This is a genomic window from Sphaerisporangium aureirubrum (assembly GCF_042658925.1).
GTDB lineage: Bacteria > Actinomycetota > Actinomycetes > Streptosporangiales > Streptosporangiaceae > Sphaerisporangium > Sphaerisporangium aureirubrum.
In genome coordinates, this window is record NZ_JBHSRF010000011.1 from 1741 (window position 1) to 117083 (window position 115343).

Genomic DNA, 115343 nt, shown 5'->3' on the forward strand with positions numbered 1-115343 from the left:
CCCAGCACCACAAGCACCTCCGGCAGCTCCAGCACCACAGGCATCCCCGCCGGCACCCTCGGCACCACAGGCACCACCGCTGCCCCCGGCACCCCAGACATCCCCAGCACCACAAGCACCTCCGGCAGCTCCAGCACCACAGGCATCCCCGCCGGCACCCTCGGCACCACAGGCACCACCGCTGCCCCCGGCACCCCAGGGGCGCCGAGGGCGGCTACCGGGCCGCGAGGTCCGATTGCGCCCCGTGACGAGGTCGTGTGGGTGGTGCTCACCGGGGGGCTCGGTCGTGGCGAACTGCTTGAGCTCTTCGGCTCGGGCGACGAGGGTGTGGTGGCGGCTGCGGCGCATCGTCTGCTTCCGGGGGAGGCGAGGGCCGTCGTGGCGTCGGTTGACGCCGGGTCCACGACTGGGCGGCTGCTCGCCGCGGCGGGTGCCGTGACCGAGTTGGACGCCGTGGAGGACGCGGCGGTGCTCGATGCCGTCGGGGAGCTCATCGGGCGCCTTGCCGAGTCGGCGGGGACAGTGCCGCCGGACCGGGGGCAGGGGGGCGTGGACGGGCCGGGGCGTATGGAGGTGCTGGCGGCGCTGGTGGGGGCGGTGTTCGCGATCGATCGGGGGCGGGGGGTGCGGCTGGCGTTGCGGACGGGGCGGGTGCTGGAGCGGGAGGGGGTGCCGGGGCGGCTGACGTGGCCGTGGGCGGTGGCGTTCGGGCGGGCGGCCGGGGCGCTGGGCGATCTGGTGGCGCTGGCGGAGTCGGGCACGGACCTCGAAGCGGCGATCTTCGGGCTGTCGTCGAGTGCCGGGTTCCTGCTCGACGCCGCCCCGGGGCCGGAGCACCGGCTCGGGGAACGGGCCCGTGCGCGTTTCCTCGCGACCCCGGCCCCGGCCGCGGACGGCCCGGACGCGTGGCGGTACGTCATGGCCGCCGCCACGGTCGGCCTGACCGCCGTCCTCCCCTACGCCCGCGAATTGGCGTCCCGGCCCGGCTACGGCACCGTCCCCGTCCTCACCGGCACCGGCTCCTACGGCCTCCTGGAGCAGACCGACCTCGCCGGCGTCCTCGCCGCCATCGGCCACCTCGCACGCCTGACCGCGTCCCAGGGCGCCACCGCCCCCGCGCCGCCCCGCTCCCACCCGGAGGTCGCCGCGGCGCACGCGCTGCTGCGGGACTTCCCGGTGGAGGGGGCTCATCCGGGTGTGGCGGCCGGGCGGCTGGCTGGGCTGGCGTACCTCGGGGACTGGCAAGCCGTGCTGGTGGGTTTCACGCGCGACGACCCCCGCCTCGCGCGGATCGCGGAGCGGGCCGTACACGTCTGGCTTCCCGGGCCCCCGTCCGCCCGCGCGAGCACCCTCCGCGAGGTGGCGCGGTGGATCGCCGCCCATCTGCGTGCCGCGACCGGACTGCCACCCGGCGTGCGGGCGGTCCTGACGGACCTCCAGCGGGACTGCGAGCACGCCGTAGAGGCATTCGTCCCACAGCCGTGATCGGCGAGCCGGACCGCCTGGCGGACCCGTCGGCGAACCGGCCGCAGGAGGTCGGCGAGGCGCGGACCGTGTGAACGTGCCGCCGGAAGCCGTCCGCTCTAGCGGGGTGACGTCTGCATGCGGTGCTGGATATCGGGGCGGAGCGGGGCCGAGGACGAGGAGACCGGGCCGGCGAAATGTGAACGTGCCCCCGGAGGCCGTCCGCTCTAGCGGGGTGACATCTGCGTGCGGTGCTGGATATCGCCAGAATCGGGTGGGCTGTGCTCGACATGGTCGGACTCGACCACGGGGGGGTCCATCCACCCCGGCCGGAGAAGGGTGATCCCTTTACGATGGCTGTCCCTGGCGACCCATGGCAGGTTTCTCGCCCTACGACGGCGCCGTCTTCGCCGTACCATGTCTCGCCGTCGCGGCGCCGGGAAGACACATGGCGAGCCGGGGCGGGGCGGAGCGGGCGGGGCGGAGCGGGCGGGGCCGAGGACGAGGAGACCGGGCCGGCGAAATGTGAACGTGCCCCCGGAGGCCGTCCGCTCTAGCGGGGTGACGTCTACATGCGGTGCTGGATATCCCCGGAATCGGGTGGGCTGTGCTCGACATGGTCGGACTCGACCACGGGGGGGTCCATCCACCCCGGCCGGAGAAGGGTTTGATGGTACTGATCCCTACGATGGCTGTCCCTGGAGACCCAAGCCGGGTTTCCCACCGTACGACGGCGCCGATTTCGCCGTACCACGTCTCGCCGTCGCGGCGCCGGGAAGACACATGGCTAGAGCCGGGTCGGGGCGGGGCGGAGCGGAGCGGGGCCGAGGACGAGGAGACCGGGCCGGCGAAATGTGAACGTGCCCCGGAGGCCGTCCGCTCTAGCGGGGTGACGTCTGCGTGCGGTGCTGGATATCCCCGGAATCGGGTGGGCTGTGCTCGACATGGTCGGAGTCGACCACGGGGGGGTCCATCCACCCCGGCCGGAGAAGGGTTTGATGGTACTGATCCCTACGATGGCTGTACCTGGAGACCCGTGGCGGGTTTCTCGGCTGCGGGTGGTTAGCCTGGGCACTCACGCGATCAAGGTGTCTGCCATCCCCGCGTCGTACGGTCAACGCGGTTGACGGCGGTGAGTGTTCGAGGAGTTTCATGCGATGACCGTTCGGCTCGTCCTGGTCTGCCACGCGGCTACCGCCGCGACTCGTGAGGCGCGGATTCCGTATGACGACGAGCCCTTGGACGCACATGGTGAGGCCGCCGCCGGGGCTGCCCGGGGGGTGCTCCGGCGGGTGGGGACGGCGTACCACGCGCCTGAGGCGCGGTGCCTGCGGACGGCCCTGGCGCTTGGTCTGGATGCCGTCCCGGAGACGGCGCTCGCCGACCTGGATCTCGGCGCCTGGCGGGGACACACCTTGGAAGGCCTCGGCACCGGACGGGCCGACGCGCTGCGGGCCTGGCTGACGGAGCCGGACGCACGGCCGCACGGTGGCGAGACGTTGCGGGAACTGGTCGCCCGCGTCGCGGGGTGGCTGGACTCCCTGCCTGCCACCCCGTCGCGCGTCGCCGCCGTCACCCACCCGGCGGTGGTCCGTGCCGCCGTCCTGCATGTCCTCGGTGCCCCGGTCTCCCGTTTCTGGCGGCTGGACGTCGCGCCGCTCTCGCAGACCCACCTGTCCGGAGGCGCGGACGGGTGGCGCCTGCGGGAGACGGGCCACCCGCTGACGCCCTGAGCCGGTCACGGGGTCAGGCGATGCAGGTCCCGGGGGAACAGGGCGGTGCGGCGGATGTTGTCGGCGCCGATCAGGCGGGCCGTCCAGCGTTCGAGGCCGAGGGCGAATCCGCCGTGCGGGGGCATGCCGTGCCGGAACGCGGCGAGGTACCCGGTGTACGGCTCGGGCGACTCGCCCCGGGCGGCCAGCGCGGCGAGGTAGTCCTCGTGGCGGTGCAGGCGCTGGCCTCCGGTCACCAGTTCCAGGCCGCGGAAGAGCAGGTCGAAGCTGTTGGAGTACTCGGGCCTGCCCGGCTCGGGGTGGGTGTAGAAGGGCCGCTTGACCATGGGGTAGCCGGTGACGAACAGGAACTCGCTGCCGTGCTCGCGCAGCGCCCACTCCGACAGCCACCGCTCGTGGGCGGGAGCGAGGTCGGGCTCACCTCGGGGGTCCTCCCCGGTGTGCGCGGCGATGAGTTCCTGGGCGCGGGCGAAGTGGATCTCGGGGATGCGCTCCGGCACGGCGGGGAGCGCGGCGCCGAGCAGCGCGCACGCGTCGCCGGCCCGCCGCCGCACGGCGTCCGTCATGCCGGCGAGGACCTCGCGCAGCACGGCCATGACGTCCCGATGGTCGGTGACGAACCCCAGCTCGGCGTCCAGCGAGGTGTACTGCGCGAGGTGGCGGGCCGTGTCGTGCGGCTCGGCGCGGAACACCGGGCCCACCTCGTAGACCCGCTCGAACACGCCGACCATGGCCTGCTTGAAGAACTGGGGCGACTGCGCCAGGTAGGCCCGCGTCCCGAACCAGTCGATGGCGAAGACGTTGGCCCCCGACTCGGTGGCCGAGGCCACGACCTTGGGTGTGTGGATCTCGGTGAACGCGAGTCCGTCCAGCGCCTCCCGGAACCCGGCCACCGACGCCGCCGAGATCACGTGCGGCGCCCGCAGCACCGGGTGGCGCAGCGCGACCGGCGCGTGGTCGAGGATCGTCGGCAGCGACGCCGTCACCGCGGGCCGGTACAGGTCGAACGGCGGGGGCTCGGCCGGGCCGGACAGGGCGGTCACCCGTGGCGACGTCAGCTCGGCCCCGCCCGGGGCCTGCGGGGCGGCGGTCACCGTGCCGGTGACCTGCAGGACCGTCTCCTCGGGGTGCCCGGCGACCCCGGCCGTGGCCTCAGGGCCGGTGAGTACGATCTGCGCGAGACCGGACCGGTCGCGCAGCACGAGGAAGACGACGGATTTCAGGGTCCGCCTGCGGTGCAGCCAGCCCTGGACGGTCACCTCCCGCCCGATCAGCGCGGGAAGCTCAGCGGCGAGGACCCGGTGGGTGGGGGCGACGGTCGTGGAAGGGGAGATCATCACAAACCTCTTGCTCAGTGAGTGGTGATCCCTTGGGAGTGCGGGCGAGAAGGGAACTCGCGGTGCCACCGCACTTTCACCGCCGAGCCGAGCCGGCGGCCTCGAAGGCTTGATGACGGGGGCCACCCGGCGGGGCATTGGGCGTGGCGCCGTTCCTCCCCGCGCTCGGGAGTGTCTTCACCACCGGAGGCAGGGCCGCCTTCGCAACTACCGGCGACTCTCTCCGACCTGCCCGGCCCGCTGGCTACTCGTCTCCGTCGACGCGTTGCCGAAACCCTACGCACCGGCCGTCACGCCCGCAACCAGGATTCCCGCGACGCGCCGCGAGGCTCGCCGTGACTCCACGGTGGCCGCCCCGGGCGGGACGTCACACCCGGGGTGGCGGGAACAGCGGGACCCCGGCCGCGACCGCCGCCTCGCGATAGGCCTCCGCCAGGCTGCCGGCGGTCTCGTGTGCGTTCAGGCCGCTCGGGTTGGGGGCGATCCAGAGCGGTACGCCGCCGATGTCCTCGGGCTGCTTGCCGGCGACGGCCTTCGGGCGGCGGAACGCGACGCGGTACGCGGTGACACCGAGAACCGCCACGACGTTCGGGCGGACCAGCCCGACCCGTGCGGCCAGCGCCCGGCCACCCTCCACGAGCTGCTCGGTGGTGAGCTCGTCGGCCCGCGCGGTGGCGAACGGGACGATGTTGGTGATGCCGATGCCCTGCGCCTTCATGTGCGCGGCGTCGGCGGCGGAGAGGCCGTCGGAGACCCCGATCAGCCGGTCGACGATGCCCGCCCGGTACAGCGCGGGATAGAAGCGGTTGCCGGGACGCCCGAAGTGGGTCTGCACGGCGACCGTGCGCAGACCGGGGTTGATGCCGACGAAGAGCAGCCGCACATCGGGGCCGAGGAGGTCGGGCAGGGTACCGCCGCGGAACTTCTCCAGCTCGGTACGGCCGAATCTCACATTCTCCTCCATTCCACCCCCGTGCGACCCGGGACTCAGTGTTCCACAAGAGGTGCTGGCGGGAGCGGCGCCCTTCGTCGGGGGAACACGCGCCGACGGCACCCGGGACGTCCTCCTCGCCGCCCCGGCGCGGTGGCCGGGCACGCCGCTGGAGCCGGCCCGCGGGAAGGCGGGCCGGCTCCAGGTCCTGGGTCACACGCGGGTCAGGTGCGGGTCCAGCGCTGGTTGGTTCCGCCGTTGCAGGTTGCGATCTGTGCCTTGGTGCCGTTGGCGGTGGCGGTGACGTTCAGGCACTTGTTCGCTCCGATGGCGGTGATGCTGCCGTCGGAGTTGAGGCGCCATTTCTGGTTGTTCTGGCCGTTGCAGTCCCAGATGAGCACCGCGGTGCCGTCGGCGGTGCCGGCGCCGTTGACGTCCAGGCACTTGTTGCCGTAGACCCGCAGCTCACTGGAGGAGGTGGTGGTCCACTGCTGGTTGGCCTGCCCGTTGCAGTCCCAGATCTGGGCCAGAGCGCCGTTGGTCTGAGAAGCACCGTTGACGTCCAGGCACCGGTTGGACGCCACGTTCCGCAACGCGCCCGTACCCGCGGACGGGGTGGGCGAGGGGGTGGGAGTGGGGGTGGGGGTGGGAGTGGGGCCGCTACCTTGCGCGACGCCCCTGCCGTTGAACGTGATCGAGTCGAAGTCGAACGCGTTCCCCGACGGCGCCTTGAACACCACGTACAGGTTGCGGGTGCCACCGGGGTTGGTGACCGTCACCGCGGGCATGGACGCGTAGGTGTCCCATCCCCCGGTCGCCGTCACGGAGCTGGAGGCGATGAGCGTCCCGGTCGGCGAGTCGGCGCGCAGCTCGATGGACCCTCCGGTGCTGGACGGCGCCGAGACGCGGAAGGACACCGAGTCGATCCCCGACAGGTTGACCGGCGTGAAGGAGACCCAGTCGTTGTTGGAGATGTCGCCGACGCGCCGGCCGCCCTCGGCTCCGGCCTGGTCGACGATCCGGATCCCGGACGAGCCGGTGAAGTGCTCAGCCTGCTTGTGCTTGGGCTGCAGGGTGATGCCGGCGTTGCCCTTCAGGCCGCCGTTGTCGGTGTAGTCGGCGATCAGGGCGTAGTAGATGTTGGAGGCCTCGTCATGGCCGGACGCGGTGGTCGCGACCGTCCCGGAGCATCCGGTGTACTGACCGGTGTCGTGGGCGTGCTGGTCGTGGCCGAGCGCCGTGATCACGTTGACCCTCGAACAGGTGACGGCGCCGTCCTCGGGGTCGGTGACGTTCATGGTGTAGGCCACCGAGTCGCCGAAGTCGATGAACCCGCCGTCGGGCGGCGCCGAGAAGACGACTCTCGGCCGGGTGTTGCCGACCACGACGGACATCGTGATGCTGCCCGTCTTGCCGGTCGTGTCCCGTACGGTCAGCCTGACGGTGTAGGTGCCGTTGGCGGTGTAGGTGTGGGACGGGTTGGCGCTGGTGGAGGTCCCGCCGTCGCCGAAGTCCCAGCTGTAGGTGATCGCGTCGCCATCGGGGTCGGCGGAGCCGGCCGAGGAGAACGCCACCGTGAGCGGCGCGCTGCCCGAGTCGGGGTTGGCGGTGATCTTGGCGACGGGAGCGCGGCTTCCGACCACGTAGTCGACGCGGTAGATGCTGTCGTCGGTGTTCGCGTGGCCGAAGCCGTTGCCCCAGTCGGCCATGTACAGCGCGCCGTCCGGGCCGAACTTCATGTCGATCGGCGCGTGCGGGGCGATCTGCGCCACGAGAGGGTTGATCTTCAGCAGGTTGCCGGAGGAGTCCAGGCGGAGCTCCTTGACGAAGTTGCGGCTCCATTCGTAGAGGAACGGCGTGCCGTTGTAGTACTCGGGGAACTTGCGGTCGGAGGTGCTCGCCGCGTCGTAGCGGTAGAACGGCCCGCCCATCGGGCCCGCGCCGCCGCAGCAGTTGATCTCGGGGAACTCGGCCGAAGCGTGGTAGTTGTACCACAACGTCGCGGGCTGGGCCGCGGGCAGGCTGGTCAGGCCGGTGTTGTTGGGCGAGTTGTTGGTCGGCGCCGAGCAGTTGAACTTCGACCCCGACGTGTTGGTCGCGAAGTTGAAGTCGTTGAACGCGATGTTGTTGCCGACGCAGTACGGCCAGCCGAAGAAGCCCGGCTGCTTGATCAGGTTCCACTCGACCGTGCCCTCGGGGCCGCGGCTGGAGTTGGCGCTGCCCGCGTCGGGACCGTAGTCGCCCACCGAGATCCAGCCGGTGGTCTTGTCGACGGAGAAGCGGAACGGGTTGCGGAAGCCCATCGCGTAGATCTCCGGCCGCGTCCTCGCGGTACCCGACGCGAACAGGTTGCCGGACGGAATCGTGTAGGTGCCGTCGGACTCGGGGTGGATGCGCAGGATCTTGCCGCGCAGGTCGTTGGTGTTGGCGGCGGACCGCTGGGCGTCGAAGTGCTCCCGGCCCGAGCGCTCGTCGATCGGGGCGTAGCCGCTGGACCCGTTGGGGTTGGTGTCGTCACCGGGGCCGATGTACAGGTTGCCGTTCGGGCCGAACGCGAGGTAGCCACCGGTGTGGCCGGGCTCGTCGACGTTGCGGTACGCCGGAACCTCGATGATCTTCTTCTCGCTCGACAGGTCGAGGCTGGTGCCGTTGAAGGTGAAGCGCGACACACGGTTCACCTCGCCCCCGTTGGACGGCGAGAAGTTGACGTAGATCCAGCCGTTGGTGGCGAAGTTCGGGTCCAGTGCCAGCCCGACCCCGCCGTCCTCGCCGCCGTCGTACACCGACAGGGTGCCGATGACGCGGGTGGCCCCGCCACCCGCGGGGATCAGGTTGACCCTGCCCGAGCGCGAGATGTAGAAGACCCTGCCGTCGGCGGCCACGTCCAGCTCCATCGGCTGGTCCGGCGCACCGTCGAGGGTCACCTTCTGGAAGCGGGTCGCGATCGTGCCGCCGCAGTCACCCTGCGCCGCGCCCGCCGCCCACTGCACGCCGCCCAGCAGGTGCTGCTTGAACAGCGTCTCGGAGTAGGAGGACGCGTTGTGGCCCATCGCGGTCGCCCACACCCGGCCGCCCTCTGGGTTGTGACACCAGGAGATCGGGTGGTCGGCGCCCATCCTGCTCGACCCCGCGTCGTAGGTGGTCTCGTCCGCGGTGACCAGCACGTGCACCGAGCCGCGCATGTTCTTGTCGAAGTTGTACCACTCCTCCGTGCGGGTCCACCGGTCCGGCAGGCCCCGGGTGGAGGGGTGGACCTTGTCGGCAACCTTGGCGGTGCCCTGCACGGTCGCCGAGTGCGCGGTCATGTGCGCGCCGGCCAGCGCGACCTGGTCCCACCAGGAGAACGACGACTCGATGTTCATGTCGACGGCGTTGTGGATCGCCACGACGCCGCGGCCGCTGCGCACATAGGCCTGGAAGGCCGAACGCTGGGAGTCGTTGTCCCACACCATGCCGCTGGTCTGGAACATGATGACCGCGTCGTAGGTGTTCAGGTTCGCCGTGTTGAAGACGGAGGAGTCCTCGCTGCGGTCGAGCTGGAAGTTGTTGTCGGTCGCCATCTGCTGGAACATCGTGATACCGGCGGAGATGGAGTCGTGCCGGTAGGCGCCGCTCGCGGTCTTGCTGAACAGCAGCACCTTGAACAGCGGGGCGGCCGCGCTCGCCACCGGTGGCGTCAGCGACAGCCACAGCCCTGACAGGGCCGCGACGAGGGCGAGGAGCAGGCGTGATCTTCGCATTGGAGGGTCTCCTGGGGACAGTGAGAGTTGGAGGGTGCGAAGGAGATGAGCCGTCAAGGCTCGGACGGTCGGTCAGACATGAGGGTGCGGAGGAAGGCGAGCCCTTCTGTGGCTAGGGCGTCCTGGCTCGAGGCGAGGGGACGCCAGATGGATGCGGCGGTGGCGATGGTCTTGTTGTCCGCGGTGAAGGACTCGATCACGAGCGGGCCGCGGTAGCCCACGTCGCGGACGGCCGAGGCGAAGCCCGGCCAGTCGAAGTGGTCGGCGCCGGGCGCGCCGCGGTCGGTCCCGCACACCTGGAGGTGCGCGATCCTGGCGCCCGCCAGCCGGACGGCCCGGAGGGGATCTTTCTCCTCGATGTTCATGTGGTAGGTGTCGAGGGCGAGTCCGCATTCCTCCGGGAGGGCTTCGAGCGCCTGCTCGACGGTGTTGATGACGCTGGTCTCGTACCGGTTGAGCGGCTCCACGCCGATCCGGACCCCGCGTTCCGCCGCGTATCCGATGACCGGTTTCAGGTTCTCCCGCAGCTCGGCGTAGAGCGCGTGCCGTTCGTCCGGGCTCATACGCCAGGCCCGGCCGACGGAGGCGTAGGCGGGGCCGCTGACCGCCGGCGCGCCGACGGTCACCGCCACGTCCACGCAGTGCCGCAGGTAGTCCTGGGTCTCCTGGACGGTCTGCGGCGAGGCGCCGACGAGCTCGCGGCCCGGAGGCATCGTGAGCACGACCGACGCGCGGAGCCCGAGACCTTCCAGCAGGGCCGCCGCCCTCGCGGGGTCCCAGTCGCCGGGCTGCTCGACCGGCAGCTCGACGACGTCGAATCCCCAGTCCGCGATCCGCGGCGCGAGGGCGGCCAGGGTGTCGTCGGTGAGCGGCGACACCCAGACCCACGTGTTGACGCCGATCACGACGAGCCGCCCCACTTCTCGGGGTAGCCGGGCAGGTTCTCGCAGCCGCACAGGGCGTAGTGCAGCGGCGGCAGGCCGGGCTTGAGATAGGTGGGGAGGTTCTCCTGGGTGATGGTCGGCTGCGGGAGGTTCCAGACCTTCGGCACCTCCTCCCCCTTGAGGATCTTGAGCGCCGCGATGACCGGGGTACGCCACTGGTACGTCGGATAGGTCGGGGCGATCGCGGTGAGCTTCGCGTCGCTCCACTTCTTCAGGAAGTCCTGCTGGTCCTCACCGTTGATCGGCGGTACGGGCTGGCCCGCGTCCTCGAACGCCTCCACGGCCGCGACGGCGGTGGCGCCCGCGTCCATCCAGACTCCGTCGATCTTGCCGTGGCGCTGGATGTAGTCGCTGACGATGCCCTTGGTCTTGGCGGCGTCGCCGTCGGTGAACTCCACGCCGACGACGTCGAGGCCGCTCTTGTCGAACGCGACCTTCGCCGCCGACCACCGGGTCTCCAGCACGTCCACACCGGGCAGGATGCGCAGCGCCAGGATCTTCCCGCCGGACGGCACCTTGTCGATGAGGAACTCGGCCGCCTCGGCGCCGAAGGCGTAGCCGCCGATCGGCTTGATGAAGGTGACCGGGCAGTCGGTCTCGACCCCCCGGTCGAACACGATGACCGGTACCTTCGGGCAGGCGCCGGACACCGCGGGAGTCAGCGTCGCCGTGGTGTTCGGCGAGATGATCAGTACGTCACACTTCTTGCCCTGCAGTTCCGCGATGTCGGAGATCTGCTTGTCGTCCTTGCCTTCCGCGTCCAGCGCGGTGAAGCGCGCGATCTCCTTGTGCTGGGCGACCTCCGCCTGCATGGTCTTCCAGCCGACCTGCCGCCAGGGGTTGTTGACCGCGGCGTTGGAGAAACACAGGTGGTACGGCCCGGCCTTCTTGTACTTGGCGGTGTCGACGGGCTGCGCGTCGATGCTCTGCTCCCACGGCTTGTCCGGCGGGCCCTCCGGCTGTGCCCGGCGCATCGCCATCTGAGCGTCGTAGTCGGCCTGCACGAAGAACTTCGACTGCGCTCCGGTGCCCTTGTCCGTCTCCGCGGACGCGGGGGGCGCGGAGGCGGCCGTGGAGGCGGACGGCGTGGGCTTGTCGCTGGTGCAGGCGGCCGCCGACAGCGTCAGCACGGCCAGTGCGGCGGCGGTTAGGAGCCGTCGCGAATATGAACGCATGGTCTTTCCTTCCATCACGAAGCGGCCGCGGTTCTCCGGCGTGGGAGGCTCACTGCTCCCAGCGCCACCGCGGCGATGATGATCACGCCCTGTACGGCCGGCTCCAGGGCCCCCGAGACGCCGTACAGGTTGAGGAGGGTGAACAGCGCCTCCAGGGTGAAGGCGCCCGCCATGGCGGCGACCACGGAACCGCGGCCGCCGCCGAGGGCCACTCCGCCGAGCACGACAGCGGTGATGGCCTGGAACTCCAGGCCCTGCCCGACCTGCGCGGACACCCCGGCGAAGCCACCGAGCAGGATCGCGGCGACCGCCGCCGACAGCCCGGAGATCATGAATGCCACCGTCCGCACCCGGGCGACGCGGACACCGGACAGCGCCGCGGCCCGGTCGTTGTCACCGGCCGCGATCAGCGTGTGGCCGAAACCGGCGCGCATGGCGTAGACGGCGGCGACCGCCACCGCGACGAGAATCAGGACCGACCAGGGCACCGGGCCCAGACTCCCCCGGCCCAGCTCACGGAACTCCGGGGACAGCGCGCCCCGGGGCGCGCCACCGGTCCAGAGGAAGACGGCTCCCGACAGGATCAGCAGCATCCCGAGTGTCGCGATGAACGAGGGGACGCGGAGCAGCGTGGAGACGATGCCGTTGACCAGCCCGACGAGCAGCCCGAAGACGATCAGCAGGGCCAGCACGGGCCAGGTCGCCTCCGCTGAGCCGTCGATGAGCCGGGCGGCGATCACCACCTCGGCGGTGACGAGGGAGCCGACCGAGAGGTCGAACTCGCCGGACACGATGACGAAGTACTGCCCGGCCGCGAGGATCACCAGCGGCGCGGCCCGTTTGACGAAGGCGAGGAAGGCGGGTGGCTCCAGGAAGTACGGGTTGACGACCGCGATCGCGATCAGCAGCCCGCCCAGCACCACGAAGATCGGCAGTGCGCGTCTCATGCGGTCCGCCTCCTGCGCGCGTAGATCGCCAGGGCCGCCACCAGGACCACGCCCCGCACGACGTCCTTGGCGAAGGAGTTGACCTCCATCTGGTTGAAGATGCTGTCGAGGACGGCCAGGACCAGGACTCCGCCGATGGTCCCGGCGACCCCGCCGCGGCCTCCGGCGAGGGCGGTCCCGCCGAGCACCACCGCGGCGATCGACTCCAGGTCGTACCCGCCGTCGGTCCCGACCGTCGGCGCGCCGGCTCCGAGCCGGGAGGCGAGCAGCAGCCCGGCGATCCCGGCGCAGATCGAGCAGAGCACGTGGGCGGCGACCACGACCCGCTCGGTGCGCACTCCCGACAGCCGCGCGACCTCGGGATCCCCGCCCACCGCGTAGATCCGGTATCCCAGCCGCGTACGGCTGAGCATGAGCGAAGCGGCCACCGCCACCGCGGCCAGCAGCAGCGCCGACACCGGCAGCGGCCCGATGCGGTCGTACCCGAGGTGCTGGAAGGACTCGGGCACGCTGCCCGCCGGCCCGTCGTACCGCTGGTCGAGCGCGCCTTTGATGATCAGCGCGACGCCGAGCGTGGCGATGAAGGCGTGTACCCGGAGCCTGGTGACGATCAGGCCGTTCACCAGCCCGGCCAGCGCGCTCACCGCCAGCACCGCCGCGACCGCGGCCGGGACGCCGGTGTCGGCGCCCGCCATGATCTCGGCCGCGACCAGCGAGGTCAGGCTGATCAGGTAGGCCACCGAGAGGTCCAGGCTGCCGGCCAGGATCACCAGGGTCTGACCGACCGCGACGATGCCCAGTGCCGCCGATCGCTGCTGGATGCCGACGATGTTCTCCTGGCTGAGGAACCGCCCGCCGTCCAGAGCGAACAGCAGCCAGCCCAGCACGACGAGCAGGGCCAGCGCCACATAGATGGCACGCGCGGGCCGGTCGGCCGACAGCCGCCGGAGGAACGAGCCCCCGGCGGGGACGCGCCGGAGCTTCAGCTGCTCGGTCATGACGCGGCCGCCAGGCGCATCACGGCCTCCTCGCTGGAGCCGGCCGGCAGTTCTCCGGCGATGCGGCCGTCCCTCAGCACCACGATGCGATCGCTCATGCCGATGAGCTCGGGAAGCTCGGAGGAGATCATCAGGATGGCCATGCCGTCGCGGGCGAGTTCGCGCATCAGCTCGTGGACGGCGGCCTTGGCGCCGACGTCGACGCCGCGGGTGGGTTCGTCGAACAGCAGGACGCGCGGGGCGACCGTCATCCATTTGGCCAGGACGACCTTCTGCTGGTTGCCCCCGGACAGCAGACGGACCTCCTGGGCGGGGCGGGGCGGGTTGAGCCGCACGCGCTCCAGCAGCCGATCGAGCCCGGGCCGGCGCCGCCCGGTGGCCCGGGCGACGAGCAGGGCGTTGTCGCGCACCCGCTGGTTCAGCAGGAGCCCTTCGGCCTTGCGGTCCTCGGTCACCAGGCCGATCCCCGCGGCTATGCCCTCACGGGCCGAGCGGGGACGGCGGGGCGTCATCTCGCCGCTGGTGAAGGGCTCCGCACCGAACAGCGCCTTGGCGAGGTCGGTGCGGCCCGAGCCCTGCAGCCCGGCCACCCCGGCGATCTCCCCCGCGCGCAGGTCGAGGTCGATATCGTGCAGCCTGGCGTTGCCGCCGCCACGCACGCTCAGCATCACCTCTCCGGGCGGTTCCGCGGCCCTGGCGGGGTAGTAGGAGTCCAGCTCCCGGCCGACCATCAGGCGGACCAGAGTCGAGGTGTCCAGACTCGAAGCCTCCGCGGTGGTGACCCGGGCACCGTCCTTGAGCACGGTGATCCGATCGGCGAGTTCGAAGATCTCGCGGAGCCGGTGCGAGATGTACAGGACCGCGATGCCGCGCGCGGTGAGCCGCCGCACCAGCGTGTAGAGCAGCTCCACCTCGTGGCCGGCCAGGGCCGCGGTCGGCTCGTCCATCACGACGATCCGGGCGTTCAGCGACAGTGCCTTGGCGATCTCGACGACCTGCTGCTGCGCGACCGAGAGCCGCCGGACGAGATCGCGCGGCCCGAACGACTCCTCGCCGAGCGAGCTCAGCAGCTCTCCGGTCGCCGACTCCATCGCCTTCCGGTCGACCAGCCCCCACCGGACGGGTTCCCGGCCGAGGAAGACGTTCTCGGCCACCGTCCGTTCCGGCAGCAGGGTGAGCTCCTGGTAGATGATCGTCACCCCGGCCCGCTGCGCCTCGATCGGATGCCTGAACGTCACGCGCCGGCCGTCGATCTCGATCGTCCCCTCGTCCGGGGTGTGCACTCCGGCGAGGATCTTCATGAGCGTCGACTTGCCCGCGCCGTTCTCCCCCACCACCGCGTGGACCTCGCCGGCGGAGGCCTCCAGGTCGACTCCGCCGAGTACCCGGACGCCCAGAAAGCTCTTGCCGATGCCGGCCATCTTCAGCACGCGGCCCACCCATCGGGCCGCGCGACCTGGGCGGCGGCGGATCGCGCCGCGGCGGTGGGACCGGCTGGGGCGGGTCCCGGCGCCGTACGGTGTGGGGGGTCGTGCACGGGGCTCTCCTAACGGAAGTGGTGCCGGGCCCGGCGCGTGGCCGACCGGGTAGGTCGACGGCGAGGACGCCACCGCCGCTGGACCGGCGTCCGGCCGTCGCAGCCGGCACCGATTCCTCCCCGATGGACGGCGCGTGGCGCGGACGGACGCCAGCCTGACCACATAACAGTCGAATCGATTCGGTGCGAAAATAGGCCCACGCAAGATGACTGTCAAGGCATGCTTATGTGCTGGGATCGGAGGCATCTGGTCCGATACACCGACCGAGCGTCTCGTCGCGCCGACGACGAATCCCAGCTCCAGATGACCCAGATCATGCCGTAGGCCTCTTGCTTTCCCAAGTGGGCGGATATTGGCCGAGATATTTCCGGAGGTCACAGCCAGATGAGTATGAAACTTTCATCGTGCGTACCGTACGGAAGCCGCCGGCGGGGTCCGATACACGCGCTCGTGCGACCGCAGACCGACGACCGGCGGGAGGAGGCACACCTGCCCGGCATCGGGCAAAGGGCCTCTGACATGTGCTGACAGACGACAAGACCTCTCCTGGGCGACGTGTGTTCCCTGCCTGCCTCGCCGTGATCGAATCGATTCGCCATAACCATGGGGGCCACTGAACACGTCTCCTGTACCTCGGCGTTGCCTGCTGGAACGGGGAGGCGTCCGGATCGTGTCCCGCACGGCCCACCCGGCGCGGCCCCGATCGGAGCCGCGCCGGGCGTCACGCCAGGTGCGCAGGTGCGCGAATGAGCAGACCTTCGGTGCTTCGGGCTGCCCGGGGACGGCAGGACGGCCTCAGACGCGGGTCCAGCGCTGGCCGGTTCCGCCGTTGCACGTCCAGATCTGTGCCCTGGTGCCGTTGGCGGTGCCGCCGACGTTAAGGCACTTGTTGGCCCCGATGGCGGTGATGCTGCCGTCGGAGTTGAGGCGCCACTTCTGGTTGTTCTGGCCGTTGCAGCTCCAGATGAGCACCGCGGTGCCGTCCGCGGTGCCGGCGCCGCTGACGTCCAGGCACTTGTTGCCGTAGACCCGCAGCTCGCCGGAGCTGGTGGTGGTCCACTGCTGGTTGGCCTGGCCGTTGCAGTCCCAGAGTTGCGCCAGAGCGCCGTTCGCCTGGGAGGCGCCGCTGACGTCCAGGCACCGGTTCGATCCCACGCCCCGCAGCGCGCTCGTGGTCCCGGGGGACGACGGGGAAGGCGAGGGCGTCGGGGTCGGCGACGCGGTGGTCAGCTCCTTTATCCGGATGTTGCGGAACGACACCACGTCGGGCGATCCGTGGTTCTGGATGCCGATGTAGCCCTGCTGGAGCGAGCGGGCCGAATCGGCGTTGGTGAAGTCGTTGATCTTGGTGCCGTTGAGGAACACCTGGAGCCGTTCCCCCTCCACCAGCAGTTCGTAGGTGTTCCACTGCCCCGGCGGGTTGAGCGCCGCGTTCCGTGCGGTGAGGTCGGCCGACTTGACTCCGTAGATCGCCCCTGTCGTCTTGTCGTCGCTGTCGCTCGCGTCGATCTGCACTTCGTATCCGGTGTTGAGCGCCGTGTTCGGGTCGCTGGTGGCCGGGAACCCGACGATCACCCCCGAGTTGAAGTCGCTGGTCATCCGCCAGTCGAGCTTGAGCGAATAGGAGCGGAACTCCTTCGCGCTGTACCACAGCATGCCCATCCCGCCCTGCGAGCTCAGCGTGGCGTCGCTGTTGGTGAACGACCCCGGCCCGGCCTGCGACCAGCCGGTGGTCGATCCGTTGTACAACGTGGTGTAGCCCGTCTCCGGGCGGCAGTCGGCGTTGGTGGCCTTGGCCGCGTACCGGATCCCGCCGAGCAGCAGCGTCCGGAAGGCCGTGTCGGAGTACGACGCCGCGGTGTGCCCGAGGCCGGTGTAGAACGAGCGCCCGGAGGACTGCGGGTGGCACCAGGTGATGGGGTGGTCACCCATGCTGCCGCCGCTGTAGCTGCTCTCGTCCAGGCTCTGCAGCACCCGCACGTTCGGGCGGGGGTTGGTGCGGTAGTTGTACCACTCGTCGGAACGTGACCAGGTCGCCCCGATGTGCGACGTGGCGGCGTGCGCACGGTCCTCGGTCCGCACGGTGGCCTGCTGGATCGCCGGGTGGCTGTTGAACCAGGCCCCCACGAGCTGCCCGTAGTACGGCCAGTTGTACTCGGTGTCCGCGGCGGAGTGCACCCCCACGTAACCGCCCCCGCCGTCCACGTACGTCTGGAAGGCGGACTGCTGGCTGTCGTTCAGCACGTCACCGGTGGTGCTGAGGAACACCACCGCCTTGTACTGGGCGAGGTTGGAGGTACTGAATGCGGTCGAGTCCTCGGTGGCGTCGACGGTGAAGTCGTTGGCGGATCCCAGATCGCGGATGGCCTGGATGCCGTTGGGGATCGTGTCGTGCCGGAAACCGGCCGTCTTGGAGAACACCAGCACCTTGAAGGCGGCGGCCTGGGCGGGGATGGCGGGGACCAGCGTCGCGGCCGCGGCGGTCAACGCCACCGCGGTCACCGACAGGCGTCGCAGCACAGAGGTCTTCCGGTCGCTCCCCGCGGTGCGCCTGGGCGCGGCGGGGGTCAGTTGTCGCTGCATGGGTTCCTTCCGTCGCGATGCCCGGCGCGGCCCGGCGATGAGGCCGGGCCGCGGGGGCGTCACATCTTGGTGTCGCGGTGCGGTCGAGATCGGGTGGTGTGACGGGTGCCTCAGGCGCGGGTCCAGCGCTGGTTGGTCCCGCCGGTACAGGTGGAGATCTGTGCCTTGGTGCCGTTGGCGGTGGCGGTGACGTTCAGGCACTTGTTCGCGCCGATGGCGGTGATGCTGCCGTCGGAGTTGAGGCGCCACTTCTGGTTGTTCTGGCCGTTGCAGTCCCAGATGAGCACCGCGGTGCCGTCCGCGGTGCCGGCGCCGTTGACGTCCAGGCACTTGCTGCCGTAGACCCGCAGCTCACTGGCACTGGTGGCGGTCCACTGCTGGTTGGCGCCGCCGTTGCAGTCCCACAGCTGCGCCAGAGCACCGTTCGCCTGAGACGCGCCGTTGACGTCCAGGCAGCGGTTCGACGCCACACCCCGCAGCGTCCCCGTGCCACCCGAAGGAGACGGAGAGGGCGACGGCGACGGCGACGTGCCGGTGTCGAAGGTGAAGGCGTCCAGGTCGAACAGGTAGCCCCCTCCGGTTGCCCCGCGGAAGACCAGGTACAGCGTCGTCGTACCTGACGGCGCGCCACTGAGACTCGCGGAGACGTCGGCGAAGGTTTCCCAGCTCCCGGTGCTCGCGACGGTCGCCGTTCCGAGCAGCGTGCCGGTCGCCGACCCGGCCCGCACCTCGATCCGGCCGCCCGCGCCCGCCGAGGACACCCGTGCGGTGAACCTGGTGGCACCGGTCAGCGAGTACGGCTGGAAGGAGATCCAGTCGCCGTCGTCGGTGAAACCGATCGTCTTGCCGCCCTCGGCGGTGGTGTGGTCGGCCGTCTGCACGCCCTGCTGGGCGGAGAAGTGCTCGGCCTGGCGGTGCCGCGGCTGCAGTGTGCGCGTACTGGTGGAGGTCAGCCCGCCGTTGTCGGTGTAGGACGCCACGAACAGGCCGTACAGGTTGGCCGCCGAGTCGTGCTCACCGTCCACCGGCACCGAGATCGACCCGCTGCATCCCGTCTTCCCGGTGATCTGGTGGCTGTGACTGTCGTGCCCGAGGAAGTAGGTCACCGACACCTTCGAACAGTCCAGCGCCCCGTCCTCGGCGTCGCTCCCGGTCACCTGGAACGGGACCGTGTCACCGAAGGCGAACAACTGGCCGTCCCCTGGCAGGGTGAGGGTGAGCGATGGCGCGGTGTTGCCCACCGTCACGGTCACATTCGCGGTCCCGGTGAGACCCTGGGGGTCCCGGACGGTCAGCGTCACGGTGTAGCTGCCGTTGGCGCTGTAGGTCTTGGCCGGGTTGGCGGCGGTGGAGGTGGTGCCGTCGCCGAAGGCCCACGAGTACGACAGCGTCCCGCCCTCGGGGTCGGAGCTGCCCGCCGAGGAGAAGTTCACGGTCAGCGGCGCCGCGCCCGAGGTCTTGTCCGCGGCGGCCCTGGCGATGGGGTTGCGGTTACCCCCGCCGATGTACTCCACCCGGTACAGCGCCTGGTTGTTGCTGCCCGTGCCGTAGTCCAGCACGTACAGCGCGCCGTCCGGGCCGAAGGCCATGTCCATGACCTGCGTCCCGTTCCACGGGAACGCCGAGATCTCACCGTAGCCGCCGTCGCTCTTGACCTCGATGGCCTTGATCCAGCGCCGCCCGTACTCCCCGGCGAAGAACCGCCCGTCCAGTGACTGCGGGAACCTCACCAACGAACTCAGATTCGGATCGAAACGGTAGACCGGGCCACCCATCGGCGACTCCGAACCGCTGCCGAACTCCGGCGGCGAACCCGCGTCACCGGCGTACCTGATCCAGCTCGGCCTCGCCGCCGGCAGCGTGGTGAGGCCCGTGTTCCGGAACGAGTTGTTGGTCGGCCCGCCAGAGCAGTTGTACTTCGGGCCGGTGCTGTTGCTGGCGAAGTTCCACTCGTTGTAGGTCTCGCTGGTGGTGTTGGTCCCGGTGCAGTACGGCCAGCCGTAGTTGCCGGCACTGGTGATGCGGTTGAACTCCACCTGCCCGTTCGGGCCGCGGCTGGAGTTGGTGGATCCCGCGTCCGGGCCGTAGTCGCCGAGGTAGACGATGCCGGTGGCCTTGTCCACGCTCATCCGGAACGCGTTGCGCAACCCCATCGCGTAGATCTCCGGCCGGGTCCCGCTCGTGCCCGGCGCGAACAGGTTGCCGCTCGGGATGGTGTACGTGCCGTCGGCCTGCGGCTTGATGCGCAGCAGCTTGCCCCGCAGGTCGTTGGTGTTGGCGGCCGTGCGCTGCGCGTCGTACTGCGGGTTGCGGTTGGTGCGCTCGTCCAGCGGGGCGTAGCCGGCGGACTCGAACGGGTTGGAGTCGTCGCCGGTGGTCAGGTACAGGTTCCCAGCCGCGTCGAAGTCGATGTCGCCGCCCACGTGGCAGCACATGCCCCGGTCGTTGGCGACCCGCATGACGATCTTCTCACTGGACGTGTCCAGGGTCTCGTCGGACTTCAGGGTGAACCGCGACAGATACAGCTCACCCTTCCACGAGTCGAACTGCGCCTGCGTGCCGGTCGCCGGCGCGTCACCGCTGGGGGTGCTCAGCCGCGGCGAGTAGTACAGCCACACGTACCGGTTGGACGCGAAACCCGGATCCACCGCGACACCTTGCAGCCCCTCCTCGTCGTGGGTGTAGACGTTGAGCCTGGCCGCCACCTTGGTGTTGCCCGCCGCGTCGGTGACCCGCACTGTGCCGTCGCGGGCCGTGTGCAGGACCGAGCGGTTGGGCAGAACGGCCAGCGACATCGCCTCACCGAGCTCCGACCCGCCGGTCGCCAGTGCGACCTGCTGATAGTCGGAGGCCGGGATGACCAGCGCACTGGCCGGGGAGGCGGTGAGCGCCACGACCGCGGAGCTGATGAGCGCCAGCGTGGCCAGCGCATGCAGCCACGGACGTCGAGACATGAACGTTCCTTTCCTGACATATCCAGATCAGTCAGGGCAAGGCGCGCGCCGACGCGCTACTGCCACAGTTCTCGCTTCCGGCCCAGAGGGTGCCCCTCTGTTCCCTCGTCCGGACGCCGATGCGGTGTCCGGACGAGGGAGGCGTCGATCGCCGCCGCTGTCGAGTGAAAGCCGGTTCTGGTGTCGAATCGGTCAATTGGGACGGTGGATCCGCCTGCCGCGCCGACGGCAGGGCGGTGAGGACGCGTCGCCTGACGGTGTCAGGCGCGGGTCCACTTCTGGTTGGTGCCGCCGTGGCAGGTCCAGATGTGGACCTTGGTGCCGTTGGCGGTGCCGGAGCCGGATACGTCCAGGCACTTGTTCGCCCCGATGGCGGTGATGCTGCCGTCGGAGTTGAGGCGCCATTTCTGGTTGTTCTGGCCGTTGCAGTCCCAGATGAGCACCGCGGTGCCGTCCGCGGTACCCGCGCCGTTGACGTCCAGGCACTTGCCGCCGTAGACCCGCAGCTCGCCGGAGCTGGTGGTGGTCCACTGCTGGTTGACCTGGCCGTTGCAGTCCCAGATCTGTGCCAGAGCGCCGTTCGCCTGGGACGCGCCGCTGATGTCCAGGCACCGGTTCGAGGCCACACCCCGCAGCGCGCCACCCGTACCACCCGAAGGCGACGGAGAGGGTGAGGGGGACGTGCCGGTCTGGGGGCCGGCGGACGTCATCACGGCCTGGGCACCGGATGGCCAGTTCCCGTTGGTGACGGTGACGTTGTTGTTGACGACGTTGCCGCGGTCGCCGTTGGTGATGCTGGTGGAGCCGTTGCTGGTCCAGTTGCCGGTGACGGTGAAGTTGCCCATGTTCTCGCCGCCCCACCAGTTGGCGGTGGCCCAGGTGCCGATGGCCGAGAAGACGTTGTTGCGGACGGTGTAGTACTTGGAGCCTTCGTCGAAGTAGACCCCGAAGTAGCCGTTGGTCCGCAGGCAGTAGTTGTCGCTGATCACCGCGCCCGGGTTCCACGACAGCGTGTAGATGCATCCACCGTCGTTCATCTGCTGCATGACGTCGTGCACGTAGTTGCCGACGAGCTGGTTGTTGGACGCGGTGGTGGCCGTGGTGTACCGCGGCTGGTAGTTGTACAGCCCGCGGTTGGCGTAGTTGGTGTTGCCACCGGGCTCGTTGGCACCCCAGCCGTACCCGATCGACATGCCGGTGTAGGGCATGTTGTAGACCTCGTTGTGGGACACGGTCGAAGTGCTGACGTAGGTGGTCAGCACCGACACGATGCCCCGGTACTCGATGCCGAGGTCGTGGATGCGGTTGTTGCTGACGGTGATGTTCCGGTTGGTCATCCGCTGGTCACTGGGGTGGTGCGCGTCGGCGCGCACGCCGCCGACCACGATGCCGCCGGCCGAGCTGCGCGCGATCTCCGACCGGGTGACGGTGATGTTGCTCGCGCCCAGGCCCACACCGCTGGCGTGACCGTTGGCGTCGTTGCCGATCCCGATGGCCGTCTGGCCCAGGTTGACGAACCGCGAGTCGCTGAAGGCGACGTTGTTCGCGGCGGAGACCTGCACGGCGGCGGGCATCTGGTACCAGTTGGGCCGGGCGGCCTCGAACTGCGTGCAGCCGTTGTGGCAGGTGGTGAAGCCGGGCCAGCTCCAGTTGCCCGCGATGTAGGACCCGGTCTGCTGGTCCACGTAGCCCTGGTTGCCGCTGGGGCCGAGCCAGCTGGTACCGGTGAACGTGATCCCGCCGAAGGCGATGTGGTGCGCGGGCGCGTCGTAGGTCCCGCCGACGTTCACCAGCGACTGCAGCACCGGCAACTCCACACTGGCGCTGCTCATGTTCTGCCCCGACAGCGGGATGTAGGACAGCGCACCGCTACCCGGATCGATGTACCACTCACCCGGCGAGTCGAGGAACTCGTAGGCGTTGGCCAGATACAGCGGGCCCGCGCGGTGCGGGCTGGTGAAGGTGTCGTACCCGAAGTTGTTGTTGTTCCATCCCGGCTGCTGCATCGTGATGAGGTTCCCGCTGATGCCTTGCACCGTGGCGTAGCGATCGGTGAACGAACCGACGCTCTCCATCTCCACCCGGCTCTTGTTGCCCAGGTTGTTCAGGTAGTTCAACGCGGAGTTGCTGAACCTCATCCCCGTGCTGGAGGCGGTGAAGTCGGCCCGGTTCACCTGGGTGCGGGCCCGGGTCGCGACGACACCGTCGACGTACAACTGCCGGGACTCGATCCCGGTCCCGACATTGGCCCGCCAGATGTTCTTCCCGGAGTCGGCCAGCGACCAGCCCGTCACCGCCCTGGCGCCGCTGATGACCGGACGCGCGTTCGCCGCGGCCTGCCATCTGACGCTGTAGCCGTTGGTGCCCGAATCGGCGGCGGTCAGCCGCAGCGGCGCGGAGAGGCGGTACACCCCGTCAGCCAGCTCCACCACGATGTCCCCCGACATCCCGCTGTTCAGCGACCGCACCGCCGTCTGCGCCGCGGACAGCGAGCATGGCTGAGCGGAGGTACAGGCGGTACCGGTACCCGAGGGGGACGCGTACAGGGTCGTGGTGGCCGCGATGGCCGACGTGGCCGGCGCGACGAGGGCGAGCGCCGCGGCCATCGCCGCGGCGACGATGCCGGTCAGGGCCGGTCTCAGCGCCATGACGGGTGAAGATGATCGCACAGTGGTTCCTTATCGGGTGGGAGTGTGGTCAGGTCACGCCCCCCTCAGGCAGGTGGCCCTCCTGAGGTGACCGTCGTCGCCGGACGGATGGTCCGCGACGGCGGCCTGCTACGCCGATCCGGGTCCGGGGTCAGCCGGACCATGCCGCCGATCCGGTGACCGGATCGGTGGACAGGCGGAGGTCGTTCGGTCGGTCACGTGCTACTCCAGGGACGGCGGGCCTCGCGGGTACACCACGAAGGGACACATGGTGAAGCGAGGCTTTGGACGGCGTGGCCGGTCACGATGCCGAGAACCGCGAAGCGCCTACACGCCTCGCCTCGTGATCCAGCCGCGGAGGTTCCGGAGGGAGCGTGCCCCCCCGGGACCTCGCTACCAATTACGTTTGGAGCACTGCCGCCCGTCAAGGGCTTAAGCACACTTATTTCGCCATTCGCACATCAGGGTCACGACGACGGTTAAGCCATTTCCCGCCTTGAGCAGCGCAAATGTCCATCCCGGTGCACGGCGCGCCTCGGACGTCCTCCTGCGAACCGTTCAGATGTGTCGTACTGAACAGGGGACGGCCCTCGCCGGGGAGGCATACTTGCGGGCGACGGCAAGGAGGAAGCACGGTGACCGACACCCCTCGGGAGAGCGGATACCGGCCGGGCTACGAGGTGGCCGCCGAGCAGGTACTGGAACTGATCGTCCGGCTCCACCTGCGTCCGGGTGACCGCATGCCGACCGAGAACGAGCTGGCCCGGCGGCTCGGCACCAGCCGTACCGTGGTACGCGAGGCGGTGAAGATACTCTCCGCGCTGGGCCGGGTGCGCGCCCAGAAGGGCCGTGGCCTGTACGTGGCCGACGACGAGGGGATGCTCGGCACCGGCCGCTGGGCGTCCCTCTTCCTCCCGGCCGACCTGGACCACGTCTTCACGCTGTTCGAGTTCCGCCGGGCACAGGAGATGGAGACCAGCCGGTTGGCCGCTCGCCGCGCCTCCCCCGCCGAGCTGAGGGCCATCGAAAAGGCGGCCGGCGTGTGCCGCCACGGCTTCGAGACCGGTCGTGAGGACCTGTTCGACGAGGGCGACGACACCTTCCACACCACCATCGCCACGGCGTCGCACAACATCTTCCTCCAGATCGCGGTACAGGAGGCCCGCAGGCTGCAGGCGCAGTCGAGGCTCATCGGGCTGCGCGGCTCGATGGGCGGGCACGCCGCCAAGGCCGTCGAGGAGCACGACGCCATCTACCAGGCCATTAAGGTGGGCGATTCGGAAGCGGCCGCCGAGGCCGCCGCCACCCACGTCGACAACACCCGCGACGACTACCGGAGAGGGCTCCAGCAGCTCCTCTTCTCATCCCCCTGATCCCGGCCGGCCGTCGACACGGTGCCGAATCGATTCGATCACAAGAGGCGACGAGGCACGGTCAGGCGAGCCGGGTCGATGAACGTTTCATCGGAGCCCGGCGCGACGGACGTGCGAGTATCGCCGATGAGCGCCGCCGGAGGAGACTTTCCGCAGACAGCCGGGGAGTCCGGAGCCTTGACAGGTGGTCCGCCGGTCGTATGTGCTTCGCTGCACACCACCGTCCCCCTCCGTCAGTGGATTCAGTACGTTGGCGAATCGATTCGCTCTCTCGGTATGGACCGGCTTCCGAGCGGCCCTCTCGCGCTGGGCAATGATCGGGCAGTCCGGTCCCGGCGCCCGTCAGACGAGGGCGCGTCGTCTTCCGCCGACTCCGGCGAGGCCCCGCGGCCTTCCAGGCGCGGCCGTCCCCGCCCTCCCCCCAAGGAGTACGACAATGCAGCCTTCCTCCGTCCCCCTATCGGGCCGCGCGGCGCGCGGGTGGCGCTCCCGGGCGGCCTTCGTCGCGAGTGTCGTGGCGGCGGCCGCGTCCCTGCTGGCCACCGGCCTGACATGGTCGGCACCGGCTTCGGCCGCGACCACGCCGCTGGTGGGCACGGGATCGAACCGGTGCCTGGACGTCAGCGGCGCCTCCCAGGCGAACGGCGCCCTGGCACAGATCTGGGACTGCAACGGCCAGGCCAACCAGCAGTGGACCACCACCAGCGCCAGTGAGCTGCGGGTCTACGGCGGCAAGTGCCTGGACGTCAACGGCGCGGGTACCGCGGACGGCACCGCGGTGCTCATCTGGGACTGCAACGGCCAGAACAACCAGAAATGGCGCCTCAACTCCGACGGCAGCATCACCGCCATCGGCGCGAACAAGTGCCTGGACGTGTCCGGCAACGGCACCGCCAACGGCACCAAGGTGCACATCTGGACCTGCCACGGCGGCACCAACCAGAGATGGAGCACCGGAACGCAGCCCAGCCCGACGCCGACCCCGACGCCGACCACCACGCCGACCCCGCCCCCGCCCGGCGCGCTCCCGTGTGACATCTACGCCGCGGGCGGCACGCCCTGCGTCGCCGCGCACAGCACGACGCGGGCGCTGTACAGCGCCTACAACGGGAACCTCTACCAGGTCAGGCGCTCCTCCGACAACACCACCCGGAACATCGCCGTCCTGACCGCCGGCGGCGCGGCCGGCGCCGCGGCCCAGGACTCGTTCTGCTCCGGCACCACCTGCGTCATCACCGTCGTCTACGACCAGTCCGGCAGAGGCAACGACCTGTGGTACCAGGGATCGAGCGTGGTCCCCGGCTCCCCCCAGAGCAGACCCGCCACCGCCACCACCGAATCGCTGACGGTGAACGGCAACAAGGCCTACTCCCTCTACATCAACCCCGGCAACAGCTACTGGCGCGACGGTCACCTGACCGGCATCCCCACCGGAAGCGCACCCGAGGGCATGTACATGGTCACCAGCGGCACCCACGTCAACAGCGGCTGCTGCTTCGACTACGGCAACAGCGAGACCACCAGGAAAGCCGACGCCGCCGGCGCCATGGACGCCATCAACTTCAGCAGGCAATGCTGGTTCGGCGGCTGCTCGGGCACCGGGCCCTGGGTCCAGGCCGACCTTGAATGGGGCCTGTTCCCCGGCGGAAGCCAGGCATGGAACCCCAACCAGAGGGCCTTCACCAGCAAATTCGTCACCGCCACCCTCAAGAACAACGGCACCAGCCGATTCGCCATCAAGGGCAGCAACGCCCAGTCCGGCAGCCTGTACACCCTCTACGACGGCTCCCTGCCCTCGGGCTACAGCCCGATGAAAAAGCAGGGCGCCATCATCCTGGGCAGCGGCGGTGACTGCTGCAAACCCGACGGCGGCGCCAACCTCAGCGCCGGAACCTTCTACGAGGGAGCCATGGTCGCCGGCTACCCCACCGACGCCACCGAGAACGCCGTCCAAGCCAGCATCGTCGCCGCCGGCTACCGCTGACCCCGGCCCCAGGACGGCCCGCGTGCCGTCCTGGGTAGAACAAAGGATTTCGCGTGATGTCAAGGCACAGGTCCCTCCTCACGGCTCTCGCGACCACGGCACTGCTCGTCCTGGCCACGGCGCACACGGCGCTGGGTCAAAGCGCGACCAGGCCGATGGGCAAAGAGAGCGCCCTCGCGCCAACCGCGGGGTGCGGCAAGGCCCCGACGCTGAGAAGCGGTTCGCAGTCGATCACGAGTAACGGCAAGAACCGCAGCTTCATCCTCCGGATCCCCGACAACTACAACAACGCCACTCCATACCGGTTGATCTTCGGATTCCACTGGAACGGCGGCACCGCCAACGACGTCGACTCGGGCGGAACCAGCGGGTACCCCTGGTCCTACTACGGGCTCAGGGCACTGTCGAACAACACCGCGATCTTCGTCGCGCCCCAGGGCCTCGGCAACGGCTGGGCCAACTCCGGCGGCGAGGACCTCACCTTCGTCGACGACATGATGCGGCGGATCGAGGCGGACCTCTGCGTCGACACCGCCCAGCGCTTCTCCCTGGGCTTCAGCTACGGCGGCGGCATGAGCTACGCGCTCGCGTGTGCGCGGCCGACGGTCTTCCGCGCCGTGGCGGTCTACTCCGGCGGGCAGCTCAGCGGGTGCAGTGGCGGCACCGAGCCGATCGCGTACATCGGGCTTCACGGCCTCAGGGACCCGGTGCTCAACATCTCCGCGGGCCGGTCGCTGCGTGACAGGTTCGTCAGGAACAACGGCTGCGCCGCCCAGAACCCACCGGAGCCGGCGCAGGGCAGCCTGACGCACGTCGTCACCTACTACTCGGGATGCCGGGCCGGGTATCCGGTCGCGTGGGCGGCGTTCGACGCGGGTCACACCCCCGGTCCCGTGGACGGGAGGTCCGGCGACTTCGAACCCGGCGAGAACTCCTGGACCAGGCCAGTGGTGTGGAACTTCTTCACCCAGTTCGGAGGCACCACCCCGACGCCGACCCCGACCCCGACGATCACCCCCACGGGTAACCCGCCGGCGACGAGCACGCTGCGGAGTGCGGCCTCGAACCGCTGCCTGGACGTCAACGGCGCGTCCCAGGCGAACGGCGCTCTGGCACAGATCTGGGACTGCAACGGCCAGGCCAACCAGCAGTGGACCACCACCAGCTCCGGCGAGCTGCGGGTCTACGGCGGCAAGTGCCTGGACGTCAACGGCGCCGGCACCGCGGACGGCACCGCGGTGCTCATCTGGGACTGCAACGGCCAGAACAACCAGAAATGGCGCCTCAACTCCGACGGCAGCATCACCGCCATCGGCGCGAACAAGTGCCTGGACGTATCGGGCTCCGGCACCGCCAACGGCACCAAGGTCCACATCTGGACCTGCCACGGCGGCACCAACCAGAGATGGACCCGCGTCTGACACCGCGTGACAGCACCCGCCCCTGTTGATCAGGGATACCGAGAAGCACCGCGCGCCCCTCCACCGGCTCCACCCCGGGTGAGGGGCGCGCGGCTCCGCCCGGCGGAACGAAGGTCACGGACACGATCTTCTCGCCGGCGCCGGAGAAGGCCGGGCTACTCATCCGGTCACTCAGAAGATCAAAAAGGCCGCTTCCGTGAAACGGAGGCGGCCTGTGGGCTGTGTGGGCGATACTGGGATCGAACCAGTGACCTCTTCGGTGTGAAACAAATCGAACCATGGTTTGCGCTCTGGGGATCGCTTCTAGCCTGCTGCCCGGCCGCTTGTGGACGTCCGGCGACGTTCGTGATCGTGTGGCGCGGTTGTCACGCAGTTGGTCACTCAGGAAACTATGTGGCGCCAGTGGCGTCGATCACTTCTACAACCAGCTATCTAGATCCACCGGTGTAAGACTGGCCGGCACGGCAGCCCTGAAAGGGGACGACCCTTTGCTGTCGATGCTATCAAGAAAGCTGTTTAGTGTTGCCGTTATAAGCTGATAGAACCCTCGCACCCCTTCGCGTGGCGTAACATCAGACCTTATCAAAAAGGCTGACCTTGAGGCAATCATCTCGATTGATTCAGGACTTACCTCTCCCATCCCTACCGCTACGATTGAGGGGCGATAGGGAGAATTTCTCAACTTCTCAAGCGCCTTTTGTACTAAATGACTGTCGTCCAGAGGTTCGCCATCGGTGAAAAAGAAGACGAGTGGCCGATAGACACGCGATTTACTGCGCTTGAGGTTGGGGATATCTCGTGCGACAAGCTCTTGCAGCAACCGAAGGGCAGCCCCATAGGAGGTGCCGCGACGAGAAGTTAGTACCGGAAACTCAGATACGTCCCGAGCCGACTGCAATGGGGCCTCTAATCGGGCCTCATCGGCAAAGCTCACTAGTGCTACATATATCGATTCCACAAGCAATGGATCTTGGTGGATCGCATCGAGTATCTCTTGATTGCCGCTGTTAAGTTCAGAGATCAGGGTCGCCATTGATGCAGATACATCGCAGACAATGTATATCGGGATTGCGATGGCCGCCGACAACTCTATACCTCCTCGACCTCGAATTCACCGGTTATGACGTTCGCTTGTTTTATGGGCATCAGATCATTGTCCTTGAAATTAATTCTCTTGAGAATGGTCCGCCCATTACCTAATCCAACCTGGATTACTAACGGGCCTCTTGCATACTGCGCCGGCGGTAACACCCCTCGAAAGATCAATGAGTGAGATGCTCCGCCTTTCAATTGGTAAGGAAGATTAGACACGCTACTACCTAGCCAATTTGCCCAGGCTCCCTCGATAGCCACCTCGGCGCGACCTTGATTGGCAAGCTTAATCTGAAGCCAGCGTTCTTCTCCCCGATAACCCCAGCGATGGGACTGGATTTCTACGCGAGAACCAGAGGCCCTATAGCTTAGATAGCTGATAAACGCCGACACGCAGCTGACGGCCAAAGCTGCACCTGAAATAGCAATGGGTAACCATGCGTCTGGACCTGTCAATCCATGGCTCCTCTACCTTATTGCTCCGCGGGACATGCCCCGACCTCCTGCGCGAACCATCCTCTGTAGTCAAGCCGGACGGCTGAAACACTGGGGTCAGCGTGAAGTGAGCCTGTTACGAAGCGCCTACCCCCCGAGTGTTCCAGCAAATCTACCCGCGACGCGGGTCAGAAGGACGTGCGCAGCTCCCTTCCGGGCACGGAGCCCAACTTGGGGACAGCGGTGACAAGTGTGTCCCTCCGGACGTCCCTCAAGTGGGAGAGTGTATCCGCTGGTGGGATGCGATTCAGTGACATCAGGGACATCGGGGACCATGGCGAGGACGCTCGACGCCGACCCATCGCAAACCGTGGCGTGGGCGGGTTCAGTGCGAGAAGCTCATGTGCGTGACCAAGCTGACCATGACGACACAGCGATGGAACGAACTCACCGAGTTATTGAAGGATGAGCAGCGGCTCCAGGCCGAGTTTCCCAAAGGTGGCCGAGTACCTAGACATCGCCACAAGGTTGTCAGGAACCGGCGACGCGCAAGCCGATACGGCGTTCGACCTGCGCTTCGTGCACTACATGACCGATGGAAGCGCTGTGAGTCCGAACCCATACTGGGACATCAGTGAGCCGTTGGTGTTCGAGCACGAGGGCCGGCGCGTGGTGAACGGCGGTAGAGCGGAAGGAAGCCCGAGGCTCGCCTCCTCGTTGGTGGACGTTGCCTAGCAACTTGGTAGCTTCCCTCCCCGTCCTTGACCTAAGTTAGGTTCATGGATGCAAAAAACGATCACAACCGTGACTTTCGCGATGCCATACGCGGAGCAGCAGAAGCAGTATTTCGATCCTACATAGAGGATGGAAGTATAACGACTACGGGAAAGTCAGGCACGGAGATCGTCGATGAGTACGCCACTCTCATAGATAAACTAATAGACACTTCAGAACTCGATGTCATGGAATTTCATACATCTATTGATCATCGAGATATCCTACTAGAGCGAGCCAGAGTTGAGGCCGAGCATGGCCATGATCAGCTCGCTATTACATTATATTCGACCTGGATCGAGCATTCTGTTAACGGCCTCTTAGCCCTGGCGATGGAGCGTCAAGGGCGATCCAAACAGGTGGTCACTCCCCTGCTCCGCGAACTCCGGATCCCCACAAAAATCACTGCTCTTTGGGAGCTGGTAGGACTTCCCGCTCTCCGCGAGGGTAGCGTGAGGGTCCTGGATCAAGCGCTAAACTTCCGCAATGCATTCGTACATTACAAGTGGTCGGCAACGTCAGACCAAGAGCATAGGACCCACACAGAACGATTGCATGCTATAGTTCCCGAAATCGAGCGGGTGGTCAGCGAGTTCATGGATATTGAGTCTGCCGCCATCTGGGATGGCCGCAAGGCGGAGATAATGGAATGCTACCGTTCAGTTCTTGATGCTCACGAGAAAAAACACGGACCAATCACCCCTGAAAAGCTCAATCTTCTTCTCTCTAGGGAGAACACCTGAGAACAAGGGAGAGGCGACAGCGGGGGACAACGTCTTACGTACGCTGCCCCCGCACGTAGGCCCCTTCATCCACCTCAGAACGCATCCAGAGAGAGGGACAACACCGCACGACATTAGACTGCTGAACGACTTACTCCCCAAGGTAGTGGAATGTCGGTTTGGGGTGCATCAGGAAGTCATGGTGCGAAATGTTCCATGCATAGGCGCCGGCCATGAGGAATTCGACGACGTCGCCTGTTTTCAGGCTCACCGGCACATGCCGCGCCATGGTGTCCTTTGGTGTACAGAGCTGCCCGACAATCGTGGTGGGCTCGCCCGGGTCTTCGATGACCATGGGCTGACTGTGCCCCTTGGTCGCAGGTGTTCGGATGTGGTGCGTCCCACCGGCCACCACCGCGAACAATTCGCCATGAACGCGCTTAACGTCGATGACCCGAGTCACGTACCGCCCGCAGTAGACCGACAGGGACCGACCCGGTTCAATGCGCAGAGTTTCGCCCGGCCACCGGAGAGCAGCTAGTCCCTCGCCGTAGGTCTTCCAGTCGAATCGGGCGCCGGGATCGTCGTAGGACACGGCCATACCGCCACCTAGGTTAATCTCTGTGGCGCCAAGCCCACGGGCGTAGTCCAGGATCGCGGCGACCAGTTCCAGCATGGCCGGCGCGTCCAGACCGCTCGCCAGGTGGGCATGGATACCGCGCATTCGTACCGCATCTTGATCGGCGAGCATCTTGATGCACTCGGAGATACCTGCCGGGTCCATGCCGAACGGCGTGGCGCCGCCCCCCATGGCCAGAGATGCTCCGCTGATCGGGATATCCAGGTTGACCCTCAGCAAGACGTCCGCGGATCGACCCGCCGCGAACAGTCGTCGGATTTCGCTGGGACTCTCGATATGGAGTCTTCTCACGTCAGCGAAGAGTTCCGCGTCAGTCTTGCCAGGTCCACCGAGGGCAATCGGGCTATCGGGGAAAAACTCGCGCACGTGTGCGAGTTCTCCCCCGGAGGCCACTTCGAAGCCATCGACGTATGGGGCGATGACCTGCAACAGCTTGGGGTCGGGGTTGGCCTTGACGGCGTAGTACAGCTCGATGTCGCCGAGAGCTGCCCGCACGGACGCCATGTGAGCGTCTAGGTCGGCAAGGTCGTACACGTACGCCGGCAGCTCACCTGCGTCGGCTAGTTCCAAGGCTCGTGCGCGAATCGGCAATGCGGCTGTCATTCTCGGTCTCCGATCGGTCGTGTCTGGCCGTTGTCAGGTGAGCGGGAACGTGTTCTCTATGACCAGGTAGTGAGCAGGCGTGACCGTTGTGGTCACCTCTACCGGGTTCCCTTCTGCCGTCTTGCCGACGTGGAAGATGTCGATGACGGTTCTTTCAGGGCTGATCTCCAGTGCGTCAGCTTCCGTATCCGTGGGGAGACGGACGATGATGCGCTCTGACGCGTGTGTCTGAGCGTGGCCGAGTTCGGTGAGCGCTGATTTCACGCCGCCTACGATGACCGGCCCCGCTTCCTCCAGAACGGTTCCCTCCGCGATGGACAACGGGAACCACGAGGCGTTCAAGCGGACCGGGATGCCGGAGGCGAGCAGGCGCCGGCGACGAACGAGAGCGTTCTCCTCTCCGCGTGGCAGTCCGAGAGCGTCTGCCACGTCGTCCGGCGGAACGGCCCGCTCGGTGGTGATCTCGTGCTGTGGTTCGAGGCCGATCGCTCGAATCTCCGCGTCGAACGCTCCGCGGGCCTGCCCACCCTCGCGGGCCTCGCGGGAATAGCGCGCCGGTGAGTGCACCATCGGCGGAATGTAGGTGACCATGGTTCCCCTTCCTTGGCGGGGGCGGATCATGCCCTCTGCCGCGAGTACCTGCATTGCCCTGTTGACCAGGCTTCGCGATGCGCCGTACCGCTCGGCGAGGACCGGCTCAGGCGGGAACACCGTGGCCGGCGGGTAGACGCCGCTCACGATCTCCTGCCGGATCTGCGACGCGATCTGACGGAAGCCCAACTTGCTCGGGTGGCTCATCTCTCCCTCTCAACATGGAAACTTCGAAACATCAAACGTTTGATGTTTCTTGACAGATCGCCCGTGGGACCCCATCATCGAGCTACGACAAACGTTTGGCGTTTCAAGTAGACACCATACCGGCCACGCCGAGCCAAGTCGAACGACCACCGAAGGCGCCGGATACGGCCAGTCGCCAGACAGGTCACGCATCCCGGCGCCCCGCAGGAAAGGTGCTCATCATGTCCCACGGGACGATCTACGGCGGAGTCCCAACTCGCGCTTCAACGGTAAGCGCACCGCGCGATGAACCGCCCGGCCCTGCGGGAGCGGCACCTTCCCTGAAGACGGTCATGAGTTCACTGATCACCTTCATTCAGACCCTTACCACTACTTGGACCGGGAGCCCTTCGATGCCCAGCGCCGCCGTTGAGATTGTGTCGTTCGGTTACCTGCATGGGGAGCCGCCGCCCGCGCATCTGATCGTCGATCTGCGTCACCATTTCAAGGACCCGCACGTCTCCCCCGAGCTGCGGTGCATGACCGCGCATGATGAGCCGGTGCGCGCCACGGTGCTGGGCACCCCCGGCATCACGCACCTGGTGCAAGCGACCGCGTCCGCCGTGCTGGCGTTCCTGGCCGGTCCGAACGCCGGAACCGTGACCGTGGCCGATGGATGCGCCGGCGGTCGTCACCGCGCCCCCACCTTCGCCATGGCGCTGGCCGATCTGCTCATGCGCATGGGGGTCGCTGTGGACCTTCATCACCGCGACCTGAGTAAGCCCGTCGTTCAGCGCTGAGGCGCAGCATCTCAGACCGCACACAGCCCTGATGGTCGTAAGGCGGGGTCCGACTCCCCGCCGGGGCACTCCGGCTGAATCGCCGGTAGCCGTCGTAGGGATTCCAAGGAGATCGAGAACATGGACCGTGAGGGACTGTTCCGCCTGGACAAGACCGAGGACATCAAGGACTGGATCATTCGTGGCGCTAAGTCCACGAATGGGACGGCGGACCTGCGCCACGAGGGCATCAACATGGCCCTGGACGAATTGGAGCGGCGCGGAGAGCTGCGCTGAGCCCCTGAACATCTGATGCCGGGGCGGCTCGTATCCGCCAAGACCCGAAGCCGCCCCGGCCCCTCCATCACTGAGAGGTCTTCTCATCATGTCCCATCGGACGACGCGGCCCTACACGGCCGCCGTTCACCCCGCCGTGTTGCTGGCGGGCGCCATCATCACCGAGATGTCCCCGCGTCTGGCGGAGGAGGCGGCGTGCGGGATCGACCCGGAGTTGCACACGGGTCCGGACGCCTACACCGATGAGCCCGACGACCAGCGCGCCGCGCGGGTGCAGGTGGCCACCGAGGTCTGTGCCGAATGCCCGGTTCAATCGCTGTGCCTGAGCCGGACCATGCGTATCCGGCCCGACGCCGGCGTTTGGGCCGGACTCGACGTCGGCACGATCGAATGGCCCAGAGTCCTCGCTGGAGCACTGCTCAACGGCATCGGGTTGGACGCTCGGCGCGAGGTGGCCTGATGACCCGCTTCCAGTGCGCGAACTGCAACCGGCGCCACCGCAGTGGCATCGCATGCCCGAACTGCGGTACCGCCGCCCGCCAGGTACAGCTCTGCCGCGCCCACGGCGCCCGGCACGTCCACCGCTGCCCGGCCTGCCGCACCCTCGCCCGATCACAGTCCGGCATCTGACCAGCCGCAAAGGAGACCTCTGATGGCCACCCGTATCCGTGCCCGCTTCTGGGACCCGACCGGTGACCGGTACGGCATCCCCACCTACCCGTGGCGGATGGCCCCGCCGCACCTGCTCACGCTGCGCCAGTTGGCCACCCATGGGCTTCGCCCCGGCGGGCAGGGCGTTCAGGCACAGATCCTTTGGTGCTCGCGCCGGCACGGGGCACCCGGCACCCGTGCCGCCTACCTGTACGACGTCCGATTCGCCCTGCCCAAGCGCGTCCCGACCGCCGCTCAACTGGCCGCGCTGGACAAGGCCAACGCCGCCCGCCGTCGCTGTTCGGAGTGCGGTACCGACGCCGGTTACGTCATCCCTCGCTGCTACGGCATGTGCCTGGACTGTGCGCTTGGCCCGGCCCCGGCTCGAATGGAGGAAGCCGCATGAGCATCGGGATCCCGACTCCTGAGCCGACGCCCGAGGACATCTCGCGGGGGCTCGCGGAACTGGAGCAGCACCTCGCCGGCGTGGTGCCCGCTTCGGCTCCGGCACCGGTCGAGTACGACGGTATGACCCGGCGGGTACGGCAGTTACGCGCTGAGGTGGCCGAAGCGCACCTGCTGGCCGATCTCCAAGGTGACGACGCCCCGCTACTGCTGGACACCAAGCGGGTCCGCCGTCGCCGCAAAGCCGCCCAGGAGGCCGCCCGACTGCACGCGCTGGGGCAGGACCCGGCCATGCGCGCCTGGCAGGCCGCGCGAATGCGGCGCGTGCTGGTGGTCGTCGCTTTGGTGTCGCTCACGCTGGCGTTGGCGTGGTCGACCGCAGGTGTGCAGCGGTTCGCTGCCGATGGTGCCGCGCCGGGGACACCGGCCTGGTTGTTCGCCTGGCTGGTGGAGCCATTCATGTCCATGGCGCTGCTGGTCGTGGTCGGTGCCCGCGCCTATCTGGGGTCACATGGCGCCCCGCTCAGGAGCCGGACGTTGGTGCGCATCGAGTGGTTGTTCCTGGGGCTGACGCTCGGCATGAACGCCTGGCCCTACCTGCCTGGCGTCGCCGAGTCCTTCAGCTTCTCCCGGCTGGTGCTGCATCTGCTGGGACCGGTCGTCGCGGTAGCCGTCGTCACCGCGCTTCCGATCATCTTGGCCGCGTTCACCCGCCTTGACCACACGGGGTCCGGTATCCCCCCTACCGGCCCGCCGTACAGCACAAACGCCATGATCCGGTACCCCGACGAGCATGGCGACGGCCCCGACCTCACCGCGTTGACCGCGCGGGCACGTCGGCTCATCGCCGCCGGCGAGCTGCCTGCCGACCCCGGGGCCGACAAGATCCGCCGTGCTCTGCGGTGCGGCATGAACACCGCCCGCGCCGTCCGTGACGCCCTGTCCGCCGACCACGCCTAGACCCGAGGAACCGCCATGTTCACCTGTGCCCTCATCATCAGCTTGATCTGCCTGGCCGTCCCGGTGCTGACCTTCCTGCGCATGGTCTTCACCGCCCGGCGCGTCCGCGCGGAGATCCACTACCGCATGTCGATGCACCGCCGGCACTGCTGCGGCCACCAGGCCGACTTCCCCCACGAGGTGTCTTGATGCCCCATCGCGCCGGGACCGGTTCACGGTCCGACCGCGCATCACTCCCGATCCACATGCAGGGCGCGGCCCCAATCCGCCAAGACCAGGCCGCGCCCTGCCACCCCGCCCCCTGCATAGGACACGAGGTGCCCACATCATGACCCAAGAACCGTTCGACCCCAACACCCCCGCAGACCCGCCCGACCAGGCCGACGGGCACCGGGCGGACGTGGTGGACCTGGACGCCATCCGCGACCGCCGCCACACCCCGTCCCTGCCCGACACCGACACAGATCGGGCCACATCGAGTGACACCGCCTATGAGGTCGTGCTCGACGAAGAGCCGTCCACAGAGGCGGTATCGGTGGACACGCCGGACGCCGTCGGCACAGTCGTCGCTCTACGGCGGCCGATCGTGCCGGCCGGTCTGCGGCGCGGCAATCTGAGCCACACTCTCACCACGACCATGGGTGAGGTCGGGTATGTGGCGGGTTTTCATGCGCTTCGTTCGCCGTGGTATCTGCTCAAGGCCGTCTGGTGGTCGCTGGTCGGGCTGATGCGACTGGTGGGCCGTCGTCTGCGCTGGTGGGCAGTCAGTGAGCAGTACGCCCTGCTTCAGCAGGCCGCCACCGACAACGACCCGACCATGTGGCTCAAGCTGAGCCGTGAGGGCCGGACCACCCGCCGGTGGCGCGGTGCGGCCCTGGCCGCTCAGCTTGTCGCGCTGGCCATCGCCGTGTGGCTCGGTGTCGCTGTGCTTCCGGTGTGGGGATGGCTGGTGGTGGGCGTCGTGCTGGTGTCGCTGCTGGCCCGGCAGGGCCGTCCGGCCGGTGGCGCGATCGTGTCACCGGTGGTGGTCAAGCGCCGGTACCGCAAGCTGAACAGCGACATCGTGCTTCGCGCCTACTACGCCGCCGGGCTCGGCCACCCCGACCGGGCCGATCAGCAGGTGGAGTTCGGCACCCAGATGGCCCGGGACGGCAACGGCTCCAAGGTGCTGATCAACCTGCCCTACGGGCGCACGTTCGGCGAGGCGGTCAAGGCACGCGAGAAGATCGCCTCCGGGCTCGATGTGTCGCCGTCACAGGTCACCATCTCCCGCGATGCGGCCAGCAACCGCAGTCACTGGCTGTGGGTGGCCGACGCTGACCCCCTCGCCATCCCCGCCGGCCGCACACCGCTGCTGGCCTGCAAGCAAACCGACATCTGGCAGCCCGCCCCGCTCGGGATGGACGAGCGTGGCCGCCCGGTGTCGCTGCTGATGCTGTGGACCTCCATCCTGGTCGGCGCCCAGCCACGCCAAGGCAAGAGCTTCACCGCGCGCCTGCTGGCCCTGTACGCGGCGCTGGACCCGTACGTGCAGCTCGACGTGTTCGACGGCAAGGGCTCACCCGACTGGCGCAAATTCGGCCTGGTGGCGCACTCGTGCTCATTCGGGTTCACCATGACCCGCGACGGTGACCCCCTGGAAATCTTCCTTCAGACGTTGCGCGACCTCAAAGCCGACGTGCAGGACCGGTACCAGAAGTTGAGCGAACTGCCGGTGGAGGTGTGCCCGGAGGGCAAACTCACGCGGGAGATCGCGCGTGACCCGAGGTACGGGATGCCGGTGCGGCTGGTGGTCATCGACGAGTGCCAAGAGTACTTCGACACCGGCGACAAGGAACTGAACAAAGAGATCGCCGGGCTGATGGTGTACCTGGTCAAGGTCGCCCCCGCCGCCGGCGTGATCGTGCTGGACGCCACGCAGAAGCCCGGCGGGGTCGGCACCGGCGACATCGCCACCGCGTTCACCAGCTTCCGCGACAACCATCAGACCCGCATCGCGCTGCGTACAGGCTCCTACCAGGTCTCCGACATGGTGCTGGGGTCCGGGGCCTACTCCGAAGGGTTCGACTCCTCCGCGCTGCTGCCCGGGTACAAGGGCGTGGGCATCTTGCGCGGCGCGTCCGACGAGACGCCCACCGTGCGGTACCACCTGGCCGACGCCGAAGACGCCGAGAAGATCCTCACCGCCGCCCGCACCCTACGCCAGCGCACCGGCACCCTGTCCGGGCACGCCGCCGGACAGACCACCATCCGCGAAGTACGTGACGTGCTCGCCGACGTGCTCACCGTCTTCCAATCCGGGGAAACCGGCCTGCCCTGGACCCTCACCGCGGTTCGCCTCGCCGAGCGCATCCCCGAGCACTACGCCGACGTAACCCCCGAAGCCATCTCCGCGCAAGTCCGCGCGCTGGGGGTGCCGAGCGTGGACATCAAACGCGACGGCAAGACGCTCAAGGGCGCCAAGAAGGCCGCCGTCGCCGCCGCCCTCTCCCGCCGGGAATCCCCCACCGGATAGAGGCACCGCGCCCGGACGGCACCCCCGACAGGTGCCGTCCGGGGTCGCGGCCCACCCGCGACCGGTCGCGCCGCCGCGACCCGTCCCGCGACCGGCCAAACCTCATCTGACCAGCCCGGATATCCGCAGGTCGCGGGTAGCGGGCTCGGCTCACCACGCCCGATGACCCGCTCTGGAGCTCTGCCATGACCCTCCTGGCCGCGACCGCGACCTCCCACCCCGCGACCGTCCTGCCCATTTCCCTGGCCGCCGTACTGGTCTGGTCGGCCCTCGCCGCTGTCCTGTGGCTGACGGTCTACCTCCTGCGGTGCGCGGTGGCCCCGTTCGGCCCCTGCCGTCGCTGCGAGGGAGAGGGAAAGATCCGTCCCCGTCCCGGCGGCATCCGCCGCAAGGCCCGGTACTGCCGCCGCTGCGAGGGCACCGGTCTGCGCCTGCGCATCGGCCGCCGCGCCATCAACTACGCCCGACGCCACCGAAACGGCACCTGATGGACAGCGAACCGATCCTGACCTACCAGGGCAAGCGGTACCGGCTCTATGAGGGGCGTATCCAGCTCGACTGGTCCAAGCGGCCCTGTCTTCACCACCGCGTCGGCTGTGTCCTGTGCTGCGACGTGCGCGTCACGACCCGTCCGGGCTCACACCCCCGCCACCCCAAAGACTGCGCCAACTGCCTGACCTACACCGGACCACGCCCGGACCCCTGCCGGCACTGCGGCAAGACCGCCCACTTCCGCGCTGACGACGGCCGCCCCACGCACAAGGTCTGCCAGGAAATCGCGATCACTACCGCTCTGCTCGCCGAGACAGAAGGACGTGCCGCATGATGGCCAATCTCACCCGCTACGCCCTGGCCGCCGCCGCACGCGGCTGGCACGTCTTCCCGCTCACCCCCGGGGACAAGCGACCACGCCCCGGGTTCACCAACTGGGAAGGCCGTGCCACAACCGACCCCGACACCATCCGACGCTGGTGGGCACGCCAGCCCTACGGCGTCGGGATCGCGTGCGGACCGTCCCGGCTGGTCGTACTCGACCTGGACACCCCCAAGCCCGACGAGAAGCCGCCGCCGGAATGGGACCTGCCCGGAGTCAGCGACGGCGCTGACGTGCTCGCGCTGGTCTGCGAGCAGGCCAACCAACCCTTCGTGACGCTGGAGACCTTCCAGGTCCGTACCCGGCGGGGAGGGATGCATCTGTACTACGCCGCGCCGGACGGCACCGGGCTCGGCAACACCGTGGGGAAGCTGGGCTGGCTGATCGACACTCGCGCGGCCGGTGGGTACGTCGTCGGCCCCGGGAGTTTCGTCGACCTGCCGGACGGCGCCGGTACCTACGACGTGATCCACCCCGCTCCGCCGGCGCCGTTACCCGGGTGGCTGGTCGACCGGTTGCGTCCGGCACCGCTTCCGCCGCAACGGCCGGTAGCTGTTCCGGTGGCCACCGACCGGCGCGGCGGCTACGTCCGCGCCGCCGTGGTCAGCGAACTGGAGCGGGTGACCGGCTCACCGCCGAAGGCGCACAACGTCGCGCTCTACCGCGCGTCGGTCGCGCTGGGACAGCTCGTGGCCGGTGGTGAGCTGTCCGAGTCCCACGTCACCGCATGGCTCACCGACGCCGCTCACAACGTCGGCCAGCCCTGGGGCGAGGCACAGCGCACCATCGCGTCCGGACTTCGCGCCGGCGCACGAAGGCCCCGAAGGGTCGCCGCGTGAACGGCCCCGAGCGTCCCGCTCACCTGCGTCTGGTCTCCGGCGACGCGGTCCACCCGCCCCGCGACCGTCCGGACGTGCCGTTCCGCACCTCGTGGTCCGCCGACGAACTGATGGCCATGACCTTCCCCGAGACCAAGTGGGCGGTACCCGGGGTCATCGCCGAAGGGCTCAACCTGCTGGCCGGACCGCCGAAGGTCGGTAAATCGTGGTTGTCGCTGAGTACGGCCATCGCCGTCGCCGCCGGTGGCAAGGCTCTGGAGGCCATCGAGGTAGAGCCGGGACCGGTGCTCTACCTCGCGTTGGAGGACACTCCCCGTCGTCTCCAGTCCCGCATGCGCAAGATCTTGAATAGCGCACCCGCGCCGCGTGATTTGACGCTGGCCACCCACTGCCCGACCCTCCCGCAGGGCGGGGAGGAAGCCATCTCGCGCTGGCTGGAGCGCAACCCCGGCGCCCGCATGGTGGTCATCGACGTCTTCGCCAAGGTGCGCGGCCTTACCCCGCCCGGACTGTCCGCCTACGACGCCGACTACGCCGCCATGAGCAGAGCCAAGGGTCTTGCCGACACGTTCGGGGTGGCCGTCGTACTGGTTCACCACGTCCGCAAGATGGCCTCAGACGACTTCCTAGCCGAGGTCTCCGGCACCAATGGACTCGCCGGCGCCGCCGACGCCACGTTGGTACTCAAGCGCGCGAGGGGAACCGCTGACGGCGTGCTTCACGTCACCGGACGCGACGTCGAGGAAGCCGAGTACGCCATGGCGTTCGAACCCACCGCCGGCATCTGGCGCCTACTCGACGGCCCGCCCGAGGATCACACCCTGTCGGCCACCCGCGCGGCCATCCTCCGGCACGTCCGCCAGCATCCCAACACCACGCCGAAGGTCATCGCCGAAGCGATCAGCCTGGCCTACGACAACGTCAAGAAAACCTGCCAGCGCATGACCGCTGACGGGCAGCTCTGCGCCGACCCCGCCGGACGCTACCGGCTTCCCACGGTCGCCACCCCCGGAAGCGTCCCCGCCGTCCCCGCCGTCCCCGACTCGACGTCCAACAGCGCGAACGCCGCCGACCTTCAGGGACAGCCCTCGTTATGGGGTGTCCCCGCCGTCCCCGCCGACAAGGAGAACCCCCTCCCATGACCGCCTTAGCGCCGGACATGATCCGGCTCGACGACAACCAGCTCTACCGGGTGACCGACGCCATGCGGCTGCTGAGCATGAGCCGGACCGTCATCTACGAACAGTTCCGTGCCGGCCGCCTGCGCTCGGTCAAGCAGGGCCGTTCCCGCCTGATCACCGCCGGAGCGATCCGCGACTACATCGCCCTACTGGAGAAGGAAGCGCAGGAGGCCGCCTGATGACCAAACGACGGAGCCGGGGCGACGGCGGATTGCACTGGGACGAACGACGGAACCGCTGGATAGCGTCCGTGACGGTCGGCTATACGCCGGAGGGTAAGCGGATCGTCCGCAGAGCGAGCGGGAAGACCAAGACCGAAGCGAAGGACAAGCTGAAGGAGATTCATCGGGACCACGACGACGGCCTGACCGTGGCCACGGGGAACTACACGGTTGCCGACGCCGTACGGAACTGGTTGGAGTTCGGGTTGACCGGCCGGGACGTCGCCACCGTCGAGAATCGCACGATCCTGGCGAACACTCATGTGATCCCGGCGCTCGGTGCGCGGAAGCTTCGGGAACTCACTGCGGACGACGTGGACCGTTGGCTGGCGAACAAGGCCGAGACGCTCAGCACGCGGACCCTGCTGGACATCCGTTCGATCCTCAAGCGTGCGGTGAGCCGTGCTCAGGCTAGGGACAAGGTGAAGCGGAATGTGGTGCTGCTCTGCGAGGTGCCACGAGGCAAGCCTGGCCGGCCGTCCAAGTCCCTCACACTCAACCAGGCAGAAGCGGTGCTGAACGCAGCGACGGGGAAGCCCTTGCACGCCTACGTCGTGCTCTCTCTGCTCATCGGCGCTCGGACAGAGGAACTTCGCGCGCTCACCTGGTCACATGTGGATCTGGAGGGCAGGCCCGACGCCGAACCGCCTGTTCCGCCGTCCATCATGGTCTGGCGTTCGGTGCGCGCTCATGAGGACACGAAGACGCAGAGGTCTCGGCGCACCCTTGCCATGCCGAAGCGCTGTGTGGACGCTCTACAGGTCCATAGGGAGCGTCAGAATGCCATCCGGCGGACGGCGGGGACAAAGTGGCGGGACATGGATCTGGTGTTCTGCACTCGGTTCGGGACAGCGCTCGCCGCCGGGAACGTCCGGCGGTCGTTCCGGGCCATCGTGCGGGACGCCGGCCTGACGGCTCAGGACTGGACGCCACGGGAGATGCGGCACAGCTTCGTCTCGCTGCTGTCGGACAGCGGGGTGCCTCTGGAGAACATCTCCCGGTTGGTCGGACACCAGGGAACGGCGGTCACGGAGAAGGTCTACCGCAAGCAGATACGGCCGGTGCTGCTGGAGGGAGCGGAGGCCATGGACGTCATCTTCCCGATGAGGCAGGGAGAGGCTTAGTCACTCAGTTGGTCACTCAGAAGATCAAGAAGGCCGCTTCCGTGAAACGGAGGCGGCCTGTGGGCTGTGTGGGCGATACTGGGATCGAACCAGTGACCTCTTCGGTGTGAACGAAGCGCTCTCCCGCTGAGCTAATCGCCCTTGATCGTCGGGGTCGCGGGTGGATCCGCCGACGGGGAAAACCATACCTCACTTCGGGGGGCGGTGGCGAAGCGGTGGAGGAAAGTGATCTCGGGGATGCGAGCGGCAGGGGGACTCATGGGCGGTGGGGAGTTGCGGGGGGCCGGAACGTGGGCGACACGAGGGAAAGGTTCGCCGGAGTGCGGCACGGCAGGGGGGTGTTGTCATAGCATCGTCATGCCCCATACTCATCCGAATCGCACCACTTATGATCTTTACCCACAGTCACCCGTAGATGCCCCGTAGGACGGCCGGATCGACGCGCAAAACACTTGCAAACACGCACCTCTAAGCGATGTTTGACCAGGTAGAAGCAGAAATGTCGCGCTGTGAGATGCGTTACAGAAGGGCCCAGGAGCGGAATCTTTCCTGCAGGTCTCTTCGTTTCGCAGACACAGCTCCGGGCGAAGTCCTTCAGAGCACCACCATCCAAGCCCCGCCAAGGGGACCCACCATGAAAGGTTTGGCTGACGATGAACGCCACCGTCTCTGCCGAGCTGGGCCTTCGACTTGTGGTCCCCGACCGTACCACCGTCCCCCTCCTCGCCGGGCTCAGCTATACGGCCGACGACCCGTACGCCATCAGGATGGCCTTCCACGTGGGGAACGACGAGCCGGTCGAGTGGATCTTCGCGCGTGAACTCCTGACCGTCGGCATCGTCCGGCGGGTGGGCGACGGGGACGTGCAGGTGTGGCCGGCGCGGGCCGACGGCGAGCGCACGCTGAACATCAGCCTGACCTCGCCCTTCGGGCAGGCGCTGTTCGAGGTGCCGCTGCCACCGCTCACCGAGTTCCTGCACCGCACCTACGAGCTGGTGTCGGCCGGTCGCGAGGCCGACTTCATGGACCTGGACGAAGAGCTGTCGAACATGCTCTGGAGCTCCTGAGCCAGGTCAGTTCAGCAGTCTCCGCATCCTGACGATCTCCGCGCGCTGCCCGGAGGCGATGTCACCGGCCATCTTGAGCAGGAGCTGGTCGCCCCCCTGGGCGATCTCCTCCCCCGCCATCCGCAGCGCGCCCTCGTGATGCCTGATCATCAGGTGCAGCAGCAGCGCGTCGAACTCCGTCCCGCGCGCCGCCCGCAGGCGGTTCATCTCCGCGAGGCTCGCCATCCCGTACGCCGGGTCGGGCTCGTGCCCGTGCCCCGCCGGGACCTCCTGCCCCTGGGCCAGCAGCCAGCGCGACATCACCTCGATCTCCGGTCCCTGGCCTGCCGTGATGCGCCGGCACAGGCCGAGCACCGCCGCGGTCGTGGTCCGGTCCGGGGCGAGCCCGGCCATCTCCAGCGCCTGCCGGTGGTGCGGGATCATCCGCTCGGTGAACAGCACGTCGCCCGCGGACGCGCCCGACTCCGGCTCCCCCACCCGCTCGCCCGGCGTGGCGACGCGGCCCCGGTCTCCCGGGGCGCCCGGGACGATCACCGGCGCGCCGGTCCCCGCGACGGGCGCGGCCCCAGGCTGTGGGGCGGCGGCGCCGGTGCAGCCGGTGAGGCCGGATGCCAGCACAACCGTTACCAAAAGCCCTCTCGTGCCCCGCCGCAACGACATAGCTTCCATACTGGGGCAGATTTCCATATCCAGAGCGGACAGGCAGGGGGCGTTGTGGGCGTGCGGCGTATGGGGGCCATCGCGATGATCGCGACGGCGGCGATACTCCTCGGCGCGTGCGCCCCGGACACGCCGCCCCCGGGCCCGGCGGACTCGGTGGTGCCGAAGACGCCAGGGGCGTCGTCGTCCGGCGACGGGGTGCAGCACAGCCCCAACGCGCGGCTGGTGGCCAACGTCCCGCTGTCCGCGCCGTTCGACGGCGACCAGGCCTGGGGCACCGACCTGGCGTTCCGCGGCGACCACGCCTACGTCGGCAACTACGAGGGCTTCACCATCCACGACATCAGCGACCCGGCGCACCCCAAGGTGGTCACCCGGGTGGTCTGCCCCGGCGGCCAGAACGACATCTCGGTCTCCGGGAACCTGGTGTTCCTGTCGGTGGACGAGCCGCGCAGCGACGAGACCTGCGAGAGCGACCGCGGCGACGCCGTCAGCGGCTGGGAGGGCATCCGGATCTTCGACGTCTCCGACCCCGCCAAGCCCCGGTACCTGAAGTCCGTGGAGACCCAGTGCGGCTCGCACACCCACACGCTGGTCCCCGGCAAGGACGCGGCCACGGTCTACCTGTACGTGTCGTCGTTCGGCCCGGCCCCCGACACCGCCAAGTGCAAGCCGCCGCACGACTCGATCGCCATCGTCGAGGTGCCGGTGAACGACCCGGCCAAGGCGAGGATCATCGCCCAGCCCGTGCTGTTCGAGGACGGCGCCGACGAGACCGGGCCCGGCGCCACCAGCGGCTGCCACGACATCACGGTCTACCCGGAGAAGGACCTGGCCGCCGGGGCGTGCCTGGGCAACGGCATCCTGATGGACATCTCCGACCGGACCAAGCCGAAGGTGCTCCAGCAGGTCACCGACGCGGAGAACTTCTCGATCTGGCACTCGGCGACGTTCACCAACGACGCCAGCAAGGTGATCTTCAGCGACGAGCTCGGCGGCGGCATCGCCCCCACCTGCGACCTCAAGGCGGGCGCCGACAGGGGCGCCGACGCGATCTACGAGATCGTGGACGGCCGCGCGCTGCGCCGCACCGGGGCGTACTACAAGATCCCGAGAACCCAGACCGGGGCGGAGAACTGCGTCGCGCACAACGGCTCGCTGCTGCCCGTCCCCGGCAAGACGATCATGGTGCAGGCGTGGTACCAGGGCGGTGTCTCGGTCATCGACTACACCGACCCCGCCAAGCCCAAGGAGATCGCCTACGTCGACCGCGGCCCGCTCTCCGGCACCGAGCCCCGGCTCGGCGGCTCCTGGTCGGCGTACTACTACAACGGGTACGTGTACTCCAGCGACATCACCAAGGGCCTGGACGTCATCTCCGTGGACGACCCGCTGACCAACCCGGCCAAGCAGGTCAAACTGGACGAGTTCAACGCCCAGACCCAGGTGTCCTACCCCGAGTGATCAGGGGTCGAGGTCGGCCGCGCCGCGCTCGGCGAACACCCGCATCGCCTTCGCGGTGACGGGACCGGGCGCGGCGGGCAGCACGGTGTCGTCCACCAGCCTGATCGGCTGGACGTCGCGGGTGGTGGAGGTGAGGAACGCCTCGTCCGCCTCGTACAGCGCCGACATGGGCACGTCGGCCTCGTCGCCGCCGTGCCACTCCAGCACCAGCGCGCGAGTGACGCCCGCCAGGCAGCCGGAGGCCAGCGTGGGTGTGACCAGGTGGCCGTCCTTGACGATGAAGATGTTGCTGCCGGTGCCCTCGCACAGGTGGCCCACGAGGTTCTCGAAGATCGCCTCCTGGCCGCCGCGCTCCTTGGCGTAGGCGAGCGCCTTGGCGTTGTCGCCGTAGGAGGTGCTCTTCACCCCGGCCAGGGCGCCGCGCTCGTTGCGCGGCCACGGCACCACGGTGACCGCGGCGCTGTCCGGGAACGGCGCCTGCGCGCCCACGATCACGACGGACGTGGTGCCCTGGTTGCCGCGGTCGGAGCCGAGCGGGCCGCTGCCGCTGGTGTAGGTGACGCGGATCCGGCCGAGCGGCCAGGCGGGCGCGGCGGCCAGGCAGGCGCGGATGCCGTCGGCGATGGACGCGACGTCGGGCGCGGGCAGGCCGAGGCGCTCCGCGGAGAGCATGAGCCTGTCCAGATGGCGGGTCAGGGCGAACGACTCGCCGTTGACGCACTTGATCGTCTCGAAGACGCCGTCGCCGACCATCAGGCCGTGGTCGAAGACCGAAACGGCGGCCTGCGCGGGGTCGATCAACTCGCCGTTGACCCACACCGGAACGTTCATCTAGTGGTTCTCCAATTCTTCCGGGCTCGGCCGGGCCCGCGTGTCGGCCCCGCCGGACGCGAGCGCGATGAGCCGGGAGGCCTTCAGCTCGGTCTCGCGCCACTCGCGCCCCGGGTCCGAGCCCCAGGTGATGCCTGCGCCGGTGCCGAAACGGATGAGGTCGCGCTCGATCCAGAAGGTGCGGATGCCGACGGCCAGCGCGCCTTCGCGTTTGCCGGCGTCGACCCAGCCCACTGCCCCACAGTACGGCCCTCTTGGCTCTGGTTCGAGCTCATTGATGATTCGAACCGCCGAGGACTTCGGCGCGCCGGTGATCGACCCCGGCGGGAACGTCGCCGAGAACAGCTCCGCCCAGCCCGTACCCGCCGCGAGCCTGGCCCGGACGGTGGAGACGAGGTGCACCAGTCCCGGGTGCTCCTCGACCACGCACAGCTCCGGAACCGTGACGGATCCCACATCGGCGATCCGGCCCAGGTCGTTGCGCACCAGGTCGACGATCATGACGTTCTCGGCGTAGTCCTTCTCCAGCAGGTCGGCGGCGGTCACCCCGGTGCCCTTGATCGGGCGGGACTCCACGACGCCGCCCCGGCGCGACAGGTAGAGCTCCGGGGAGGCGGACACGACGGACAGGCCGGGCAGCTCGACGACGGCGGCGCGCGGCGCGGGGTTGCCGCGGGCCAGCCGGTGGGCCAGCACGAGCGGGTCGGCGTCCCCGGGCAGGGCGGCGGTCAGCACGCGGCACAGGTTGGCCTGGTAGACCTCCCCCTCGCCGATCAGCTCGCGGATGCGCCGGACGCCGTCCTCGTAGCCGGAGCGGTCCAGGGAGGAGGTCCAGGTGAGGGCGGACGGCCAGCGGCCCGTGGGGGCGGGCAGGGGCGCGGGACGTACGTCGTCGAACCGGGCGCAGGTGACCTTGCCCTCGTAGGTCACCACGACGGCCCACCAGCCTTCGCCGTCCAGCGCCCCGAGGTCGGTGGTCACATCCCTCAGGCGCGTGGCCAACCAGCCGTTGATGTGGGCGAAATACACCTATCCATTCTCTCCTGTCCCAGCTCGTGCCCGCTTCCCGCGCTCCGTGCGGTTTCCCGCAGGAGGTCGAGGAGGGCCAGCGCGGCGGGCAGCGGGGCCGTGCGGGGCAGCGCCGCCTGGACCTGACGGCGGGGGGCCTGCCCGCTCAGGGACCGCAGCACCACGTCGCGCCGGACGGCCCTGGCCGCGATGGAGGGCACCAGGGTGATCCCGAGGCCCGCGGCGACGTAGCCGAGCTTGCCGGTCCACTCGTGGATGCGGATGCCCACCTTGGGGGTGAAACCGGCCCTGGCGCAGTACTCGGCGAGCACCGTGGGGCGATCGGGCGGCGCGCCGTTGATCCAGTTCTCCTCCCGCAGGTCGGCGAACCCGATCTCGGGCTTCCCCGCCAGCGGGTGGCCGGGAGGCAGGGCCAGCAGCAGCTCGTCGGTGAGCAGGGGGGTCAGCCGGGCCTCGCCCTCCGGGAGCAGCCCCAGCGGGTAGTCGCTGACCACCGCGATGTCGAGCGCGCCGTCCCCGAGGCGCGTCATCAGCGCGCCGCTGAGGCCCTCCACCAGCGAGATCTCCACCCGCGGCCACTCACGCCTGAACGCGCGCAGCGCCTCGGGCACCAGCACCGCGTTGGCCGACGCGAACGCCCCGACCCGCAGCCGGCCGCCCGTCCCGCCGTGGATCGCGGCCAGCTCCCCCGAGGCCAGGTCGAGCCGCTCCAGCGCCTCCCGGGCGTGCCGGTGCAGCACGGTCCCCGCCGGGGTGAGCCGCACCCCGCGGGCCAGCCGCTCGAACAGCGGGCCGCCCGCCGCGCGCTCCAGGGCGGCGATGCGGCGCGACACCGCGGACTGGGTGTAGTTCAGCTCGGCCGCCGCCGCGGTGAAGGACCCCGTGCGGGCCACCACGTCGAGCAGGCGCAGGGCGTCCAGGTCGAACATCGCTCATCCATTCCCGTGGCGCATGACTCGTATGCAATCTAGTCGGTGGTGACATGGCTCGGGCGCGGCGTAGCGTCGGGCGGGTGATCGCATTTCTCGGACTGGGACGCATGGGCGTCCCCATGGCACGCCGCCTCGCCGCCGCCGGGCACGAGGTGACGGCGTGGAACCGCACGGCCAAGGAAGTCCCCGGCGTGAGGATGGCCGCCACGGCGGCGGAGGCGGCGGCGGACGCCGACCTGGTCGTCACCATGCTGCGGGACCCGGCGGCGGTGCGGGAGGTGCTGGCGGCGGCCCGGCCTCGCGCGGGGGCCCTGGTGGTGGAGATGTCCACCATCGGGCCGGAGGCTGTGGCGCGGCTGCGGGCGTCGCTGCCCGGGGACGTCGGCCTGGTGGACGCGCCAGTGCTCGGCAGCGTCGGGCCCGCCGCGGACGGCACGCTCCTCGTGCTCGCCGGGGGGGCGCCGGCCGACCTGGACCGCTGCCGTGAGGTGCTGCGGGTCTTCGGCACCGTGCGCGAGGCCGGGCCCCTCGGGGCGGGGGCGGCCATGAAGCTCGCCGTGATGAGCGCGGTGGTTCCCGCCCAAGTGCTGCTCGCCGAGACGCTCGCCTACGCCGCCGCCCAGGGGGTCGACCGCGCGGCCCTGCTGGACGTGCTGTCCGCCACGCCGCTCGGCGGCCTGGCCGAGCGCCTGCGCCCGGCCGTGCTCGACGGGCCGCCGCCCGCGCGGTACGCCCTGGGCCTGGCCGCCAAAGACCTCACCCTGGCCGCGCACGACACCCAGACCCTCGCCGCGGCCGCCAGGGACCGGCTGGAGGCCGCCGTCGCCGAGGGCCTGGGGGACGCCGACCTCACCGCCGTCATCCCCTCGGTGGCCGCGTCCCGGCCGTCCCGGCCCGTCAGGCTCAACCCGTCCTCGGTGCCCGCCCCCGCCGGGGCGTACTCCCACGCCGTCCGCTCGGGGGGCCTGCTCTTCGTCTCCGGCCAGGCCGCGCTGGACGAGCACGGCGAGGTGGTCGGCGAGGGGGACATCACGCGGCAGGCGGAGTGCGTCTTCGACTACCTGGAGCGCATCCTCGCCGACCAGGGCTGCACCCTGGACGACGTGGTCAACATCCGCAGTCACCTCACCGACATGGCGGACCTGCCGGGCTACGCCGACGTCCGCCGGCGCCGCATCACCGGGCCGCCGCCGTCCAGCACGACCGTGGAGGTCCCGCGGCTGTTCCGTCCCGGGCTGCTGATCGAGGTGGACGTCGTCGCCGCGCTCCCCGCGCCGGTCAGGCCAGGGGGCCGGTGACCGACTCGGCGGCGGTCAGCAGGGTGCCGGCCTCGACCATCCGGGTCACCGACTCGATCTCGGGGGCCAGGTAGCGGTCGGGGCCGGGGCCGGGGGTCTCCAGGCGGACGGCGGCGACCACGGCGGCAGTGGCGGGGGCCGGGGTCAGGGGCCGCCGCAGGTCCAGGGCGCGGGCGGCGGTGAGGATCTCCACGGCGAGCACGCGGGTCAGGCCGTCGACGGAGCGGCGGAGCTTCCTGGCGGCGGACCAGCCCATGGAGACGTGGTCCTCCTGCATGGCCGAGCTCGGGATCGAGTCGACGCTGGCGGGGACGGCGAGGCGCTTCAGCTCCGACACGATGGCCGCCTGGGTGTACTGGGCGATCATGTGGCCGGAGTCGACGCCGGGGTCGTCGGCGAGGAAGGCCGGGAGGCCGTGGCTGCGGGAGACGTCGAGCATGCGGTCGGTGCGGCGCTCGGACATGGAGGCGACGTCGGCGGCGGCGATGGCCAGGAAGTCCAGGACGTACCCGACGGGGGCGCCGTGGAAGTTGCCGTTGGACTCGACGCGGCCGTCGTCCAGCACGACCGGGTTGTCGATGGCGGCCACCAGCTCGCGGGCCGCCACGGCGGCGGCGTGCGCGACGGTGTCGCGGGCGGCCCCGGCGACCTGGGGGGCGCAGCGCAGGGAATAGGCGTCCTGGACGCGGGTGCAGGTGTCGTCGCGGTGCGAGGCCATGATCGGCGAGTCGCGCAGCAGCGCCATGAGGTTCGCCGCGGACGCGGCCTGCCCCGGGTGCGGGCGCAGCGCCTGCAGCTCGGGGGCGAACACCCGGTCGGTGCCGAGCAGCGCCTCCACGCTCATCGCGGCGGCGAGGTCGGCGGTGCGCAGCAGGCGGGTCAGGTCGTCCAGGGCCAGGATCAGCATGCCGAGCATGCCGTCGGTGCCGTTGATCAAGGCGAGACCCTCCTTGGCGGCCAGTTCCACCGGCTCCAGCCCCGCCTCCTTCAGCGCCTCGCCGGCCGGCACGGGCTCGCCGCCGCGCACCCGCACGGCGCCCTCGCCCATCAGCGCGAGCGCGACGTGGGACAGCGGCGCCAGGTCCCCCGAGCAGCCCAGGCTGCCGTACTCGTGCACCACCGGGGTGATCCCTGCACTGAGCAGGCCGGCGAGCAGCCTGGCGGTCGCGGGCCGCACCCCGGTGTGCCCGGTGGCGAGGGTGCGCAGGCGCAGCAGCATCATCGCCCGGATCACCTCGTCCTCCACCTCGGGCCCCGACCCCGCGGCGTGCGAGCGCACCAGCGAGCGCTGCAACCGCGCGCGCAGCGCCGGGTCGATGTGCCGGGTGGCGAGCGCCCCGAACCCGGTGGAGACGCCGTACGCCGGCGTGGGGCTCTGCGCGAGCTCGTCGATCCTCGTCCGGGCCCGGGTGATCGCGGTGACCGCCTCGTCGCCGAGCCGCACCGCCGCCCCGCGCCGGGCCACCTCGACCACCTGACCGAAGCCGAGTTCCCCCGCTCCGACCTCCACGACCTCGCTGCCCATCCCGCCGCCACTCTCCGCTCGGTAACCAGTGCCAAGCATGGTAGCCCCTTACCCGATCGTCCCCCCGACCCGGGACGCCGCCGCCACCCGGGTTTCGGTTTGGGGACTTGGCCGGGATTCGCTAGAGTTCTCTGCGTGAGGCCGGGTGTTCACCGGCAGATCACGCGGACGTGGCTCAGCTGGTAGAGCATCACCTTGCCAAGGTGAGGGTCGCGGGTTCGAATCCCGTCGTCCGCTCGGAGAGGCCTTGCCTGCCGGGGCCTCGCCCGGTGGAGTGGCCGAGAGGCGAGGCAGCGGCCTGCAAAGCCGCGTACACGGGTTCAAATCCCGTCTCCACCTCAAGTTCCCATCCGGCGAACACCCGGGCGATTAGCTCAGTGGGAGAGCGCTACCTTGACACGGTAGAGGTCACTGGTTCAATCCCAGTATCGCCCACCATAGGTGTCTCACCAGCGGCCAGGGCCGCCGGTGAGGTCACGTGAGCGTGTGTGGCGCCGTACCCGGTTCCGGGTACGGCGCCGCTGTGTTTCCGGGCCACCTCTGAGCCCCACGACGCGTGGACCCGCACCGGCTCCGCCACGTCCCGCCGGGGTGGCGCGGCGGCGGAAAGTGCGTCGCGCTGAATTCTGGGCCCCCCTAGGGGATTTGTTATTCCGCTTCCCCCCTAGGGGGTTTACATGGCTTGAATTAGTTGGTCAAGTGGGAAACTATCTGACTGAGCGGGACCGGGCAAAGAATAGCCCCTCCCGGAGTCGAGACTGTCTGGAGCGTCTCCATGGCGATGTCGCGCTATCACTTCGATGCCGACCATTCCGGCCTCAATGCGCTGAAGGGAGCTATCGAGCCGATTCGGCAAAAGGTCCTGGCGCACGAGATGTATCAGTCGATGGTGGAGATCGACGACGTGAATACATTCATGGCACATCACGTGTTCGCGGTCTGGGACTTCATGTCCCTGCTGAAGAGCCTGCAGCTTCAGCTCACCTGCGTACGGGTGCCGTGGACGCCCGAGGGACCGACGGTCTGCCGGCGGCTGGTCAACGAGATCGTCCTGGTCGAGGAGAGCGACGAGATGGAGGACGGCTACAGCAGCCACTTCGAGCTCTACATGCAGGGGATGCGTCAGGCCGGGACGAGCACGGTGCCCGTGGAGACCTTCATCGACCGGCTGCGCGCCGGGGAAAGCGTGCCCGAGGCGCTGACGACCGAGGGCGTGCCGAAGGCCGCCGCGGACTTCGTCGCCACGACCTGGGGCATCCTGGACATGGCTCCGGCGCACTGCCAGGCCGCCGCCTTCGCCTTCGGCCGCGAGGACCTCATCCCGGAGATGTTCGAGAGAGTCATCCGGATCGACGACCACGGCGGCAAACTCGCGCACTTCAAGGACTACCTGGCCCGGCACATCGAGGTCGACGCCGACGAGCACACCCCCATGGCCATGCAGATGCTCATCGACCTGTGCGGCGACGACAAGGTCAAGTGGGACGAGTGCGCGAACACCGTGAACACCGCGATGAACGCCCGAATCCAACTCTGGGACTCCATCCACGGCGCCATCCTGGCCGGCCGCGTGACCACCTCAGCCGGCCACTGAGCCGGTGGTCGGTGCCCGGCCACGGGTGACGCCGACCATTGCCCGCTCCGGGTCCAGAGGAGACCCGACAACGGTGCGCGAACCACCGACGGCCTGACACAGGTGTCGGGCTGGGGCGGGCCGGGGACCCTGCCGTGCCTGCTCACGGCAGGGTCCCCGGCCCGCCCACCGCACCCGAAGATTTGAAAAGCCGTCATGTAAATTTCACGACACTCCAGAAGACCGGAACAGGCGGAACACGCATATCGGAAGGCGTTATCCCACCGAACGAGCGCCGGCGAACAGATAGCGGCGGCCAGGTAGCACAATGCCTCCCATAGGCCGCAGGCACGCTTCGGCACATCGTTGCCGAATTTGAACACCAGAAGTCCTTGAAGGCAGTAACAGCCAAGGACGCCGGTCAATTGGAATGCCCGTTCCAGGCGCTCGAATACGGGGAGCAGCGGACCCCGGGGCCGCGCGGTGAGCGCAATTCTCACCGGCCTGCCTCAGGACCGCGACGGGTGCGAATTCGCGGAGGCGGCGATGAAGACGCCTCCGCGACTGCCCACCCTCGCCACGGAGACCTCCCCCAGGGCGGCCGGCGAGGCGTGTTCCTAGTGGTTTCCCCAGGCCCGTCCCCGATGTCGCAGCGCGCCGCCACCGTCACCATCGGTGACATGGCACGAGCGACATCGAAGGGGGCTGAGATGCCAGAGAGCGACGAAGTGTTCCTACGGGCGAACGCCGAAGCCGGGGAAGTCTTCGAACGGCTGCGCCGGATCACCGAGGACAGGGCCCGCGACGGAGGAACGTCCGGGCTGTCGGTGCTCGAACTCACCCGCGAGGCCGGCCTGGAGCTGTCCAAGTCCGACCTCACCGAACTGAGGATCCCAGAGATCGTCCCGATCCACCGATTCATCCCATGGGACGTCTGGTTCCCCTGGCGCCCACTGTGGTGCTGGTGGTGGCACCGCTACCAGCCCTGGTACCACTGCTGCCCGTACTGGTGGCACCGCTGCCACTGGTACGCCGAGTAGTCCCGCCCGCCGCGACTGGCCGCCGGGCCCCGCCGACGGGGCATGGCGACCAGGACGCGGCGCGGACCGGCGCAGAGGGCGGCGGCGGGAAGCGCACCCGGCCAGGTAGAGGAGAGCCGTCGCGGCCACAGGCCGCACACCACGGTGAGGGGCAGGGCCAGGCCGAGCACGGCGGCTTCCCTCGGGTGCGGACGCGGCCGGCGCTCGTGGACACATCGGCGCCGTGGGGCAGGGTCTGGGACGGGACGACGGGCGGGCCGGCACGTGCTGTCCGCCGACGCGGAACGCACCTACGAAATCGCCACTTTCGTCACTGCGGTGTCGGCGGGCGGCTCGCCGGTCGGCCTCAGTCGGCTGGCAAGGCTGAAAAATCACTCACGTTCGCGACCTGCGGACCGGCGAACTCCTGCCGACGCTTGCCACCGATGCCGGGCTGACGGCCGATCGAATCTCGGGGACGTGTCGAGTACCGCGCCTTCACCACCGACCACCTCTGTCAGGTGACCGACGTCCGGACGCCGTAGACGAGCCGCCGGCCCCGGTCGACGCGATCTCCTGGCCGCTCACCCTGGCCGCCCTGGGTGACGTCGCTCACCGGTGGCCACGGGCTGGACGCCGTGGTGTGGGATGGGAGGCACCTGGGTCCCGCCACGCCTTCACCACACCGGGGACCTCGTCGCGCTCGCCAGGCCCGGCGGCGAGATCGAGATCCGGCGGCTGAGCGTGCCGGAGCCGCTGCTCAAGCTGACGCTCGAAACCCACGTCCTGGATGTGGCGCTGACCGAGTGCGGTGTCCTGTTCGTCGCCACGTTCAGAGGACTCGCCGCGTTCCGGCTGTTCCTGCCCTGACCGCTTTCCGTCCGAGCCGATCACGCGGGGGTCCGGCGTCGCCGTTCATCGGCGCCTCTCTTGAAACTCTCCGGACCCCGTGGGACCGGGTACTGCTTTTCCTCGCGGCGCCCGGTGTTTCTGGCGTCGTGCGCACGGGAGACGCGTCCCGAAGGTGGCGTCCGGGGGTGTGCCGAGCCGAATAGGAGCAAGAAGCCGGGTGGAACGCAATGGTGCCGCGAAAGGGGGCCCGGTGGGCGGATCAGCGGGTGCACAAGGTATCTTGCGGGGCTGTTTTCCTCTGTCGTATGGTGGTCGGACTTGGTGGGAGCGCTCCCAAGGGCTTGGTCGCCGCCTTGGGGTGGCAATTCTTCGGGGCGCTTCTCGGTTTCGCGTGTGCTCATTCGGTTCGCATTCTTGTTTGGTCGAGCAGGCATGCGTGAAACGGCATGCCGAAAAGGGAAGGCATCGTGACCGTGGCGTCGGTGGAGTCTTCGGGAAACGATTCCGGCGGGCTGGGCGGCACGGGCCGGGGCCGGACCTCCGGCCCCTTCCCCGGCCGGCGGGCGGCGCTCGGCCGGCTCCTGGCGGCGTAGACCGTCACATCGGGGGGCCGGCCGATCACGCGGCGACCGCGGAACGGTGGCATGGGGGGCTGCTAGATCGGGCAGCGGCGGATGTGGCTCGGCTCGCGGCTCGGGCACGGCATGCCCGGCCCCCGACGCCATCCTCGGCTTACGGCTGGACGGTGCAGGCCGCGCGGTAGGGGTCAGCGGAGCAGGGCGCGTTCCAGCAGGTCGGTGACGTGGCGGGTGTACTGGTCGGCGGACCAGCCCTGGCCTAGGACGAGGTCCTCCCACACGCGCTGGGAGGTGAGGGCCCACATGAGGCGGGCGGCGGTGGCGGGGGTCCACTCGGCCGACAGCGCGTCCTCCTCGGCGAGGCGGCGGGTCACGTGCTCGCAGCGGGTGAGGCGGGCCTGCTCGCGTTCCTCCCATGCGGCGCCGGCGGCGTCGTCGGCGCGCCGCAGCGTGTCCAGGGCGGTGGCGACGGCGTGCAGGCGGGGCTTGAGCCGGCACTGCAGCGCGACCGCCTCGGCCAGCGCGTCCCGCGCGGTCGGCGCCTCGTCCACGCGGCGCTGCTCGGCGGGGGTGCGCGCGGTGGCGTCGGCGTCCCTGGTCACCTCGAGGAACAGCGCGGTGCGGTCCGCGAAGTGCAGGTAGAGCGCCTGCCGTGAGGTGCCGGCGCGCTTGGCCACCTCGGCCATCGACGGGCCCGTCCCCCGCTGTTCCTCGATCAGCTCGCGGGCGGCGCGGAGGATTCTGGCCCTGGTCGCCGGATCACCACTTGACACGGTGTAAAGCATAGCCTTAGTGTCACCGCTTGACACCATGTCAAGCACGGCGAGTGGCCGGTGACCGCCCCCGGTTCCCCGCCGCGCGAGCCGTGGCCGTTCCCTGCCGGAACGCTCCGCGCAGCCGGAACACCCCGTCCCATCCACCTGGGACGGCTGCTCCACGCACCCCGGACCCTCCGTCCCATCCACCTCGGACGGCTGCTCCACGCACCCCGGACCCTCCGTTCCGTGCGCCGGAACGGTTCGCGGCATGCGCATGGATCGTTCCATGCGATCCCTTGATCCAGACCCGAAGGAGTCACCATGTCCTCGACCACGCCGCCCGATCCGCTCCAGCCGTCCGGCGCGGAGCCCCGTCCCGCCGCGAACGGCACGCCACGGCCCGCGCGCCGGCGGATCGCCACGCTGGCCACCGTGCTGGCGCTCGCCGCGGGCGCCCTCGTGGCGTTACCCGGCCTGCCCGGCACACCTCCGGCCCTGGCCGCGACCCCGCAGTGCCCGCCGGAGGGCTGCGGGAACCCCGGCGACCCGGACGATCCCCCGCAGCTTCCGAACCCGGACGCCCGCACCACCCGCGTCATGTCGCTCGGCGACTCCTACGCCGCCGGTCAGGGCGCGCCGAACCTCGACCCGGACGCCTACCCGCGCCGTAAGTGGGTGGACGACGCCTGCTACCGCTCCGAGCTGTCGGGCATCAGGCAGGTGCTCAAGCAGCTGCGGACCACGAGCCCCTACGGGGACGACTTCACGCACTACGACTACACCTGCAGCGGCGCCGCGGTGGAGTCGAGCCCGGACGGCGACGGCGGCATCCTCACCCCGCAGCGGTCGGCCGGCACGGCCGGGAAGGACTCGCAGATCGACCAGGCCAACGCGGAGGCCGGTGACCGGATCATCGACGTCCTCACCATCGGCGCGGGCGGCAACGACACCGGCTTCGTGCCGATCATCGAGGCCTGCGCGCAGCCGTTCAACAACTGCGGCATCGAGCAGATCGCGAGCGACCACGCCCAATGGCGTGCCGACCTGCGCGGCAAGCTGGACCGCCTCATCACCGCGATCCAGGGTGACGCCGACGGCAACGGCAAGACGCTGCGAGCGCGCGTGCGGGACGTGTACTGGGCGACCTACCCCGACATGACGAAGACCGTGACCGGGGCCTACTGCTACGAGGGAGGCGGCCTCCCGTACGAATTCATCGACGGCCTGGAGACCCGCTGGATCTCCACCGCCGTGATCGGCGGGCTGAACGACGCCATCCGCGCCGCGGTGACGCGGGCCAACGCCGACGACGGCCGGCCGGGCCCCCGCTGGCACGTGGTGGAGCAGGAGAGCTGGAGCGGCCACGCCTGGTGCGACCCCGCGGACCGCAAGTACGTCAACAACGTGGACGAGAGCCAGGCCAAGCAGGACAACATCTGGGGTGCCGCGCACCCGAACGAGGCGGGCTACCGCTCGCTGGCCGCCGCCTACCTCCGCGAGCTGTCCTACCTCAACCGCCCCTACCCGGCCGCGGACCGGTTCTCGGTGCTGCTCCCCCGCCACACCGGCGCCCCGGCCGTCGTCGCGGGCGCGTCCCGGCAGCCGGGCGCCGAGGTGCGGCAGGGCCCGTCATCCCTCGCCGCCGCGCCGCACGCGGCCTGGCGCGCCGCCCGTCTCCGGTCGTACGGCCGGTTCGCCCTGGTGTCGGCGCTGAACGGCCTGTGCGTCACCACGACGGGCACCGGCGCGGCCGCCGTCACGCAGCCGTGCGCCGAGGCGACCGGGCAGCGCTTCGACCTCAAGCCCGAGCCGGCCGGCACATGGGTGGCCGTGGCGTACGGCGCGCGGGACTGCCTCGGTGTGCGGGACGGCGCCGGGGCCGCGGACGCGCCCTACACGGTGTCGCCCTGCACGTTCGCCGCGCACCAGAGCTTCACGTTCCGGGACGCCTACTCGCAGCTGTCCCGCTACAACAACCAGGCGGGCGACCACCACACCGAGACCGCCACCCCGGGGGTGGGCTGGACACCCGAGGGCGTGCTCGGGTTGCTGCCGGTGAACGCGCAGGCGGGCACCCTCCCGCTGACCTCGTGCCGGATCGGCTCCGACCACTTCACCTCCACCGACCCGGGCTGCGAGGGACACGAGGTGGTGCGGCTGCTCGGCCACATCCACACGGCGCAGCCGTCCGGCACGGCGTCGGTCGCGCTGTACCGGTGCGTCGTGCACGGCGGCGGGGACCACTTCGACTCCACCGACCCGGCCTGTGAGGGCCGGCACGTGGACGGACGGCTCGGCTACCTGCCCGTCTGACCCACCACGGCCATACGGCCCGCCGGGACGGCCTTAGCGATGTCCTGGCGGGCCGGATGGTTTTCCGCACCCGGCCGCCGGGCATTCATGATCTTCGTCGGGGGTTGTGCGCCGGGTCGACCGCGCGCGGGTGAACGGGGGCCGCATGCGGGTAGAGGGGCGGGTGCGCTGGGCGCGATTCGCGCTGGTCTTCGTGCCCGGGGCGGTGGTGATCGCGATGCTGGTGGGGGCGATCATGAACGGCGCGATCGGCGCCGCGTTCGTGGTGTCGAACGACAAGATCAAGGCCGCGGCGGCGGAAGTACGGCAGGGGCCGTTCTCCTCGTACGGCGGCTACGTGGTGAACGCCGAGGGCGACCGCATCCCCGTCCTGGTCAACAACGTCACGCACCTCACGGCCATCGACTTCTGCCAGAGCGTCGTGATGAGCACCCCGGTGGGCCCGGTGACCCTGCGGGTGACCGGCGGCCACGACAGGCCGGTGGTCGTCAAGGACCTGACGACCTACGAGATCATGCTGGCCGGCGACATCACCTACTACGGCCTGGAGGTCGGCAGGGACGCCGCCACCCTGGACAACGTGCCGGGCAAGAGCGGCCCGCCCGGCGTCTTCGGCCAGCAGGGCACCTCCGGCGTCATCAAGAACTTCCGGGAGGTCTCCTGGGCGGTGACCGCCGCCATGTTCAACGTCCCGGACGCCAAGCTCACCGTCCGCAGGGACGGCCCGGAATGCTTCTAGCCCGGCTGCGTCCCGACCGGAGACTCCTGCGGAGGGCCCGGCGGCACGCGCGGTCCTGGCGGCGGAGCAGGCCGTTCTGGGGCGGGGTGTGCACGGTGCTGGCGGGGGCCGAACTGCTCAGCGTCCCGTTCAGCTCGCGGGGGCTGTTCATTGCCATCCACTCGGCGGGCGCCGGGATCGCGTACCTGCTGTCGATCACGCTGATCCTGCTCGGCGTGGTGATCTGGCTGCAGCCCGCCCAGCGGGTGTTCCTCGGCGTGACGGCAGTCCTGCTCTCGGCCACCTCCGTGGTGTACGTCAACGTGGGCGGCTTCCTGCTCGGCGCGTTCCTCGGGCTGCTCGGCGGCGCCACCACCGCCGCGTGGGCGCCGGGTCCCGTCCGCCCGGCGGCGGTACCCGCGGGCGGGCCGGCCGAGGGCGGGCGGGCGGACGAGGAGAAGGTCAGCTCTCGCTGATCGGCAGCACCACCCGGAACCTGGTGTCCCCGGGAGTGGACTCCACCTGGATGTCGCCGTGGTGCTTGTTGACGACGATCCGGTAGGAGATGTCCAGGCCGAGCCCGGTGCCCTCGCCGACCGGCTTGGTGGTGAAGAACGGCTCGAAGATGCGCGGACGGACCTCGGCCGGGATGCCGTGACCGGTGTCCCCGATCTCGACGAAGATCCGGTCTGCCTCGTGGCCGGTGCGCACGGTGAGGGTGCCGCCGTCGGCCTTCATCGCGCAGAGGGCGTTGTCGATCAGGTTGGTCCACACCTGGTTGAGCTCGGCGGCGTACGCCGGGATCGGCGGCAGCGTGTGGTCGAACTCTTTGACGACGCGCACCCCCTGCGGGATCTTGGCCTGCATCATGGTCAGCGTGGCGCCGAGCAGCTCGTGCACGTTCACCGTCTGGTACGGCGCCCGGTCGAGCTGGGAGTACTGCTTGGCCGCCGCCACCAGGGTCGAGACGCGGGTCACCGCGTCGTTGATCTCGTTCATCAGCTGCTCGGTGTCGACGGTGTAGGTCAGCCACCTGATGGCCGCCTCGAGGTTCTCCCCGCCGATCGCGCCCGCGATGCGCTCCAGCCACTCGGGGTCCACTCCCCCGGCGACCAGCGTGGCGGCGATCTCCCAGCCGCCGGTGATGTCGTGGTCGTCCAGCCAGTCGCCGAGCGCGTCCTCGGCGTCGGCGGTGGCGAGCGGCGACAGCGGCGGGGCGCTCGCCACCCGCTTGACGGCCTCCTCCTGCAGCTCGACCAGGCGCCGCAGCCGCGTGCCGTCCAGCCTGCCGTCGGCGATCATGGCGAGCTTGTGCCGCATGCCCGCGACACGCTCGCGCAGCACGGCGGTCGCCCGCACGGCAGCCGCGGCGGGGTTGTTCAGCTCGTGGGTCAGGCCGGCCGACAGCGAGCCGAGCGCGAGCAGCCGCTCCCGCTCGCCGACGATGGTCTGGGTGGCCCGCATGCCGAAGAACAGGCCCTCCAGCATGTGGGTGGCCATGGGGAACCAGTCGCGCAGCGCCCCGCCGAGCACGTCGGCGGGCAGGGTGAACATCTGCACCTCGGTGATGGCGTGCGCGCTGGAGTAGTAGACCTGGTCGATCCGCCCGGCGAGGTACGCCTGCACGGCGCCGGTGTAGACGCCGGGCTGCTCGGTGCGGTTGAACTCGACCTCGTCGCCGTGGACCAGCCTGCTCAAGGCGATGGTGCCGTGCAGCAGCACGTAGAAGCAGGTGGCGGGATCGCCCTCCCGGCAGATGACCGCGCCGCCCTCGTACCGCTCCACCCGGCCGTGCTCGACGAACCTGGCGAGCTGCTCGTCGTTCAGGGACTCGAACAGGAAGAGGGTGCGCAGCTCGGCGGCGGTGAGGCGGTCGCCGGTCACGCCGGTCTCGCCCGTGTCGTCGCTGAGCTCGTCGCGCATGGTCATTGGGCCTCCAGGTAGCGATGGATCAGGGAAACCGCCATCGCGCCCTCCCCCACCGCCGAGGCGACCCGTTTGACCGAGTAGGCGCGCACGTCGCCCGCGGCGAAGACGCCGGGCATGCTGCACTCCAGGTGGTAGGGGTCGCGCGGCAGCGCCCACCCCGGGGGACGGCGGCCGTCCACCACGAGGTCCGAGCCGGTGAGCACGAAGCCGTTCGCGTCTCGGACGACGGCCTTGTCCAGCCAGTCGGTGCGCGGCTCGGCGCCGATGAAGATGAACAGCCACGAGGTGGGGACCTCGCGGACCTGTCCCGAGCGGGGGTCGCACAGGCTGAGCCGTTCCAGGTGGTCGCCGCCCTCCGCGCCGACCACCTGGGTGTGGGAGTGGACCTCGATGTTGTCCCTGGCCGTGATCTGGTCGATCAGGTAGCTCGACATGGACCTGGTGAGGTCGGCACCGCGGATCAGCATGTGCACCTTGTGGGCGTACCTGGAGAAGTACACCGCGGCCTGGCCCGCCGAGTTGGCGCCGCCCACGATGTAGATCTCTTCGCCCGAGCAGCTCGGCGCCTCGGTGGCCGCCGAGCCGTAGAACACGCCGCGGCCGGTGAGCTCGGCGAGGCCCGGCACGTCCAGCAGCCGGTACGACACGCCGGTGGCCAGCACGACGGTGTGCGCGGCCACGGAGGTGCCGTCGGCGAAGCGGATCAGCCGGGTGGAGCCGCAGGAGTCGAGCGCGACGACCTCGCGGGTGGTGAGGATCTCGGCGTTGAAGCGCTGCGCCTGGCGGCGGGCGCGGTCGGTGAGCTGCGCGCCGGACACGCCGTCGGGGAAGCCGAGGTAGTTCTCGATGCGGCTGCTCTGGCCCGCCTGCCCGCCGGTGGCGCGCTGCTCGACCAGGACGGTGCGCAGGCCCTCGGAGGCGCCGTACACCGCGGCGCCGAGGCCGGCCGGGCCCGCGCCGACCACCACCAGGTCGTAGAACTCCGCGGCGGGTGTGGTGGTCAGGCCCACGTGGGCGGCCAGGGCGCCCTCGGTCGGCTTGACCAGGGTGACGCCGTCCGGCGTGATCACCAGCGGCACGTCGTCGGCGTCGGCGCCCGCGGCGGCCAGCAGGCGCATGCCCTCGGCGTCCTCGGTGGTCAGCCAGCGGTACGGCACCAGGTTGCGCGCCAGGAAGTCGCGGACGGCGAACGACGGGGCCGACCAGCGGTGGCCGACGACCTTGGTCTCGGGGATCGACTGGTCGGGGGCGGCGAGCCACGCCTCCAGCAGGTCGTCCACCACCGGGTAGAGCTTCTCCTCCGGCGGGTTCCACGGCTTGAGCAGGTAGTGGTCGAGGTCGACGACGTTGATCGCGTCGATGGCGGCGTCGGTGTCGGCGTACGCGGTGAGCAGGACGCGACGGGCCCTCGGGAAGAGGTCCATCGCGGATTCGAGGAACTGGATGCCGTTCATCTCGGGCATGCGGTAGTCCGCCAGCAGCAGAGCGACCTGTTCGCCGCGCAGCTTGATCTCGCGCAGCGCGTCCAGGGCCGACGGGCCGGAGTCGGCGCGGACCACGCGATACCGGTCCCCGTATCGGCGGCGGACGTCTCTGGCCACGGATCGTGAGACGGCCGGGTCGTCGTCTACGGTCAGAATCGCGGGGTTCGCCATGGCTCAAATCTAAGCGCTGCCAGGACCACCGTGCTTCCCCCCACCCCCTCGCCCGCCCTGGCCGCGACCGGACAGGCGGCGGACCGGGCCGAAGCCCGGAGGGTAGGGGATAATAGTCCCTTATTTAGCAAAACTCAGAGAATGCTGAGAATTCCGAGGATGAGCGGATAGGCCCCGCTCATCGACGTTGGCCCACTGGGTAGAGTCGCAGGCGATGACGAGTCACACGATCACCGCGCAGTGGCAAGAGATCCCCGACGACGCCGACGACGCCGTCCTGGTGCACGGCGGGTTCCGCACCTTCCGGTGCGCGTGCGCGAAGCCGCTCCCCGACCGGGTGGCGGCCGAGTTGCACGCGATGGAGACCGGCCAGTGCTCGGCGTGCCTCGGCTCGGCCGACCAGGAGATCGTGCCGGGGTTCGTCCGGCGCTGCGCCGCGTGCGCCGCCACCGGCAAGCGTGACGTCCAGCTCGTCTGGGAGGTCGCGCACACCGAGGCCGAGCAGCTCATCACCAGCGCGCTGGTCCGCGACATGGTGGAGCGCTTCGAAGGACCGTTCCGGCTGTCGGAGGTCGCCGACATGATCCGCCTGGAGCTGGATCTGCCGGTCGGGCGGCTGCCGGTGGGCCCGCGGGTCCGCGACCTGCTGCGCGAGATGGAGGCGGGCGGCGAGCTGGTCATGCTCTCGGCCCCCGACGAGCTGCTGCGCGGCACCTCGGTGGTGCTGTACCGCGACCCGCAGTGGCAGCGGGTCATCGACTCCTCGTCCTGACCGCTGATCGGCCGCGCGAATTGCTGTTGTCCGAAACATCTGAGCAAGCAACTATCGACTTGGCCCGGAAATACCGTGTTTCACGGTGTTCGAGAGCTACGCTGGCCTTCTGCACGATCTCATCGCGCCGCTGCGAGAAGGGTTAGCCTCCCCTGTGTCCGAAAGTACGCCCCAGCTCGACCCGGAACAGCCCACCAAGATCGACCCCACGGTGGCGCACTCGGCGCGGGTATGGAACTACTGGCTGGGCGGCAAGGACAACTTCGCCGCCGACCGCCAGCTGGGCGACCAGATCCTCAAGGTGATGCCCGCACTGGTGGACGCGGCCCGCGCCGACCGCGCGTTCCTCGGCCGCGCCGTGCGACACCTGGTCGCCGAGGCGGGGATCCGCCAGTTCCTGGACATCGGCACAGGCTTACCGACCGCCGACGGCATCCACGAGGTGGCACAGACCCTGGCCCCCGACACCCGCGTGGTGTACGTCGACAACGACCCCATCGTCCTCACCCACGCCCGCGCCCTGCTGGTGGGCACCCCCGAAGGCCCCACCGACTACATCGAGGCCGACATCCGGGACGTCGACCTGATCCTGGAACACGCCGGCCGCACCCTGGACTTCGACCGCCCCGTGGGCCTGATGCTCCTCGGCGTCCTCAACTTCATCCCCGACGACGCGGAGGCCGTCGGCATCGTCCGCCGCCTCCTGGCCGAGCTTCCCTCCGGCAGCCACCTGGTCGTCGCCCACCCCACCGCCGAGGTCCACACCGACGCCATGCTGGAAGCCGTCCGCCAGTGGAACGAAGCGGGCACCGCCCCCATGGCCCTGCGCTCCCCCAAGGAACTCGGGGACTACTTCGCCGGCCTGGACATCCTGCCCCCCGGCATCGTCTCCTGCTCCCAGTGGCGCGCCGCCCCCGACGACTTCGACGCCCAGGAACAGGTCTCCCAGTTCTGCGCGGTGGCCCGCAAGCCCTGAGGCGCCCCTCCCGGTTCCCGGGCCGGACGCGCCCCGCCGCGGTGTCACCGGCGGCGGTCAGCCGGCGCCGAGGGTCACGGCCCGGCGGGCCTCCGACGGGTCCAGGGCCTTGAGGGCGAGGTCGGCGAGGCGGGCGCACTCGTCCATGGTGTGGGCCCGCAGGGACTCGCGGACGGCGGGGACGCTGGGGGCGGACATCGAGAGGCTGGTCATGCCGAGGCCCGTCAGAACGAGGGCCAGGAGGGGGTCGGCGGCGGCCTCGCCGCAGACTCCCACGGGCTTGCCCGACGCGCGGGCCGCCTCGCCGCAGAGGGCGAGCAGGTGGATGAGGGCGGGCTGCCAGGGGTCGAGGAGGTCGGCGAGGTCGGCGTGCTGGCGGTCGGCGGCGAAGGTGTACTGACCGAGGTCGTTGGTGCCGATGCTGAGGAAGTCGACCTCGCGCAGCAGGTGCCCGGCGTGCAGGGCGGCGGCGGGGACCTCGACCATCACGCCGACGTGGCTCAGGCCGTGCCCGCGGGCGTGCCGGGCGAAGTCCGCGGCCTCGGCGACGGTGCTCACCATCGGGGCCATCACCCAGGTCTCGGCCTCGCACGCCTTGTCCGCCTCGGCGACGGCGCGCAGCTGGGTGTCGAGCACGTCGTGGCGGCGCCGGGCGGTGCGCAGGCCGCGCAGGCCGAGCGCGGGGTTCTCCTCGACGGGCAGGCCGAGGAACGGCAGCGGCTTGTCCGACCCGGCGTCCAGCGTGCGGATCACCACCCGGCGGCCCGGAAGAGCCCGCAGCACCGCGCTGTACGCCTCGACCTGCTCGTCGAAGCCGGGGGCGTCGGCGCGGTCCAGGAACAGGAACTCGGTGCGGAACAGCCCGACGCCCTCGGCGTCCGGCCGGACGTCCTTGGCCGAGCCGATGTTGAGCAGCAGCGGGATCGAGTGCCCGTCCGCCGTCCCCCCGGGACCGGTGCTCGCGGCCATGCGCTCGCGGGCCGCGGCGGCCTCCCGCAGGACCCGCTCGGCGTCCTCCTCGGAGACGCCGATCTCCACCTCGCCCGTGACGCCGTCCACGGACACCCACATGCCGTCCTCGACGGCCGCGGCGTCCTGGCAGGCCACGACGGCGGGCAGGCCGAGCATGCGGGCGAGGATGGCGGTGTGGCTGGTGAGGCCGCCGCGGTGGGTGACCAGCGCGAGCACGACGGAGGTGTCCAGGCCGGCGGTGTCGGCGGGCGCGAGGTCGTCGGCGATCAGTACGTACGGGTGGCCGGGGTCGGGCAGGCCCGGCATGGGCAGGCCGAGCACGGCGGCGACGGCGCGGTCGCGGATGTCGTCCAGGTCGCCCGCGCGTTCGGCGAAGTAGCCCCCCGCCTCCACCAGCGCCGCCCGGTGGTGCGCGCACCCGGCGGCGACGGCGTGCGCGGCGCCGAGCCCCGCGTCGACGCCGTCGCGCACCGACTCCAGCAGCATGGGGTCGGCCGCGATCATGCTCTGCGCCTCCAGGATGGCGCGGGCCTCGGGGCCGGCGGCCTTGGCGGCGTGCCGTTCCAGGTGCTCGGACACCGTGCGCAGCGCCTCGGCGGCGGCCTCGAACTCCGCCGCCGCGTCGGCCACCGGGGCCCGCGCGGGCAGCTCCGGCGGGCGCGCCATGCGGTACGCCCGCCCCGCCGCCCGGCCGGGGCTCGCCCCGATCCCCCGGACCGTCCCCTTCGTCACCGGCTCAGACATCTCCGGCCTCCCTCGCCCCCGGATCACGGTCGTGCGACGGCCGGCCCGGACGGCGGGCGGGCTCACGCATCGGCGGGCTCCTCGGCGTCCAGGTCGCGCGACAGCAGGTCGGCCAGGACCGTGAGCGCCTCCTCGGCGCCGGGCCCCTCGGCCTCCAGGGTCACCTCCGTGCCGTGCCCGGCGCCGAGGGCCAGGACGGCGAGCATGCTGTTGGCGGGTGCGGGCTTGCGCCCGGGGACGCTGATGCGCACCGGCACGGGCTGGCGCGCCGCGGCCTGCACGAAGAGCTTGGCGGGCCGGGCGTGCAGGCCGCTGCTTGAGGCGATGACGACGGTCTTCTGCGGCATGGGGGATTCCTTAGGGGGCGGGGGTCAGGGCTCCACGGTGACCTTGATGGCGACGCCGCGGGCCACGGTGTCGATGCCGTCCAGCACCTCGGAGAGCGGGATGCGGTGGGTGATGAGGTCGGCGACGGGGACGGCGCCGGTGGCGATGAGGCCGAGGGCCTGGGCGTTGTGGCGGGGGCTCGAGCCGTTGGCGCCGACGATGGTCAGCTCGCGGTAGTGCACAAGATTGGAGTCGAGCCGGATGATCGGGTCGTCCTTGGGCAGGCCGCCGAAGAAGCTGATCCGGCCCTGGCGGGCGGTCATCTGCAGCGCCTGCTGCTGCGCCGCGCCGGACGCCGCGGCGGTGATCACCACGTCGGCGCCCCTGCCGCCGGTCAGCTTCAGCACCTCGTCGACGACGTCCGCGTCCGCGCCGCTGATCGTCTCGTCCGGCCGCACCAGCCCGGCGGCCATGGCGAGCCGCTCGGCGTTGAGGTCGGCCAGCACGACGCGCCCGGCGCCGCGCGAGCGGGCCAGCCGCACGTGCAGGCACCCGATCGGCCCGGCGCCGAGGATGACGACGTCGTCCCCCTCGCCGACCCGGGCGAGCTCCTGACCGTTCAGCACGCAGGCGAGCGGCTCGGCCACCGACGCCTCGTCGTACCCGACGCCGTCGGGGATGCGGTTGAGCCCGTCCACGGCGAGGACCTTGGCGGGGACGACCATGTACTCGGCGAAGCCGCCGTCGTAGTGGTAGCCCATCGACTCCTGGTTCGGGCAGACGGTGAGCCGCCCGCGCAGGCACTCCTCGCACCGGCCGCACGGGATGGCGGCGATCACCTGCACCCGGTCGCCCGGTGCCCAGCCCGTCACCTCCGCGCCGGTCTCCACGATCTCCCCGGCGATCTCGTGGCCCATGACGCGGGGCGGCCGGATGTGGTGGTGGCCGTGCTTGAAGATCTTGACGTCGGTGCCGCAGGTGGAGCAGTTGCGGACCCGGATCTTGACGTCGCCGGGCCCGGGCTCGGGCTCGGGGGCGTCCTCCACGCGGATGTCACCGGGGGCGTGGAAGCGTGCGACCTTCACTCGAAGGGTTCCTCTCTGACGGGTTGCAGTAGCCGGATGACGTGCTCGGGGTCCGAGGCCGCGCGCAGCGCCTCGGCCCGGCCGGGATCCATCAGGATCTCGGCCAGCTCGGCCAGCAGCTGGACGTGACCGTTCCCCTTGGCGGCGATGCCGATGCACAGCACCACCCGCTCGCCGTCCCAGTCGACGCCGCGCGGGAAGCGCACCACGCTGATCGCGTCGTGGTGGACGGCCTCCTTGCCGGCCAGGGTGCCGTGCGGGATCGCCACCCCCTCGCCGACGTAGGTGGAGATGCTGCGCTCCCGCTCCACCATCGCGTCGATGTAGGAGACGTCGATGGCACCGGCGTCCAGCAGGGCCTGCCCGGCCTGCCGGATCGCGTCGTCGCGCGATCCGGCGTCGGCGTCCAGGCGGATGGCCCGGGGGTCGAGCGGCAGCGGCGCCGTCTCAGGCATCGACGGTGCCGCCACTCTTGATCGCGGCGACGAGCTTGTTGACGGCCGGGTCGCCGATGAACAGCTGGAACGGGATCAGCAACGTGCCCGGGGCGACGGTCTTGGCGGCCCGCTCGGCCAGCCCGACGTGGCAGACGACGATGTCGGCGTCGGCGGGGATCGAGTTGACCGGCGTGTGCCTGACCTCGATCGACCGGCCCGACAGGGCCTTGCGCAGCGTGCTGGCCAGCATCACGCTGCTGCCCATCCCGGCGTCACAGGCGACCACGATCGTCTTGACGTCCTTGCTGTCGATGCTGGGCATGGTTGTTACACCTCTCTGGCGGACTGGACCTGGTTGTCGGGGCCGGTGACGTCGCCGCGCGGCTGCTCGACCGCGTCCTGCCCGGCGTCCGGTACGGCTTCCTCGGCCTGGTCACCGTTGGCGCGGCCGAAGCCGAGCAGAGCCGAGGCGACCACGAAGCTCACGGCGGCGGCGATGAGCACGCCGGCGATGACGCCGAACCATCCGCCCTTGGGGGTGACCGCGATGTAGGCGAAGATGCTACCCGGCGCCGGTGTGGCGACCAGCCCGGCACCGGTCACCATGAAGACCAGCACGCCCGAGGCGCCGCCGGCGATGACGGCGAGGATGAGCCGCGGCTTCATCAGCACGTACGGGAAGTAGATCTCGTGGATGCCGCCGAGGAACTGGATGACGATCGCGGCGGGCGCGCTGGGGCGCAGGAGCCTCGGGCCGAAGAACATGTAGGCCAGGAGCAGGCCGAGGCCGGGCCCGGGGTTGGACTCCAGCATGAACAGGATGGACTTGCCCTGTTTGACGGCCTCGGCGACGCCGAGCGGGCCGAGCACGCCGTGGTTGATGGCGTTGTTGAGGAACAGCACCTTGGCGGGCTCGATGAGCACCGAGGCGAGGGGCAGCAGGCTGTGGCCGATCAGCCAGGAGACGGCGTTCCCCGCGGCGTCGGTGACGGCGCTGACGACCGGGCCGATCGCCACCAGGCCTACCAGGGCCATCGCGCCGCCGACGATGCCCGCGGTGAAGTTGTCCACCAGCATCTCGAAGCCGGCCTTGGTCCGCTCGCCGGTGAACTTGTCCACCAGCTTCAGCAGGTAGGCGGCGAGCGGGCCGATGATCATCGCGCCGAGGAACATGGGGACCTCGGTGCCGACGATGACGCCCATGGTGGCGACGGCGCCCACCACGGCGCCGCGCTGGCCGTGGACCATGCGGCCGCCGGTGTAGCCGATGAGGATCGGCAGCAGCATGGAGATGATCGGGCCGACCAGCTTGGCGAACGTCTCGTTGGGCAGCCATCCCGTGGGGATGAACAACGCGGTGATCAGGCCCCAGGCGATGAACGCGCCGATGTTCGGCATGATCATGCCGGCCAGGTGACCGCCGAAACGCTGGATCGTGGCCTTGATCCCGGTGCCATACACCGGTGGGGTATACGTGTCGGCCATAACTTTCTATGCTCCTTCGGGGCGGCCGGCGGTGAAGCCGGCATGAGGGGTGGAACGCGCCGCTGTCAGCCCCCGGACATCAACGGCTGGGTCGGGTCGGGTTGGAGGATCCGCACGCCTTCGCGGCGGATGTCGGTGGGGCCGGGCATCCGGCTGCCGGGCAGGGACACCGCGGCGGACGCCCAGGCCAGCGCCTCGGCCAGCGCGGCCTCGCCGTGGGCACCCGCGGCGAGGAAACCTGCCAGCATGGCGTCGCCGGCGCCGACGGTGCTGCGCGGCTCCGGCACCGGGCAGCGGCCGTACCAGGTCCGGCCGTCCTCTACGAGGATGGCGCCGTCCGGGCCGAGGCTCGCGAGGACGGCGTCCGCGCCGAGCGCGCGCAGCTTGCCCGCCGCGTCGAGCGCTTCACCGAGGGTGCGCGGAGCCGAGCCGGTGGCCTCGGCGAGCTCCTCGCGGTTCGGCTTGACCAGGGCGGGCGCCGAGGCCAGGGCCGAGACCAGGGCGGGGCCGCTGGTGTCGATGGCGACGTTGAGGCCCGCGGAGGCGAACCTGCGGCACAGCCGGGCGTACATGTCGACGGGGACGCCGGGCGGCAGGCTGCCGGAGGCGACCACCCAGTCGGCGGAGTGGGCCGCGGCCAGCACGGCCTCGGCGACCGCGTCCACCTCCTCGGCGGACAGGGCCGTGCCCGGCTCGTTGATCTTGGTGATGGTGCCGTCCGGCTCGGCCAGCGCGACGTTGGAGCGGGTGGGGCCGGAGACCGGGACGGCGATCATGTCGATGCCCTCCACGGAGAGCAGGTCGAGCAGCTGCTGGCCCTCGGCGCCGCCGTACGGCACGACGGCGCGCGAGCCGATGTCGTTGGCCAGCAGGGCGCGGCAGACGTTGACGCCCTTGCCGCCCGGGTCCAGGTGGGCGGTCCCGGCGCGGATCACGCTGCCCCTGGCCAGGGACGCGACCTCGATGGTGCGGTCCAGGCTGGGGTTCAGGGTCAGGGTGAGGATCACGCGCGCACCACCTCGGGCCCGGCACCCGCGAGCTCGGCGGCGACCACCGGGTCGACGCCGGAGTCGGTGATCACCACGTCGATCTCGGACAGCGACGCGAAGCGGGACAGGTAGGCGTCGCCGAACTTGGTGTGGTCGGCCAGCAGCACGCTGCGGTTGGCCGCCTCGATCATCGCCCGCTTGATCGCGGCCTCGGCCGGGTCGGGGGTGGTGAGGCCGTGGCGCAGCGAGCAGCCGTTGGCGGCCATGAAGGCGACGTCCACGTTCACCTGGGCGAGGGGGCGCAGGGCCCAGTCGTCCACGGTGGCCAGGGTGCGGCCGCGCACCCGGCCGCCGAGCATGATCACGCTCAGGTTGGAGCGGGTGGCCAGCACCGTCGCCAGCGGCGGGGAGTTCACGATGACGGTGAGCTCCCGGTCGGCCGGGAGGATCTGCACCAGCCGGCCCGTGGTCGACCCGGCATCGATGATGATCGACCCGTCCTCCGGCAGCTCCGCGACCGCCGCCTTGGCGATGCGCTCCTTCTCCGCCGTCATGACCTCGTCCCGCGCCGCCAGCGCCGGCTCGAACCCCAGCCGCTCCACGGGGATCGCCCCCCCGTGCACCCGGCGCAACACGCCCGCACGCTCCAGAACCGTCAGGTCACGGCGAATCGTCTCGGTGGTCACCGAGAACTCCGCAGCCAGCGTCACCACGTCGACCCGCCCGATGGCCCGCGCCCGCCGCAGGATCTCCTGCTGCCGCTCCTCGGCGTACATCGTGTTGATTCACCACCGTTTCCATTTGGTTTCGCCTTTGTTTATACCCGCATGAGTTGCCCCGTCAAGACGCAAACCCACACAACCAAGCCCAATCCCAACACAATCCCGCATCACAAGATCCCCCCTCTCCCCCACCTCCACCACACCAGCCCCCACCACACCCCCGGCTCCACGAGACGCCCTACACCACCTCACGGGACGCGACCTGCCCCGCCCTGACAACGGGGTTCGCCTTCACGGCGCCGGTACGCCGGGACGTGATACGGCGAACCCGGGGGCGCCGTATGGCGGCCGGCAGGGTGTCCGTGTCTTCTGGCTGGCCGGTTCCATGTAGGTGTTTGGTCGGGGACTGCCGTTAGCTGGTCGTGAATTGACGGGGAACCCCTACTCGGTTGGGGTGATCTTGGCCCACCCGTTGTCGTTCACGAGCTCGGCCATCACCACCCACCCAACCCCGCGCCCCCTCCGCCGGCGCACACGCGGCATCCCATGACGAGCGCTCTGCGGCGCCGAGGCGGCGGGACGTGATAAGGCGGGAAACCACCCGTCCCCCACCCCTGGCGCCCCTCACGCCACTCGATCACTACCCACCTCGGTGGCGGAACGTGACACGGCGGACCAGCAATAGCCGACGTCAAGTGGCCAACAACACCCCCCCGGCTGAGGCGGATGGACCCACCCGTTGTCGGATCACACCTTGTCGACCATGGCCCACCCGATCCACGGGGTATCCATCACCGCACATGAACGTCACCCCGCGATCCAGGCGCCCCGGCGAACCGCGTCCACGCCCCGTCCGCACACCCGGTCGTCGGCCTATTGGGGCAGGCGCCGCCACGACGGGACACCGTACGGGGAAGCCGGTTAACTGCGGAGCGGTACTCCTACGCACAGCTACTGTCCTGCCTGGCCGTTGACACCGTCTGCCGTCATCCCGCCCCGGAGGGGAAGCGGGCCAGGGCCAGGGGTGCAAGACGGAGCGCCCCACTGGCGAACGCCTGGCCCTGATCTGCTTGGCTCTGCTCAGGATGACGTCAGCGGGGCGGACAGGCTTCCACAGCAACCCGCTATGGTCTTTCGGTAAGGCTTGGGGCGCTCCCGGAGCCGGATTCCCCCGCCGGCGGCGTTTTCCTTGTTCTTGTACCGCTATAGAGATTGCGCCCGTGTGTGTTGCAGGGTCAGCCTTGTCATGTTCAGTCGCGTTTGGCGCCCTCTGGCCAGATGACATGTACGGTCATCCCGCGACTGTGGGCCTCGCTTACCACGTCGGCTGTTCCTCCGTAGGAGCGTGCGGGCTCGCCGTCCCAGACGGCGTAGAGCTCGTCGGCGAGGTCGAGCAAGACCCGGCTGGCTTCCATGTGAGACTCGGGCGTTGATTCCACGAAGTTCAACCGGTGGATGGTGCGAGCTCTAGCGGTCAGCGCGTCGTACTCGTTGTGAGATAGAGCGGGCAGGCTCTCTCGGTACTTCTGAGCGGGAACGACGACCTCAAGCGTTCCGCCCCTGTCGACTACTGCACGGGCGAAGATTTGATCAGCGCCGTCGGCTAGACAGGACAACCCGGTTACATCAGAGGAATGTTCGGCTAGCGCCCCGTTGATGGCTGCCTGAACGAGCGTGGAAGTTGAGGCGTCGAGACCGCGATGACCTGAGATGGCGATGTAAACCATGGTCCCCTTTCAGACTAGGGTCGCGCGGAGACGATCATCAAAGGCGCGGACGTGGTGGGTGATGGGACCGGCGTAGTCACGCCGGAAGCGACGGGCGCGCTGGATCACTCGCTCGGAGTGGTGGGTGACTCCTACCGTCAGTGCTTCCCCGGCCAGGCGAAACGCCTCGTCGTACTCTCCTGCGATGCGCCACGCTGTCGCGATCTCAGTCATCAGTACAGCGCGTTGCTTGATCGCGGGCTGTGCCGCCGCCAGGGACTCAGCGAATGCTGATACCGCCTCCTGGTGGCGACCTAGGCGCACCATGACCAGAGCGCGGTACCCGGCTAGTTTTGGTTGATCAAAGGGGAAAACCCAGGGCCATGGTGGGGCGGTGGCCCGTTCGGCTCTTTGTACGGCCTGCTCGGCCTCGTAGAGTGCCGCCATGGCATTCGATGCATCTTGGGCGGCAGCGTGCCCTAGGGCTTCGATGCTGGAGAGCCACGCGCTAGCGGTCGGGGGTGGATGGTCTCCCAGCCGCCTGCGAGCATCGGCTAGGAGGACAATGCCTAGCTCCGCATCGTCGCCCTCGATCTCGAAGGATGCCAGGCTCCCTATCATGTAGGCCGCGAGCAAGGCGTGATCAGCCTTCCGTGCCGCATCAATGGCGAGGCGGTAGTAGGCGCGGGCGGTGCCGGTGTCGTGCATATCGGTGTGCAGCCATGCTGCGAAACCAGCGGCCTCGCTGGTGGCTGCGCACACCTCGGCGGCGAATGGTGACCGTGCCGCCCGGCTTAGGGTTCGCTTGGCCAACTCCACGTGTGTGCTACGGCCGCCCGTGCCAGATCGTGCGCGGGGGTCACGGCTTCGAGCCGGCGTTGAGCACCGGTGATCGTTGTGAGACTTGCAGCGGTGCTCTCATCGACATTGGCAGCGCGGGAGGCTGGTGCAACACCGACCGCCGCAAGGACGACAGCCTTCCCAAAATCTCGTCTCTTCGTTTGATCGTCATCTCCCCGATAACCGAACCTGATCAAGTGAATCGGGATCTCTAGTCGGCTCGATACTTCCCGAACCTGATCCACAGTGAGGGACAGCTTGCGCCTGAGCACCTTGGAGACCCAGCTCTGCGAGTAGCCCACCGCCCCGGCAAGCTCGCCTTGAGTCCAACCCTGAGCGCGTTGCAGCTCTGTGAGGATGCGAGGGATGTCGCACTCCGCGAGAGCACTCGCCATGACAGGAGAGAGCCAGAACTGAGGCGGCAAACTTCCTTGTCCCTGAGCCATGAACCCTAGGTTAGGTCGGCCGGGCACGACCTGCCGATATTCGCGATGCGAATACCGCCTCCACTGATGGTGCTAGCGGGTTCTGCGATCCCCAATGTCCCGCCATGATCGCCGATGAGCGCCTCCCACGCAGCGTGTCCGAATGGCTACACAGCGGGGAGGCGCAATAGCGAGACCCGCAGGCGTTCGCACCGCCATACGGGTCCCTAACCGCACACTGGAGGTGCGATCTGTGAGGGATCATACGACTTTGCCCCCTCCGGGGACGGACGTGCGTCAAGGGAACCTATTAGGGGTCGTCGACCTGCTGGCGGTTCCTGAGTCAGCGAGCGAGGCTCGCAGGTTCGTGCGGGAAAAGCTGGGTGGCGAGCATCCCGCTTTGGATGATGTGACGCTGCTGGTCTCGGAGCTGGTGACCAACTCCCTGCGACACTCCGACTCACGTGGGGGCGGGTCGGTCACGGTTGCGATCGCGGACGCCTTCGATCGGATTCACATCGACGTGGTGGACGCCGGGAGCCGGAGCGGGAGCCTTCCGCGTGTATGCGCCGGGGAGCGGACCGAGGAGTTGCCGGAGGGCGGGCGTGGCCTCTGGCTGGTGGAGAACCGGTCGCTGGCGTGGGGCGTCTACGACGATGAGGCCGGGCGCACGGTGTGGTGTCAGGTCGGTTACCGGCGCCTGGGTGAGGCGGTGGATTCGGGTGATCTGGGTGAGGGGGCTGGTCGGCAGGCTGGGCTGACCGGGGCTAGGTCGCGCGTGGTGTCGTCGGGGGTGAGGCGCGTATGAGTGGGGTGGTTACGGCGCCGTGCTCGGCGGTCGGCCGGGCGGCGATGCGCTTGTCACAGGAGGTGGACCGGCTCGGGGCCTATGCCGACTTCTGTGAGGGTGACCGGGTGGCGCTGCTGTCGTTCGAGGTGGGTTTGTCTGTGTGGTGCGAGTACGGGCCCGATGGCGGCATGCGGTTTCGCTGGTGGACCGGTGAGGTCGACGCGAACGATCGTTATGTCTACACCTGGTGCCCGGCATCCATGGCGCCTACTGCGGCGCGGAGCGTATTTGGGCGCTGGGCGGAGCTGAAGTTGCGCGGTGAGGCGGGGCGGTCCGATGGCTGAGGATCGTCAGTCCGCCTCTGGTTGTGGCGAGGGAGGTTCGGCGGCGCCGGAGATCGTGTGGGTGCCGTCGGTGAAAGTCGGTGCTTTGCGTCACGGGATGGTGGGGCAGGTGCGGGCGTTCACACTGGACACGCTGCCCCGGCCAAATGCGGCTGCGGTGCGCGTTGCCCGGTCTTTGGGGGTGCAGGAGATTCAGTGTGTTCCCGATGACGGGTCGGCTCGTCTGCTGGCGGATGAGCTGCTCGCCGAGTTCCTCGGCCGTTTGCGGGCGGGTGATTCGTCGGCTGGTTAGTGGTGGTCTTGGGGACGAATAGATGGAACATGAGTCGTACGCTCCGGTAGATGACCCTGCGGCTTTTTCTCTCATGTTGATGTGTATCGCTGCCGTTGTGGGTTGCTTGCTTGAGGACTCTCGGAGGTTCGAATCCTCCCGTCCCTGCGCCTCCCTTGGGGGGATTCCTTCGTTTCGCAGAGAGGGCAATGGTGTCTGTTTTCTGGGCTGCTGCGGTGCGGCGATTACTGGTTGTGGTGGGACGGCAGGAATGCGGGGCGTGGGTCGCCGCTGGTGGCGTATGTGGTCGTCTTCGGGGTGGTGTTGCTTCCCGATGTGGTCAGGGGGGGCATGGGCTGGCTGGGGGTGGGAGAGCGCTGGGGTGACGTGGGTGTTGCACGCGGTGGGGTTGGTCCGGCTTCCTGTGCTGGTGGTGTGTGCGTTCTGGGGGACGTCGGCGGGGGTGCTGGGTGTGCTGGTCGCCGCTGCGGTGGTGCTGGCGGCGGCGGTGGGGTTGACCGGGTTTTGCGGTGCTGACCGTGGTGGGTTACGTGGTGGCGGCGGTGCTGGTCGTGGTGGTGCTATATCGGCATCTGGGTGTCTTGCGCCGTCCGGTGCGGCCGTGGGGTGGGGTTGTGGTGTTCTTGCTGCCTTTCCCGGTGCTGTCGTTGGCCGGTGTGTTTCATTCCCTGGTCACGGGGGGCTGGTCGCAGGCGGGTGTGCACGGTGTACAGAAGGGCGTGGCTGGTTACGGGTACGCGTCGGTGTGGTCGTTTGTGGTGGCGGCGATGTATTCGGAGGTGGCGGAGGAGACGATGGCGGCGCTGTTGATCGTTGGGCTGGAGCGGCGGGGAATGCCGGTCGGGCGGGTGTTCGTGGCCGGGGCGGTGCTGCGGATGTCGTATCACCTGCATATGGAGGTGCGGGTGTATGTGCTGGTCATGGTGGCGGGGGTGATGACCTACCTGTACCGGCGGTACCGGCGGGTGGTGCCACTGATGGCCGCGCATGCGCTGTTCGACATCGGGACGGTGCTGTGGCGACCGGGCGTGACCCTGGTCTGCATCGTGGCGGTACTGGTCTGGGGGATGACGCAGGACAAAAGCCTGACGAGTTCGCGACCCAAGCGGCATAGTGTGACCTGGGGGTGGTGGTAGGCGCGCGGGCCCTCGTCCGGGAGTATCCAGACGGGGCTTGGTGTACCCGGCCATGTGTGATGGGAGCGGTGGGGCCCGGAATGCCGTAGGCACCCGTAGGGCGACCGTGCGGGAGTTCGGCCGGCGCCATCGCGGCGGATTATGATCATTGGGCTGTCCGCGGCTACTCGCTCGGATGATCTTGATTTCTGACCGTTGAGCGAGTGGAGGGGGACGGCAGTGCTCCGGTGTGCGGCGGGTGCGCGCGGTGTGGCGGGTGGTCGGCGCAGTGTTGCGGCCCGTTGCTGCCGACGCCGGGACCGACCCGAAGGGGCGCAGCCCGGCGATCGGCAGGGCGGCGGGCGCTTGCGGCGGCGCGGAGTGCTGCCGCCGTGAGGACAAATGCAAGAGCGATTCGGCAGTCTGCGCGATTTCGAGCACAAAAGCACCGCTGGTACCGCCGATGTCATCTCACGTCCCGGAGTTGAGCGCCTGCTTGCAAAGACGCATGCCGATCTCTACTGAACTGCGTTCCTCCTAGTGGGTACCGATGCGCTTCCCCGCGAGTACCGAAGATTCCCCCTTGCTTCCCCCTGCATCGGGCACGACGTACTGCCCGCGCAGCGAAGAACCTCCCCGGCTGATCATCCCGTCTGCCGTCGGCCCGCTCGGCTTGTCCCAGGTCGACGGCGGACCGGTGATCGGCCTTCCACCTCAGCCATCTGCGGACACCGGCCCTCGGCTTCAGCGATCATCCCGGAGCCGGAGCGCCCCCGCCGGAGGTGTAAAGCTGTAATCCTTGATTGTCTACAAACAACAGGGCGTCATGCGATCTCTGACGGGCCTCAACTCTAGCCACCGCCTTGTTATCATCGAGGCTCTTTATCCTCGATTTCTGTCGTTTCTGCGATTGGATTATATCGACAGGACGGACTATCTCATCATCTCCACTTGGAGATGTCGGGCGCTCGTGGGGCCATTACCGCTTTCGCTCGGGCCCTAGTCTCTGAACCTTGCCGACCCCTCGGATCCTCGATCTTCCATGTCGGCCTTGGCTGCCGATCATCCGTCCCCGGACTTTCCGGCAATTCACCCAATTTTCATCCGCTGCTCGCGCAGGGGAGGGCCTTTACAAGCCATGCCCGCGATCACAAGACATCAACGTGGAAGCATAAATCTCCTATCCAAAGTGTAGGCTCGACTGTACACCCCATCCTCATAGTGGTAGACAACCAGCGGCTTTGCTGCCGCAAGGATCCTCCCCAGCAGCGGGGCTATGGCCACCGGCCCTCTATAGAATAGATGAAGAGCTGAATACCGAGAGTCCTCGCTCCATGCGCGAGCGAAATCACGAACCTCCTTTGCTACGTCTTCTAGACCAATTCTCCCCTTCTCTGCACCATCTTTTCCTATGTATCCTTCACGAACATACTCTCCCAATATTTCCGCATTCTCTAGATTGAGCCTGGGCAATGAGCGCTCATAAGTTGCGCGATTACTCGGCCCCCCAATCGAAATGAAAATCAACCCCTGATCACGCCTTAATGAATGCGATTGAAGGGAGCCCCAGAGATAGTCGATCTCCACACCGAAGCTATAAGCTAAGGCTCTCGCCTCCTCGATGGAGACGTTCTTCCGCACTCCGGATTCGATCTTGGCCAAGGTTCCCCGAGTCAGGGATGGCATGCCAGCGCGCGCGCACTCCTCTGCGAGCTTTTGGGCACTCCATCCTCGATCAAGCCTGAGGGATCGGATGACTTCGCCTATCCCTGTACCAGACTTCCCCACATTCCCCTCCAGCGCTCCCGATTAGAGCATCGCTCCATAACGGAACAATCAGATCATACATCTTGCACGGTTGCTCCGTAAGGGAGCAGTATGTTCCTGCCAGGGACAAGCGTCCTCGCACTGGACAGGTACCGCAGACAGAAGGCTGCATGTGACCAGCAAACGAAGATGGCTTCCGTCAGGCATGAGCGCAAACACCGGAGCTAAGCTCGAAGAGCAAGTACAGCGGTCGAAGATGCCCAAACCGGTCGTGATCGCAGGAGCTGCCACTACTTCGGGGGCTGCTGTGGCATGGCTAGTGGCGCCCAGTTGGCTAAGCCTTCTTGCCGTGGTGACCTCTTCGCTCACCGGCATAGTCGTGGGTCTTGCCTTTGCGGTTATCCCTCAGGAGTCCCATGACCGTCTGAACTGGTGGCGAGCATGGCTTCAGCATCGGGAACGGATGGCGGGTAGATCGTCACGCGACGAGCGGCCCGGAGTCGCCGGCGGCCGGGACCGGCCTCCAGCCTGCACGCCCGGCCGCCGAGCGGGCGACGGACCGCGAGGCGGCGCGCAGCGACGCCCTTGATTCGGCAGCGGGAGCTGTGTTCAGAGCTGTTCTGGTGATCGTCTAGGGCTGCCAGATGTTTCGGCAACGCTCGGTCTTTCGGCAACGCTCGTGGCGGTGGGGATGGGGATGGGGGCCGTGAGGGTCTTCGGATGTTTCGGCAACCTCGTTCCGGCGGCGTTGTCCGTGCTTGGCTGGTGGGGTGAGACGCGTGGATTCTTTCGGCAACGAGTGGGTGGTTGCTTGCGCGGCGGTGGGTGGTGGGCGGGGTGAGGGTCGCCTTTGGAAGACTGCGCCGAAGGCACCATTTCAAGGGTGGTGGCTGGGTGGTTGTGGGCGGTGGTGGCGTGGTGCGGGGGGGCGGGGCGGGGCAGGGTGATCGGCCGGTGGGGGTGGGCGCTGGGGGGCGGCGGTGTGGTCAGTGGGGTGATTGCTCGGTTCGGGGGGCCACGTCGGACGCGTCTCGGTGTAAGTACGCCACAAACCGTTAGTGATGAACCCGGCGCCGCCGTGCGGCCGGAACACAACCCACAACCCGTCGGACACATCACGGCCGATCACCATGAGCCCGGCAGGACCCGGGGGCGCGGGGGGCCTCCCCCGCACAAGCACAGCCCTTGCGGCTTTCCGCGCGAAGCGCGCCCCCTGCAAGGACCATTTCCACCGGCGCCCACGCACCAGGGTTACTGCCCAACAGCGAACCCGGCGACTCCGTAGAGCCGGGACATGGCCCACCGAACGCATCGCGGCCGAACCATGAGCCCGGCAGGACCTCGGGGGCGCGGGGGTGTCCCCCGCACAGGAACAGCCCTTGCGCCTCTTCGCGCGAAGCGCGTCCTCTGCGAGGACCATTTCCACCTGGCGCCCACACACCCGGGGTTACCCGTCCTACGGCGGGCGGGTGGGAATTTTCAGAGGGCGAGGAGGCGGTGGTGGGCCGCGACGAGTTGGGCTTCGGGGCGGGGTGGGAGGGAGGGGGAGCGGAGGGCCAGGGCGGCGGCGCCGGCGGCGGGGTCTCGGGTCGGGAGGAGGCGGTGGGTGGGGAGGGAGTCGCGGACGTGGGCGGCGATCAAGGTGGGGTGGGTCAGTAGGGAGCCGGCGAGGACGACGGGGTGGGCGGGGTTGGGGGACACGGCGTCGAGAGTCCGGATCAGACGGCGGGCGGCGTCCTCGAGGATGGTCAGGGACACGCGGTCCCCCTCGCGGGCGGCGGTCTCGACGACGGGGCTGAGCAGGCCGAGCCGGGCGGGTTCGCCGTCGTACACGGCGGCGATCAGGGCCTGCGCGTGCGCCTCATCGTCGAGTGCGGGGCCGGGCGAGGTGACCTCCGGCGAGCCCATCGTGGCCGCGAGCAGCACCGGCAGGACGTGTGCGGCGAGCGAGGTGGAGGGCCCGCGGCCGTCCAGGGCGGCTAGGACGGCACGGACCGCCTGCCGTCCGACCCACACCCCCGATCCTTCGTCGCCGAGCAGCCAGCCGTAGCCGTCCGCGCGCTTCACGATCTCCCGGCGGTCGATCCGGGCCGCCACCGCACCCGTCCCCGCGACCAGCACGCTTCCGGACGGCTCGGGGGTGGCGCCGGTGAACGCCACCAGGATGTCGGGGACCACGACGGGTGCCCCGGGGAGCCCGGCGGCACGCCAGGCGCGCAGGGAGAGCTCGCGGGCGAGCCTGCGGCCGGCCTCACTGGCACCGGCCAGGCCGAACACGCCGACGGGACCCGACGCGCCGCTGGGACCGGACACTCCGACGGGACCAGACGTGCCAACGGAACCCGATGCGCCAACAGAACCCGATGCGCCAACAGAACCCGACATGCCGCCGGAACCCGACATGCCGCCGAGACCCGATGCGCTAACAGAACCCGACGTGCCAACGGAACCCGACGTGTCGCCAGAACCCGATGCGCCGCCGGGACCCGATGCGCCAACAGAACCCGACGTGCCGCCGGGACCCGATGCGCCGCCGGGACCAGGCGCGCCGACAGGACCGGACATGCCGCCGGGACCAGGCGTGCCGACGGGACCGGCCCCCGTACCGGCCCCGGCGGAGGTGAGGGCGTCGGTGAGGGCTTGGAGGAGGGCGGCGCCAGGGTCGCGGGCGGAGCGGGGGTTGGACCCGCCAGCCTGGCCGCGGCCGACGATTTCGCCGTCGGGTGTGGCCACTACGCAGCGCGTGCTGGTGCCGCCGCCGTCCAGTCCGATCACCAGGCGCACGGGCGATCCCATACTCCTCCTCGGGCGGTTATCTTCGCAAAAGTATAAGTGGCTGGAGATTTTCCCCACCGGCGTCCGGAGGGACGCCACGCGGGTGGCGCGTCGTGTGGAAGGCTTTCCCCGCAGGCATCACAGGGCGGAGGGGCGACAGCGTGACGGACACCGTGCCCGGGATCACATGAAGCCGCCCGGGTCCTGGGGCGCTGAGAGGCGAGGGCGTGACGGGGCCGCGTGGAACGCCTCAGGGGCGAGGGCGGGCGAGGGCGGGACGGGCCACGGGGAGGGCGAGGGCGGGACGGGCGACGGGGAGGGCGGGACGGGACATGGGGGCGGCGGGAACCGTGCCGCGCGGTGGGTCACCGAGGTGTTCGCGCCCCAGGTTCTCGTGATCGGCATGCCTCCGGGGGTGGGCCTGCTGTCCGACGGCTGGCCGGGCGCCGCGTGGGGCCTGCTCGCCTCGGCCCTGTGCGGCGGTGTCCCGGCGCTGGTCATCGCCGTCGGCGTGCGGTCGGGACGCCTGGACTCCCGCCACATCGTGGACCGCTCGCTGCGCACCCGGCCTCTGCTGGTCGCGGTGGCGGCGGTGGTCGCCGCGCTGGTGCTGCTGGCCGTCCTGGGGGCGCCGCCCCTGCTGATCGCCACCGTGGGCGCCATGCTCGCCGGCCTGGCCGTCGCCGTCCCCGTCACCCTGTGGTGGAAGATCTCCTTCCACGCCGCCGTGACCGCGGGGACGGTCGTCGTGCTGTCGCACGTCCTCCCCCCGGTCCCGGCCCTGACCACGGGCGCCGTGATCACCGCCGTGGTCTGCTGGGCCCGGATCCGCCTCACCCACCACACCTGGCCGCAGGTGCTGGCGGGCGTGGCCGCGGGCGCGCTCCCGGCCTGGCTCGTCCTCAGTCTGTCGGGAGTCTGATCTCACCGAGTCGTGCGCGCAGCGCGAGGGGGCGCGGCGGGAGCGCGGCGCGGGCGTAGTGGTCGCGCACCAGCGTGGAGACGGCGCCGAGGCGGTCGGCGCGCAGGTCGGCGGCGCTGTAGAAGACGTCGCCATCCACCCGCGGGTAGTCGCGGTTGAGGTCCAGGTGGCGGGTCAGCTCGGCGGGGTTCTGCCAGACGGACGGCTCGCCGGGCGCGCCGGAGCGGTAGGCGGGCTGGCCGATCCACAGGTCGGTGGCGGTGCCCTCGACGGCCTCCGCCCACCAGGGGACGAGCTTGGCGTAGTCGGCGGCGGGGAGGCCGATGTTCCAGTAGAGCTGGGGGACGACGTAGTCGAGCCAGCCGTTGCGGATCCAGCCGCGGGTGTCGGCGTACTGGTCGTCGTAGGACTGGGAGCCCGAGGTGTCGGAGCCCCGGGGGTCGGTGGTGGCGTTGCGCCAGATGCCGAAGGGGCTGATGCCCCACTGCACGCGGGGCTTCTCGCGGCGGACGCGGTGGGCGAGCTCCTCGATGAGGCGGTCCACGTTGTGGCGGCGCCAGGCGGCCCGGTCGGGGAAGTCCTCGCCGTGCTCGGCGTAGGCGCGGGCGTCGTCGAACTCCTGCCCCGCCACGGGGTAGGGGTAGAAGTAGTCGTCGAAGTGCAGGCCGTCCACGTCGTACCGCGTGACGGCGTCCATGATGGCGTCCTGGACGAAGGCGCGGACCTCGGGCATGCCGGGGTTGTAGTACAGCCCGTCCCCGTAGGCGACGCCCCAGGACGGCTCGCGGCGCAGCGGGTGTCCCGGGACGAGCCGCGCGGGGTCGCGCCGCATGGACACCCGGTACGGGTTGAACCACGCGTGGAAGGCGAGCCCGCGCTCGTGGGCGGTCTTCACCATGAATGCCAGCGGGTCGTAGCCGGGGTCGCGGCCCTGCACCCCGGTGAGGTACTCCGACCACGGCTCGTACGGCGAGGGCCAGAACGCGTCCGCGGTGGGCCTGACCTGGACGAACACCGAGTTGAGCTTGAGTGAGACCGCGAGGTCCATCCAGGAGGTGAACTCGTCGCGCTGGACGGCGGCGGGCAGCCCGGGGCGGGAGGGCCAGTTGGAGTTCAGCACCGACGAGATCCACATGCCGCGCATCCGCCGCTCCGCCTCGGCGGTGGGTACGGCACCCGGAGGGGTCACCTTCGGCAGCAGGGACGCGAGGGGGGCGATCGCGGCGGCGAGGAGCCCGCCGAGCACGGCCCGGCGGTCGAGGTACGCGAGGGGTGAGTCACTCCCGGACATGACGGAAACCTTCCGATTGATCGCAGTACCTGAAGAAAATCGTCATCAGGCTGTGACCTTTCCGGGGGGCGAAAGAAGGAAATCTACATAGAAGATACGCACGATGGCACATGACTTCATGTCCCAGCGGTGGCCGCCCGCACCACCGGCACCATCGGACCCGGCCGCCGCACCGGCCAGGTAAAAACCCACACGGAAAGCCAGGTATGCCGCACAGTCCCGACCTCGACCGTCTCGCCGCCACGGTGCTCCAGCCCGGGTTCGACGGGACCACGGCGCCCGCGTGGCTGCTCCGCCGGCTGGCGGAGGGCCTGGGCGGGGTGGTGCTGTTCGCCCGCAACATGTCGGGGGACGGCACCGCCCTGGTGGCCAGGCTGCGCGCCGAGCAGCCCGACCTGATCGTCGCGGTGGACGAGGAGGGCGGCTCCGTCACCCGCCTGGAGGCCGCCATCGGCAGCTCGTGGCCGGGGAACGCCGCGCTCGGCGCGGTCGACGAGGAGGATCGCACCGAGCGCACCGCGGCCGAGATAGGGCGCATGCTGGCCGCGGCCGGGGTCACCCTGGACTACGCGCCGGACGCCGACGTCAACGCCGACCCCGGCAACCCGGTGATCGGCATCCGCTCCTTCGGCGCCTCGGCGGACCTGGTCGCCCGCCACACGGCCGCCTGGGTCCGGGGGATCCAGGGCGCCGGGGTCGCCGCCTGCGCCAAGCACTTCCCCGGCCACGGCGACACGCTGACCGACTCGCACCTGGCCCTGCCGACCGTGCACGCCTCCCGCGACCTGCTGGAGCGCCGGGACCTGCCGCCGTTCCGCGCCGCCGTGGCCGCCGGGGTGCGAGCCGTCATGTGCGGCCACCTGCTGATCCCGTCCCTGGACCCCGAGCTGCCCGCCTCACTCAGCCGCCGGGTGCTGACCGGCCTGCTGCGCGAGGAGCTCGGCTTCACCGGCATGGTGGTGACGGACGCCATCGAGATGCGGGCCGTGGCCGCCCTGCACCCCCCGGAGCGCATCGCGGTGCTCGCCCTGGCCGCCGGCGCCGACGCCGTCTGCGCGGGCATCACCTCCCCCGGCGGCGAGACCGTGACGGCCCTGCGCGACGGCATCGTCCGCGCCGTCCACGAGGGCGACCTCCCCGAGGAACGCCTCGCCGAGGCGGCCTCCCGCGTCCGCGCCCTCGCCCGATGGCAGGCCGAGGCGTCCCGCCGGGCGAACCGCCAGGACGGGACGGACGGCACGGGCCACCGGGACAGGACGGACGGCACCGGCCACCGAGACGGGACGGACGGCACCGGCCGCCGGGACGCGGCGATCGTCATCGGCCGCCTGGACGGGGCGCACACCAGGCTCGGGGCGGGTGACACGGGCCGTCTGAGCGCGGCGCACCCCACGGGCGGCCTGGACGTGGCAGACCTTGATCCCGTCCACGGGGTGTCGCGGCTCGGTCTGGACACCGCGCGGCGGGCGCTGCGGATCACGCCGGGCTCCCCGCCGCGGCCCGTGCTCGCCCGCCCGCCGGTGGTGGTGCGGATGACCGCCCGGCCGCACCAGGCGATCGACGACACGGTGCCGTACGGCCCGGACGAGGCGATCGCGGCGCGGCTGCCGGGCACGCGGATCGTGGTGCTCGTCCCCGAGGCGCACGAGATGCCCGAGCTGCCGCGGGACCGGCCCGTGGTGGTCGTGACGCACGACGCGCACCGTCACGGCTGGATGCGGGACGTGCTGGCCGAGGCGCTGCGCCGCCGCCCCGACGCCGTCGTGATCGAGACGGGCCTGCCCGGCCCGGCCTCCGGCGCCGTCCACCTGGCCACCCACGGCGACTCCCGGGTGTCGGCGCTGGCCGCCGCCGAGTGGCTCACCGGGTCCTGACCACGCTGCCATGGGGTGAACCCCCCATGATTGAGTAATGTGTCGGTAACAGAAGAGGAACCCCCATGATCGACCCGCAGCGCTCGACCCCCGAGAACCTGGTCGCCCGGGTGCGGGCCGTGCTCCCCTCGCTCACCCCGTCCGCGCGGATCATCGGGCAGATGATCCTCGACGACCCGGCCACCGTCGCCGGCAGCACCATCACCGAGCTCAGCGCAACCTCGACGGTCAGCGAGGCGACGATCGTGCGCACCGCCCGGGTGCTGGGGTTCTCCGGGTACGCCCAGCTCCGCCTGGCGCTGGCAGCCGCGGCGGCAGCGGCGGCGGCGACCCGCCAGGGCCCGGACCGTCTCGTCCCCGGCGACCTGGCCCCCGACGACCCGTTGTGCGACGTGATCGCCAAGGTCACCCGGGCCGAGGCGCAGGCGATCGAGGACACCGCCGCGCAGCTGACCCCCGAGCGGCTCGGCGAGGTGGTGGACGCCGTCACCGCCGCCCGCAGGGTCGACGTGTACGGCGTCGCGGCGTCCGGCCTGGTCGCGACCGACATGGCGCAGAAGCTGATGCGCATCGGCCTGTCGTCGCACGCGTTCACCGATGCCCACCTCGCGCTGACCAGCGCCGTCCTGCTGCGCCCCGGTGACGTGGCGGTGGGCGTGAGCCGCACCGGCGAGACGCCCGACGTGCTGGAGCCGATGCGCCGGGCCCACCGGACCGGCGCCACGACCGTGGCCATCACCAACAATCCCCGCTCGGCCCTGGCGGAGCTGTGCACCTATGTGCTGATCTCCGCGGGGCGGGAGACCGCGTTCCGGCCCGGCGCCCTGGCGAGCCGGATCAGCCAGCTGCTGCTCGTCGACTACGTGTTCGTGGGCGTCGCGCAGCGGACCTCGGAGCTGTCCAACGAGGCGCTGCGCGTCACCCGTGACGCGGTGAACGAATTCATCGCCGAGTCCCGCCCCCGGCCCCGCCGCTCGCCGTGACGGCGGCGGGTCCGGTCAGCGGGCCCGCGAGGAGCGGAGGATCTTGGAGAGCATCGTCACCGCCACGACGACGACGCCGATGATGAGGGCCCACTTGAGGACACCGGCGATGAAGCCGATGAGCGAGCCGAGGATGAAGAAACCGGCGATGACCGCCGCGACGAGGAGAAGTATGCGTCCCATGCCCATGACGGTAAGCGGCCGGAGCCCCGTGTGGGGCGTCCGGCCGCAGGGTTCAGGGACGAGTCAGGGTAGGCCCTGAGACCGCGCCGGGGGTGCCGTCCGGCGCGGTCCGGGGGTGCTACAGGACGGCGCAGCCGACGCGCAGCGGAACGCGCGGGGACCAGCGGCCGGAGATGACGTCGTACGCCTGGGCGTAGCCGTTGCTGGGCCGGCCGGCGGCGGCGCAGTCGAAGACGCCGGTCTTCTTGCCGAAGCTGCCGCCCGCGAAGCCGCTGTGCGCGGTGGCGTTCACGGTGCCCTGCCAGAGCGTGCGGCCGGTGTTGAGCCGGATGTACAGCTTGACCTGGCCGAAGTTGTAGTGGTCCCCGCTGAGCTTGATCCGGGGGATGTCGTCGGTCGAGGTGGTGGTGGAGGTGCCGTCGCCGTTGTCGGTGGGCGGGACGGTGTAGCGGTTGATCCACAGGCGGGCGGAGACCTTGCGGTCGGCGGCGCGGGTGTTGTCCGAGCGGACCTGGGTGCGGACCGCCGGGGTGACGCAGACGTCGTCGCCGCTGAAGGCCTCACGCCACACGTACCCGGTGGCGCAGGTGTGCGGGCCGAAGGCGCCGGAGACCCACTTGGCCGCCGCGGAGGCGTTCTCGGCGCGGGTCCGGTCGCGGACGCCCGGGGTGACGCAGACGTGGTCGGCGGGGCGGGCCTCGCGCCAGACGTAACCCTCCAGGCAGGTGTCGGGGCCGTAGTCCCCGCCGGCGGAGGCGGAGGCGGCGGTGGCGGGGACGGTGACGGCGAGGCCGGCGAGGGTGGCGGCGGCGAGACCGAGCAGGGTGCGCTTCATGATTGTTCTCCGTGAGGTGAGGTGCTTCCCGGCCCGGTCATCTCGCCGGGGGGCCTTGCACACTCAGTGATAGAGCCCGTCACCTGCACATCCATTGACACCCGCTTGACGCCCGCCCCTGCAAGCGGACGCAAGCCCACGCAAGAGACCTGCAAGCGCGGCCGGGGGCCGCGACGGCACGGCACGCCCGCCACCCGGCCCACCCCGCGACGGCCGTCCCCGATCCACCCGGCGACGGCTGTCCCGCATCACCCGATGACGCCCGTCCCCGCATCACCCGATGACGGCCGTCCAGGTCACAGGGGGACGGCGAACACCACGCGGCGGCCGGCGAACTCCGTGACGCTCCACAGCTGGCCGCGCTCGCTCCAGCAGGTGAGGTCCTCCGGGCCGACCGGCCACTTCTTGCTCACCGGGGCCTCGCCCGGCTTGGCGGTCAGCAGGACGCCGTTGGTGCGGGAGGTGCCGGCCTGGCTGAGGTACCAGCGGCCCTGGTGGCACAGGCCGCCCTGGATCTTGGCGGCGGGCATGGTGAACGCGTCCACCGCGGGCGCCACGCCGCCGGCGCCGGCCTCCAGCGTGCCGTCCTCGGCCAGGTCCCAGCGGGCCACCCGGCCCGCGCGCTGCGGCGCCTCCTCGGCGCTGACGTACTCCCCGCCGACCAGGCGGTGCGGGGTGGTGGTGCGGTCGACGGCGGCGAAGGAGAACCGCGCGGACGCGGCGGGGGCCGCGAGGGTCCAGGCGTCGACCTGCGGCATGATGTAGCGGTAGCCGTAGGCGTGGTACTCGCCCCCCTGCAGGCCGACCTTGTCCTCGTCCCCGCCCACCTCGTAGATGTGGCGGGTGTCGAACACCCGCAGCCCGCGCGCGGTGTCGGGCACGTAGATCAGGTCGCCGTACCAGGCGACGCCGCCCGCGTGGATGTTGATCGGGGAGTAGGTGTCGCCCTTGGGCGACACCAGCAGCACGTGCCGGTACTTGGACGTCGTGGTGTCCAGGAACGTGATCCGGATGCCCCGCTCACCGGGCGCGCCGACCGGTTTCCAGTACCAGGTGACGGCCAGCGCCCCCGCGCCGGGCAGCCCGGCCTCCGAGCTGGACGCGAGCCCCTGGGGGTACCACTCGACGGTGTCGTTGTCGCCGGCGTTGAAGCAGTACCAGTCCGCCGGCCGCGGGTTCATCGTGCCGAACGCGGCCGTGCTGCCCTTGCGGACCGCGGTGCGGTTGGCCTTGGCGAGGACTTCCTTCAGAGCCCGGGCGGGGAGGACTCCGGAGAGGGTCTGGACCGCCCGGGCGAGGTCGCGGGTGTTCCTGCGCAGGTGGAAGGGCGCCGGGTCCGTCGCGGTCATCCGAGTCGCGGTCATACATAGTTCCTTGTCGGGATCGAGTAGTTGATCGCGACAGTGTCCCTCAGGCGGTATTCGTCCGTCTACTTAACGCCATTTCCGGTACTGATACCAAAAATCAGGAAAGAAAAGGGGCCGGGTACGGCAGCCCGTACCCGGCCCGTGCCCGCGGTGGGATCACGCCACCGAGCAGGCCGCCCCGTTGAGGGAGAAGGACGAAGGCGCGGTGTTGGTGCCGCTGTAGCTGCCCTGGAAGCCGAACGAGGTGTTGGCGCCCGGGGCGATCGTGCCGTTGTAGCTCATGCTCGCGGCCGAGACGGCGCTACCGTTCTGGGTCACCGTGGCGCTCCAGGCGGAGGTGACCCGCTGGTTGCCGGGGAAGGTGAAGGTGAGCGTCCAGCCGTTCACCGCGGCCGTGCCGGTGTTGGTGACGGTCACCGTGGCGGTGAACCCGTTGTTCCACTGGTTCACCGAGTAGCCGACCCGGCACGAGCCGCCGCCGCCACCGCCGCCGGTCGTGGTCACCGAGACCGCGTTGGACGCCGAGGAGGTGTTGCCCGCCGCGTCCCTGGCCCGCACCGTGAACGAGTACGTCGTGGACGCCGACAGGCCCGTCACGTTGAACGTCGTGCCGCTCGCCGTGCCGACCACCGTGGAGCCCTGCACCACGTCGTAGCCGGTGACGCCGACGTTGTCGCTGGAGGCGTTCCACGCCAGGGTCACCCCGCTGGAGGTCACGTTGGAGGAGCGCAGGTTGGACGGCGCGGTCGGCGGGCTGGTGTCGCCACCGCCGCCGCCGGTCGTGGTCACCGAGACCGCGTTGGACGCCGAGGAGGTGTTGCCCGCCGCGTCCCTGGCCCGCACCGTGAACGAGTACGTCGTGGACGCCGACAGGCCCGTCACGTTGAACGTCGTGCCGCTCGCCGTGCCGACCATCGTGGTCCCCCGGAACACGTCGTAGCCGGTGACGCCGACGTTGTCGCTGGAGGCGTTCCACGCCAGGGTCACCCCGCTGGAGGTCACGTTGGAGGAGCGCAGGTTGGACGGCGCGGTCGGCGGGCTGGTGTCGCCGCCGCCGGTGCCGACGCTGTAGGAGAAGTTGTTCACGGCCAGGCCGGTGCCGCCGACCCAGGGCTCGAAGCCCGCCTGCACGCTGGTCATGTACCAGGAGGTCTGCCCGTAGCCGCGGCTCACCACGTCGTTCCAGAAGGTCGACACGTTGAAGTCGATGGACGTGGTCGACGTGGTGCGCACGTAGGAGATGACGTTCCACCCGGAGTTGCCGAACCACACGTCCCAGGTGGCCCCGGCGAGGTTCACCGTGCCGACCCGCGAGCCGACCGGCTGAACCTGCCCTGTGTGGTTCAGCCAGATCATCACCTCGGCGCCGGTGTTCTGCCCGTCCGTACGCGCCGTCGGGTCGAACCAGAGGTCGTAGGCGGCGTCGTACACCCCGGCGGACGACGGGTAGGTCATGCTGACGCTGGTCCTGATGGACGAGAAGCGGCTGTCGGTCACCCGCATGGGCAGGCTGCTGCCGCTGCTGCAGTTGGCGTAGTGACAGCCGGCGTAGACCGCCGGGTAGGACCCGGGAGCGCCGTTCTGCGGCTTGTTGTGGCTCGCCTCGGTGATCGTGAAGCCGGTGGTGGTGACGTTGATGCACTGCCGGGTGTCGTCACCCCAGTTGTTGTTGATGACGACATAGCGGCCGCCGTTGATGGTGGTGCCGCCGAACTTCTCGCAGACGAGCGTGTCGGCTCGGGAGGGGCCGGCGATCACCACCGACAGGAGGACCGAGCCCAGGGCCGCCACGAAGGCCAGCAGGGCTCTCAGTGCATGACGTTTCATTTCGACTCCGGGGGGACGAAGGCGGTGGGAGCGCTCCCAGTAATCGCGACAGTAGGACGCTCCCACAGTGGCCGCCCAGGGCCTCCAGGGCTCCGCGGCCGCTCATTCACCTCTGACCAGGTGATTGACCTGCGCAAATCCTGAAAGTTTCAGCTCCGCTCACCCGCCGCGGGGTCCCGGTCCAGAGCCACCGCCGCCCGGGCCACGTTGCGCGTCATGCTGCCGAAGATCAGTCCGTGCAGGGGGTACACGCCCCACCAGTAGAGGTGGCCGAGCAGCCCGCGCGGGTGGAAGATCGCCCGCTGGCCGTACACCGTGCGGTCCCCGTCGCGGCGGCAGGTCAGCTCCAGCCAGGCGAGGCCCGGCAGGCGCATCTCGGCGCGCAGCCGCACCAGGCGGCCCGGCTCGATCTCCTCCACGCGCCAGAAGTCCAGCGCGTCGCCCACCCGCAGGCGCGCGGGGTCGCGGCGTCCCCTGCGCAGGCCCACCCCGCCCGCGAAGCGGTCGAGCAGCCCGCGGGCCTCCCAGGCCATCGAGAGGGAGTACCAGCCGTGCTCGCCGCCGATGCCCTCGATGACCCGCCACAGCGCCTCGGGGGGCGCGTCCACCGGCGCCGAGCGCTCGTCGACGTACAGGCTGCCGCCCGCCCAGCCCGGGTCGGTGGGCAGCGGGTCGCTCGGCGCGCCCGGGGTGGAGGCGGACGACCAGCGGGTCACCACGTCGGCCTCCTTGATGCGGTGCAGCGCGAGCCGCACGGCCTGGGGGAAGCCGATCAGGCCGCCGGGCGGATCGGGGACGTACCGGGCGATGTCGTGCTCGTCGCAGACCGCCTCCTCGCTCAGCGACTCCACCAGCGGGCGGGCCACCCCGACGGGCACGGGGGTCACCAGGCCCACCCACAGGCTGGACAGGCGGGGGGTCAGCAGCGGCACCGGGATGATCAGGCGGGCGGGCAGCCCGGCCACCGCGGCGTAGCCCCGCATCATGTCGGCGTACGTCAGCACGTCCGGGCCGCCGATGTCGAACCCGCGGTTCACCTCGGGCGGCACGGGAAGGACGCCGACGAGGTAGCGCAGCACGTCCCTGATGGCGATCGGCTGGGTGCGGGTGGCGACCCAGCGGGGCGTCGTCATCGCGGGCAGCCGCTCGGTGAGGTGACGCAGCATCTCGAACGACACCGACCCCGACCCGATGATCATCGACGCCCGCAACGCGACCGTCGGCACCCCGGACCCGAGCAGGATCCGCTCCACCTCCGCCCGCGACCGCATGTGCGCGGACAATCCCCGCGCCTCCCCCGGCGCCCCATCCGGCCGTCCGGGCCGTCCGGGCCGGGCCGGGCGGTCCGGCGGGGTGAGGCCGCCGAGGTAGACGATGCGGCGCACCCCCGCCTCCTTCGCCGCCGCGGCGAACGTGCGGGCGGCGCGGCGGTCGCGTTCGGCGAAGTCGCGGCCCGCGGCCATGGTGTGGATCAGGTAGTACGCGACGTCGACGCCCTCCAGCGCCGCCCGGGTGGCGGCGGGCGAGGTGGCGTCCGCCTCGGCGACCTCCACCCGGTCCCGCCACGCCTGGTCGCGCAGCGGGCCCGTCGAGCGCGCCATGCAGCGCACCTGGTGGCCCGCCTTCAGCAGTTCGGGCACCAGGCGCCCGCCGATGTAGCCGGTCGCGCCGGTCACCAGGCAAAGGGCCATCTCACCACCACCCCCACCGGGAGACCTACCCGATCTCGCGGAATGATCGCGGGCCGGTTCGGGTTGGGTCTTGTCGGGCAGTCGTGAAGCGAGTTCATATCCGGGAGAGGGAAGTGATGGCATCTATGCTTTTCGGACAAGAGCACGTCGACAGGTACCAGGCGACCGACGGCCGTGAGGGTCACGAGTGGCAGGGCACCACGGTCCTGCTCCTCACGACCACCGGCCGCAAGTCCGGGCGGTCGATCACCACCCCGCTGATCTACCAGCGGCACGGCGACGACTACGTCATCGTGGCGTCCAAGGGCGGCGCGCCCGACTCGCCGCACTGGTACCACAACCTGGTGGCGGACCCCAAGGTCGAGGTGCAGGTCATGGGCGAGAAGTTCCGCGCCGACGCCCACACCGCCACCGCCGAGGAGAAGCCGGAACTCTGGAAGCTGATGGCGGCGACCTGGCCGGCGTACGACGACTACCAGACCAAGACCGATCGGCCCATCCCGGTCGTCGTCCTCTCGCCCGCCGGTTCCTGACCCGGAGGCGGTGGCCCGCCCCCCTGGGATTTGCCACAATGGCGCCGGGAGGGGCGGGCGCGAACTCCCGGCCGCCCGGGAACGGCGGGTTCCAGCGCACGGGGCGGCCAGGGAGGCACCATGGGCGGCGAGGACGGCCGCACGGCCGAGATCATGATCGCCGAGGCCCGGAAGGCGTTCTGGGTCATGGTCGGCTTCCTGGCCTTCATCTGGGTCGTCCAGATCGCCAACGCCCTGTCGGGCTACCTGCTCAGCCAGTCGTTCGGCATCGTCGCCCGTGACCCCGCGCGCCTGCCGGGCGTCGTGACGGCCCCGTTCCTGCACTGGAGCTGGGCGCACATCGAGGGCAACTCCGGGCCCCTGTTCGTGTTCGGCTTCCTGGCCGCCTACCGCGGAGTGGTCAGGTTCCTCGGCGTGACCGCGCTGATCGGGGTCACCAGCGGCCTCGGCGTCTGGTTCGTCGCCGGGCCGGGCAGCGTGACGGCGGGCGCCAGCGGCGTGGTCTTCGGGTACTTCGGCTACATCCTGGTCCGCGGCGTCTTCGACCGGCACCGCATCGACATCGTGGTCGGGCTGGTGATGGCGCTGTGCTTCGCCTACCAGTTCACCGGCCTGCTCCCCTCGGACGCGTTCAGCTGGCAGGGGCACCTGTTCGGCTTCGCCGGAGGCATCCTCGGCGGCTGGCTGTTCCGGGAGCGGCGCCCCCGGGCGGCGACCGGCCCCCGCGCGGTCGCCCGGCCCGCCGCCAAGGGCATCGGCGAGGGCGCCCGCGGGCCCGTCCCCGCCGCCGACCCGTCCCGGGCCGCCCTGCTCAAGGAGCTGGACGACCTCGGGCTCTGAGCCTCGCCTACCAGGGGACGACGCCCTCGTCGTCCATGTACGCGCCGGTGGGCCCGTCCTCGGGGAGCAGCGCCAGCCGTACCGCGATCGCGGCGCCCTGGGTGGCCGTGCGGTAGCCCGTGTGGTCGTTCATGTCGGTGGCGCAGTAGCCGGGGTCGGCGGCGTTGACCTTGATGGGGGTGTCGCGCAGCTCCTTGGCGTAGGACAGCGTGACCATGTTGAGGGCGGCCTTGGACGAGTTGTACGTGAGCAGGTTGAGGTCGTAGAAGGGGACGGACGGGTCGGAGCCCAGGGTGAGGGAGCCGAGGCCGCTGGACATGTTGACGATCCGCGCGGCCGGGGCCCGGCGCAACAGCGGCAGCATGGCGTTGGTGACCGCCACCACGCCGAACACGTTGGTCTCGTACGTGGCGCGCATCATCTCAAGCGGGGTGCCGCTCGGCAGGTGGTCGTCCTGGTGGACGATGATGCCGGCGTTGTTCACCAGGATGTCCAGCGAGCCGTACTCCTCCTCGACAAAGGCGGCCGCGGCCTTCACCGAGTCCTCCGAGGTGACGTCCAGCCGGACGGACCGCGCACCCAGCTTCTCCGCCGCCACACGGCCCCGTTCCTCGTCGCGGGCCCCGATCAGCACCGTGACGCCCCGTTCCTGCAGTTCCCGGGCGATCTCAAAGCCGATGCCCTTGTTCGCTCCGGTGATCAATGCGTTGGTCATGGGGACCACCTTCCGGCGCGGCGCGGCGGGGCGGGAGAGACCTCCCGGGCCTGGTACCGGCGGTCCCTCCTCGCGCCGGGTGGGATCGGTGGTACCACCCACGCGGGCCGGTCAGGGGTCATGCTGGGGTACATGAACCGCAACGACCTCGCCGAGTTCCTGCGCGACCGCCGGTCCAAGGTGCTGCCGCACGACGTCGGGCTGCCCGGCGGCGGCCCGCGGCGCACCCCGGGGCTGCGGCGGCAGGAGGTCGCCCAGCTGGCGGGGATGTCGGTCGACTACTACATCCGGCTCGAACAGGCCAGGGGGCCGCATCCGTCGCGGCAGGTGCTGCAGGCCCTGTCCCGGGCGCTCATGCTCACCGGCGACGAGCGCGCGCACCTGTTCAACCTGGCCTGCGAGGCGCCGGTGCAGCCCTCGGCGGGCCCGCGCCAGGACGTGCCGCCCGGCATCCTGCGGCTGCTCTCCCAGATGGAGGAGGTGCCGGCGTACGTCGTGGACGCTCGGTACGAGATCCTCGCGTGGAACACGATGGCGTCGGCCCTGATGTGCGGGCTGGAGTCGGTGCCGGTCGGCCACCGCAACGTGGTGCGGTGGGTGTTCACCCACCCCGGCCTGCCCGAGCACATGAGCAGCGAGCTGAGCAGCCGTTTCGCCCGGCTGTGCGTCGCCGACCTGCGGGCCGCCGCCGCCCGGTACCCGGGCGACCGGGGGATCAAGGACCTGGTGGCCGAGATGCTGGCGCTGAGCCCCGACTTCGCGCGGCTGTGGGCCGCGCACGAGGTGGCGGTGCGGCGCGACCAGCCCAAACGGCTGGAGCACCCCGTGGTCGGGCCGGTGGACGTGGTGTGCCAGGTCCTGGACGTCCCCGACCGGGACCAGCGGCTCGTGGTGTACACCGTGGAGCCCGGTTCGCCGTCCATGGCGGCGCTGCGGCGCCTGCGGGAGACGGCCGCGGCGGGGTCCGCCCCCGTGTACGTTCCCGGGCCCGCCTGACGGCCCGTCGTCCACAGGGTGGCTGGACCATGGCGCGGACTTCGGCAGTATGGACGGTGTGAGCCTCCTCCAGCACCTTCCGCAGAGCCCCGACCCCGACGCGCTGTTCGAGGCGTTCTCCGACTGGAACACCGGGCGCGGCCTCACGCTGTACCCGGCGCAGGAGGAGGCGCTGATCGAGGTCGTCTCGGGGAACAACGTGATCCTCGCCACGCCCACCGGGTCGGGCAAGAGCCTGGTCGCGGCGGGTGCCCACTTCGCGGCGCTGGCCGAGGGCAGGCGCACGTTCTACACCGCGCCGATCAAGGCCCTGGTGTCGGAGAAGTTCTTCGACCTGTGCGCGATGTTCGGCACCGAGAACGTCGGCATGATGACCGGCGACGCGGCGGTCAACCCGACCGCGCCGATCATCTGCTGCACCGCCGAGATCCTCGCGTACATCGCGCTGCGCGACGGCTCCAGGGCGGACGTCGGCCAGGTCGTGATGGACGAGTTCCACTTCTACGCCGAGCCCGACCGCGGGTGGGCCTGGCAGGTGCCGCTGCTGGAGCTGCCGCAGGCGCAGTTCATCCTGATGTCGGCCACGCTGGGCGACGTGACGCGGTTCGAGGCCGACCTGAAGCGGCGCACCGGCCGTGAGACGGCGGTGGTCCGCTCGGCGACCCGCCCGGTGCCGCTGTACTACAGCTACCGGCTCACCCCGCTGCACGAGACGCTGGAAGAGCTGTTGTCCACCCAGTCCGCCCCGGTGTACGTCGTGCACTTCACGCAGGCGGCGGCCATGGAGCGGGCGCAGGCGCTGATGAGCGTCAACATGTCCACCAAGGCCGAGAAGGAGGCCATCGCCGCGCTGATCGGCCACTTCCGGTTCACCACCAAGTTCGGCCGGGCGCTGTCGCGGCTGGTGCGGCACGGCATCGGCGTGCACCACGCGGGCATGCTGCCCAAGTACCGGCGGCTGGTCGAGCGCCTCGCCCAGGCCGGGCTGCTCAAGGTCATCTGCGGCACCGACACGCTCGGCGTCGGGGTGAACGTGCCGATCCGCACGGTGCTGTTCACCGCGCTCAGCAAGTACGACGGCAACCGCGTGCGGCTGCTGCGGGCCCGCGAGTTCCACCAGATCGCCGGGCGCGCCGGGCGGGCCGGCTTCGACACCCTCGGATACGTCGTGTGCCAGGCGCCCGACCACGTCGTCGAGAACGAGAAGGCCCTGGCCAAGGCGGGAGACGATCCGAAGAAGCGGCGGCGGGTGGTGCGCAAGAAGGCGCCCGAGGGGTTCGTCATCTGGAGCGAGGAGACCTTCGAGCGGCTGCAGAAGGCCGAGCCCGAGCCGCTGACGTCGCGGTTCAAGGTCAGCAACGCCATGCTGCTCGCGGTGATCAACCGGCCCGGGGACTGCTACGCGGCGATGAAGCAGTTGCTCACCGACAACCACGAGGACCGCAGGGCCCAGCGCCGCCACATCAGCCACGCCATCGCGATCTACCGCTCCCTGCTGGCCGGCGGGGTCGTCGAGACGCTGCGCGAGCCGGACGACCAGGGCAGGCGGGCCCGCCTCACCGTCGACCTCCAGGAGGACTTCGCCCTCAACCAGGCGCTGTCGACGTTCGCCCTGGCCGCCTTCGAGCTGCTGGACGCCGAGTCGCCGTCCTATCCGCTGGACATCGTGTCCATCGTCGAGTGCACCCTGGACGACCCGCGCCAGATCCTGCACTCCCAGCTCAACAAGGCCCGCGGCGAGGCCGTGGCCCAGATGAAGGCCGACGGCGTCGAGTACGAGGAGCGGATGGAGCTGCTCACCGACGTCACCTACCCCATGCCCCTGCAGGACCTGCTCTTCGGCGCCTACGAGACCTACCGCCGGGGCCACCCCTGGGTGGGCGACCACGCGGTGAGCCCCAAGTCGGTCGTCCGCGACATGTACGAACGCGCGATGACCTTCGGCGAGTACGTGGCGCACTACGAGCTGGCCAGGTCCGAGGGCACCGTCCTGCGCTACCTGGCCGACGCCTACCGCACCCTCAGCCGCACCGTCCCCGACCACCTGAAGACCGAGGACCTCCAGGACCTGATCGAGTGGCTGGGCGAGCTGGTCCGCCAGGTCGACTCCAGCCTCCTCGACGAGTGGGAGAAGCTCCAGAACCCCACCGACGATCCGGAGCGCCCCACCCTGGAGGAGTCCACCCGGCCCGTCACCGCCAACCGCCGCGCCTTCCGCGTCCTGGTCCGCAACGCCATGTTCCGCCTGGTCGAGTTGTCCGCCCTGGAGCGCTACGACGATCTCCACGACCTGGCCGACATCGACTGGGAAGAGTCCCTGGCCGCCTACTACGAGGACCACGACGAGATCGGCACCGGCCCGGACGCCCGCGGCCCCGGTCTCCTGCTGATCGAGGAGGAAAAGGAACTCTGGCGCGTCCGCCAGATCCTCGACGACCCCGCCGACGACCACGACTGGGGCATCACCGCCCAGGTGGACCTCGCCGCCTCCGACGAGGAAGGCCACGCCGTCCTCCACGTGACCGCCCTGGACCGCCTCTGACCTCACCCGGGCGAGACACGGGCGGGCCGGCCGCCTGAGATGTCCGGTGCCGGTGGGAGCCGGCCGCTGCCTCGCCGTTTGGAGGTCAGCCGCCGGAGATGTCCAGTTCGGCGTCCACGGGCACCGCACGGTCGGCGGGGTCGTCGAGCCAGCCGTCCGGCAGGTGGACGCGGGTGCGGCCGGCGGAGGTGCCGCGGGGGGCGTCGGCGGCGAGGCCCGGCCAGGGCTGGCCGGCGGGGAGACGGGACAGGTGGTCGCCGAGTTCGGCCAGGGTGCTGACCGTGGCCAGGTCGCGGCGCAGGCCGGCGCCGACCGTGAAGCCCTTGAGGTACCAGCCGACGTGTTTGCGGAAGTCCAGGAGGCCCTGGGCCTCCCGGCCGAAGTACTCGACCAGCAGGCCGGCGTGGCGGCGCATCATCGTGGCCACCTCGCCCAGGGTGGGCACGGCGGAGCCGGGGGCGCCGCTGAACACGCCGTCCAGGTCGCGGAACAACCATGGGCGGCCGAGGCAGCCCCGGCCGATCACCACGCCGTCGCACCCGGTGTGCGTCATCATCCGCACCGCGTCGCCGGCCGTCCAGATGTCCCCGTTGCCGAGGACCGGGATCTCCGGCACCGCCTCCTTGAGCCGCGCGATCGCGTCCCAGTCGGCGGACCCGCCGTAGTTCTGCGCGGCGGTGCGCCCGTGCAGCGTGATCGCGCTCAGTCCCTCCTCGACCGCGATCCGCCCGGCGGCCAGGTACGTCAGGTGATCGTCGTCGATCCCCTTGCGCATCTTCATGGTGACCGGCAACGTGCCCGCGTTGGTCACGGCCGCCCGCAGCACGGATCGCAGCAGTTCCCGCTTGTACGGCAGCGCGGCCCCGCCGCCGCGCCGCGTCACCTTCGGCACCGGGCACCCGAAGTTCAGGTCGACGTGATCGGCGAGCCCGTCCTCGGCGACGATCCGCACCGCGTTCCCGACGGTCTCCGGGTCGACCCCGTACAGCTGGAGGCTTCGCGGCGTCTCCGCCTCCCCGAAGCGGATCATCGCCATGGTCTTGGGATTCCGCTCGACCAGCGCCCGGCTGGTGATCATCTCGGAGACGAACAGCCCGCCGCCCTGCTCCCGGCACAATGTACGGAACGGCGTGTTGGTCACTCCGGCCATCGGTGCGAGTACCACCGGAGGCCACACTTCGAACGTGCCTATCTTCACTCGGTAATTTCTACCCGAACCCGAACCTGACTTCTCTCCTGGCCCAAACCCCGCTGACCCCATCCACGCGGACTCCACCCCCGGCTCCCCCCGGTGCTACCGAACCCTCTCGGCCCCCCTCGCCTCTCTACGACTCTCCCAGCTTTTCCCGGCCTCCCGAAACCGATTCATACGACCAGGCTTTGCCGCAAAGTGACCGCACAATGTTGCGGGACCCGCCGCCGGCCCGCCGGACACGAATGGCTACCCTGGGATCACGAGCCGCCGAAGACGGCAAGATCCAGACATCCGGAGGCCGGTGGATGCTCCTGCGCCTGCGAATCACCCTCCCCGACCGGCCGGGCTCGCTCGGCCAGGTCACACGCGTGCTCGGCATCGCGGGCGCCGACATCATCCAGCTCACCGTGCTCGAACGCGGCGAGGGCCGCGCCGTCGACGACCTCACCGTCCACTGGCCCGACTCCGCCACCCGCCAGACCCTGGTGGACGCCCTGCAAGGCGTCCCCGGCATCAACGTCGAGGGCGTCTGGGCCACCCGGGAGGCCCCCGGCACCTACCCCGAGCTGGAAGTCCTGAAGTACATCACCACGGCGGGCGACCGCGCGCTGGCCACCCTGATCGACTCGCTGCCGGTCCTGTTCAGCGCCGACTGGGCCGCCGCCGCCACCGAGAAGCCCCCGCGCACCCTCGTCCACAGCAGCTGGCGCGCCCCCGAGAACGTCACGTTCCCCGCCGTCACCCCGCCCCGCCCGCAGGCCACCACCATGGACGACGGCCTCCACGTCATCGCCGCCCCGCTCCCCCCGCTGGCCCTGACCTTCCTGCTGGCCCGCACCGACGGGCCTCCCTTCCACCGCATCGAGGTCCACCGGCTGACCCGCATCCTGGAGATCTTCCTCACCCTCCCCGCCCTGGAGCGCAGCCTCTCCCGCCCCTTCCGCGGCTCGAAAACCGGCTGACCACGCCGATCACGCTCCGTTCTCCCGCCGGTTAGGCACAGCCACGAAAAACCCGATAGAGTTCCATCTCGTTCGCCGGGACCACCCAAGGTCGCGCGCGAAAGTCATGCGGACGTGGCTCAGCTGGTAGAGCATCACCTTGCCAAGGTGAGGGTCGCGGGTTCGAATCCCGTCGTCCGCTCGGAGAGGTCCGAAGCAGGGACCTGACCCGGTGGAGTGGCCGAGAGGCGAGGCAGCGGCCTGCAAAGCCGCGTACACGGGTTCAAATCCCGTCTCCACCTCAACCCAGCACCATCCGGGGCGATTAGCTCAGTGGGAGAGCGCTACCTTGACACGGTAGAGGCCACTGGTTCAATCCCAGTATCGCCCACCACGTCTCCCTTGCTCGAACCAAGCAAGCGGATCAAGGAATCACGATCACCAAGGCCGGTCTCCGTCGGGAGCCCGGCTTTCGCGCTTTTCCGGGCGCGCCCCGTCCTCGGAGCACACCTTCCCCCGGTGCTTCGGCGGTCCACCGGGCTCCCGGCCCGTGGGTGCGCCTAGGGGGTGGGCTAGGGAGTCACGGATTCGATCGCAGGTAGGCCGGTGTCACGCTCGTCCCCGTCGGACACGCACGGCGCGGTCCGCCGGATGGGCGACAGCCCGGCCACAGTCGCATCGATCCCCGGCCCTGGTCTCACGTGGCATGGCGGCGTTCATGGGCCCATCTCCGGCGGACGCGTCTCTCGATCGGAAGGAAGAGACGGTTGCGCACCAGTAGGAGACTCTCGTTATCCCTCGCCCTGCTCATGGCCACGAGCATGTCCGTGGTGATCGGGCAGGGCGGCCCAGCCAACGCGGAGCCCAGTCACATCAAGAGCCTGGAGGCGAACAAGTATCCGGACTGGATGGCCCAGGTGCCCGAGCACACGAGCCTGGCCGAATTGTCCGTCCCCGGTACGCACGACACCCTCGCCGTGTACGGCGGCGACGCGGTGGAGACTCAGGAAAACCACGAGCAGAACGGCCAGCCGGGCGGCAAGTCGCTCGCGTTCCAGCTGGGCGCCGGCATCCGGGCCATCGACATCCGGGTCAGGATCGTGCCCGACGAGAACGACAACGCCAAGTTCGCCGTCCATCATGGGGCGCAATATCTGCACGCCAACTTCGACGACGTGATCCGCGAGATGAGCACCTTCCTGGCGGCGCATCCGAGCGAGACGATTCTGCTCAACGTGAAGGCCGAGTGCGACGAGAGCACCTTCTCGTGTGTCGACGACGACCCGACGGATCCCGGAGAATTGATCTTCCCCGGTGCCGGTCTACCCCCGATCATGGTGCCCTCGTTCACCAACGAGATGAAGCAGCAACGGCGCAGGGAGGTCCTGGACGACTACCTCCATGCCCACACCAGCCTGTTCTGGCAGCCCTCCGCCTTCGGCGAGGCGGCCGTGCCGACGCTGAGCGCCGTCCGCGGCAAGGTGGTCCTGGTGAACTTCGCCGGCGTGGGCGGCGGCAACTACGGAGGCAAGGGCCTCGAGCAGCTCAACTACGAGCGCTGGCCCGCCGACGACGGCCAGCCCAACTGCTACGTGCAGAACGACTACGGCCTGGACACCATCGGCCAGATCCCGATGAAGCGGAACCTGGTGAAGTGGCAGCTGGAGCGGACCAACCAGACCGCCGACTGCCGCGACGCCAATCAGCCCAACGCCGGCAAGATGTACTACAACTGGACCAACGGCTCCAGCGCGGGGGCGTGGCCGATCACCGTCGCGGCGGGCTGGTCCCTGGAGCTCGGTGTCAACGAGTTCGTCCTGCGGTGCTTGACCGGCCAGAACAACACATGCGACACCCCGGCGATCAAGCGGACCGGGGTCATGATGATGGACTTCCCGGGCAGGGCCATCGTCGACGAGATCATCGAGCGGAATCCGCGCGGCCTCGACCACTCCACCAACGGCGGCGTGGGCGAACCGCGTGAGGAGCACCCGGGCGGTGACGACGGCGGCCCGCGCCCGGGGGTGCCGGCCGACCACTCCGCCTGCCGGCCGGACGGGATGGTCCGGACCGCCGGGGTCGCCGCGCAGTACTGCAAGGTCTACCAGGGCGACGGCCGTGAGTGGCTGGGCCAGGGCCGTACCCGGCGCGTCGTCGGCTACTTCAGCAGCTGGCGGACCGGAGGCAACGGGCCCCGCTATCTGGTGCCGAACATCCCGTGGTCGAAGCTGACGCACATCAACTACGCGTTCGCCAACGTGCAGAACAACCAGATCTCGGTCGGCGCGAACGACGCGTCCAACCCGGCGACCGGGATGGAATGGCCCGGCGTGGCGGGCGCGGAGATGGACCCGGAGTTCACCTTCAAGGGCCACTTCAACCTGCTGGCCAAGTACAAGAAGCTGCATCCGCGGGTGAAGACGCTGATCTCGGTGGGCGGCTGGGCCGAGACCGGCGGGTTCTACGCGATGACCACCAACGCCGACGGCTCGGTCAACCAGGCCGGCATCAACACCTTCGCCGACTCGGCGGTGGACTTCCTGCGGACCTACCGCTTCGACGGCGTGGACATCGACTTCGAGTACCCGACCTCGCTGGCGGACGGGGGCAACCCCAACGACTGGGGCACCGCCGCCCCGCGCCGCGCCGGGCTGCCCAACGCCTACGCCGCGCTGATGAAGACGCTGCGCGAGAAGCTCGACCAGGCCGGCGCCGGCGACGACCGGTACTACCTGCTGACCTCGGCGGCCTCGGCGTCGGGGTACGTGGTGCGCGGGATGGAGAACCAGAAGGCGCTGCGCTACCAGGACTTCACCAACCTGATGGCGTACGACTTCCACGGCACCTGGAACAACGTGGTCGGCCCCAACGCGCCGCTGTACGACGACGGGAACGACCCCGAGCTGTCCGACCTCTACAACACCCCCGAATATCAGCAGATCGGCTACTTCAACACCGACTGGGCGTTCAACTACCTGCGCGGTGCGATGCAGGCGGGCCGGATCAACATCGGCGTGCCGTACTACACCCGCGGCTGGACCGGCGTGACCGGCGGGAACCACGGCATGTGGGGCACCTCGGTGTCGTCGGAGCCGTGCGAGCCCGGTACCGGTATCTCCCGGCCGTGCGGTGAGGGCGCCAAGGGAATCGACAACATCTGGCACGACGTGGACGGGCCGGGCAACGAGCTGGGCGCCGGATTCAACCCGATGTGGCACGCCAAGAACCTGGAGCGCAACATCCGGCCCGCGTACGCCCCGAACGTCGGCCTCAGCCCCACCGACCCCGACGACCAGCTGACCGGCACGTACACCCGCCACTGGGACGAGACCACCAGGACCTCGTGGCTGTGGAACCAGGCCAAGCAGACGTTCCTGTCCACCGAGGACCACCAGGGCCTGGACGCCATCACCGGCTACGTCAAGGACAAGGGCGCGGGCGGCGTGATGATGTGGGAGCTGGCCGGCGACTACGAATGCCCGTGGAACGTCACCGCGAGCACGCCGTGCGGCATGGGCTACACCATGACCGACCGGCTGCACACCGGCCTGGCCGACGCCGGCGGCTACGGCGACTCGCGCAGCGCCGGCAGCTCGGTGACCCCGCCCAGCTCGACGCTGAACGTCAGGGTCGACCTGGTGAACTACCCCGGCGACGCCGCCAGCCTGTGGCCCCTGACGCCGGTCGTACGGATCACCAACCAGATGTCGTCCCACCTCGGCGGCCCGGCCGACACCGAGATCAGTTTCGACCTGCCCACCTCCACCCCGGCGTTGGTCAAGGACGGCGACTGGCAGACCTACGCCCAGGGCGGCCGGTGGCGGGTCCAGGCCGGCCACACCGGCTCCAACGTCGGCGGGCTGAGCGGCCCGTTCCACCGGGTCATCCTCAAGCTGGACTACTGCCAGCTCATCCCGCCCGGCCAGTCGCTGGACGTCCCGATCATCTACTACCTGCCGGCCACCGGCCCGGTGAACACCGTGATCAGGAGCGGCGGCGCGTCGTACTCGCTGGCGAGCGAGAACGCGCGCGGCGCCTCGGCCAGCGGGGGCCCGGCCACCGCCGGCTGCATCGCACCGGCCTGGAACGCCGCCACGATCTACAACCCCGAGACCCAGACCGTGCAGCAGACCACCGTCACCTACAACGGCAAGATCTGGAAGGCCAAGTGGTGGACCCAGGGCAACGCCCCGGGCACCGGCACCGATCCCGACAACGAGCCGTGGAAGCTGGTGGGCCCCGCGAGCTGACCGCCCGGCGCGAGCCGGCCGATCCAGCGACGAGGCACCCCGCCGGCCACCACGACCGGCAGAGGACAGACCGGCCCCGGGGGCACGACCGTGCCCCCGGGGCACGACCGTGCCCCCGGGGCCCCGCCATGACCGCACCGGCCGGACCGGGTTAGGATCGAGCCCATGATCGATTCGATTCGCATGCGCCGCGCCTGAGACGGCGTGACCGCAGGGCCTGCCCGTGGATCGGGCGGCCCCTTTGAGCGGCCCCACGTCCGGGGTCCTTCTCCTGCGCGCCGTCTGAGTGTGCCCACTCGAGATTCCGGCAGGCATTCATGCGTATTCGCAAGCACATCGTCATGGCCGGCTGCACCGCGCCGAGTCACATCTATCCCTCCCTGGGGGTCGTCAGGGAACTCGTCGCCCGGGGGCACCGGGTCAGCTACGTCGTGGGGGAACCGCTGCGCGGGCTGGTGAAGCCCACCGGGGCGCGGGTCGTGGGGCATCCGTCCCGTTTCCCGCTGGGGGACGAGAAGTGGCCGGAGGACCCGGCGACCGCGATGCGGGTCTTCCTCGACGAGGCGATCGCGGTGTGGCCGCTCCTGACCGAGACGTTCGACGGGGACCGGCCCGACCTGGTGCTGTACGACATCGGCGGCCTCGGCGGCCCCTGCTGGGGGTGCGGCACGGGGTGCCGGCGGTGCAGCTGTCGCCCGCGTACGTCGCCTGGGAGGGCTACGAGGAGGACCTCGGGGAGGCGATCACGGCCATCCGGGAGTCGGAGCCGGGCCGGGCCTACCACGCGGCGTTCGGCGCGTGGCTCCGGGACAACGGGGTGCGGCTGGACGCCTGGGAGTGGATCTCCCGGCCCGAGCACGTGCTCTCGCTGATTCCCCGGGCCATGCAGCCGCACGCCGCCCGGGTGGGACCGCACGTGCGGTTCGTCGGGCCCTGCCTGGACCCGGCGCGGATGACGGAGACCGGCTCGACGCGGCCTCGGCGTTCGTCACGCACGCCGGGATGGGCGGGTGCGCCGAGTCGCTCTGGTACGGGGTGCCCACCGTGGCGATTCCGCAGGCCGTGGACCAGTTCGGGAACGCGGCGATGCTGGAGGAGCTCGGCGTCGGGGTGCGGCTGGCCTCCGAGGAGGTCGACGCGGCGACCCTGCGCGCGGCGGTGGAGTCGGTGGCCGGGTCGCCGAAGGTCGCGGCACGGGTGGCCGGACTGCGGGCCGAGGTGCGGCCGGAAGGGGGCGTGGACCGGGCCGCGGACGCCGTGGAGTCGTTCCTGCGCTGAGCCTGTGCCTCCGCCGGTCCGCCTCCCGGCGGGCCGGCGGAAAACCTGATGCCGGGCGGGAAGCGATTCGGTGACCATGGTGTGGTGACGACACCGTACCGGCCGTTCCGCTGGGATCTGGTTCGCCGCGATCAGCTCGGGACGCTGCTGGACGGGGTGCCCGAGGCCCGCCCGGTGTTCCTGGAGGAGCTGGTCGAGTGCGCGGCGAAGATTTTGGCGCGCAGCGGCGACGGTGACCTCCGCTTCGTCGGGCGCTCCGGGGACAGCGTCTTCGACCTGCTCTCCGGGGCGCTGGCCGGCACGGCACGACGCGACCGGGTGCGGCTGCTGCCGTTCTCCTACCGGTACGACGATCCCCTGCTCCCCCACGAGGTGCGGCAGCTGCGGGTCAACCTGGAGGCGATGGGGGTCTGCCCGTACCGGCTGGCGCGGCGTACCCGGCCGATGGTCTTCACCGATCTGGTGTGCGACGGCCGCACCTTCGCCAACCTGTACGGGCTGCTGCGGGACTGGATCGCCGACGAGCGGGAGCCGTGGGAGGTCATCCGGCTCAAGCTCCGCTTCCTCGGCGCCACCTCACGCAAAAGGACCAGCCCGAAGACCTGGCGCTGGTGGCAGCAGGCTGCATGGCCCCGCGACCTCCCCCGCAGCGCCGTCACCAACGTGTCGATCCCCGGAGCCCTGTGGCACTACCTCGGCGACTGCCAGCACAAGATCACCCCCTCGTTCCGCCGCACCCTGTGGGACGACGAGACCGTCACCGTCCCCCGCCACGACGAGAAGGCCACCGCGGCCCTGGCCGAGGCCGCCGCCCTGGTCGAGCTCGGCCGTACCCGCGAGGTCCGCGCCGCGATGGCCCGGCACCTGGCCGCCGAGCCCGCGTTCTCCGAGCCGTGGCTCCGGACGCTGACCCTGGAGCTCCGCGGCGGCGCCACGGGCCGGGCCAGGGGTCCACGATCGCGGGGAGACCGGTCCGGCCGGACGCACGGGCGGCGCGGCACGCCCGCCGCGCCATTCACGTCCCGCTGATCCGGCGTCGGCGAAGCAGACGAACTCGCGCACCTCGATGGTGAAGAGCTCGCCGATGGAATAGGTATTGAGGGGAGGGCGGTCAGCCCGCGGCGATCCCGAGGCGTTCATGGGGCGGCGATGTCACGGCGTTGGGAACACGTCTCGCGGGCCGCTGCCGCGCTCATGCTGGCCGCGGCCTCGGCGGCGGGGTGCGGACGGCCGGCGGAGCCCGTCGTGCTGCCTGGGTCCGATCCGATCGCCACCGGGCCGGCGCGGGTCGAGGGCGGCGGACCCGTGGGGGCGGCGGGGGAACGGGCGCTCGCGGTGGTCCGGCGGATACCGCCGGAGGTGGTACGGCTCGCGTACGAGATCGCGGCCTCGGACGACGGGGCGTACGTCGCGGTGGCCAGTTGGATGGACGAGAACTCCAGCCGGCTGACGTTGCGGGTGTTCGCCGCCGATCGGGCGGCGCCGGTGCTCACCCGGGAGGTCACGAACGACTCCGGCGGGTTCACCGACGTCGACGTCGCCGACTTCTCCCCCGGCGGCCGGGCGATGATCTACGCGGAGGGGACGGACGGCCGGCCCGTACGCACGGCTGTCTTCGATCTCGCCGGCCGTACGTCGCGCGTGCCGCCCGCCGGTCTGACGCGGCCGGAGTTCAGCCGGGACGCGTCCAGGTTCGCCGGCGTGACGGAAGACCCGTACCGCCTGGCCGTGCATACCGTGGCGGGTGCCAGGGAGTCGCTCTCCCCTCCCCTGACGCCCCTGGTGAAGCTGGACGACCCGGAGGCCGAGAGCCCTCCGGCACATGTCGCCGTGACGAGCGCGGGAGACCGGAGCGTCGGGGTCTCGGCGCTCGGCTACTGGAAGTGGCTGCCGCGCGACGGTGAGATCACGTTCGTCCGATGCGGCTGCCGGGCCACGCAGATGGCGATCGACCGGGACGCCAGGCTGGTGGCCTTCGGCGATTTCAGCGGCCAGGTGTCGGTCTGGGACACCGTCACCGACCGGGAGATCGCCGCCTGGCACGTCCCCGGGCCGCCGGACGGCGAACCGTACGAGAGGTTGTCGGCCGAGGGGTACGGGCCGCTCACCGTCCTGAAGTTCTCCCTGGACGGCTCCCGGCTGTTCACCGTGAACGTCCAGGGATACGCGTGGGACGCCCGCACCGGCAGGCCGCTCGGCAGGGCGGGGCTCTCCGGGCCGCCGTCGGCGATCGTCGAACTGCAGCCGATGGCCGGTGGTGCCGCTCTGGTCAGAGCGGTGGAGACCGGGGCGAGGTCCGGCGGCAGGCTTTCCGTCCTGAGTTTTCCTGAGTGAGAGGCGGCGCCGGTGACACGGAAGAAGGCTCGTGGCAGGCGGCAGCCGGCCGGGCGCGCACGGGCGAGCGTCCCCGGCGAGACCGGGGAGAGCCAGGTGTCCGATCGCCGGGCCGGATCCCGGTTCCGGCGCGGGTCGGTGTTCGTCGTCTCGACGGTGGTGGCCGGGGTGATCGGAACGGTGGTGACCTACTACGTCACGCGGGTGCTCACCGAGCGGGAACCGGTGCGGCCGATCGCGGTCAACGTGAACGACGAGCCGCCGACCATTCCCTCGTTCACCACCTCGGCGGTCGAATACGTCATGCCCGCGGGGCTGCGGCCCGCCGCGCCCCTGCCGTCCGAGTGCGGGGAGATCGTCAAGTGGGTGAAGCGCCATGGAGGCGTCAGCCGGACGACCACGATGTTCCGGGTGATCGTGCAGGGCCGTACGGACGCCGGGGTGCTGATCGAGAACATGCGGGCACGGGTGGTGAAGCGGGCCACGGCGCCGAAGGGCGGCACCGCGATCGGGTGCGGCGCGGGCCAGGGAGAGGCGGAGCCGCGGAACATCGCCATCAGCCTCGACGGCCTGGATCCGACCGCGAAGTACTCGTCAGGGGTGCCCGGGCGAAAGGACCTGTTCGGGTTCACGCTGGCGAAAGGCGAGACCGAGATCTTCGACATCACGGCGACCACCGGCAGCGGCACCGTCACCTGGGTGATCTCACTCGACCTCGTGGTCCAGGGTGAGCGCACCACCGTCGAGGTACTCGACAACGGCAAGCCCTTCGTCACCACCGCCGCCCCCGGCGCCCGCTTCTACAACAACCTCGTCGGAACGTGGTACGAGTGCCCCCCGACAGCCGTCGAAGACTGCCGCCCCGTGACGGCGTCCGCCGTCAGATTCGGGGTGTGAAACGACAACGGGTGGGCCCATCCACCTCGGCCGGACGGGGTTTGTTCGGCGATGAGATGCGCCGGGGGTGGAATGTGCGAGGTGGTGGGGTCAGCCGCTGGTTGGGGGGGTGGGGGACGGGTTGCCGGTCCAGCTGGCCAGGAGGCGGAGGGCGTGGTCGGAGGGGGTGTTGGGTTCGGCGGTGTAGAGGCCTAGGAGTTGGTCGGGATCGGTGGTGGGGGTCAGGGCTTCGTAGTGGAGGGTCAGGTCGCCTACCAGGGGGTGGTGGTAGAGCTTGGTGCCGTTGCTGTGGCGGTGGACGTCGTGGTCGGCCCACCAGCGGCGGAAGTCGTGGTCGTGGACGGAGAGCTCGCCGATCAGCTCGGCCAGGCGAGGGTCGTCGGGGTGACGGCCGGCGTACAGGTGGAGGGCGGCCACGACGCGGCGGGCGGCGGCCTCCCAGTCGGCGTACAGGGAGCGGGCGGACTCGTCCAGGAAGATGTAGCGGGCCAGGTTGCGGTCGCGGTGGGGCAGGGCCTCGAAGTCGGTGTACAGGGCGCGGGCCATGCCGTTGGCGGCCAGGATGTCCAGGCGGTGACCGATGATCATGGCGGGGTTGCCGCTCAGGGTGTCCAGGACGCGGAACAGGCCGGGGCGCACCCGCTGCGGCGGGGCGGGGCGGCGGGGGCGGCGGGCCGGGCGGGCCAGGGCGAACAGGTGGTCGCGTTCGGTGTCGTTCAGGCACAGGGAGCGGGCCACGGCGTCCAGCACGGCCTCGGAGACGTGGAGGCTGCGGCCGCGTTCCAGGCGCACGTAGTAGTCGACGCTCACCCCGGCGAGCTGGGCGACCTCCTCGCGGCGCAGCCCGGCCACCCGGCGGGGACCGCGCTGGTCGGGCAGGCCCGCGTCGGCCGGGGTGATCCGAGCGCGACGGGACCGCAGGAAGTCCCGGAGGTCGGTGTTCACCTCGGGCCCGGTGGATCGGTCGTCCATGGTGTACAGGGTAGGACCGGGGCGGTGGTGCGCCGGCGGCCGTGGGGGGGTCTGCTGGACCCCCGGTAACCCGTACCCCTGGTACGACCTTGCCTGGCCGGCGGGGTGGGCGGGGGTGGCGGCGGTGGTCTGCTTGAAGGGTGACACCCGGCTCAGGGGGGCCGGAGAGCGAGGTCGCGTCCCCTCGGCGGCACGGACGGCCCTCAGACGGGCGGCCCGGACCCGGCATGACCGCGGAGTGCGCAGCCATCACGGAAAGGCATTTCTCATGACCGATATCACACGCGTCACCACGCCGTTCACCGCCGAGTCGACCGCCGGGGAGGTCCTGGCGGGGGTCGACCTCACCGGGCGGCGGGCCGTCGTCACCGGGGCGGCCTCCGGGATCGGGGTCGAGACCGCGCGGGCGCTGGCGGGGGCGGGGGCGGAGGTGACGCTCGCGGTGCGGGACGTGGAGGCGGGGCGGCGCACGGCCGGGGAGATCACCGCCACCACGGGGAACGGGCACCTGCGGGTCGCGCGGCTGGACCTCGCCGACCAGGCGTCGGTGGCGGCCTTCGCCGCGTGGTGGGACGGGCCGCTGCACATCCTGGTGAACAACGCCGGGGTGATGATGACGCCGGAGCTGCGCACGCCGGAGGGCTGGGAGCTGCAGTTCGCCACCAACCACCTCGGTCATTTCGCGCTCACCACCCGGCTGTACCCGGCGCTGGCGGCGGCCGGGCGGTCCAGGGTCGTGTCGCTCACCTCGGTCGGCCACCTGCGCGCCCCGGTCGACTTCGGCGACATCCACTTCCGGTCCCGCCCCTACGACCCGGCCGTCGCCTACGGGCAGTCCAAGACGGCGAACGTGTTGTTCGCGGTGGAGGCGAACCGGCGCTGGTCCGGCGACGGCGTCACGGTCAACGCGGTGCACCCCGGCGCCATCATGGAGACGAACCTGACCCGCCACCTGAGCGAGGAGGCTTTGGACGGCGCCGTCAACAGCGGCCTCTACACCTTCAAGACCCCCCAGCAGGGCGCCGCCACCTCCGTACTGCTCGCCGCGTCGCCCCTGGTGGAAGGGGTGGGCGGCCGCTACTTCGAGGACTGCGCCGAAGCACTCCCCCACCGGCCGGAGACCTACCGCGGCGTCGCGCCCCACGCACTGGACCCCGAGGCGGCCGCACACCTGTGGGAAGTGTCCGTGGACCACGTCGGCGGCCACTACTCCTGAGACCGGAGAACCCCCGGAGCCGGGCAACCACCCCGAACCGAGCAACCGCCGGGAGCCGAGCGACCACCGGGAGCCGAACAACCACCGGAAGTCCCATGGCCCGGCCACCCGAAGGCCGGTGGACCCGAAGGCCGGTGGACCCAAAGGCCGGTGGACCCAAAGGCCGGTGGACCCAAAGGCCGGTGGACCCAAAGGCCGGTGGACCCAAAGGCCGGTGGACCCAAAGGCCGGTGGACCGGTGGACCCGAAGGCCGGCCGACGCCTGAAGGCCGGCGGCCACCCGAGCCCACCGGTCATCCGAGCCTGGCGACCATGGCGGATGCGGGATTTACTCCGGCCGGCGTTGGTCCAGAAGGGCCGCCACGCGTTTGGGGGCGATCATGCGGTAGCTGTCCTCGATGAGTTCGGCGAGTTCGGACCAGTCCTGGCCGGTGTCCAGGCGGGCGCCCACCCAGCCCTTGTGGCCGACGTAGGCGGGGACGAAGTAGCGGTCGGGGGCGGAGGTGACCAGGGCCTCCTGGACGCCGGGGGCGGCCTTGAAGGTCATGTACGTGCCGTCCTCGCTGGTCATCAGGAACAGCTTGTCGCGGACGCGGAACGAGGGGGCCGTGTGGCCGCCGAACGAACGCTCCTCGGCCTCGGGCAGGGACAGGCAGATGTCCCGCACTCGTGTCAGCACGTCCTCGTCACCCACCCTGGGCTCCTTCCCTGTCGAGTCGAGGGAACCCTACGCCACCCCACCGACAGAAAACGGGGCACGTGACCGGGGAGGACCATGCGATCCCGTCACGGCGCTCGACGCGCCGCGACCCGTGATCAGCCGGGCACCGGCCGGTCACGGCAGGGGAAGCAGGCCCTCGTGGCGCACCGGCCAGCCGGACGGGAAGCCAGGAGCGGGGGGGCCGCCGTCCCAGCCGCGGGCCATGAGCGCGACGGCCGACAGCAGACCTCCGTTGCCGGGCAGGTAGACGGGCAGGGACGGCGTCTGGCGGTTGTGGCCGTTGGGGAGGTAGTGGTTCTTGGTGACGGGCATGAGCAACGCGTCCACGGCCAGGCCCGGCTCGCCGAGGCGGGTGGCCGTCATGGCGATGGCGGGGTAGTCCCAGCCCCAGGTGGTCTCCCAGGGCCACTCGGCGAGCACCCGGCGCAGGGTGGCGCGCATGACGCCGGGGTCGACCAAAGGGGTGGGCGGCACGACGCCGAGGGCGTACAGCATGGACGGGTGGTCGTCGAGCAGGGTGTACGGCGGAACGTCGACCGCGGTGTAGACGCCGTCCCTGACGTGCGGCCGCACCAGGCCCGTGGCGACGGCCTCCCAGGCGGGCTCGGGGTCCAGGCCGAGCAGGCGGCGCCACTCCTGGGCGACGCCGAGGGCCCAGGACCAGTACGCCAGCTCGAACACCGGGTTGGTGAGCCGGTCGCGGTCCCCGGCGTACGACTCCTGCGCGGGCACCAGCGGCGGCCCGAGCGCGTAGCCGCCGGGGCCCTTCACGGCGAAGTCGGCCATGAACGCCGCGGTGGCGAACACGACGTCCGCGTAGCGTTCCAGCGCCGAGGCGTCGGACCGGCGCACCAGCTCGGCCAGGTGGATGGGGTGCGGCTGCTGCCACACCAGGAACGGCCCGATGGGGCTCGGGCTCTCCCGCCCGTCGGGGGCGACCTGCTTGGGCCAGCGCGCCCCGGCGTACCCCTGCCGCCGGGCGGTCCCGACGGCTCGCGGCAGGATGGTCTCGTACCACCCGAGGCCGCGTTCCAGCAGCGAGGCGCGCCCCCACAGCGCGAAATGCGCGCCGTGCCACCAGTGCATCTCCAGGTGGAAGCGCCCCCGCCAGCTGTTGCACATCAGCCCGGTCTCCTGCGGCGGGTACGACCCGGCGCAGTGGATCGCGGTGAGGTACTGCGACAGCACCACGCGGCGTTCCAGCTCGGACGCCCGCTCGTCGTCGGCGCCCGACAGGTCGACGGCGCCGCCGGTGCCCCAGAACCGCGACCAGTGCCCCTCGGCCGCGGCCAGGGTCTCCGCGACGGTGGGCAGGTCGCCGAGGACGCCGGGCCCGAACCCGGCGACCAGCTCCAGGACCCCGGCGCCGGTACGCACCAGGAACTCGTGCGGCCCGCCCGGCACGATCTCCGCGCCGGGCGAGGTGGCCAGCGCCACACGGTACGTGGCGCCGTCCAGTGTCCGCTCGACCGTGCCGCCGTCGCGGGCGCGCAGCAGCGTGGACGTGTGGGCGTCCGGCCGGGACCAGTCCGCCGCGTTGCTCCACGACTCCGACCCGTAGGGGAACGCGAGCCGGACGGCGAGCCCTTCGGCCAGCAGCGCGGACTCGATCCGCACCGCCAGCACGTCCCGCGAGGGATGGCACACGGTGGTGACCCCGACCGGGGTGCCGCGCAGCAGGAACCGCCCGGTGAGGGCGCCGGTCCACAGGTCGAGCCGCTGCCGCCCCTCGCTCAGCTCCGAGGGTGTGAGCGGGACGCCGCCGTCGCGCACCAGCCCGATCCGGCCGAGGTCCAGCCGGTGCGGGTTGTTGCGCAGCCACGACTCCGCGGCCGAGGCCGGGTTCTCGGTGTTCCCCGTCAGCTCGCCGCGCATGTCGGGGTACTCCACCGGCCCGCGCGGCGTCCGGTACGCCCGGAACGTCGCGCCCAGGTCGTACTCGCCCGGGACGCTGTGCCAGCCCCATGAGGACATGGTGCCGAGCAGCGTCCCGGGTGGACCCCCGCCGGGGTCGGCGACCGGGTAGAGGTCCGGGAACGTCTGCAACCCGGTGACGTCGGCGGTGAAGCAGAACTCGCCGTTGCCCACCGAGAGCGGCGACGCCGGCACGATCGAGGTGACCTCGACCGCGTGCCGCCCGGCGAGCGCCCGCCGATCGATCCCCGGACCTCCCCCGGTCTCGGTCACTGCGCGATCACCGCCGTGACCTGCTTGATGAACTCCGCCGCCGCGTCGGCCGGTGCGCGCTTGTCGAACAGCACCTCGGCGTTGATCCGGTCGAGGATCTTGGGCGTGTCGGTGGAGCCCGTCGGGCCGATGACCAGCGGGGGGCCGGCCTTCGGGGTCAGCTCGTCGATGAACTTCACCTGCGCGGCGTCGTCCGGGCTCAGCTTGGCCTGGACGGCGGCCCGGACGTCGGAGTTCGCCGAGACGCCGCGGTCGTTGAGGATGATCTCACCGGCCTCGGGGCTGTTGACCAGGAAGTCGACGAACTTCGCCGCCTCCTTCGGGTGCTCGGACTTGGCGTTGACCGTGTACAGCTGGGACGCCTGCAGCCACATGCCGGCCTGCTTGGCGCCGGTCTCGCCGGGCACCCGGCGCAGCTCCAGCGGGTGCCCGGAGGCCTTGCGCAGCGCGGTGAGCTGGTTGCTCCAGTCGAACTGCATCCCGGCCAGGCCGCGGCCGATCAGCGACTGCTCGGGCGCGGGCTGGGTGATCAGCTCGGCGGTCTTGGAGGCCGACGGGGTGGCCTTGGCGTCGCGCAGCTCGATGGTCATGTTCCACCAGTCGACGAGCGTCTGCTGCCCGATGCCCACCTTGCCGTCGGCGGTGTACAGGGCCTCGCCGCGCTGGCGGGAGAACGCGTCGAGCATGTCGGTGCGGGTGGGGTCGGCCAGGCCGTAGGTGCCCTCGGGGGACTTGTCGGCGATCTCCTTGGCGATGCGCTTGAAGTCGTCCCAGGTCCAGGTCTCGGTGTCCGGCAGCGGCACTCCGGCCTTCTCGAACACCACGGGGTCGACGATCAGCGCGATGGCGTTGACGCCGGTCGGCACGCCGTACTGGGTGTCGCTGAAGTTGCCGTTGCCGAGCGCGGCCTCACCGATCTTGTCGGTCTTCAGGTCGGCGCTCACCGTGCTCAGGTCGAGCAGGGCGCCCCGGTCGCCGTACTCGCGGGGGTAGGCGCCGCCGAGCGTGATGACGTCGGGCGCGTCGCTCCCCGCGACCTGGGTGGCCAGGCGGTCGAAGTAGGAGTTGAAGTCGGTGAACTCCCCCTTGATCTTGATGCCGGGGTTCTTGGCCTGGAACGCGTCGATGACGCGCTGGGTGGCCGCCGCCCGGTCGTTGTTGCCCCACCAGCCGAACCGCAGTTCGACCGGGCCGTCGCCGCCCTCCGGTGAGCCGCCGCCGCAGCCAGCGGCCGCGAACAGCGCCCCAGCGAGGCAGACCACCGCTAGGCCCCTGGCTCCGAACAATCCGCTTCCCATGGGATCTTTCCCCTCGATTTAATCGATGGTTT

The 115343-nt window shown here is 70.1% G+C and carries 96 protein-coding genes, 7 tRNA genes and 1 pseudogene; 55 read left to right on the forward strand and 49 right to left on the reverse strand.

What is annotated here, in order from left to right; all coding sequences use genetic code 11:
- A pseudogene (locus tag ACFP1K_RS10780) lies at window positions 1-1485 on the forward strand (hypothetical protein); the annotation flags it as partial.
- Window positions 1486-2621: 1136 nt separating this feature from the next.
- On the forward strand, window positions 2622-3197 hold the full coding sequence (locus ACFP1K_RS10785; RefSeq protein ID WP_380750000.1) for a histidine phosphatase family protein: 576 nt from the start codon (window positions 2622-2624) through the stop codon (window positions 3195-3197).
- 5 nt (window positions 3198-3202) lie between these two features.
- On the opposite strand, the gene aspS is transcribed toward ACFP1K_RS10785, so the two are convergent.
- The 11 genes from aspS to ACFP1K_RS10840 all read right to left on the reverse strand — a co-directional run bounded on the left by aspS (window position 3203) and on the right by ACFP1K_RS10840 (window position 22992).
- The gene (gene aspS, locus ACFP1K_RS10790) at window positions 3203-4534 is read right to left on the reverse strand and encodes an aspartate--tRNA(Asn) ligase (protein ID WP_380750003.1); all 1332 of its coding nucleotides are present in this window, start codon (window positions 4532-4534) and stop codon (window positions 3203-3205) included.
- A gap of 367 nt (window positions 4535-4901) precedes the next feature.
- Complete coding sequence (locus tag ACFP1K_RS10795) at window positions 4902-5486, reverse strand: mismatch-specific DNA-glycosylase (protein ID WP_380750006.1); 585 nt, start codon at window positions 5484-5486, stop codon at window positions 4902-4904.
- 203 nt (window positions 5487-5689) lie between these two features.
- Complete coding sequence (locus ACFP1K_RS10800) at window positions 5690-9205, reverse strand: ThuA domain-containing protein (protein ID WP_380750009.1); 3516 nt, start codon at window positions 9203-9205, stop codon at window positions 5690-5692.
- 53 nt (window positions 9206-9258) lie between these two features.
- Complete coding sequence (locus ACFP1K_RS10805) at window positions 9259-10110, reverse strand: sugar phosphate isomerase/epimerase family protein (protein WP_380750012.1); 852 nt, start codon at window positions 10108-10110, stop codon at window positions 9259-9261.
- Entirely contained in the window at window positions 10107-11324 is a 1218-nt protein-coding gene (locus ACFP1K_RS10810; RefSeq protein WP_380750015.1) for a substrate-binding domain-containing protein, read from the reverse strand. Before ACFP1K_RS10810 ends, ACFP1K_RS10805 begins: the two co-directional genes overlap by 4 nt.
- A gap of 14 nt (window positions 11325-11338) precedes the next feature.
- Window positions 11339-12271 (reverse strand): ABC transporter permease, encoded by a 933-nt coding sequence (locus ACFP1K_RS10815; protein WP_380750018.1) that lies wholly within the window; start codon window positions 12269-12271, stop codon window positions 11339-11341.
- Window positions 12268-13269, reverse strand: coding sequence for an ABC transporter permease (locus tag ACFP1K_RS10820; protein ID WP_380750021.1), 1002 nt, complete (start codon window positions 13267-13269; stop codon window positions 12268-12270). The genes ACFP1K_RS10815 and ACFP1K_RS10820 overlap by 4 nt, the downstream gene beginning before the upstream one ends.
- A complete protein-coding gene (locus ACFP1K_RS10825; RefSeq protein ID WP_380750398.1) occupies window positions 13266-14690 on the reverse strand; it encodes a sugar ABC transporter ATP-binding protein in 1425 nt (474 codons plus the stop codon). Before ACFP1K_RS10825 ends, ACFP1K_RS10820 begins: the two co-directional genes overlap by 4 nt.
- A gap of 912 nt (window positions 14691-15602) precedes the next feature.
- Window positions 15603-17390 (reverse strand): ThuA domain-containing protein, encoded by a 1788-nt coding sequence (locus ACFP1K_RS10830; protein ID WP_380750024.1) that lies wholly within the window; start codon window positions 17388-17390, stop codon window positions 15603-15605.
- Between the two features lie 110 nt (window positions 17391-17500).
- On the reverse strand, window positions 17501-20344 hold the full coding sequence (locus ACFP1K_RS10835) for a PQQ-dependent sugar dehydrogenase (RefSeq protein ID WP_380750027.1): 2844 nt from the start codon (window positions 20342-20344) through the stop codon (window positions 17501-17503).
- A gap of 260 nt (window positions 20345-20604) precedes the next feature.
- Window positions 20605-22992, reverse strand: coding sequence for an RICIN domain-containing protein (locus tag ACFP1K_RS10840; RefSeq protein ID WP_380750030.1), 2388 nt, complete (start codon window positions 22990-22992; stop codon window positions 20605-20607).
- Window positions 22993-23627: 635 nt separating this feature from the next.
- Here ACFP1K_RS10840 and ACFP1K_RS10845 point away from each other — a divergent pair.
- The 3 genes from ACFP1K_RS10845 to ACFP1K_RS10855 all read left to right on the forward strand — a co-directional run bounded on the left by ACFP1K_RS10845 (window position 23628) and on the right by ACFP1K_RS10855 (window position 27770).
- On the forward strand, window positions 23628-24365 hold the full coding sequence (locus tag ACFP1K_RS10845) for a FadR/GntR family transcriptional regulator (protein ID WP_380750033.1): 738 nt from the start codon (window positions 23628-23630) through the stop codon (window positions 24363-24365).
- A gap of 436 nt (window positions 24366-24801) precedes the next feature.
- Complete coding sequence (locus ACFP1K_RS10850; RefSeq protein ID WP_380750036.1) at window positions 24802-26349, forward strand: arabinofuranosidase catalytic domain-containing protein; 1548 nt, start codon at window positions 24802-24804, stop codon at window positions 26347-26349.
- Window positions 26350-26405: 56 nt separating this feature from the next.
- Window positions 26406-27770 (forward strand): lectin, encoded by a 1365-nt coding sequence (locus tag ACFP1K_RS10855; protein ID WP_380750039.1) that lies wholly within the window; start codon window positions 26406-26408, stop codon window positions 27768-27770.
- Window positions 27771-28188: 418 nt separating this feature from the next.
- Here the strand turns inward: ACFP1K_RS10855 and ACFP1K_RS10860 are convergent, their stop codons facing one another.
- Window positions 28189-28857, reverse strand: coding sequence for a vWA domain-containing protein (locus tag ACFP1K_RS10860; protein WP_380750042.1), 669 nt, complete (start codon window positions 28855-28857; stop codon window positions 28189-28191).
- A gap of 2 nt (window positions 28858-28859) precedes the next feature.
- Window positions 28860-29318: a hypothetical protein gene (locus ACFP1K_RS10865; RefSeq protein WP_380750045.1), complete on the reverse strand. Its 459-nt coding sequence runs from the start codon at window positions 29316-29318 to the stop codon at window positions 28860-28862.
- Window positions 29319-30076: 758 nt separating this feature from the next.
- Here ACFP1K_RS10865 and ACFP1K_RS10870 point away from each other — a divergent pair.
- Complete coding sequence (locus tag ACFP1K_RS10870; protein ID WP_380750048.1) at window positions 30077-30814, forward strand: hypothetical protein; 738 nt, start codon at window positions 30077-30079, stop codon at window positions 30812-30814.
- Window positions 30815-30944: 130 nt separating this feature from the next.
- On the opposite strand, the gene ACFP1K_RS10875 is transcribed toward ACFP1K_RS10870, so the two are convergent.
- Both ACFP1K_RS10875 and ACFP1K_RS10880 read right to left on the reverse strand, forming a co-directional pair.
- A complete protein-coding gene (locus tag ACFP1K_RS10875) occupies window positions 30945-32036 on the reverse strand; it encodes an alanine racemase (RefSeq protein WP_380750050.1) in 1092 nt (363 codons plus the stop codon).
- Between the two features lie 33 nt (window positions 32037-32069).
- Entirely contained in the window at window positions 32070-32834 is a 765-nt protein-coding gene (locus ACFP1K_RS10880; RefSeq protein ID WP_380750053.1) for a GntR family transcriptional regulator, read from the reverse strand.
- Window positions 32835-33166: 332 nt separating this feature from the next.
- Here ACFP1K_RS10880 and ACFP1K_RS10885 point away from each other — a divergent pair, with 332 nt between their 5' ends.
- The 14 genes from ACFP1K_RS10885 to ACFP1K_RS10950 all read left to right on the forward strand — a co-directional run bounded on the left by ACFP1K_RS10885 (window position 33167) and on the right by ACFP1K_RS10950 (window position 42659).
- Complete coding sequence (locus ACFP1K_RS10885; RefSeq protein ID WP_380750056.1) at window positions 33167-33613, forward strand: RapZ C-terminal domain-containing protein; 447 nt, start codon at window positions 33167-33169, stop codon at window positions 33611-33613.
- Between the two features lie 120 nt (window positions 33614-33733).
- Window positions 33734-33889, forward strand: a complete 156-nt coding sequence (locus tag ACFP1K_RS10890) for a hypothetical protein (RefSeq protein WP_380750059.1) — start codon at window positions 33734-33736, stop codon at window positions 33887-33889.
- An 88-nt stretch (window positions 33890-33977) separates the two neighbouring features.
- Entirely contained in the window at window positions 33978-34349 is a 372-nt protein-coding gene (locus ACFP1K_RS10895) for a WhiB family transcriptional regulator (RefSeq protein ID WP_380750062.1), read from the forward strand.
- On the forward strand, window positions 34349-34519 hold the full coding sequence (locus ACFP1K_RS10900) for a hypothetical protein (RefSeq protein WP_380750065.1): 171 nt from the start codon (window positions 34349-34351) through the stop codon (window positions 34517-34519). The genes ACFP1K_RS10895 and ACFP1K_RS10900 overlap by 1 nt, the downstream gene beginning before the upstream one ends.
- A 22-nt stretch (window positions 34520-34541) precedes the next feature.
- A complete protein-coding gene (locus tag ACFP1K_RS10905; RefSeq protein WP_380750068.1) occupies window positions 34542-34946 on the forward strand; it encodes an RRQRL motif-containing zinc-binding protein in 405 nt (134 codons plus the stop codon).
- Window positions 34943-35905 carry a hypothetical protein gene (locus ACFP1K_RS10910; RefSeq protein ID WP_380750071.1) on the forward strand — a complete coding sequence of 321 codons (963 nt, stop codon included), beginning with the start codon at window positions 34943-34945 and terminating at the stop codon, window positions 35903-35905. The genes ACFP1K_RS10905 and ACFP1K_RS10910 overlap by 4 nt, the downstream gene beginning before the upstream one ends.
- A 15-nt stretch (window positions 35906-35920) precedes the next feature.
- Window positions 35921-36094, forward strand: coding sequence for a hypothetical protein (locus ACFP1K_RS10915; RefSeq protein WP_380750074.1), 174 nt, complete (start codon window positions 35921-35923; stop codon window positions 36092-36094).
- Between the two features lie 139 nt (window positions 36095-36233).
- Window positions 36234-38420, forward strand: coding sequence for a hypothetical protein (locus tag ACFP1K_RS10920; RefSeq protein ID WP_380750077.1), 2187 nt, complete (start codon window positions 36234-36236; stop codon window positions 38418-38420).
- 185 nt (window positions 38421-38605) lie between these two features.
- On the forward strand, window positions 38606-38908 hold the full coding sequence (locus ACFP1K_RS10925; protein WP_380750080.1) for a hypothetical protein: 303 nt from the start codon (window positions 38606-38608) through the stop codon (window positions 38906-38908).
- Window positions 38908-39246 (forward strand): hypothetical protein, encoded by a 339-nt coding sequence (locus tag ACFP1K_RS10930; RefSeq protein ID WP_380750085.1) that lies wholly within the window; start codon window positions 38908-38910, stop codon window positions 39244-39246. The genes ACFP1K_RS10925 and ACFP1K_RS10930 overlap by 1 nt, the downstream gene beginning before the upstream one ends.
- Window positions 39243-40133 (forward strand): bifunctional DNA primase/polymerase, encoded by an 891-nt coding sequence (locus tag ACFP1K_RS10935; RefSeq protein WP_380750088.1) that lies wholly within the window; start codon window positions 39243-39245, stop codon window positions 40131-40133. Before ACFP1K_RS10930 ends, ACFP1K_RS10935 begins: the two co-directional genes overlap by 4 nt.
- Window positions 40130-41275: an AAA family ATPase gene (locus ACFP1K_RS10940; protein WP_380750091.1), complete on the forward strand. Its 1146-nt coding sequence runs from the start codon at window positions 40130-40132 to the stop codon at window positions 41273-41275. The genes ACFP1K_RS10935 and ACFP1K_RS10940 overlap by 4 nt, the downstream gene beginning before the upstream one ends.
- Complete coding sequence (locus ACFP1K_RS10945; protein WP_380750095.1) at window positions 41272-41493, forward strand: helix-turn-helix domain-containing protein; 222 nt, start codon at window positions 41272-41274, stop codon at window positions 41491-41493. The genes ACFP1K_RS10940 and ACFP1K_RS10945 overlap by 4 nt, the downstream gene beginning before the upstream one ends.
- Window positions 41493-42659, forward strand: coding sequence for a site-specific integrase (locus ACFP1K_RS10950; protein ID WP_380750098.1), 1167 nt, complete (start codon window positions 41493-41495; stop codon window positions 42657-42659). The genes ACFP1K_RS10945 and ACFP1K_RS10950 overlap by 1 nt, the downstream gene beginning before the upstream one ends.
- 69 nt (window positions 42660-42728) lie before the next feature.
- Here ACFP1K_RS10950 and ACFP1K_RS10955 read toward each other — a convergent pair.
- Window positions 42729-42800, reverse strand: a tRNA-Val gene (locus tag ACFP1K_RS10955).
- Window positions 42801-43312: 512 nt separating this feature from the next.
- Here ACFP1K_RS10955 and ACFP1K_RS10960 point away from each other — a divergent pair.
- Complete coding sequence (locus tag ACFP1K_RS10960; RefSeq protein ID WP_347627298.1) at window positions 43313-43726, forward strand: SsgA family sporulation/cell division regulator; 414 nt, start codon at window positions 43313-43315, stop codon at window positions 43724-43726.
- Window positions 43727-43732: 6 nt separating this feature from the next.
- Here ACFP1K_RS10960 and ACFP1K_RS10965 read toward each other — a convergent pair whose 3' ends face one another.
- The gene (locus ACFP1K_RS10965) at window positions 43733-44344 is read right to left on the reverse strand and encodes a DUF305 domain-containing protein (RefSeq protein ID WP_380750101.1); all 612 of its coding nucleotides are present in this window, start codon (window positions 44342-44344) and stop codon (window positions 43733-43735) included.
- A gap of 111 nt (window positions 44345-44455) precedes the next feature.
- On the opposite strand from ACFP1K_RS10965, the gene ACFP1K_RS10970 reads away from it, so the two are divergent.
- Window positions 44456-45850: an LVIVD repeat-containing protein gene (locus ACFP1K_RS10970; RefSeq protein ID WP_380750401.1), complete on the forward strand. Its 1395-nt coding sequence runs from the start codon at window positions 44456-44458 to the stop codon at window positions 45848-45850.
- Here the strand turns inward: ACFP1K_RS10970 and ACFP1K_RS10975 are convergent, their stop codons facing one another.
- From ACFP1K_RS10975 to ACFP1K_RS10985, 3 genes are read right to left on the reverse strand one after another with little or no spacing between them, the layout of a single operon-like run.
- Window positions 45851-46681 (reverse strand): aminotransferase class IV, encoded by an 831-nt coding sequence (locus ACFP1K_RS10975; protein WP_380750104.1) that lies wholly within the window; start codon window positions 46679-46681, stop codon window positions 45851-45853. It abuts the gene before it with no gap.
- Window positions 46682-47683, reverse strand: a complete 1002-nt coding sequence (locus ACFP1K_RS10980; protein WP_380750107.1) for a chorismate-binding protein — start codon at window positions 47681-47683, stop codon at window positions 46682-46684. It lies immediately after the preceding gene.
- A complete protein-coding gene (locus ACFP1K_RS10985; RefSeq protein ID WP_380750110.1) occupies window positions 47668-48639 on the reverse strand; it encodes a LysR family transcriptional regulator in 972 nt (323 codons plus the stop codon). Before ACFP1K_RS10985 ends, ACFP1K_RS10980 begins: the two co-directional genes overlap by 16 nt.
- Window positions 48640-48722: 83 nt before the next feature.
- Between ACFP1K_RS10985 and ACFP1K_RS10990 the strand changes: the two genes are divergently transcribed.
- A complete protein-coding gene (locus ACFP1K_RS10990) occupies window positions 48723-49940 on the forward strand; it encodes an NAD(P)-binding domain-containing protein (RefSeq protein WP_380750113.1) in 1218 nt (405 codons plus the stop codon).
- Here ACFP1K_RS10990 and hutH read toward each other — a convergent pair.
- Window positions 49921-51465, reverse strand: coding sequence for a histidine ammonia-lyase (hutH, locus tag ACFP1K_RS10995; RefSeq protein WP_380750404.1), 1545 nt, complete (start codon window positions 51463-51465; stop codon window positions 49921-49923). The two genes, ACFP1K_RS10990 and hutH, sit on opposite strands and share 20 nt — an antisense overlap.
- A gap of 164 nt (window positions 51466-51629) precedes the next feature.
- Here hutH and ACFP1K_RS11000 point away from each other — a divergent pair.
- The 6 genes from ACFP1K_RS11000 to ACFP1K_RS11025 all read left to right on the forward strand — a co-directional run bounded on the left by ACFP1K_RS11000 (window position 51630) and on the right by ACFP1K_RS11025 (window position 54927).
- Window positions 51630-51702, forward strand: a tRNA-Gly gene (locus ACFP1K_RS11000).
- Window positions 51703-51733: 31 nt separating this feature from the next.
- A tRNA-Cys gene (locus ACFP1K_RS11005) sits at window positions 51734-51804 on the forward strand.
- 24 nt (window positions 51805-51828) lie between these two features.
- Window positions 51829-51903, forward strand: a tRNA-Val gene (locus ACFP1K_RS11010).
- Window positions 51904-52339: 436 nt separating this feature from the next.
- Window positions 52340-53059, forward strand: a complete 720-nt coding sequence (locus ACFP1K_RS11015; protein WP_380750116.1) for a DUF3050 domain-containing protein — start codon at window positions 52340-52342, stop codon at window positions 53057-53059.
- Window positions 53060-53748: 689 nt separating this feature from the next.
- Window positions 53749-54078, forward strand: a complete 330-nt coding sequence (locus ACFP1K_RS11020) for a hypothetical protein (RefSeq protein ID WP_380750119.1) — start codon at window positions 53749-53751, stop codon at window positions 54076-54078.
- Between the two features lie 627 nt (window positions 54079-54705).
- Window positions 54706-54927 (forward strand): hypothetical protein, encoded by a 222-nt coding sequence (locus ACFP1K_RS11025; protein WP_380750122.1) that lies wholly within the window; start codon window positions 54706-54708, stop codon window positions 54925-54927.
- A 748-nt stretch (window positions 54928-55675) separates the two neighbouring features.
- Here the strand turns inward: ACFP1K_RS11025 and ACFP1K_RS11030 are convergent.
- A complete protein-coding gene (locus tag ACFP1K_RS11030) occupies window positions 55676-56260 on the reverse strand; it encodes a TetR/AcrR family transcriptional regulator (protein ID WP_380750125.1) in 585 nt (194 codons plus the stop codon).
- Window positions 56261-56566: 306 nt separating this feature from the next.
- Here ACFP1K_RS11030 and ACFP1K_RS11035 point away from each other — a divergent pair, with 306 nt between their 5' ends.
- From ACFP1K_RS11035 to ACFP1K_RS11045, 3 genes are all read left to right on the forward strand, one after another.
- Window positions 56567-58558, forward strand: coding sequence for a hypothetical protein (locus tag ACFP1K_RS11035; RefSeq protein ID WP_380750128.1), 1992 nt, complete (start codon window positions 56567-56569; stop codon window positions 58556-58558).
- A 145-nt stretch (window positions 58559-58703) separates the two neighbouring features.
- The gene (locus tag ACFP1K_RS11040) at window positions 58704-59297 is read left to right on the forward strand and encodes a DUF6230 family protein (RefSeq protein ID WP_380750131.1); all 594 of its coding nucleotides are present in this window, start codon (window positions 58704-58706) and stop codon (window positions 59295-59297) included.
- The gene (locus ACFP1K_RS11045) at window positions 59288-59752 is read left to right on the forward strand and encodes a DUF6114 domain-containing protein (RefSeq protein WP_380750134.1); all 465 of its coding nucleotides are present in this window, start codon (window positions 59288-59290) and stop codon (window positions 59750-59752) included. The genes ACFP1K_RS11040 and ACFP1K_RS11045 overlap by 10 nt, the downstream gene beginning before the upstream one ends.
- Here the strand turns inward: ACFP1K_RS11045 and ACFP1K_RS11050 are convergent.
- Both ACFP1K_RS11050 and ACFP1K_RS11055 read right to left on the reverse strand, forming a co-directional pair.
- On the reverse strand, window positions 59739-61205 hold the full coding sequence (locus tag ACFP1K_RS11050) for an ATP-binding protein (RefSeq protein ID WP_380750137.1): 1467 nt from the start codon (window positions 61203-61205) through the stop codon (window positions 59739-59741). The genes ACFP1K_RS11045 and ACFP1K_RS11050 overlap by 14 nt on opposite strands.
- Window positions 61202-62860 carry an FAD-dependent oxidoreductase gene (locus ACFP1K_RS11055; RefSeq protein WP_380750140.1) on the reverse strand — a complete coding sequence of 553 codons (1659 nt, stop codon included), beginning with the start codon at window positions 62858-62860 and terminating at the stop codon, window positions 61202-61204. Before ACFP1K_RS11055 ends, ACFP1K_RS11050 begins: the two co-directional genes overlap by 4 nt.
- A 214-nt stretch (window positions 62861-63074) precedes the next feature.
- Between ACFP1K_RS11055 and ACFP1K_RS11060 the strand changes: the two genes are divergently transcribed.
- Window positions 63075-63632: a hypothetical protein gene (locus ACFP1K_RS11060; protein ID WP_380750143.1), complete on the forward strand. Its 558-nt coding sequence runs from the start codon at window positions 63075-63077 to the stop codon at window positions 63630-63632.
- A 154-nt stretch (window positions 63633-63786) separates the two neighbouring features.
- On the forward strand, window positions 63787-64608 hold the full coding sequence (locus ACFP1K_RS11065; RefSeq protein ID WP_380750146.1) for an SAM-dependent methyltransferase: 822 nt from the start codon (window positions 63787-63789) through the stop codon (window positions 64606-64608).
- 57 nt (window positions 64609-64665) lie between these two features.
- Here the strand turns inward: ACFP1K_RS11065 and ptsP are convergent, their stop codons facing one another.
- The 11 genes from ptsP to ACFP1K_RS11120 form a co-directional block, all read right to left on the reverse strand.
- On the reverse strand, window positions 64666-66324 hold the full coding sequence (gene ptsP, locus ACFP1K_RS11070; protein WP_380750149.1) for a phosphoenolpyruvate--protein phosphotransferase: 1659 nt from the start codon (window positions 66322-66324) through the stop codon (window positions 64666-64668).
- 62 nt (window positions 66325-66386) lie between these two features.
- Complete coding sequence (locus tag ACFP1K_RS11075; protein WP_380750152.1) at window positions 66387-66671, reverse strand: HPr family phosphocarrier protein; 285 nt, start codon at window positions 66669-66671, stop codon at window positions 66387-66389.
- Between the two features lie 24 nt (window positions 66672-66695).
- Window positions 66696-67736 (reverse strand): zinc-dependent dehydrogenase, encoded by a 1041-nt coding sequence (locus ACFP1K_RS11080; RefSeq protein WP_380750155.1) that lies wholly within the window; start codon window positions 67734-67736, stop codon window positions 66696-66698.
- Complete coding sequence (locus ACFP1K_RS11085; RefSeq protein ID WP_380750159.1) at window positions 67733-68191, reverse strand: PTS sugar transporter subunit IIA; 459 nt, start codon at window positions 68189-68191, stop codon at window positions 67733-67735. The genes ACFP1K_RS11080 and ACFP1K_RS11085 overlap by 4 nt, the downstream gene beginning before the upstream one ends.
- Window positions 68184-68495, reverse strand: coding sequence for a PTS lactose transporter subunit IIB (locus ACFP1K_RS11090; RefSeq protein WP_380750162.1), 312 nt, complete (start codon window positions 68493-68495; stop codon window positions 68184-68186). The genes ACFP1K_RS11085 and ACFP1K_RS11090 overlap by 8 nt, the downstream gene beginning before the upstream one ends.
- A 5-nt stretch (window positions 68496-68500) precedes the next feature.
- Window positions 68501-69658 carry a mannitol-specific PTS transporter subunit IIC gene (mtlA, locus tag ACFP1K_RS11095; protein ID WP_380750165.1) on the reverse strand — a complete coding sequence of 386 codons (1158 nt, stop codon included), beginning with the start codon at window positions 69656-69658 and terminating at the stop codon, window positions 68501-68503.
- Window positions 69659-69723: 65 nt separating this feature from the next.
- Window positions 69724-70665 carry a 1-phosphofructokinase gene (pfkB, locus tag ACFP1K_RS11100; RefSeq protein WP_380750168.1) on the reverse strand — a complete coding sequence of 314 codons (942 nt, stop codon included), beginning with the start codon at window positions 70663-70665 and terminating at the stop codon, window positions 69724-69726.
- On the reverse strand, window positions 70662-71423 hold the full coding sequence (locus ACFP1K_RS11105; protein ID WP_380750171.1) for a DeoR/GlpR family DNA-binding transcription regulator: 762 nt from the start codon (window positions 71421-71423) through the stop codon (window positions 70662-70664). Before ACFP1K_RS11105 ends, pfkB begins: the two co-directional genes overlap by 4 nt.
- 1196 nt (window positions 71424-72619) lie before the next feature.
- Window positions 72620-73096, reverse strand: a complete 477-nt coding sequence (locus ACFP1K_RS11110) for a hypothetical protein (protein WP_380750174.1) — start codon at window positions 73094-73096, stop codon at window positions 72620-72622.
- A 9-nt stretch (window positions 73097-73105) separates the two neighbouring features.
- Entirely contained in the window at window positions 73106-73888 is a 783-nt protein-coding gene (locus ACFP1K_RS11115; protein ID WP_380750177.1) for a hypothetical protein, read from the reverse strand.
- Window positions 73870-74361 (reverse strand): helix-turn-helix domain-containing protein, encoded by a 492-nt coding sequence (locus tag ACFP1K_RS11120; protein WP_380750180.1) that lies wholly within the window; start codon window positions 74359-74361, stop codon window positions 73870-73872. Before ACFP1K_RS11120 ends, ACFP1K_RS11115 begins: the two co-directional genes overlap by 19 nt.
- Before the next feature lie 232 nt (window positions 74362-74593).
- Between ACFP1K_RS11120 and ACFP1K_RS11125 the strand changes: the two genes are divergently transcribed.
- From ACFP1K_RS11125 to ACFP1K_RS11140, 4 genes are all read left to right on the forward strand, one after another.
- On the forward strand, window positions 74594-75148 hold the full coding sequence (locus ACFP1K_RS11125) for an ATP-binding protein (protein WP_380750183.1): 555 nt from the start codon (window positions 74594-74596) through the stop codon (window positions 75146-75148).
- Window positions 75145-75474, forward strand: coding sequence for a hypothetical protein (locus ACFP1K_RS11130; protein ID WP_380750186.1), 330 nt, complete (start codon window positions 75145-75147; stop codon window positions 75472-75474). The genes ACFP1K_RS11125 and ACFP1K_RS11130 overlap by 4 nt, the downstream gene beginning before the upstream one ends.
- Window positions 75467-75766, forward strand: coding sequence for a hypothetical protein (locus tag ACFP1K_RS11135; protein WP_380750189.1), 300 nt, complete (start codon window positions 75467-75469; stop codon window positions 75764-75766). Before ACFP1K_RS11130 ends, ACFP1K_RS11135 begins: the two co-directional genes overlap by 8 nt.
- Window positions 75767-76275: 509 nt before the next feature.
- Entirely contained in the window at window positions 76276-76902 is a 627-nt protein-coding gene (locus ACFP1K_RS11140; RefSeq protein WP_380750192.1) for a CPBP family intramembrane glutamic endopeptidase, read from the forward strand.
- 1137 nt (window positions 76903-78039) lie between these two features.
- Here the strand turns inward: ACFP1K_RS11140 and ACFP1K_RS11145 are convergent.
- Both ACFP1K_RS11145 and ACFP1K_RS11150 read right to left on the reverse strand, forming a co-directional pair.
- Window positions 78040-78669 (reverse strand): SAVED domain-containing protein, encoded by a 630-nt coding sequence (locus ACFP1K_RS11145; RefSeq protein WP_380750195.1) that lies wholly within the window; start codon window positions 78667-78669, stop codon window positions 78040-78042.
- A gap of 1458 nt (window positions 78670-80127) precedes the next feature.
- The gene (locus tag ACFP1K_RS11150; protein WP_380750198.1) at window positions 80128-81444 is read right to left on the reverse strand and encodes an N-acetylglucosamine kinase; all 1317 of its coding nucleotides are present in this window, start codon (window positions 81442-81444) and stop codon (window positions 80128-80130) included.
- Between the two features lie 382 nt (window positions 81445-81826).
- On the opposite strand from ACFP1K_RS11150, the gene ACFP1K_RS11155 reads away from it, so the two are divergent.
- On the forward strand, window positions 81827-82345 hold the full coding sequence (locus ACFP1K_RS11155) for a hypothetical protein (protein WP_380750201.1): 519 nt from the start codon (window positions 81827-81829) through the stop codon (window positions 82343-82345).
- Here the strand turns inward: ACFP1K_RS11155 and ACFP1K_RS11160 are convergent.
- On the reverse strand, window positions 82326-83636 hold the full coding sequence (locus tag ACFP1K_RS11160) for a glycoside hydrolase family 10 protein (RefSeq protein WP_380750204.1): 1311 nt from the start codon (window positions 83634-83636) through the stop codon (window positions 82326-82328). The genes ACFP1K_RS11155 and ACFP1K_RS11160 overlap by 20 nt on opposite strands.
- 206 nt (window positions 83637-83842) lie before the next feature.
- Here ACFP1K_RS11160 and ACFP1K_RS11165 point away from each other — a divergent pair, with 206 nt between their 5' ends.
- Together ACFP1K_RS11165 and ACFP1K_RS11170 are read left to right on the forward strand one after the other, a co-directional pair.
- Entirely contained in the window at window positions 83843-85510 is a 1668-nt protein-coding gene (locus ACFP1K_RS11165; protein ID WP_380750207.1) for a glycoside hydrolase family 3 protein, read from the forward strand.
- A 65-nt stretch (window positions 85511-85575) separates the two neighbouring features.
- Window positions 85576-86493 (forward strand): MurR/RpiR family transcriptional regulator, encoded by a 918-nt coding sequence (locus ACFP1K_RS11170; RefSeq protein ID WP_380750210.1) that lies wholly within the window; start codon window positions 85576-85578, stop codon window positions 86491-86493.
- Between the two features lie 15 nt (window positions 86494-86508).
- Here the strand turns inward: ACFP1K_RS11170 and ACFP1K_RS11175 are convergent, their stop codons facing one another.
- The 5 genes from ACFP1K_RS11175 to ACFP1K_RS11195 form a co-directional block, all read right to left on the reverse strand.
- Window positions 86509-86676 (reverse strand): hypothetical protein, encoded by a 168-nt coding sequence (locus tag ACFP1K_RS11175; protein WP_380750213.1) that lies wholly within the window; start codon window positions 86674-86676, stop codon window positions 86509-86511.
- A 118-nt stretch (window positions 86677-86794) separates the two neighbouring features.
- Window positions 86795-87511: a hypothetical protein gene (locus tag ACFP1K_RS11180; protein WP_380750216.1), complete on the reverse strand. Its 717-nt coding sequence runs from the start codon at window positions 87509-87511 to the stop codon at window positions 86795-86797.
- Between the two features lie 296 nt (window positions 87512-87807).
- A complete protein-coding gene (locus tag ACFP1K_RS11185) occupies window positions 87808-88875 on the reverse strand; it encodes a hypothetical protein (RefSeq protein ID WP_380750219.1) in 1068 nt (355 codons plus the stop codon).
- 159 nt (window positions 88876-89034) lie between these two features.
- Entirely contained in the window at window positions 89035-90705 is a 1671-nt protein-coding gene (locus ACFP1K_RS11190) for a GH12 family glycosyl hydrolase domain-containing protein (protein ID WP_380750222.1), read from the reverse strand.
- 149 nt (window positions 90706-90854) lie between these two features.
- On the reverse strand, window positions 90855-92396 hold the full coding sequence (locus tag ACFP1K_RS11195; protein WP_380750225.1) for an SDR family oxidoreductase: 1542 nt from the start codon (window positions 92394-92396) through the stop codon (window positions 90855-90857).
- Between the two features lie 125 nt (window positions 92397-92521).
- On the opposite strand from ACFP1K_RS11195, the gene ACFP1K_RS11200 reads away from it, so the two are divergent.
- Both ACFP1K_RS11200 and ACFP1K_RS11205 read left to right on the forward strand, forming a co-directional pair.
- Window positions 92522-92929: a nitroreductase family deazaflavin-dependent oxidoreductase gene (locus ACFP1K_RS11200; protein ID WP_380750228.1), complete on the forward strand. Its 408-nt coding sequence runs from the start codon at window positions 92522-92524 to the stop codon at window positions 92927-92929.
- A 120-nt stretch (window positions 92930-93049) separates the two neighbouring features.
- Window positions 93050-93769, forward strand: coding sequence for a rhomboid family intramembrane serine protease (locus ACFP1K_RS11205; RefSeq protein ID WP_380750231.1), 720 nt, complete (start codon window positions 93050-93052; stop codon window positions 93767-93769).
- A 7-nt stretch (window positions 93770-93776) separates the two neighbouring features.
- Here the strand turns inward: ACFP1K_RS11205 and ACFP1K_RS11210 are convergent, their stop codons facing one another.
- Window positions 93777-94484: an SDR family oxidoreductase gene (locus tag ACFP1K_RS11210; RefSeq protein WP_380750234.1), complete on the reverse strand. Its 708-nt coding sequence runs from the start codon at window positions 94482-94484 to the stop codon at window positions 93777-93779.
- Window positions 94485-94616: 132 nt separating this feature from the next.
- On the opposite strand from ACFP1K_RS11210, the gene ACFP1K_RS11215 reads away from it, so the two are divergent.
- Window positions 94617-95480, forward strand: a complete 864-nt coding sequence (locus ACFP1K_RS11215) for a helix-turn-helix transcriptional regulator (protein WP_380750237.1) — start codon at window positions 94617-94619, stop codon at window positions 95478-95480.
- Between the two features lie 49 nt (window positions 95481-95529).
- Complete coding sequence (locus ACFP1K_RS11220) at window positions 95530-98022, forward strand: DEAD/DEAH box helicase (RefSeq protein WP_380750240.1); 2493 nt, start codon at window positions 95530-95532, stop codon at window positions 98020-98022.
- 85 nt (window positions 98023-98107) lie between these two features.
- Here the strand turns inward: ACFP1K_RS11220 and dusB are convergent, their stop codons facing one another.
- Window positions 98108-99220, reverse strand: coding sequence for a tRNA dihydrouridine synthase DusB (gene dusB / locus ACFP1K_RS11225; RefSeq protein WP_380750243.1), 1113 nt, complete (start codon window positions 99218-99220; stop codon window positions 98108-98110).
- A 302-nt stretch (window positions 99221-99522) separates the two neighbouring features.
- Here dusB and ACFP1K_RS11230 point away from each other — a divergent pair, with 302 nt between their 5' ends.
- The 9 genes from ACFP1K_RS11230 to ACFP1K_RS11270 all read left to right on the forward strand — a co-directional run bounded on the left by ACFP1K_RS11230 (window position 99523) and on the right by ACFP1K_RS11270 (window position 108917).
- Complete coding sequence (locus ACFP1K_RS11230; RefSeq protein WP_380750246.1) at window positions 99523-100179, forward strand: ACT domain-containing protein; 657 nt, start codon at window positions 99523-99525, stop codon at window positions 100177-100179.
- 108 nt (window positions 100180-100287) lie between these two features.
- Window positions 100288-100360: transfer RNA gene (locus ACFP1K_RS11235), tRNA-Gly, on the forward strand.
- 29 nt (window positions 100361-100389) lie between these two features.
- Window positions 100390-100460 (forward strand) — tRNA-Cys (locus ACFP1K_RS11240).
- A gap of 17 nt (window positions 100461-100477) precedes the next feature.
- Window positions 100478-100552, forward strand: a tRNA-Val gene (locus ACFP1K_RS11245).
- A gap of 373 nt (window positions 100553-100925) precedes the next feature.
- Window positions 100926-104408 carry a phosphatidylinositol-specific phospholipase C domain-containing protein gene (locus ACFP1K_RS11250; RefSeq protein WP_380750249.1) on the forward strand — a complete coding sequence of 1161 codons (3483 nt, stop codon included), beginning with the start codon at window positions 100926-100928 and terminating at the stop codon, window positions 104406-104408.
- A gap of 1002 nt (window positions 104409-105410) precedes the next feature.
- Window positions 105411-105686: a nucleotide disphospho-sugar-binding domain-containing protein gene (locus ACFP1K_RS11255; RefSeq protein WP_380750252.1), complete on the forward strand. Its 276-nt coding sequence runs from the start codon at window positions 105411-105413 to the stop codon at window positions 105684-105686.
- Between the two features lie 84 nt (window positions 105687-105770).
- The gene (locus ACFP1K_RS11260) at window positions 105771-106715 is read left to right on the forward strand and encodes a hypothetical protein (RefSeq protein WP_380750255.1); all 945 of its coding nucleotides are present in this window, start codon (window positions 105771-105773) and stop codon (window positions 106713-106715) included.
- A 120-nt stretch (window positions 106716-106835) separates the two neighbouring features.
- Window positions 106836-108020: a hypothetical protein gene (locus ACFP1K_RS11265; protein WP_380750258.1), complete on the forward strand. Its 1185-nt coding sequence runs from the start codon at window positions 106836-106838 to the stop codon at window positions 108018-108020.
- A gap of 96 nt (window positions 108021-108116) precedes the next feature.
- On the forward strand, window positions 108117-108917 hold the full coding sequence (locus tag ACFP1K_RS11270) for a hypothetical protein (protein WP_380750260.1): 801 nt from the start codon (window positions 108117-108119) through the stop codon (window positions 108915-108917).
- 90 nt (window positions 108918-109007) lie between these two features.
- Here ACFP1K_RS11270 and ACFP1K_RS11275 read toward each other — a convergent pair whose 3' ends face one another.
- The gene (locus ACFP1K_RS11275; protein ID WP_380750263.1) at window positions 109008-109889 is read right to left on the reverse strand and encodes a helix-turn-helix transcriptional regulator; all 882 of its coding nucleotides are present in this window, start codon (window positions 109887-109889) and stop codon (window positions 109008-109010) included.
- Between the two features lie 268 nt (window positions 109890-110157).
- Here ACFP1K_RS11275 and ACFP1K_RS11280 point away from each other — a divergent pair, with 268 nt between their 5' ends.
- Window positions 110158-111105 carry an SDR family NAD(P)-dependent oxidoreductase gene (locus ACFP1K_RS11280; protein WP_380750266.1) on the forward strand — a complete coding sequence of 316 codons (948 nt, stop codon included), beginning with the start codon at window positions 110158-110160 and terminating at the stop codon, window positions 111103-111105.
- A 328-nt stretch (window positions 111106-111433) separates the two neighbouring features.
- Here ACFP1K_RS11280 and ACFP1K_RS11285 read toward each other — a convergent pair whose 3' ends face one another.
- The 3 genes from ACFP1K_RS11285 to ACFP1K_RS11295 all read right to left on the reverse strand — a co-directional run bounded on the left by ACFP1K_RS11285 (window position 111434) and on the right by ACFP1K_RS11295 (window position 115275).
- Window positions 111434-111799 carry an MmcQ/YjbR family DNA-binding protein gene (locus ACFP1K_RS11285; RefSeq protein WP_380750269.1) on the reverse strand — a complete coding sequence of 122 codons (366 nt, stop codon included), beginning with the start codon at window positions 111797-111799 and terminating at the stop codon, window positions 111434-111436.
- A gap of 141 nt (window positions 111800-111940) precedes the next feature.
- Complete coding sequence (locus ACFP1K_RS11290; protein ID WP_380750272.1) at window positions 111941-114013, reverse strand: hypothetical protein; 2073 nt, start codon at window positions 114011-114013, stop codon at window positions 111941-111943.
- Entirely contained in the window at window positions 114010-115275 is a 1266-nt protein-coding gene (locus ACFP1K_RS11295) for an ABC transporter substrate-binding protein (RefSeq protein WP_380750275.1), read from the reverse strand. The genes ACFP1K_RS11290 and ACFP1K_RS11295 overlap by 4 nt, the downstream gene beginning before the upstream one ends.
- Between the last annotated feature and the right edge of the window lie 68 nt (window positions 115276-115343).

Coding starts and splice junctions, on each gene's coding strand:
- ACFP1K_RS11105 (WP_380750171.1), bottom strand. CDS start 71,423: ATGTACGCCGAGGAGCGGCAGCAGGAGATCCTGCGGCGGGCGCGGGCC.
- ACFP1K_RS10925 (WP_380750080.1), top strand. CDS start 38,606: ATGACCCTCCTGGCCGCGACCGCGACCTCCCACCCCGCGACCGTCCTG.
- ACFP1K_RS11090 (WP_380750162.1), bottom strand. CDS start 68,495: ATGCCCAGCATCGACAGCAAGGACGTCAAGACGATCGTGGTCGCCTGT.
- ACFP1K_RS10895 (WP_380750062.1), top strand. CDS start 33,978: ATGTCCCATCGGACGACGCGGCCCTACACGGCCGCCGTTCACCCCGCC.
- ACFP1K_RS11180 (WP_380750216.1), bottom strand. CDS start 87,511: ATGAAGCGCACCCTGCTCGGTCTCGCCGCCGCCACCCTCGCCGGCCTC.
- ACFP1K_RS10915 (WP_380750074.1), top strand. CDS start 35,921: ATGTTCACCTGTGCCCTCATCATCAGCTTGATCTGCCTGGCCGTCCCG.
- ACFP1K_RS11155 (WP_380750201.1), top strand. CDS start 81,827: ATGCCTCCGGGGGTGGGCCTGCTGTCCGACGGCTGGCCGGGCGCCGCG.
- ACFP1K_RS10905 (WP_380750068.1), top strand. CDS start 34,542: ATGGCCACCCGTATCCGTGCCCGCTTCTGGGACCCGACCGGTGACCGG.
- ACFP1K_RS11205 (WP_380750231.1), top strand. CDS start 93,050: ATGGGCGGCGAGGACGGCCGCACGGCCGAGATCATGATCGCCGAGGCC.
- ACFP1K_RS11160 (WP_380750204.1), bottom strand. CDS start 83,636: ATGTCCGGGAGTGACTCACCCCTCGCGTACCTCGACCGCCGGGCCGTG.
- ACFP1K_RS11120 (WP_380750180.1), bottom strand. CDS start 74,361: ATGGCTCAGGGACAAGGAAGTTTGCCGCCTCAGTTCTGGCTCTCTCCT.
- ACFP1K_RS11190 (WP_380750222.1), bottom strand. CDS start 90,705: ATGAAACGTCATGCACTGAGAGCCCTGCTGGCCTTCGTGGCGGCCCTG.
- ACFP1K_RS10835 (WP_380750027.1), bottom strand. CDS start 20,344: ATGTCTCGACGTCCGTGGCTGCATGCGCTGGCCACGCTGGCGCTCATC.
- ACFP1K_RS10885 (WP_380750056.1), top strand. CDS start 33,167: ATGAGTTCACTGATCACCTTCATTCAGACCCTTACCACTACTTGGACC.
- ACFP1K_RS10840 (WP_380750030.1), bottom strand. CDS start 22,992: ATGGCGCTGAGACCGGCCCTGACCGGCATCGTCGCCGCGGCGATGGCC.
- ACFP1K_RS10850 (WP_380750036.1), top strand. CDS start 24,802: ATGCAGCCTTCCTCCGTCCCCCTATCGGGCCGCGCGGCGCGCGGGTGG.
- ACFP1K_RS10785 (WP_380750000.1), top strand. CDS start 2,622: ATGACCGTTCGGCTCGTCCTGGTCTGCCACGCGGCTACCGCCGCGACT.
- ACFP1K_RS11230 (WP_380750246.1), top strand. CDS start 99,523: ATGCTCCTGCGCCTGCGAATCACCCTCCCCGACCGGCCGGGCTCGCTC.
- ACFP1K_RS11200 (WP_380750228.1), top strand. CDS start 92,522: ATGCTTTTCGGACAAGAGCACGTCGACAGGTACCAGGCGACCGACGGC.
- ACFP1K_RS11255 (WP_380750252.1), top strand. CDS start 105,411: ATGGGCGGGTGCGCCGAGTCGCTCTGGTACGGGGTGCCCACCGTGGCG.
- mtlA (WP_380750165.1), bottom strand. CDS start 69,658: ATGGCCGACACGTATACCCCACCGGTGTATGGCACCGGGATCAAGGCC.
- ACFP1K_RS10930 (WP_380750085.1), top strand. CDS start 38,908: ATGGACAGCGAACCGATCCTGACCTACCAGGGCAAGCGGTACCGGCTC.
- ACFP1K_RS11220 (WP_380750240.1), top strand. CDS start 95,530: ATGGACGGTGTGAGCCTCCTCCAGCACCTTCCGCAGAGCCCCGACCCC.
- ACFP1K_RS10810 (WP_380750015.1), bottom strand. CDS start 11,324: ATGCGTTCATATTCGCGACGGCTCCTAACCGCCGCCGCACTGGCCGTG.
- ACFP1K_RS11165 (WP_380750207.1), top strand. CDS start 83,843: ATGCCGCACAGTCCCGACCTCGACCGTCTCGCCGCCACGGTGCTCCAG.
- ACFP1K_RS11185 (WP_380750219.1), bottom strand. CDS start 88,875: ATGACCGCGACTCGGATGACCGCGACGGACCCGGCGCCCTTCCACCTG.
- ACFP1K_RS10800 (WP_380750009.1), bottom strand. CDS start 9,205: ATGCGAAGATCACGCCTGCTCCTCGCCCTCGTCGCGGCCCTGTCAGGG.
- ACFP1K_RS10890 (WP_380750059.1), top strand. CDS start 33,734: ATGGACCGTGAGGGACTGTTCCGCCTGGACAAGACCGAGGACATCAAG.
- aspS (WP_380750003.1), bottom strand. CDS start 4,534: ATGATCTCCCCTTCCACGACCGTCGCCCCCACCCACCGGGTCCTCGCC.
- ACFP1K_RS10880 (WP_380750053.1), bottom strand. CDS start 32,834: ATGAGCCACCCGAGCAAGTTGGGCTTCCGTCAGATCGCGTCGCAGATC.
- ACFP1K_RS10935 (WP_380750088.1), top strand. CDS start 39,243: ATGATGGCCAATCTCACCCGCTACGCCCTGGCCGCCGCCGCACGCGGC.
- ACFP1K_RS11135 (WP_380750189.1), top strand. CDS start 75,467: ATGGCTGAGGATCGTCAGTCCGCCTCTGGTTGTGGCGAGGGAGGTTCG.
- ACFP1K_RS11215 (WP_380750237.1), top strand. CDS start 94,617: ATGAACCGCAACGACCTCGCCGAGTTCCTGCGCGACCGCCGGTCCAAG.
- ACFP1K_RS11280 (WP_380750266.1), top strand. CDS start 110,158: ATGACCGATATCACACGCGTCACCACGCCGTTCACCGCCGAGTCGACC.
- ACFP1K_RS10900 (WP_380750065.1), top strand. CDS start 34,349: ATGACCCGCTTCCAGTGCGCGAACTGCAACCGGCGCCACCGCAGTGGC.
- ACFP1K_RS10960 (WP_347627298.1), top strand. CDS start 43,313: ATGAACGCCACCGTCTCTGCCGAGCTGGGCCTTCGACTTGTGGTCCCC.
- ACFP1K_RS11085 (WP_380750159.1), bottom strand. CDS start 68,191: ATGCCTGAGACGGCGCCGCTGCCGCTCGACCCCCGGGCCATCCGCCTG.
- ACFP1K_RS10970 (WP_380750401.1), top strand. CDS start 44,456: ATGGGGGCCATCGCGATGATCGCGACGGCGGCGATACTCCTCGGCGCG.
- ACFP1K_RS10910 (WP_380750071.1), top strand. CDS start 34,943: ATGAGCATCGGGATCCCGACTCCTGAGCCGACGCCCGAGGACATCTCG.
- ACFP1K_RS11275 (WP_380750263.1), bottom strand. CDS start 109,889: ATGGACGACCGATCCACCGGGCCCGAGGTGAACACCGACCTCCGGGAC.
- ACFP1K_RS11050 (WP_380750137.1), bottom strand. CDS start 61,205: ATGACCATGCGCGACGAGCTCAGCGACGACACGGGCGAGACCGGCGTG.
- ACFP1K_RS11110 (WP_380750174.1), bottom strand. CDS start 73,096: ATGGTTTACATCGCCATCTCAGGTCATCGCGGTCTCGACGCCTCAACT.
- ACFP1K_RS11040 (WP_380750131.1), top strand. CDS start 58,704: ATGCGGGTAGAGGGGCGGGTGCGCTGGGCGCGATTCGCGCTGGTCTTC.
- ACFP1K_RS11025 (WP_380750122.1), top strand. CDS start 54,706: ATGGGAGGCACCTGGGTCCCGCCACGCCTTCACCACACCGGGGACCTC.
- ACFP1K_RS10830 (WP_380750024.1), bottom strand. CDS start 17,390: ATGCAGCGACAACTGACCCCCGCCGCGCCCAGGCGCACCGCGGGGAGC.
- ptsP (WP_380750149.1), bottom strand. CDS start 66,324: ATGTCTGAGCCGGTGACGAAGGGGACGGTCCGGGGGATCGGGGCGAGC.
- ACFP1K_RS10920 (WP_380750077.1), top strand. CDS start 36,234: ATGACCCAAGAACCGTTCGACCCCAACACCCCCGCAGACCCGCCCGAC.
- ACFP1K_RS10855 (WP_380750039.1), top strand. CDS start 26,406: ATGTCAAGGCACAGGTCCCTCCTCACGGCTCTCGCGACCACGGCACTG.
- ACFP1K_RS10945 (WP_380750095.1), top strand. CDS start 41,272: ATGACCGCCTTAGCGCCGGACATGATCCGGCTCGACGACAACCAGCTC.
- ACFP1K_RS11035 (WP_380750128.1), top strand. CDS start 56,567: ATGTCCTCGACCACGCCGCCCGATCCGCTCCAGCCGTCCGGCGCGGAG.
- ACFP1K_RS11210 (WP_380750234.1), bottom strand. CDS start 94,484: ATGACCAACGCATTGATCACCGGAGCGAACAAGGGCATCGGCTTTGAG.
- ACFP1K_RS11150 (WP_380750198.1), bottom strand. CDS start 81,444: ATGGGATCGCCCGTGCGCCTGGTGATCGGACTGGACGGCGGCGGCACC.
- ACFP1K_RS11045 (WP_380750134.1), top strand. CDS start 59,288: ATGCTTCTAGCCCGGCTGCGTCCCGACCGGAGACTCCTGCGGAGGGCC.
- ACFP1K_RS11020 (WP_380750119.1), top strand. CDS start 53,749: ATGCCAGAGAGCGACGAAGTGTTCCTACGGGCGAACGCCGAAGCCGGG.
- ACFP1K_RS10875 (WP_380750050.1), bottom strand. CDS start 32,036: ATGACAGCCGCATTGCCGATTCGCGCACGAGCCTTGGAACTAGCCGAC.
- ACFP1K_RS10820 (WP_380750021.1), bottom strand. CDS start 13,269: ATGACCGAGCAGCTGAAGCTCCGGCGCGTCCCCGCCGGGGGCTCGTTC.
- ACFP1K_RS11265 (WP_380750258.1), top strand. CDS start 106,836: ATGTCACGGCGTTGGGAACACGTCTCGCGGGCCGCTGCCGCGCTCATG.
- ACFP1K_RS11175 (WP_380750213.1), bottom strand. CDS start 86,676: ATGGGACGCATACTTCTCCTCGTCGCGGCGGTCATCGCCGGTTTCTTC.
- ACFP1K_RS11130 (WP_380750186.1), top strand. CDS start 75,145: ATGAGTGGGGTGGTTACGGCGCCGTGCTCGGCGGTCGGCCGGGCGGCG.
- ACFP1K_RS10870 (WP_380750048.1), top strand. CDS start 30,077: ATGGATGCAAAAAACGATCACAACCGTGACTTTCGCGATGCCATACGC.
- ACFP1K_RS10825 (WP_380750398.1), bottom strand. CDS start 14,690: ATGGCCGGCATCGGCAAGAGCTTTCTGGGCGTCCGGGTACTCGGCGGA.
- ACFP1K_RS11195 (WP_380750225.1), bottom strand. CDS start 92,396: ATGGCCCTTTGCCTGGTGACCGGCGCGACCGGCTACATCGGCGGGCGC.
- ACFP1K_RS11170 (WP_380750210.1), top strand. CDS start 85,576: ATGATCGACCCGCAGCGCTCGACCCCCGAGAACCTGGTCGCCCGGGTG.
- ACFP1K_RS10950 (WP_380750098.1), top strand. CDS start 41,493: ATGACCAAACGACGGAGCCGGGGCGACGGCGGATTGCACTGGGACGAA.
- ACFP1K_RS11075 (WP_380750152.1), bottom strand. CDS start 66,671: ATGCCGCAGAAGACCGTCGTCATCGCCTCAAGCAGCGGCCTGCACGCC.
- ACFP1K_RS11060 (WP_380750143.1), top strand. CDS start 63,075: ATGACGAGTCACACGATCACCGCGCAGTGGCAAGAGATCCCCGACGAC.
- ACFP1K_RS11015 (WP_380750116.1), top strand. CDS start 52,340: ATGTATCAGTCGATGGTGGAGATCGACGACGTGAATACATTCATGGCA.
- ACFP1K_RS11055 (WP_380750140.1), bottom strand. CDS start 62,860: ATGGCGAACCCCGCGATTCTGACCGTAGACGACGACCCGGCCGTCTCA.
- ACFP1K_RS10815 (WP_380750018.1), bottom strand. CDS start 12,271: ATGAGACGCGCACTGCCGATCTTCGTGGTGCTGGGCGGGCTGCTGATC.
- ACFP1K_RS10975 (WP_380750104.1), bottom strand. CDS start 46,681: ATGAACGTTCCGGTGTGGGTCAACGGCGAGTTGATCGACCCCGCGCAG.
- ACFP1K_RS10985 (WP_380750110.1), bottom strand. CDS start 48,639: ATGTTCGACCTGGACGCCCTGCGCCTGCTCGACGTGGTGGCCCGCACG.
- hutH (WP_380750404.1), bottom strand. CDS start 51,465: ATGGGCAGCGAGGTCGTGGAGGTCGGAGCGGGGGAACTCGGCTTCGGT.